The sequence below is a fragment of the Breznakiella homolactica genome (assembly GCF_016616095.2).
GTDB lineage: Bacteria > Spirochaetota > Spirochaetia > Treponematales > Breznakiellaceae > Breznakiella > Breznakiella homolactica.
In genome coordinates, this window is record NZ_CP067089.2 from 2,244,384 (window position 1) to 2,359,726 (window position 115,343).

At 54.0% G+C, this 115,343-nt stretch carries 85 protein-coding genes, 3 tRNA genes and 8 pseudogenes (2 of these 96 cut by a window edge); 45 read left to right on the forward strand and 51 right to left on the reverse strand.

Annotated elements, in window-relative coordinates; all coding sequences use genetic code 11:
* From JFL75_RS10200 to JFL75_RS10210, 3 genes are all read left to right on the forward strand, one after another.
* A protein-coding gene (locus JFL75_RS10200) for an extracellular solute-binding protein (RefSeq protein WP_215626577.1) crosses the window boundary here: on the forward strand, positions 1-945 show its 3' portion. Its footprint begins 117 nt before the window's first position; the window shows 945 of its 1,062 coding nt (coding positions 118-1,062); the start codon falls outside the window, past its left edge; it ends in the stop codon at positions 943-945.
* Positions 946-949: 4 nt separating this feature from the next.
* Positions 950-1,621 carry an L-threonylcarbamoyladenylate synthase gene (locus tag JFL75_RS10205; protein WP_215626578.1) on the forward strand — a complete coding sequence of 224 codons (672 nt, stop codon included), beginning with the start codon at positions 950-952 and terminating at the stop codon, positions 1,619-1,621.
* 570 nt (positions 1,622-2,191) lie between these two features.
* Positions 2,192-3,466, forward strand: a complete 1,275-nt coding sequence (locus JFL75_RS10210) for an ArsB/NhaD family transporter (protein ID WP_349629696.1) — start codon at positions 2,192-2,194, stop codon at positions 3,464-3,466.
* A gap of 143 nt (positions 3,467-3,609) precedes the next feature.
* On the opposite strand, the pseudogene JFL75_RS10215 reads toward JFL75_RS10210, so the two are convergent.
* Positions 3,610-4,959 (reverse strand): annotated as a pseudogene (locus JFL75_RS10215) (putative ABC transporter permease); the annotation flags it as partial.
* A 152-nt stretch (positions 4,960-5,111) separates the two neighbouring features.
* Here JFL75_RS10215 and cls point away from each other — a divergent pair.
* Complete coding sequence (gene cls, locus JFL75_RS10220; protein WP_215626580.1) at positions 5,112-6,647, forward strand: cardiolipin synthase; 1,536 nt, start codon at positions 5,112-5,114, stop codon at positions 6,645-6,647.
* A gap of 65 nt (positions 6,648-6,712) precedes the next feature.
* Here the strand turns inward: cls and clpB are convergent, their stop codons facing one another.
* The 3 genes from clpB to JFL75_RS10235 form a co-directional block, all read right to left on the reverse strand.
* The gene (gene clpB / locus JFL75_RS10225; RefSeq protein WP_215626581.1) at positions 6,713-9,316 is read right to left on the reverse strand and encodes an ATP-dependent chaperone ClpB; all 2,604 of its coding nucleotides are present in this window, start codon (positions 9,314-9,316) and stop codon (positions 6,713-6,715) included.
* A 64-nt stretch (positions 9,317-9,380) separates the two neighbouring features.
* Complete coding sequence (locus JFL75_RS10230; protein ID WP_215626582.1) at positions 9,381-12,569, reverse strand: two-component regulator propeller domain-containing protein; 3,189 nt, start codon at positions 12,567-12,569, stop codon at positions 9,381-9,383.
* 185 nt (positions 12,570-12,754) lie between these two features.
* Positions 12,755-13,309: a phosphoribosyltransferase family protein gene (locus JFL75_RS10235; RefSeq protein WP_215626583.1), complete on the reverse strand. Its 555-nt coding sequence runs from the start codon at positions 13,307-13,309 to the stop codon at positions 12,755-12,757.
* Positions 13,310-13,440: 131 nt separating this feature from the next.
* Here JFL75_RS10235 and JFL75_RS10240 point away from each other — a divergent pair, with 131 nt between their 5' ends.
* The 4 genes from JFL75_RS10240 (at position 13,441) to JFL75_RS10255 (ending at position 17,196) form a co-directional block, all read left to right on the forward strand.
* Positions 13,441-13,995, forward strand: a complete 555-nt coding sequence (locus JFL75_RS10240) for an ECF-type riboflavin transporter substrate-binding protein (protein WP_215626584.1) — start codon at positions 13,441-13,443, stop codon at positions 13,993-13,995.
* Positions 13,985-15,745 (forward strand): ABC transporter ATP-binding protein, encoded by a 1,761-nt coding sequence (locus JFL75_RS10245; protein WP_215626585.1) that lies wholly within the window; start codon positions 13,985-13,987, stop codon positions 15,743-15,745. The genes JFL75_RS10240 and JFL75_RS10245 overlap by 11 nt, the downstream gene beginning before the upstream one ends.
* Positions 15,742-16,572: an energy-coupling factor transporter transmembrane component T family protein gene (locus JFL75_RS10250; protein ID WP_215626586.1), complete on the forward strand. Its 831-nt coding sequence runs from the start codon at positions 15,742-15,744 to the stop codon at positions 16,570-16,572. The genes JFL75_RS10245 and JFL75_RS10250 overlap by 4 nt, the downstream gene beginning before the upstream one ends.
* 93 nt (positions 16,573-16,665) lie before the next feature.
* The gene (locus JFL75_RS10255; RefSeq protein WP_215626587.1) at positions 16,666-17,196 is read left to right on the forward strand and encodes a hypothetical protein; all 531 of its coding nucleotides are present in this window, start codon (positions 16,666-16,668) and stop codon (positions 17,194-17,196) included.
* Between the two features lie 21 nt (positions 17,197-17,217).
* Here JFL75_RS10255 and JFL75_RS10260 read toward each other — a convergent pair whose 3' ends face one another.
* Positions 17,218-18,324 (reverse strand): 6-phosphofructokinase, encoded by a 1,107-nt coding sequence (locus JFL75_RS10260; RefSeq protein ID WP_215626588.1) that lies wholly within the window; start codon positions 18,322-18,324, stop codon positions 17,218-17,220.
* A 736-nt stretch (positions 18,325-19,060) separates the two neighbouring features.
* On the opposite strand from JFL75_RS10260, the gene JFL75_RS10265 reads away from it, so the two are divergent.
* From JFL75_RS10265 to JFL75_RS10285, 5 genes are all read left to right on the forward strand, one after another.
* Entirely contained in the window at positions 19,061-21,265 is a 2,205-nt protein-coding gene (locus JFL75_RS10265) for a putative glycoside hydrolase (protein WP_223292837.1), read from the forward strand.
* 161 nt (positions 21,266-21,426) lie between these two features.
* Positions 21,427-23,214, forward strand: a complete 1,788-nt coding sequence (locus JFL75_RS10270; protein ID WP_215626590.1) for an alanine--tRNA ligase — start codon at positions 21,427-21,429, stop codon at positions 23,212-23,214.
* Positions 23,215-23,286: 72 nt separating this feature from the next.
* Positions 23,287-24,333, forward strand: a complete 1,047-nt coding sequence (locus JFL75_RS10275; protein WP_215626591.1) for a peptidylprolyl isomerase — start codon at positions 23,287-23,289, stop codon at positions 24,331-24,333.
* A 2-nt stretch (positions 24,334-24,335) separates the two neighbouring features.
* On the forward strand, positions 24,336-24,815 hold the full coding sequence (gene nusB / locus JFL75_RS10280) for a transcription antitermination factor NusB (protein WP_215626592.1): 480 nt from the start codon (positions 24,336-24,338) through the stop codon (positions 24,813-24,815).
* A gap of 92 nt (positions 24,816-24,907) precedes the next feature.
* On the forward strand, positions 24,908-26,674 hold the full coding sequence (locus JFL75_RS10285) for a hypothetical protein (RefSeq protein WP_215626593.1): 1,767 nt from the start codon (positions 24,908-24,910) through the stop codon (positions 26,672-26,674).
* Between the two features lie 64 nt (positions 26,675-26,738).
* On the opposite strand, the gene JFL75_RS10290 is transcribed toward JFL75_RS10285, so the two are convergent.
* Positions 26,739-27,005, reverse strand: a complete 267-nt coding sequence (locus JFL75_RS10290; RefSeq protein WP_215626594.1) for a co-chaperone GroES — start codon at positions 27,003-27,005, stop codon at positions 26,739-26,741.
* Positions 27,006-27,289: 284 nt separating this feature from the next.
* Here JFL75_RS10290 and JFL75_RS10295 point away from each other — a divergent pair, with 284 nt between their 5' ends.
* The 3 genes from JFL75_RS10295 (at position 27,290) to JFL75_RS10305 (ending at position 29,982) form a co-directional block, all read left to right on the forward strand.
* Positions 27,290-27,982 carry a tetratricopeptide repeat protein gene (locus tag JFL75_RS10295; protein WP_215626595.1) on the forward strand — a complete coding sequence of 231 codons (693 nt, stop codon included), beginning with the start codon at positions 27,290-27,292 and terminating at the stop codon, positions 27,980-27,982.
* Positions 27,983-28,278: 296 nt separating this feature from the next.
* The gene (locus tag JFL75_RS10300; RefSeq protein WP_215626596.1) at positions 28,279-29,160 is read left to right on the forward strand and encodes a sigma-70 family RNA polymerase sigma factor; all 882 of its coding nucleotides are present in this window, start codon (positions 28,279-28,281) and stop codon (positions 29,158-29,160) included.
* Between the two features lie 132 nt (positions 29,161-29,292).
* Positions 29,293-29,982: an HAD family hydrolase gene (locus JFL75_RS10305; protein WP_215626597.1), complete on the forward strand. Its 690-nt coding sequence runs from the start codon at positions 29,293-29,295 to the stop codon at positions 29,980-29,982.
* On the opposite strand, the gene JFL75_RS10310 is transcribed toward JFL75_RS10305, so the two are convergent.
* The 3 genes from JFL75_RS10310 to dgoD form a co-directional block, all read right to left on the reverse strand.
* Entirely contained in the window at positions 29,972-31,330 is a 1,359-nt protein-coding gene (locus JFL75_RS10310; protein ID WP_215626598.1) for an MATE family efflux transporter, read from the reverse strand. The two genes, JFL75_RS10305 and JFL75_RS10310, sit on opposite strands and share 11 nt — an antisense overlap.
* Positions 31,331-31,399: 69 nt before the next feature.
* Complete coding sequence (locus tag JFL75_RS10315; RefSeq protein WP_215626599.1) at positions 31,400-31,972, reverse strand: N-acetyltransferase; 573 nt, start codon at positions 31,970-31,972, stop codon at positions 31,400-31,402.
* Between the two features lie 7 nt (positions 31,973-31,979).
* The gene (gene dgoD / locus JFL75_RS10320) at positions 31,980-33,128 is read right to left on the reverse strand and encodes a galactonate dehydratase (protein ID WP_215626600.1); all 1,149 of its coding nucleotides are present in this window, start codon (positions 33,126-33,128) and stop codon (positions 31,980-31,982) included.
* Between the two features lie 374 nt (positions 33,129-33,502).
* On the opposite strand from dgoD, the gene JFL75_RS10325 reads away from it, so the two are divergent.
* Positions 33,503-35,332 carry a proline--tRNA ligase gene (locus tag JFL75_RS10325; RefSeq protein WP_215626601.1) on the forward strand — a complete coding sequence of 610 codons (1,830 nt, stop codon included), beginning with the start codon at positions 33,503-33,505 and terminating at the stop codon, positions 35,330-35,332.
* Between the two features lie 75 nt (positions 35,333-35,407).
* On the opposite strand, the gene JFL75_RS10330 is transcribed toward JFL75_RS10325, so the two are convergent.
* From JFL75_RS10330 to JFL75_RS10340, 3 genes are read right to left on the reverse strand one after another with little or no spacing between them, the layout of a single operon-like run.
* Positions 35,408-36,652: an MFS transporter gene (locus tag JFL75_RS10330; RefSeq protein ID WP_215626602.1), complete on the reverse strand. Its 1,245-nt coding sequence runs from the start codon at positions 36,650-36,652 to the stop codon at positions 35,408-35,410.
* Between the two features lie 11 nt (positions 36,653-36,663).
* Positions 36,664-37,839, reverse strand: coding sequence for an ROK family transcriptional regulator (locus tag JFL75_RS10335; protein WP_215626603.1), 1,176 nt, complete (start codon positions 37,837-37,839; stop codon positions 36,664-36,666).
* A gap of 1 nt (position 37,840) precedes the next feature.
* Positions 37,841-39,310: an arylsulfatase gene (locus JFL75_RS10340; protein WP_215626604.1), complete on the reverse strand. Its 1,470-nt coding sequence runs from the start codon at positions 39,308-39,310 to the stop codon at positions 37,841-37,843.
* 424 nt (positions 39,311-39,734) lie between these two features.
* Between JFL75_RS10340 and JFL75_RS10345 the strand changes: the two genes are divergently transcribed.
* From JFL75_RS10345 to JFL75_RS10365, 5 genes are all read left to right on the forward strand, one after another.
* Positions 39,735-41,006, forward strand: a complete 1,272-nt coding sequence (locus tag JFL75_RS10345; protein WP_215626605.1) for an ABC transporter substrate-binding protein — start codon at positions 39,735-39,737, stop codon at positions 41,004-41,006.
* Between the two features lie 89 nt (positions 41,007-41,095).
* Positions 41,096-41,992: a carbohydrate ABC transporter permease gene (locus JFL75_RS10350; RefSeq protein ID WP_215626606.1), complete on the forward strand. Its 897-nt coding sequence runs from the start codon at positions 41,096-41,098 to the stop codon at positions 41,990-41,992.
* Between the two features lie 13 nt (positions 41,993-42,005).
* Positions 42,006-42,845, forward strand: coding sequence for a carbohydrate ABC transporter permease (locus JFL75_RS10355; protein ID WP_215626607.1), 840 nt, complete (start codon positions 42,006-42,008; stop codon positions 42,843-42,845).
* Between the two features lie 4 nt (positions 42,846-42,849).
* The gene (locus tag JFL75_RS10360) at positions 42,850-44,169 is read left to right on the forward strand and encodes an alkaline phosphatase family protein (protein ID WP_215626608.1); all 1,320 of its coding nucleotides are present in this window, start codon (positions 42,850-42,852) and stop codon (positions 44,167-44,169) included.
* A complete protein-coding gene (locus JFL75_RS10365) occupies positions 44,166-45,008 on the forward strand; it encodes an MBL fold metallo-hydrolase (RefSeq protein ID WP_215626609.1) in 843 nt (280 codons plus the stop codon). The genes JFL75_RS10360 and JFL75_RS10365 overlap by 4 nt, the downstream gene beginning before the upstream one ends.
* 20 nt (positions 45,009-45,028) lie before the next feature.
* Here JFL75_RS10365 and JFL75_RS10370 read toward each other — a convergent pair whose 3' ends face one another.
* The 4 genes from JFL75_RS10370 to JFL75_RS10385 form a co-directional block, all read right to left on the reverse strand.
* Entirely contained in the window at positions 45,029-46,780 is a 1,752-nt protein-coding gene (locus JFL75_RS10370) for an ATP-binding protein (protein ID WP_223292823.1), read from the reverse strand.
* Between the two features lie 73 nt (positions 46,781-46,853).
* Positions 46,854-47,903, reverse strand: coding sequence for an LPP20 family lipoprotein (locus JFL75_RS10375; RefSeq protein WP_215626611.1), 1,050 nt, complete (start codon positions 47,901-47,903; stop codon positions 46,854-46,856).
* On the reverse strand, positions 47,891-49,198 hold the full coding sequence (locus JFL75_RS10380) for a COG3014 family protein (RefSeq protein WP_215626612.1): 1,308 nt from the start codon (positions 49,196-49,198) through the stop codon (positions 47,891-47,893). Before JFL75_RS10380 ends, JFL75_RS10375 begins: the two co-directional genes overlap by 13 nt.
* Before the next feature lie 55 nt (positions 49,199-49,253).
* The gene (locus tag JFL75_RS10385; protein ID WP_349629697.1) at positions 49,254-49,865 is read right to left on the reverse strand and encodes a penicillin-binding protein activator LpoB; all 612 of its coding nucleotides are present in this window, start codon (positions 49,863-49,865) and stop codon (positions 49,254-49,256) included.
* Positions 49,866-50,096: 231 nt separating this feature from the next.
* Between JFL75_RS10385 and uvrB the strand changes: the two genes are divergently transcribed.
* The gene (uvrB, locus tag JFL75_RS10390; RefSeq protein WP_215626614.1) at positions 50,097-52,088 is read left to right on the forward strand and encodes an excinuclease ABC subunit UvrB; all 1,992 of its coding nucleotides are present in this window, start codon (positions 50,097-50,099) and stop codon (positions 52,086-52,088) included.
* Here the strand turns inward: uvrB and JFL75_RS10395 are convergent.
* Together JFL75_RS10395 and JFL75_RS10400 are read right to left on the reverse strand one after the other, a co-directional pair.
* Entirely contained in the window at positions 52,085-52,594 is a 510-nt protein-coding gene (locus JFL75_RS10395) for a peptide deformylase (RefSeq protein WP_215626615.1), read from the reverse strand. The two genes, uvrB and JFL75_RS10395, sit on opposite strands and share 4 nt — an antisense overlap.
* 12 nt (positions 52,595-52,606) lie before the next feature.
* Positions 52,607-53,185 (reverse strand): hypothetical protein, encoded by a 579-nt coding sequence (locus JFL75_RS10400; RefSeq protein WP_215626616.1) that lies wholly within the window; start codon positions 53,183-53,185, stop codon positions 52,607-52,609.
* Between the two features lie 56 nt (positions 53,186-53,241).
* Between JFL75_RS10400 and JFL75_RS10405 the strand changes: the two genes are divergently transcribed.
* Positions 53,242-53,394 carry a hypothetical protein gene (locus tag JFL75_RS10405; protein WP_215626617.1) on the forward strand — a complete coding sequence of 51 codons (153 nt, stop codon included), beginning with the start codon at positions 53,242-53,244 and terminating at the stop codon, positions 53,392-53,394.
* An 87-nt stretch (positions 53,395-53,481) separates the two neighbouring features.
* Here the strand turns inward: JFL75_RS10405 and rpmB are convergent, their stop codons facing one another.
* From rpmB to JFL75_RS10425, 4 genes are all read right to left on the reverse strand, one after another.
* The gene (gene rpmB, locus JFL75_RS10410) at positions 53,482-53,673 is read right to left on the reverse strand and encodes a 50S ribosomal protein L28 (protein WP_215626618.1); all 192 of its coding nucleotides are present in this window, start codon (positions 53,671-53,673) and stop codon (positions 53,482-53,484) included.
* A 440-nt stretch (positions 53,674-54,113) separates the two neighbouring features.
* Entirely contained in the window at positions 54,114-55,145 is a 1,032-nt protein-coding gene (tsaD, locus tag JFL75_RS10415; RefSeq protein WP_215626619.1) for a tRNA (adenosine(37)-N6)-threonylcarbamoyltransferase complex transferase subunit TsaD, read from the reverse strand.
* The gene (locus JFL75_RS10420; protein WP_215626620.1) at positions 55,126-56,283 is read right to left on the reverse strand and encodes a divergent polysaccharide deacetylase family protein; all 1,158 of its coding nucleotides are present in this window, start codon (positions 56,281-56,283) and stop codon (positions 55,126-55,128) included. Before JFL75_RS10420 ends, tsaD begins: the two co-directional genes overlap by 20 nt.
* 164 nt (positions 56,284-56,447) lie before the next feature.
* Positions 56,448-57,311 carry a sigma-70 family RNA polymerase sigma factor gene (locus tag JFL75_RS10425; protein WP_215626621.1) on the reverse strand — a complete coding sequence of 288 codons (864 nt, stop codon included), beginning with the start codon at positions 57,309-57,311 and terminating at the stop codon, positions 56,448-56,450.
* A 182-nt stretch (positions 57,312-57,493) separates the two neighbouring features.
* On the opposite strand from JFL75_RS10425, the gene JFL75_RS10430 reads away from it, so the two are divergent.
* The 5 genes from JFL75_RS10430 to JFL75_RS10450 all read left to right on the forward strand — a co-directional run bounded on the left by JFL75_RS10430 (position 57,494) and on the right by JFL75_RS10450 (position 61,813).
* A complete protein-coding gene (locus JFL75_RS10430) occupies positions 57,494-57,973 on the forward strand; it encodes a hypothetical protein (protein ID WP_223292824.1) in 480 nt (159 codons plus the stop codon).
* A 49-nt stretch (positions 57,974-58,022) separates the two neighbouring features.
* Positions 58,023-59,009 (forward strand): septal ring lytic transglycosylase RlpA family protein, encoded by a 987-nt coding sequence (locus JFL75_RS10435; protein ID WP_215626622.1) that lies wholly within the window; start codon positions 58,023-58,025, stop codon positions 59,007-59,009.
* Between the two features lie 25 nt (positions 59,010-59,034).
* A complete protein-coding gene (locus JFL75_RS10440) occupies positions 59,035-59,253 on the forward strand; it encodes a DUF3185 family protein (RefSeq protein WP_215626623.1) in 219 nt (72 codons plus the stop codon).
* Between the two features lie 392 nt (positions 59,254-59,645).
* Positions 59,646-60,626, forward strand: coding sequence for a DMT family transporter (locus JFL75_RS10445; RefSeq protein WP_215626624.1), 981 nt, complete (start codon positions 59,646-59,648; stop codon positions 60,624-60,626).
* Positions 60,623-61,813 carry a DNA/RNA nuclease SfsA gene (locus JFL75_RS10450; protein WP_215626625.1) on the forward strand — a complete coding sequence of 397 codons (1,191 nt, stop codon included), beginning with the start codon at positions 60,623-60,625 and terminating at the stop codon, positions 61,811-61,813. Before JFL75_RS10445 ends, JFL75_RS10450 begins: the two co-directional genes overlap by 4 nt.
* 19 nt (positions 61,814-61,832) lie before the next feature.
* On the opposite strand, the gene JFL75_RS10455 is transcribed toward JFL75_RS10450, so the two are convergent.
* The 7 genes from JFL75_RS10455 to JFL75_RS10485 all read right to left on the reverse strand — a co-directional run bounded on the left by JFL75_RS10455 (position 61,833) and on the right by JFL75_RS10485 (position 68,652).
* Positions 61,833-62,246 carry a Fur family transcriptional regulator gene (locus JFL75_RS10455; protein ID WP_215626626.1) on the reverse strand — a complete coding sequence of 138 codons (414 nt, stop codon included), beginning with the start codon at positions 62,244-62,246 and terminating at the stop codon, positions 61,833-61,835.
* A 14-nt stretch (positions 62,247-62,260) separates the two neighbouring features.
* The gene (locus JFL75_RS10460) at positions 62,261-63,103 is read right to left on the reverse strand and encodes a metal ABC transporter permease (protein ID WP_215626627.1); all 843 of its coding nucleotides are present in this window, start codon (positions 63,101-63,103) and stop codon (positions 62,261-62,263) included.
* The gene (locus tag JFL75_RS10465) at positions 63,100-63,903 is read right to left on the reverse strand and encodes a metal ABC transporter ATP-binding protein (RefSeq protein ID WP_215626628.1); all 804 of its coding nucleotides are present in this window, start codon (positions 63,901-63,903) and stop codon (positions 63,100-63,102) included. Before JFL75_RS10465 ends, JFL75_RS10460 begins: the two co-directional genes overlap by 4 nt.
* Positions 63,900-64,814, reverse strand: coding sequence for a metal ABC transporter solute-binding protein, Zn/Mn family (locus tag JFL75_RS10470; RefSeq protein WP_215626629.1), 915 nt, complete (start codon positions 64,812-64,814; stop codon positions 63,900-63,902). Before JFL75_RS10470 ends, JFL75_RS10465 begins: the two co-directional genes overlap by 4 nt.
* Positions 64,815-64,910: 96 nt before the next feature.
* Positions 64,911-66,854 carry a M28 family peptidase gene (locus tag JFL75_RS10475; RefSeq protein ID WP_215626630.1) on the reverse strand — a complete coding sequence of 648 codons (1,944 nt, stop codon included), beginning with the start codon at positions 66,852-66,854 and terminating at the stop codon, positions 64,911-64,913.
* Positions 66,855-66,994: 140 nt separating this feature from the next.
* Positions 66,995-67,924: a SufB/SufD family protein gene (locus tag JFL75_RS10480; RefSeq protein WP_215626631.1), complete on the reverse strand. Its 930-nt coding sequence runs from the start codon at positions 67,922-67,924 to the stop codon at positions 66,995-66,997.
* Positions 67,921-68,652 carry an ABC transporter ATP-binding protein gene (locus tag JFL75_RS10485; protein ID WP_215626632.1) on the reverse strand — a complete coding sequence of 244 codons (732 nt, stop codon included), beginning with the start codon at positions 68,650-68,652 and terminating at the stop codon, positions 67,921-67,923. Before JFL75_RS10485 ends, JFL75_RS10480 begins: the two co-directional genes overlap by 4 nt.
* A 289-nt stretch (positions 68,653-68,941) precedes the next feature.
* Here JFL75_RS10485 and JFL75_RS10490 point away from each other — a divergent pair, with 289 nt between their 5' ends.
* Positions 68,942-70,201 carry an ankyrin repeat domain-containing protein gene (locus JFL75_RS10490; RefSeq protein ID WP_215626633.1) on the forward strand — a complete coding sequence of 420 codons (1,260 nt, stop codon included), beginning with the start codon at positions 68,942-68,944 and terminating at the stop codon, positions 70,199-70,201.
* A 49-nt stretch (positions 70,202-70,250) separates the two neighbouring features.
* Here JFL75_RS10490 and JFL75_RS10495 read toward each other — a convergent pair whose 3' ends face one another.
* The 15 genes and pseudogenes from JFL75_RS10495 to JFL75_RS10560 all read right to left on the reverse strand — a co-directional run bounded on the left by JFL75_RS10495 (position 70,251) and on the right by JFL75_RS10560 (position 88,763).
* Positions 70,251-71,612: a lysophospholipid acyltransferase family protein gene (locus JFL75_RS10495; RefSeq protein WP_215626634.1), complete on the reverse strand. Its 1,362-nt coding sequence runs from the start codon at positions 71,610-71,612 to the stop codon at positions 70,251-70,253.
* An 84-nt stretch (positions 71,613-71,696) separates the two neighbouring features.
* Positions 71,697-75,521 carry a response regulator gene (locus tag JFL75_RS10500; protein WP_215626635.1) on the reverse strand — a complete coding sequence of 1,275 codons (3,825 nt, stop codon included), beginning with the start codon at positions 75,519-75,521 and terminating at the stop codon, positions 71,697-71,699.
* A 110-nt stretch (positions 75,522-75,631) separates the two neighbouring features.
* Complete coding sequence (locus tag JFL75_RS10505; RefSeq protein WP_215626636.1) at positions 75,632-77,023, reverse strand: DUF3943 domain-containing protein; 1,392 nt, start codon at positions 77,021-77,023, stop codon at positions 75,632-75,634.
* Positions 77,024-77,239: 216 nt separating this feature from the next.
* Positions 77,240-81,512: pseudogene (gene rpoC / locus JFL75_RS10510) on the reverse strand (DNA-directed RNA polymerase subunit beta').
* 16 nt (positions 81,513-81,528) lie between these two features.
* Positions 81,529-84,942, reverse strand: a pseudogene (rpoB, locus tag JFL75_RS10515) (DNA-directed RNA polymerase subunit beta).
* A gap of 190 nt (positions 84,943-85,132) precedes the next feature.
* Positions 85,133-85,549 (reverse strand): annotated as a pseudogene (rplL, locus tag JFL75_RS10520) (50S ribosomal protein L7/L12).
* A 1-nt stretch (position 85,550) separates the two neighbouring features.
* Positions 85,551-85,817 (reverse strand): hypothetical protein, encoded by a 267-nt coding sequence (locus JFL75_RS21010; protein WP_490337716.1) that lies wholly within the window; start codon positions 85,815-85,817, stop codon positions 85,551-85,553.
* 237 nt (positions 85,818-86,054) lie between these two features.
* Positions 86,055-86,231 carry a 50S ribosomal protein L10 gene (gene rplJ / locus JFL75_RS10525; protein WP_215628766.1) on the reverse strand — a complete coding sequence of 59 codons (177 nt, stop codon included), beginning with the start codon at positions 86,229-86,231 and terminating at the stop codon, positions 86,055-86,057.
* Positions 86,183-86,900, reverse strand: a pseudogene (gene rplA, locus JFL75_RS10530) (50S ribosomal protein L1). Before rplA ends, rplJ begins: the two are co-directional and overlap by 49 nt.
* Positions 86,897-87,328, reverse strand: coding sequence for a 50S ribosomal protein L11 (gene rplK, locus JFL75_RS10535; RefSeq protein WP_215626642.1), 432 nt, complete (start codon positions 87,326-87,328; stop codon positions 86,897-86,899). Before rplK ends, rplA begins: the two are co-directional and overlap by 4 nt.
* 169 nt (positions 87,329-87,497) lie before the next feature.
* Positions 87,498-88,053 (reverse strand): annotated as a pseudogene (gene nusG / locus JFL75_RS10540) (transcription termination/antitermination protein NusG).
* Positions 88,054-88,068: 15 nt separating this feature from the next.
* Positions 88,069-88,248: a preprotein translocase subunit SecE gene (gene secE / locus JFL75_RS10545; RefSeq protein WP_215626644.1), complete on the reverse strand. Its 180-nt coding sequence runs from the start codon at positions 88,246-88,248 to the stop codon at positions 88,069-88,071.
* A gap of 61 nt (positions 88,249-88,309) precedes the next feature.
* A tRNA-Trp gene (locus JFL75_RS10550) sits at positions 88,310-88,382 on the reverse strand.
* A 6-nt stretch (positions 88,383-88,388) separates the two neighbouring features.
* A pseudogene (rpmG, locus tag JFL75_RS10555) lies at positions 88,389-88,561 on the reverse strand (50S ribosomal protein L33).
* A 129-nt stretch (positions 88,562-88,690) separates the two neighbouring features.
* Positions 88,691-88,763: transfer RNA gene (locus JFL75_RS10560), tRNA-Thr, on the reverse strand.
* 172 nt (positions 88,764-88,935) lie between these two features.
* On the opposite strand from JFL75_RS10560, the gene JFL75_RS20920 reads away from it, so the two are divergent.
* The 9 genes and pseudogenes from JFL75_RS20920 to pbpC all read left to right on the forward strand — a co-directional run bounded on the left by JFL75_RS20920 (position 88,936) and on the right by pbpC (position 103,172).
* Positions 88,936-89,484, forward strand: a complete 549-nt coding sequence (locus JFL75_RS20920; RefSeq protein WP_349629684.1) for an MFS transporter — start codon at positions 88,936-88,938, stop codon at positions 89,482-89,484.
* Positions 89,485-89,653: 169 nt separating this feature from the next.
* A complete protein-coding gene (locus JFL75_RS20925) occupies positions 89,654-90,043 on the forward strand; it encodes an MFS transporter (RefSeq protein ID WP_349629685.1) in 390 nt (129 codons plus the stop codon).
* A 276-nt stretch (positions 90,044-90,319) separates the two neighbouring features.
* Positions 90,320-91,021 (forward strand): annotated as a pseudogene (deoD, locus tag JFL75_RS10570) (purine-nucleoside phosphorylase).
* A gap of 89 nt (positions 91,022-91,110) precedes the next feature.
* Positions 91,111-91,749: a response regulator gene (locus JFL75_RS10575; protein ID WP_215626660.1), complete on the forward strand. Its 639-nt coding sequence runs from the start codon at positions 91,111-91,113 to the stop codon at positions 91,747-91,749.
* Positions 91,746-92,270, forward strand: coding sequence for a PP2C family protein-serine/threonine phosphatase (locus tag JFL75_RS10580; RefSeq protein ID WP_215626661.1), 525 nt, complete (start codon positions 91,746-91,748; stop codon positions 92,268-92,270). Before JFL75_RS10575 ends, JFL75_RS10580 begins: the two co-directional genes overlap by 4 nt.
* 40 nt (positions 92,271-92,310) lie before the next feature.
* Positions 92,311-94,029: a sensor histidine kinase gene (locus JFL75_RS10585; protein ID WP_215626648.1), complete on the forward strand. Its 1,719-nt coding sequence runs from the start codon at positions 92,311-92,313 to the stop codon at positions 94,027-94,029.
* A 118-nt stretch (positions 94,030-94,147) separates the two neighbouring features.
* A complete protein-coding gene (locus JFL75_RS10590; protein WP_215626649.1) occupies positions 94,148-95,137 on the forward strand; it encodes a hypothetical protein in 990 nt (329 codons plus the stop codon).
* Positions 95,137-100,794 (forward strand): alpha-2-macroglobulin family protein, encoded by a 5,658-nt coding sequence (locus JFL75_RS10595; RefSeq protein ID WP_215626662.1) that lies wholly within the window; start codon positions 95,137-95,139, stop codon positions 100,792-100,794. Before JFL75_RS10590 ends, JFL75_RS10595 begins: the two co-directional genes overlap by 1 nt.
* Positions 100,794-103,172, forward strand: coding sequence for a penicillin-binding protein 1C (gene pbpC / locus JFL75_RS10600; RefSeq protein WP_215626663.1), 2,379 nt, complete (start codon positions 100,794-100,796; stop codon positions 103,170-103,172). Before JFL75_RS10595 ends, pbpC begins: the two co-directional genes overlap by 1 nt.
* Before the next feature lie 68 nt (positions 103,173-103,240).
* On the opposite strand, the gene JFL75_RS10605 is transcribed toward pbpC, so the two are convergent.
* Positions 103,241-104,281, reverse strand: a complete 1,041-nt coding sequence (locus JFL75_RS10605) for an SH3 domain-containing protein (protein WP_215626664.1) — start codon at positions 104,279-104,281, stop codon at positions 103,241-103,243.
* A gap of 167 nt (positions 104,282-104,448) precedes the next feature.
* Between JFL75_RS10605 and JFL75_RS10610 the strand changes: the two genes are divergently transcribed.
* From JFL75_RS10610 to JFL75_RS10635, 6 genes are all read left to right on the forward strand, one after another.
* Positions 104,449-106,125, forward strand: a complete 1,677-nt coding sequence (locus tag JFL75_RS10610; protein WP_215626665.1) for an FAD-dependent oxidoreductase — start codon at positions 104,449-104,451, stop codon at positions 106,123-106,125.
* Positions 106,126-106,207: 82 nt separating this feature from the next.
* Positions 106,208-106,888 (forward strand): peroxiredoxin, encoded by a 681-nt coding sequence (locus JFL75_RS10615; protein ID WP_215626666.1) that lies wholly within the window; start codon positions 106,208-106,210, stop codon positions 106,886-106,888.
* Positions 106,889-106,980: 92 nt separating this feature from the next.
* Positions 106,981-107,652 carry a Crp/Fnr family transcriptional regulator gene (locus JFL75_RS10620; RefSeq protein WP_215626667.1) on the forward strand — a complete coding sequence of 224 codons (672 nt, stop codon included), beginning with the start codon at positions 106,981-106,983 and terminating at the stop codon, positions 107,650-107,652.
* A 104-nt stretch (positions 107,653-107,756) separates the two neighbouring features.
* On the forward strand, positions 107,757-108,269 hold the full coding sequence (locus JFL75_RS10625) for a ferritin (RefSeq protein ID WP_215626668.1): 513 nt from the start codon (positions 107,757-107,759) through the stop codon (positions 108,267-108,269).
* A gap of 91 nt (positions 108,270-108,360) precedes the next feature.
* Complete coding sequence (locus JFL75_RS10630; protein WP_215626669.1) at positions 108,361-109,398, forward strand: aminopeptidase; 1,038 nt, start codon at positions 108,361-108,363, stop codon at positions 109,396-109,398.
* 38 nt (positions 109,399-109,436) lie between these two features.
* Positions 109,437-109,520: transfer RNA gene (locus JFL75_RS10635), tRNA-Leu, on the forward strand.
* Positions 109,521-109,575: 55 nt separating this feature from the next.
* Here the strand turns inward: JFL75_RS10635 and JFL75_RS10640 are convergent.
* From JFL75_RS10640 to JFL75_RS10665, 6 genes are all read right to left on the reverse strand, one after another.
* Entirely contained in the window at positions 109,576-110,475 is a 900-nt protein-coding gene (locus tag JFL75_RS10640) for a nucleoside hydrolase (RefSeq protein ID WP_215626670.1), read from the reverse strand.
* A 13-nt stretch (positions 110,476-110,488) separates the two neighbouring features.
* Positions 110,489-111,322 (reverse strand): sugar phosphate isomerase/epimerase family protein, encoded by an 834-nt coding sequence (locus JFL75_RS10645; protein ID WP_215626671.1) that lies wholly within the window; start codon positions 111,320-111,322, stop codon positions 110,489-110,491.
* A gap of 80 nt (positions 111,323-111,402) precedes the next feature.
* Positions 111,403-112,740, reverse strand: coding sequence for an ABC transporter substrate-binding protein (locus JFL75_RS10650; RefSeq protein ID WP_215626672.1), 1,338 nt, complete (start codon positions 112,738-112,740; stop codon positions 111,403-111,405).
* 46 nt (positions 112,741-112,786) lie between these two features.
* Positions 112,787-113,623 (reverse strand): carbohydrate ABC transporter permease, encoded by an 837-nt coding sequence (locus tag JFL75_RS10655; protein WP_215626673.1) that lies wholly within the window; start codon positions 113,621-113,623, stop codon positions 112,787-112,789.
* Positions 113,616-114,371: a carbohydrate ABC transporter permease gene (locus JFL75_RS10660; RefSeq protein WP_215626674.1), complete on the reverse strand. Its 756-nt coding sequence runs from the start codon at positions 114,369-114,371 to the stop codon at positions 113,616-113,618. Before JFL75_RS10660 ends, JFL75_RS10655 begins: the two co-directional genes overlap by 8 nt.
* Positions 114,372-114,536: 165 nt before the next feature.
* Positions 114,537-115,343, reverse strand: partial view of a hypothetical protein gene (locus tag JFL75_RS10665; protein WP_215626675.1) — the 3' portion only. 180 nt of this gene lie beyond the right edge of the window; the window shows 807 of its 987 coding nt (coding positions 181-987); its start codon lies beyond the right edge, outside the window — the gene reads right to left on this strand; it ends in the stop codon at positions 114,537-114,539.

Consider the following 115,343-nt stretch of genomic DNA (forward strand, 5'->3'; position numbering starts at 1 on the left):
TATAACTGGACATATTATACACCGGATTCGGTTATCCAGAAATTTGAAGAGGAATACGGCGTCACGGTGGTGTACGATTCCTACGCCTCCAATGAGGAGCTCTTCGCGAAACTCATGGCCGGGGGTTCGGGGTACGATATCATCTTCCCCTCGGGGGATTACGTTTCCATCATGATAAAACTCGATATGCTGGAACATATAGACAGGTCAAAACTCACCAACCTGGGGAACATCGATCCTATGGTGCTGGAAAAGGCCACCTATGATCCCCGGATGGATTATTCCGTGCCGTACTATTTCGGCGCCGCGGGGATCGCGGTCAACACCGCCCGGGTCCCGCAGTTTGAACGGAGCTGGTCAATGTTCGGCCGGACCGACCTCAAGGGCAAGATGACCATGATGGACGATATGCGGGAAGTCATGGGGGATGCCCTGGCCCATCTGGGATATTCAATAAATACAATAAATCCGGCGGAGATTGCGGAAGCCCGGGATCTCATCAACAGCTCATGGAAACCAAACCTGGTAAAATTTGACGCCGAATCCTTCGGCAAGGGTTTCGCCGACGGGGACTTCTGGGTTGTCCAGGGATACGCGGAAGTGGTGTACGAAGAAATATCCGAAGCCCAGAAAAAGGATACCTATTTCTTTATCCCTCCCGAGGGCGGGCCGAGCTATATCGACAGTATGTGTATTCTCAAGGGATCGAAAAACCGGGACCTGGCACATACTTTCATCGACTTTATCCACCGTCCCGAGATTTACGCTGAATTCACCGATTCCTTCGGTTTCCCCGCCACGGTCAACATTCCGGCCCGGGAATACAAAAAGGTCACTCCCTATTACACCGCCGAAGAACTCGTTAACACGGAGCTCAAAAACGACCTGGGGGAATATCTGGAACTGTACAACGACGCATGGCTTAAGATCCGGGTGGGGAACTGATACAATGATTGAGTACGTGGTGGCAAACAACATCGACGACCGTATCCTTACACGGGCGGCGGACACCCTGTCCGCCGGAGGGCTTCTGGCGCTCCCGTCGGATACAAGCTGGGTCATTGTCTGCTCCATGAAATCAAAGGACGGAATAAAAAAACTCCGCCGCCTTTCCGGGGAACGGGAAGAACGGTACTTCACGCTGCTGTGTTCGGACATTTCACAGTTCGGGGAATTCTGCAGCATGGACAATACGAGGTTCCGTATTATCAAGCGGCTGAGCCCGGGGCCGTACGTGTTTATTTTAAAAACGCTGCTCGGTACGGAAAAAGCTCTGGATATACGCCGCCGGGAAGTGGGGGTCCGTATACCGGACCATCCGGTTCCCATTAAAACAATCGAAACCCTGGGTGTTCCGCTGTACTCCATTACGGCAAAAAAAAGCATGGCCTCCGGCGGTGATCCGGATTCAGGCGGCCCCGAAGCCGCGGAAGATCAGGAACTGCCGCCGATTCCCGAAGAGGAACTGTTTGAAGGCGGATGGGAACTCGAAGAAATCGACGGTGTGGACCTTATCCTCGATACCGGCGAAGAACGCCCCAGGATTTTCTCAACGATCCTTGACCTTACGGAAGATGAGGTAAAACTTGTCCGCCGTGGAGCGGGCCCCTGGCCGGTATAAGCGCGAAGGCCCGGGGACCCGAAGAGGGGGTGACGTAAGACTTGCCGCCAGGGGCGGCAAGTCTTTTAGGAGTTTTGCGGAGCAAAACTCCACACACAGTGCGGCAAGGCTGGAGCGCAGGGGGAGCCTCCCCCGCGGCCGGGCAGCGCAGAGCCGGTTAGGCCGGCAAGCACCCGGCCGTAACGGTAACGCCGGGTCCCTGGATAGAGCGACTTTCGAGGCCGCAGGCCGACACGTCGTGCCCGGAGGGCACGCGCCGACACCGTTTTTCTCCGGCAGGACCCGCGGAATCGGTAAAACCAGGTGCTTGCCGGCTTGTCAGACTCTATGCTCCCCCTTATCATTGACACGAAAAGTTCTGCTGCGGTATATTCTTTATTACAGAAAGGGGAGTAGTTACACGCGCAGTAATCAACAGCCGGCGGAGTAAAAACAGTGGTTTTTTCCGTCTGGTTACGCGGCTCCGGTATTCGGGGAAACAAGACCTTTCGTATGGGATATTCGGTAAAACGAATTTCCATACGAAAGGTCTTTTTTTATTTTTATGTTTTGGAGGAATTGCTTATGCCAATGAAGTGGATAGTACTTGCCCTGGCAATACTTATGTATGTTCTTATTGTTATTTTCCCCGGGAAAAAGTCATTCTTTTCCCTGGGGGCCGCGGCCCTCATGCTTATTCTCAGGGTGGTGAGCCCCGGAGAAGCTTTCGGCGGAATGGTCAACTGGAATGTACTCATGATCTTCATCGGCAGCCTGGTGATAGCGGAACTGTTTATCTATTCCCGGGTTCCGGCGGTTATCGCCGACGAACTGATCATCCGTTCGCCCAATGTAGGTATCGCCATTGTGGCGATCCTGATGATGACCGGTATCATTTCGGCTTTTGTGGAAAACGTAGCCACAGTCCTCGTGATGGCGCCGATTGCCCTGGCCCTCAGCAAAAAACTGAAAATGGATCCGACCCATTTTATGGTGGGGCTGGCGGTTATGGCGAATCTCCAAGGAACGGCCACTTTAGTCGGGGACCCGCCGTCGATGATCTTCGCCGATTACGCAGGATACGGCTTTAATGACTTCTTTTTCTATAAAGGGAAGCCGTCCATATTTTTTGCCGTCCAGGTCGGAATGGTAGCCGGGGCAATCTTTTTTTACGGCTTTTTCTCAAAAAAAGGGAAAAAGCAAATAAAAATCGAACGGGAAAAAATTCTCTCATTTACCCCGACGGTGCTTCTTATCCTGATGATCATCGGCCTGGCTTTGGCGTCATTTTTCCACTCCGGTGTTTCACTCATTGCCGGACTGATTGTAGTCGGCCTCGGGATCGCGGGCCTCATCTGGTACCGTTTTGTCCGGAAGGAAAGCGGCAGAAAGGTTTGGGAACTGGTGAAAGGGCTGGACTGGGATACGGTACTGTTCCTGATCGGTATTTTTATTATGGTCGGCGCCGTGGCCGAAGTCGGACTCCTGGATGATTTTTCGGCATTCCTTTCGGGCCTGGTGGGAGACAATGTCCTGCTTGGTTTTCTGCTTATTGTGGGCTTTTCCACAATTATCTCCGGCTTTGTCGACAACGTACCGTACATTATTGTTATGCTGCCGGTGGCAGGGAAGCTGGCGGCACAGCTGTCCCTGCAGCCGGAACTCTATATGTTCGGCCTGCTCATCGGCTCCTGTATGGGCGGCAACCTTACGCCCTTCGGCGCGTCCGCCAATATCGTAACTGTCGGTTTATTGAAAAAACAGGGTGTCCAGATGAGCTTCGGAAAATGGCTCAGGATAGGGCTGCCCTTCACGCTTCTGACCACCGCCGCGGCGTCGGCGTTTATCTGGTTCGTCTGGAGGTAGGTGGGCTTCCGCATGCTGGGGTAAATTTCTTCCATAAACTCATTGGGGTACTGCTTGTCCAGGAAGGATTCAAAATTGTTTGCCGGCGGAACCCCGTCCTGGCGCAGGCTCCACCGGTATACCGCCACCGCGGAAAGCGCAAGATCCGCGACGATAAGCACCATAAGCACAATGGTCATGGTATACCCCTGTTTCTTCAGCAGCCGGTCAATAAAGGTAAGAAGCCGCGGCAGTATGAACTTGATAAACAGAACCCCCAGGATGCCCCAGAAAAGCATAAAAACCAGGCTGGTTCTGCCGCTGCTTCCGATGGAAAACGTTGAATCGTCGTATCCCCACGAAACAGTTTTGAAAACCTTCTCCTGCACAAAGCTGCAGACCCATTCAAAGGCGCCGCCGATCAGAGCGGCGCCCAGAAAAATGACGCTGTCCCGCTTCCGGGCCAGGGGCATAAGAGCGACCACCATGATCACGGCGCCGATGCCGTACACCTGGTTAAAGGGTCCGTAAATTACCCCCTGGCGGCTTTCCAGAACTCCCCGGGTTACCAGCGCAAAGAGCGTTTCCACCACGTACCCGATAACACCGCCCACGAGAAAAACCCAAAAGAGTTTGTAGATACTCAGCTTTCCCGTATATACGGCGCCCTCTTCCTTGTCCGTGGATTTTAAATAATTCCGGAGCCAGGCTTTAAATCTTTTCCAGGTTCCGGGACGCTTTTCCTTCCGGTCCCGGGAAAGGACTTCCTTTAAAGCATTGATACTGCCTTCCTTTCCGGTAATTTCGAGATTCGGAAAGGAACGGAGCAGCCGGTACCCGCTGTGGGATTTCTGGGCGGTGGTCCCCATTTTCTCAAGCAGTTCCGGCGGGAAATCCTTGAGCGCGGTCCGGTAAGAATCGTTTTTCAGATTCAGCAGGAATTCCTGGTCCTCTTTGCTGAGACTGTAGTACACCTGTATCCACTGAGTGGTACGGTCCTCAAAATCAGCCAGTAGTTTAAGGGAAAAATATTGGTCAACCAGCAGTATAATTATGATTCCCGACGCAATGAGCCGGATGAACGCTGAGGGAATATCCTCCAGTATAATTCCTGTCCAGGGTCTCCCGAAATAAATAAGAAGACTCATAAGCAGGGCATAGAAAACAGCCTTGGGAATATACACCCGGCCCCGGATCTGGAGCTTTCGGTTACTGTAATTCCACCAGCGAATATTGGTCATTTTCTCCAGAACGACGCTTCCCAGATATTCATAGATGATATAAAACACCACCGCGGCCGCAATAAAAACGGGAAGCGGGACCGGAAGCAGGGTTCTGAAAATTATCAGGACCAGGGCGGCGACACCGTACATGGGGCTGTACGGGCCGTAGAGGAACCCCTTATTTACCAGCTGTCTATACAGTATGAGATGTACCAGCGTTTCGCCGAGCCATCCGATAAAACTGAAAAACAAAAAATAAAACACAATATCGGAAAAAGACTGAATAACCATTGCCGTACCGTACCCCGTATTTGAGTTTTTGCGAGTAATATAATAGTATATACTCTAACGCAGTTAACTTAGTATAAACTATAATAGTTGTTTTCAGAAAAGCAAAATGCAGGGAAACGCTTACAGCACAAAAAATATTCGGGGTGACATAAATGCGTAAAAAGTGGGTCCGGATTGTTTTTAGGCGCCGAATATTCGTAATTGCCATCCTTCTGGCACAGATTATTTTTCTCCTCTATCTTATCACCCGTTCCAGCAGGGCATCCCAGATTGTAAGCTGGATTCTGAATGTAATCAGTATCCTTGTATGCCTGTATATTGTCAGCAAAAAAGAAAAACCCGCCTATAAACTGACCTGGATTTTTCTTATCCTCATGTTCCCGATTTTCGGAGGGCTGCTGTATATCTTTTTTTACGTACAGTCAAATCCGACAAAAATGCGCAGGCAAATTGAAGAGAGCGACGCCTACAGCAGACCCCTGTATCTGCTGCCCGGGAACAGCCTGCCTCTGCTGGAAAGAACCAATGACCCCTGCCTGCCCCAGGTCAGGTACCTCCAGGATTACGCCGGGTATCCCGTTTACCGCCATACCAAAACAGAGTATTTCGCCTCGGGGGAGACTTTCTTCCAGAAAGTACTCGAAGAACTGGAAAAAGCCGAAAAGTATATCTTTATGGAGTTTTTTATCCTCCAGCAGGGTCTGATGCTCAATCCCATTATCGCGATCCTCGAGAGAAAGGCCCGTCAGGGCGCCGACGTCCGGATCATGTACGATGACCTGGGATGTTTCCTGACTCTTCCCACTAATTTCAAACAGCATCTGGAACACCGCGGAATAAAATGCATTGTATTCAATCCCTTTACCCCTATACTGTCATCCCTGCAGAACAACCGGGATCACCGGAAGATTATTTCCATTGACGGAAAAGTCGCCTTTACCGGAGGGATCAATCTGGCGGATGAGTATATCAATGCCTATGATAAACACGGCCACTGGAAGGACGCGGCTATTATGCTCGAAGGAGAAGCCGCCTGGAGCCTTTCCCTTATTTTCCTTCAGATGTGGAATCTTGGCCAGAAAGAACCGGATGATTTTGAGTCCTTCTACCCCTGGAAGGATGAACCCTGTACGGTTGTATCCGACGGTTATGTTCAGCCTTACGCGGACAGCCCCATTGATGATGAAAATGTGGGGGAACACGTATATGTACAGATCATAAACAACGCCAAGGATTACGTGTATATCAATACACCCTACCTGATTGTGGATGACAACCTGCTTTCGGCGCTGACCCTTTCGGCAAAAAGCGGGGTCGATGTACGGATCATCACGCCTTACCGCTGGGACAAAAAAATAGTGCACATGACCACCCGGTCATATTACCGGCAGCTTGTAAAGAACGGCGTCAAAATCTATGAATACACCAGCGGATTCAACCATTCCAAGACTTTTGTGTCCGATGATAAAGTCGCCACCGTGGGAACCACCAATCTCGATTTCAGGAGTCTCTACCTGCATTTTGAGTGCGGCGTGTGGATTTACAAAAACAAGGCCGTAAAGAAAGTAAAAGACGACTTTCTCGCGACCTTGCCTATCTGCCACCGCATCACCATGGAGGACACCGCCCGGAATGCCGCCCAGCGTCTGTTCCAGGAAGTGCTCCGCCTGTTTGCCCCTCTCATGTAAGGCTTCAGAACGGCGGAAAAAAACCCGGAGCACAAAGCTTCGGGTTCAGCCGCATATCTACTCTATCACGACGGCTTAGTGTCCTTTGATGGCGCGCCTTTCTTGAAACTGATGGCGTCGTCGCCCTTGTCGGCTACCACAGAATCGCCGTCCTTTATTTTCCCTGAAATAATCATCTTGGCCAGGGGATTTTCCAGCTCACTCTGGATGGTACGTTTCAGGGGCCGGGCCCCGAAGAGCGGATCGTAACCCCGTTCCGCGAGGAATTTTTTCGCCTCATCGGTAACCTTGAGTTTGATCTTCCGGTCAGCCAGCCGTTCGGCAAGGTGTTTAAGCTGGATATCCACGATTTTCCCTATTTCGTTTTTACCGAGTCTGTTGAAGATCACGGTCTCGTCGATACGGTTGAGGAATTCCGGACGGAAGCTCTGCTTGAGCAGCTCCATCAGGGCATCCCGGATATCCTCGGGATTTTTCGCTTCCAGAATTAGATCGGAGCCGAGGTTGCTCGTCATGATAATGATGACATTCTTAAAGTCCACCACCCTGCCCTGCCCGTCGGTCAGGCGGCCGTCGTCGAGGATCTGGAGAAAAACATTAAATACCTCAGGGTGGGCTTTTTCAATTTCGTCAAAAAGAATAACACTGTAGGGCCGCCGCCGGACCGCTTCGGTAAGCTGGCCGCCCTGCTCATAGCCGACGTATCCCGGGGGAGCGCCGATAAGCCGGCTCACGGAATGCTTTTCCCCGTATTCACTCATGTCGATCCTGGTCAGCGCTTTTTCATCGTTAAAGAGGAAATCCGCCAGGGTTTTCGCCAGCTCCGTTTTTCCTACCCCGGTGGGCCCGAGGAACAGGAAAGATCCCAAAGGCCGGGCAGCGTCGGAAAGACCCGCTTTGTTTCTCCGGATGGCGTCCGCCACGGCTTCCACCGCGGCCCCCTGCCCGACAACACGCTGCTCAAGAACCTTTTCCAGATCCAGATATTTCTGGAGTTCCCCGGAAAGCATCTTGGAAACGGGAATTCCGGTCCAGGTTGAAACCACCTGGGCGATATCCTCTTCGCTTACTTCTTCCCTGAGCAGGGCCGCCTCATTCTGTTTCGATTCCATGTGGTCCGAGAGTTCGGCGAGCTTCTTCTGGGCTTCGGGAATCAGCCCGTGTTTGACCTCAGCGGCCTTGGTAAGATTGCCTTCCCGTTCGTACCGGGTTTCCTCCCGCTTGAGTTCTTCAATAGTCTGTTTGAGGCCCCGGAGTTCCTGGATATCTTTCTTCTCGCTTTCCCAGCGGGCGCTCATGGCATCCCGTTCCGCGGTCAGATCGGCGATTTCCTTTTCCAGTTTTCCCAGACGTTCCTTGGAAGCCGCGTCCTCTTCCCGCTGGAGGGCCTGTTTTTCTATGGAAAGCTGCAGCAGTTTCCTCTCGAGCTTATCCAGTTCCGTCGGACGGCTGTCCAGTTCCATCTTAAGACGGCTTGCCGCCTCGTCCACCAGGTCGATGGCCTTATCCGGCAGGAACCGGCTGGTGATATACCGGTCCGAAAGGGTCGCCGCGGCCACCAGGGCTTCATCCTTGATACGGACACCGTGATGCACCTCGTACCGTTCCTTGAGTCCCCGGAGGATGGCGATGGTATCCTCCACGCTGGGCTCCGCGGCGTATACCGGCTGGAACCGCCGCTCCAGGGCGGCGTCCTTTTCTATATATTTCCGGTACTCATCCAGGGTTGTGGCGCCGATACACCGGAGCTCCCCCCGGGCCAGAGCCGGTTTAAGTAAGTTTGAAGCGTCGGTGGCGCCTTCCGCGGCGCCCGCGCCCACCAGGGTATGGAGTTCATCGATAAAAAGAATTATCTTCCCTTCGGAGGACTGGACCTCATGGATCACCGCCTTGAGGCGTTCCTCGAATTCTCCCCGGAATTTCGCGCCCGCCACCAGAGCCCCGAGGTCCAGGGCCAGAAGCATTTTACCCTTAAGTCCTTCGGGAACATCCCCGGCAACGATACGCCGGGCAAGTCCTTCGACGATCGCGGTTTTGCCGACCCCGGGCTCGCCGATAAGGACCGGATTGTTTTTGGTCCGCCGGGAAAGAACCTGCATAACCCGGCGGATTTCCTCATCCCTGCCGATGACCGGATCGAGTTTTTCCTGCCGCGCCAGGGCCGTAAGATCCCGGCAGTATTTTTCCAGGACCTGGTATTTTTCCTCGGGGTTCTGATCAGTCACCCGGGTATTGCCCCGGACGGCCTTGAGGGAACTGAGGATCGCGTTCTTCGTGACACCGGCATTCTTAAGAAGCTGCCCCGCTTTTCCGTCGGAAGACGCAATGGCGATCAGGATATGTTCCGTGGAAACGTACTCATCCTTGAGGGCATTGGCTTCAGCCTCGGCTTTAGCCAGAACTTTGGACGCGGCGGATGAGAAGTAGAGCTGCGCCGCCTCGCCGTACACTTTGGGAGTGGCCGAAACAAGCATCTGTACTTCCTGTTCCAGCTGCTTCGGGTTTGCCCCGATACGTTCGATAATAGGTGAAACAATACCGTCTTCCTGCTCCAGCAGCGCGAGAAGCAGATGTTCAGTTTCTATCTGTGAATGGTCGTTTTTTTGTGCAATGGCGGAAGCCTCATTAATGGCTTCCTGGGCTTTTATAGTTAATTTTTCGTAATTCATATATATAAGATAGAAATTTCCCGTTTTAAATTCAATATTTTACGGCGGTTTCGGGACATTTTGCCTAAACGTCGATGTCCATTATATCCGCCCGGTCCATGCACAGTTTCGCCATTGCCGGATTATTCATTTTCGCGTAAATCTGTGATCCGAGGTGGAAGAATATTTTATAAAACTCCGGTTCCAGGGTACTGAAATCAATGGAGTCCATGATGGCGATACATTCACTGTATTTATCCGCACCGAACAGGGCCATCATCTTTCTGTACAGCTCCCGGGCGGTATCGTCAGTGAGGACTTCACCGGCGTCACGGTAGCGGATATACCAGGTAACCATGGAGGCTTTTCCCTTAAACTCTCTTCCGGGCCGTTCCTTAAGTTTGAATTCCTCATGAAGGTACAGCGAAATACTCCTGGAAACCGTAAGTCCCATGGGAACCGTGGCGGAGGCCAGCTGCATAGTCATATTGATAGGGGCTCCGAAGATATCGAAAATATATTTTTTCACCCCTACCACGCCGCCGACCACGGAACCGGCGTCGATGCCGATCCGCAGTTCAATGCCGTCCTGTTTTTCGCTGAACCGGTGTTCAATGTACAAAAGCATTTCCACCGCGGCGTTGGTTATCTTCTTGGCGTATTCCCTGTCCGGAACCGGGAGCCCGCAGCAGGCAAGGTATCCGGAACCTATGGTTTTGATGCGCTCACAGCCCCACTTCGCGATAATTTCATCGAAACGGGTGAATATCTCATTGAGCTCCCGGATAATTTCATCGGCCTGCCGTTTTGCCGACCAGGCGGTGAAGCCGGTGATATCAGCGTAGAGCACCGCGGTGTTTTCATAAACCTGGGGTGTCGCCTTTCCCGTATATTTGAGTTCGTCCGCCACGGAAGGCGGCAGCAGGTTGACCAGCAGGGCGTCGCTTTTAGCCTTCTCGGTCTCCAGTTCCGAAGTCCGCTGAATCACCAGAGCGTCCAGGGCTTCCGCCCTGAGCCTGAGATGGCGGGTCCGCATCCGGGCGATCAGGAACCCCGCGAGCATGATTCCCAGCGCTATAAGAAGATAGAACAGCGGCGTCTGGTAAAAGTATGACGCCTTGCTGAACCCCAGGGAAGCTCCGTCTTCGTTGACAACACCGTCATTGTTTACGGCCCGTATTCTGAAGCGGTACTGACCCGGGGGGAGATTGGTGTAGCTTATCTCCCGCACCGTTCCGGCTTCGACCCATTCCCGGTCGTAGCCTTCCAGCTTATACAGGAACCGGACCCGCTGGGGAACGACAAAACTGAGGGCCGTGTAGTAAAAAGTGACACGCCGGATTTCAGGGCCGAGCCGGATAGAGCCGCCGCCGTGGACATCCATGGAATCCCTGTCCGCGACCATACGTTCAATGATAACCGGCGGCGGCAGAGAATTTACCGAAACCGAATGGGGGTCGTAACTGGATACACCCCGCAGGGTCGGCAGGTACACAATCCCCTGGGGACTCACGAATGACCAGGCGTTCGCGGAAAGCTGGCCCGAAAGGCCGTCGAGACGGTCAAACACGCGGTGTTCCGCGGCGGTTCCGGCAGCGGCGGCGGACGCCAGAACATCAGCGGATACCATAACGATTTTCTTCGATGTGATTATCCAGAGCATTCCGCCGGCGTCCTGGAACACCTCAAAAACACTTTCCCCGCCGAGCCCCGCGGCGTTATCGGCCCGGTAAAACACGCCGTCAGCATACAGGCCCAGCCCATCGGCGGTGCACAGCCATAAACGGTCTCCGGTATCCCGGAATATTCTGAATACCACATTGCCCGGCAGCCCGTCCTGGGTGGTCAGGCTGCGGAATTCCCGGCCGTCGAATACGGAAACGCCGCCGCCGTCCGTCCCGAGCCATACATTGCCGTCCCGGTCCTCCATGGCGCAGAGAATAAAAAGATTGGAAAGCCCGGAAGTTTCGGTAAAGGCGGCGGCAGATTCTCCCCGGAACAATACCGGGCCCGCGGTGGTCCCCACCCAAAGGTTCCTGTTGTCCTGGCGGTAGCTGAACCGGACGCGGTTTATGGGGAGTCCTTGCGCGGCTGTAACGGTCTGTACCGTACCGTCAGCGGGAAAGCTGAGCAGCGCATCCTCAGAGTAGGTCGCGAACCAGAGACTTCCGTCCTGTTCCGCCCGTATCTGCCGGACCCGGACGCCCCGGAGCCGCCCGACGAGCCCGTCAACCGAGCTTTTCCGGGACCGGTCCGCGGTGTATGGATCATCTGCGGAGGGGAAAAATGAAATCCCGTCATCGGTGGCGACCCAGAGACTGCCATAGCGGTCTTCCGCAATGGCGTTTACGCTTTCACTGATAAGACCATCCCGGCGGGAAATATTACCGAATTTCCCCGGACTGAATTTGACGAGGCCTCCCCGTTCCGTACCGGCCCAGAGATTTCCCTCCCGGTCATGCCAAAGGGAAGAAACCATGTTTGACGGCAGCCCCTGCTCCTCGGAATAGGTATCCGCTACGGCGCCGTCCCTGACGGAAAGGATTCCCCGGTCGGTGGCGATCCAGAGGGTCCCGTCGGAACTCTCATAATAATCATTGATGCCCGAGCCTGCGAGAAAAGGAAGAACCAGCGTTTTGATACTTCCGCCGGGAGATACGGAAACGATTCGGCCGGCGCTGCCGCCGAACCAAAGAGTTCCGCCGCTGTCCTCATACGCGGAGGCATAGGAATATTCCCTGACAGCCGGGTCATCCAGATACGGAGAAGCCCTGCCGTCCTTGAGTATCCAGAGACCGGCGGTATTGGATCCCACTATCATGGATCCGTCGTTCCGGGGAAGAAGGAAATTGGCGATTCCGAAGGGCTGTTCGCCGGATGCCAGGGCGGACTTAAAAACCCCTTCCTCCATGACAAAAACACCCTGAGCCGTCCCGGCCCAGACCCCGCCGGCGCTGTCAAAGGCAATGGCCCGGATTGAAAGATCCCCGATTCCTTCGTCCGCACCGTAAGCGGTGAAGGTTCCCTTCTGATAACTGTACAGCCCCGCGGTATTGGTTCCGATCCAGAGCTTTCCGTCGGGCCCAAGTTCCAGGACCCGGGCCGATTTTCCGGCAAAACCGCCTTCGTTTTCATTCAATAAGGTAAATGAATTGCCGTCGAACCGCGCCAGCCCCTCATAGGAAGCGAGCCAGATATAGCCGTCGGAATCCTGCACAATATCGAGAACCGTATCCGACGGGAGCCCGTCCCGGCCGGTCCAGAGGGTAATCACACTGCGGCGCAGATTGGTTTGGCTGAATCCGGGAAAAGCAGCAGCACAGAATAGAAGAAAAATACAAAACAAACAGCGGATGCGGGACGCTTTCATGTTTTCAGTATATAGCAGATGAAGCGGATCAGCAATTTAAAAAAGAGCCAAGCCTCCCGGAGCAATGGCCCTTACCCCAAAGACAGCGGTCACCCCCTGAAAACCGGAAGCCGGTCCAGATAAATCAGGCCGCTGCCGTCGTGGCCCGCGTCCTCCAGCAGAACCGCCGCTTTCGCGGCCACGGTACAGCCGATTTTTTCCAGCAAAGCCTCAATGGACCTGAGGGATCCCCCGGTGGAGACCACATCGTCAACGATACAGACCCGCTTACCCGCAAGTTTTTCCTTGTCAGGGCCGTCCAGGACAAGATGCTGTTCTTTTTCGGTGGTTATGGATTTGGTCGGTTCTATAATATGGTTCCGCATATACGCTTTTTCATTCTTTCTGAGCACCACATAATCAAGCCCCAGCCGGACTGCCAGGGCATGGGTCAGGGGAATCGCCTTTGCCTCGGGGCAGACAAGATACTCAACGGTGTTCCGGGGAAAATCGGGATGTCCGGAAATCGCGTCCGCGGCGGCTTCCACCAGGCGGGTGTCCCCAAGCATAACGAAACTGGCAATGGACAGACCCGGAGCGATATCAACAATAGGCAGTTCCCGCCGGAGTCCGGCAATTTCCAGGGTATATGTTTTTCGGTGCATAAAATAGTCATACCATTTTACGCGCCGCGGATCAATTGAAGGATACCGGCAGGGTCGTAATTTTGACTTGTTATTATGCCCCGGATTGGGATATGCTTCATGGGGATTTCAAGCATTCGGAGGATTGGAATATGGAAAAGAAACTGATTTCTGTCAGGACCATGGTGGCTATCGGTATCGGAGCGGCCATTATGTTCGTGCTTATGCGTTTTGTCGCCATTCCGTCGGGGGTTCCCAATACCAACCTTAATCTGGCAGCCGCTATTCTGACGCTTTTTGCGGCCATATTCGGACCTGTGGCGGGCTTCTTTATCGGCCTGATCGGCCATACCCTGGTGGACCTGACCTGGGGTTTCGGTATCTGGTGGAGCTGGGTCATTGCCGATGCCCTCTACGGCCTGCTGATTGGTCTTTTCTGGAAGCTGTATAAAATCGAAGAAGGTGAATTCGGTCTGAAAAATATCATTATTTTCAATATTATCCAGATACTGGCTAATCTCATTGTCTGGGTCGCGGTCGCGCCGACACTGGATATCCTCATCTACCAGGAACCGGCAAACAAAGTCTATCTCCAGGGCCTTACCGCCGCGGGACTGAACAGCGCGGTGGTGCTGATTCTCGGAACGATTCTGGCGGCGACGTATTCCCGCACCAGAGTTAAGGCAGGCAGCCTGCATGCAGAATAACGGCAGGGAACCGGGCTCAGCGGGCCCGGCCCTGTCCTTTGACGGATTTACGTTTAAATACAGAAGCCAATCGGAAGCGACCCTGCACAGAATCCGGTTTTCCGTCCGGCGGGGAGAAAAAATCCTCATAGTCGGGCCTTCCGGTTCGGGTAAGTCCACCCTGGCGCACTGTATTAACGGACTCATACCTCACGCTTTTCCCGGCGCAGCCTCGGGGAACCTCACGATCGGGGAATTTGACGCTCTGTCCCTGGGAATTTTCGATATTTCAAAAAAAGTCGGAACCGTGCTCCAGGATCCGGACAGCCAGTTTGTGGGGCTCACCGCGGGGGAAGACATCGCCTTTGCGGCGGAAAATGACTGTATTCCCGTCGGGGAAATGAAACAGCGGGTTCTCAGAACCGCGGGAGTTCTGCATATCGAAGGCCACCTGGGAAAAGCGCCCCAGGATCTTTCCGGCGGCCAGAAACAGCGGGTTTCCCTCGCGGGGGTCCTGATGGATGAAGTGGACATCCTCCTCTTCGATGAACCCCTGGCGAACCTCGATCCCGCGGCAGGGCAGGAAACCATAGAACTTATTGACTGGATCCACAAAAATACGGGAAAAACCATATTAATTGTGGAACACCGGCTCGAGGATGTACTGCACCGGCCGGTGGACCGTATCGTAGTCATTGACCAGGGCTGGATTACCGCGGATCTGCCGCCGGGGGAGCTCCTCGCTTCGGACATACTGCGGAGAACCGGCATCCGGGAACCGCTGTACCTGACGGCGCTCCGGTACGCCGGGGAAACAATTATACCGGAAATACAGCCCGATACCCCCGGGAACATCCGGTTTGATCCGGAAAAGCTTAAACAGTGGGACCGGGATCTGCCGGAACATTCACCGGAAACCCAGGGCCCGGAAATTCTTGATATCCGGGGGCTTTCGTTCCATTACCCCCAGGATCTCAGCCGGACGCCGGTACTTGAGGATATTTCCTTTACCCTGTACCAGGGGGAATGCGTAAGTCTGGTGGGACGGAACGGCGCGGGAAAATCGACCCTGGCAAAGATCATCTGCGGTTTCAATGACCCGGTAACGGGCAAACTCCGCTTTGACGGCAGGGATCTTCAAACCTTATCAATTAAGGAACGGTCCGAATATATCGGCTACGTGATGCAGAACCCCAACCAGATGATTTCCTTTCCCATGATTTTTGATGAAGCCGCCCTGGGACTCAGGTCTCGGGGAATGGGGGAAGCCGAAGTGAAGGACCGGGTATACCAAACCCTGCAAATCTGCGGGCTCTATCCCTTCCGCAACTGGCCGGTGAGCGCCCTGAGTTTCGGCCAGAAAAAACGGCTTACCATTGCATCTATTCTGGTGATGGGACCATCACTTCTCATCCTTGACGAACCCACCGCCGGGCAGGATTTCAGGCATTATTCGGAAATCATGGAATTCCTCCGGACGCTGAACCGGAACCAGGGCTTAAGCCTCCTGATGATTACCCATGATATGCACCTCATGCTGGAATACACCACCCGGGCGATCGTACTGTCCGGGGGAAGGCTGCTGGCGGACGCGGCGCCTGCGGAGGTCCTCACCGACGATGCGGTTATAGAACAGGCGAGCCTCAAACGGACGAGCCTCTACGATCTGGCTGTCCGCGGCGGAATCGAAGATCCCAGAACCTTTGTCCAGGGTTTCATCAATTTCGACCGGAAAGTCAGGGACCAGGAATTCCCGGAGGGGCCGCGGTGAGCCGGTTTATGCTTGCCTATATCGACCGCCCGTCGCCGGTCCACGCGGTTTCGGGAGCGGTAAAACTGGTGGTATTTATCCTTTGGTCGGTCCTGGCCATGGCAGGCTACGATACCAGGGTTATGGCGGTCCTGGTAGTTATGGGACTGTCCCTGTTTGCGGTATCCGGCACAAAACTCCGGGAGGTCTCCTTCATCTTCAAAATGCTGGTCGTCTTTATGGCGCTTAACCTTATTGCCATATATATTTTCGCCCCGGAGCAGGGGGTGGAAATTTACGGAACAAAGCATCTTATCCTTAAAGGGATCGGCCGGTATTCCCTCACCTGGGAGCAGCTCTTTTATGAATTCAACATTTTCCTCAAATACTGCACCATTGTCCCTATTGCCATACTGCTGATTGTTACCACCCATCCCAGTGAATTCGCGTCGTCCCTCAACCGCATCGGCGTTAACTACTCCATCGCATACGCGGTCAGCCTTGCCCTGCGGTATATCCCCGATGTCCAGCGGGACTACCAGAACATTTCCCAGGCCCAGCAGGCCCGGGGAATTGAACTGTCCCGGAAGGTTTCCTGGGTCAAACGGCTTAGGGGTTCCGCCAGGATTCTGCTGCCCCTGGTGCTGTCATCCCTGGAACGGATAGACGCGGTGAGCCACGCCATGGAGCTCCGCAGTTTCGGCAAATACAAAAAGCGGACCTGGTATTCCTCCCGGCCGTTCTCCCGGATGGACGCGGCGGTCCTGGCAGTTTCACTGGTGTTATTCGGCTTCGGGATGTGGTTTACCTTCCGTGACGGCAGCCGCTTTTTCAATCCCTTCATCTGAATCCAATCTGAAAAAACGAAAAACAATTGGACAATTCCCGGAAACTATTATTTAATTAGTGCATTGAATTATTTATTTTACGGATAGTCATATATGCTGGATGATGTCAGCCGGACACTTACGTATTTTACCGAAATGTATCCCAATCCCGGCCCCCGCTCCGCGGCCAGGATTGTTAAGAATGCCTGTTACTACGCCCAACTGCTGCTGGAGGGTGCAGGAGGAATACCCATGTGCAACAGTTTTGCCAGATCGAGCCTGATATATGCCGGGTTTCCGGAGACCCTCGACAGACAGACGGCGTTGTTTTACCCCTGGAACAGTCCCGGCACGGTATGCAGGACCGTGGACGATATCAGAAACATAAAAGCCGGCGATGTGGTCGGTTTTTACCGGATGAACCCGCCGCCTGCGCCCTTGGTTCTTTCCCATGTCATGATTGGAACGGGCAACTGCCACGCCATCGGATCGAACAATACCTGGTTTACCATAGGAGATATCCGGCCGGGAATTTTCAATCTGAGGTATGAAATCGATATCGGTGCCGGCTTTTTTACGACCCGGCGTACCAATATCCGTTTTCAGCTGCGCCATACCGAAGCCCGGAACCTTCCCGGGGCGTAAGCGGAAGTATTCCGGTGAAGCTTACACCCCCATACAAGTTCCCACGGAAATGGCCGTATCGATCATAAAGTGATCCTCTGGCACGGCCCGCACCTTTCCCGCGGGTTCGCTTAAATCAACGGAATCCATTTGGTCATGCCTGAGGCAGACCATCCTGCCGTATTCTCCCCGGGCAAGGAGGTCCGCCGCGGCGGTCCCCAGGGAAGTCGCCAGGACGCGGTCCGAAGCGCTGGGGATGCCGCCGCGCTGGACGTAGCCCAGCACGGTGGCACGGGTCTCCATGCCGGTCTCTTCCTCGATTTCCCGGGCGACCCGGTACCCGATGGAGGGGGTGGCGGTTTTTTCCCGATGTTTTTTCCGCTCTTTTTTTTCCATTCCCGCTTCCTCCAGCGAAAGCGCCCCTTCGGCGACGACCACGATGGAAAAGCTTTTTCCCTTTTGGCTGCGTTTGATCAGATGCCGGCCGATGGCTGTTATATCATAGGGAATTTCCGGGATAAGGATGACATCGCCGCCTCCGGCGACTCCGGAGTACAGGGCGAGCCATCCCGCCTTATGCCCCATGAGTTCAATCACCATGACACGGTTGTGGCTTTCGGCGGTGGTATGGAGCCGGTCTATGGCTTCGGTTCCGATGGACAGAGCCGAATGGAACCCGAAACACCGGTCGGTTCCGACGATATCATTGTCAATGGTTTTGGGCAGCCCCACCACATTGAGGCCTTCCCGGAAAAGCTGATACCCCGTGGTATTGGTTCCGTTTCCGCCGAGGACCACCAGGCAGTCCAGGCCGAGGCTGTGGTACGTTTCCTTTATGGCCGCAACCTTGTCGCTCTCCCATTCATTTCCCCCGTTTTCGGGGTGGTAATCCTTGAAGGGTTTTTCCCGGCTGGCGCCGAGGATGGTTCCGCCCTGGGTGAGGATGCCGGAAAAGTCCTCCGGTTTAAGAAGCCGGGTGTCCCCGGTGATAAGCCCTGAATACCCGTTGGCAATACCGATTATGTTCATACCGTACCGGTCGTGGGCAGCCCGGCAGACCCCGCGGATCGCCGCGTTGAGCCCCGGACAATCGCCGCCGGCGGTCAATATTCCCAGTGTTTTGGTAACACTGCTCCGTTTCTCAGCCATAAAGATCCCCTTAGGAATGCTGTTTTCTTAAGTATACAACAGACCACCGGAGATTTGTATATCCAGGACGCCGCGGAGCGGAACAGCCGCAGGAAAAGACACCATAAAAAGCGAAACAAGGAGAAAGCTGAAAAGCTTGGAACCACCGGCTATCCCATCTCCTGAACTTATTTACTTACCTATGTCCTGACTGGTCAACCGCACCCGCTCCGTACCCTTACCGTACCCTTACCGTACCCGAAACGTACCACTACCGCTTAAACGGCTTCGCGGAGCCTTCGATTAGGCCGGCTGTGCTCCCAGTGGAACGGTTCAGGTACGTTTCCGCTGCCTGCCGGTATGCAGACAGAACAGCACTTCATACCGAGAAACCAGAAGTGGAGGTGGCGTAAGACTTGCCGCCCTTGGCGCCAAGTCTTTCAGGAGTTTTGCAGAGCAAAACTCCACACATACTGCGGCAAGGCTGGAGCCAGGGGTCGTGTCCTTCGGACACGCGCCGCCCTCCAGCGCAGGGCAGAACCGAGCCGGTTAAGCCGGAAAGCACCCGGCCGTATTGGTAACGCCGGGTCCCTGGACAGAGCGACTTTCGAGGCCGAAGGCCGCTGAGGAGCCAATCCCCTTTTTATACGACAGGACCCGCGGACCCGGTTACCACGGGTGCTTTCCGGATTGTCAGACCCGGTGCTCCCCCGCATAGCGGCTTCTCAAAAGGCGTAAACTACGCTAAACTGTGGCCATGTATAGAGATGGTTTCCGGACCGCATCGAAACGGAATGCGGTCCTTTATATAGCCCTGCTGGTATTCTGTATTGCCGTCCCCGGAAAAACCGCCGCCCAGACCGCAAGCTCCGCCGGGCCATGGACGTATCTTGCGGGAACTGAGAAAGGCCTCTACGGCATAAACCGTTACGGTATTCCCAGCGCGCTCTGGAACGGCGGAGAGGTCCGCAAAATCCTTAAAACAGACTCCTACTGGGCGCTGCTTACGGACCAGGGAATTCTCGTTTCCCAGGACCTCCGGGTATGGGAACCCAGAAATGAAGGGCTGCCGGTCAAGACCATCAAGGTCTATGAAACCGGAGAAAAATCCTTTATCCGGCTTGTCCAGGAGATCAAGGATCTGGAGATTCATCCCGCAGATCCGGATATCATGGTCTGCGCGGTTAAGGACGCGGTTTTTCTGAGCCGTGACGCCGGAAAAACCTGGCGGAACCTCAGGATGCCGGCGTACCGGACCAACGGGATCAAGGCCGTAGCCGCGGCGGGCATGCCGGAACTGACGGTTTTTCTGTCCCACAGTACCTACGGAATCCACTACATTCAGCCGGATAAGCCCAACGCGTCCTGGACGGAATTGAACGGGGGACTGGAAAAGCTGGAAACCACCAACAATCCCGACGAAATCTCCGATATGGCGGCCGTCCCCGGGGCCGAAACCGGTTCGGAACTGTATGTTTCCCAGACCTTCCGCGGCAGAGTATACCGCCTGGACTGGGAAACCAAGACATTTGCCATGATCTGGTCCGATGCCGGAGATTTCGGTACCGTCGACTCCCTGAACGCGGGCCGGGACAGTCTGACCTTTATCCGGGACGGAAGCATCACCGAACTGGACAGGATAAGCCTTCAGACGAAGGACCGGCAGGATTATTCAGCCGCTATAGAACGGAGCGCCGCGGCCCTGGGAACGGAGCTTACTGCATTTTACACTGTCCCGAATCCGCTCCAGCCCCGCAGCGAAGGGCTGTCTTTTTCCGAACTGTGGCTGCTCAGGGACGAGGACAGCCGCCTTTCCCCAAGGCTGGACCTGGCGGACAAAAAGGACGGCCTCTATCTTCCGGTAAACCATGCCATGGATCCCGTATCGCTCCGGCCGTATCTCGAAGTAATCGAGGAACGGGACCTTAACATGGTTGTAATCGATATGAAGGATGATTACGGCCGTCTCCGCTTTACCCCCAAAAACCCCGAACTAGCCAAAAAGGGCCGGGTATTCTGGCCCGTGGACCTGGAAAACCTGGTTAAAACCATGAAGGACCGGGACATTTATATGGTCGCCCGTATCGTGGTATTCAAGGACCCGGAACTGGCGAAAAAAGAAGGGGGAAAATTCGCGGTCTGGGACGCCGCGGTGAATCAGCCCTGGGCCGGATATTACGAGACCCGCCGGCCCGTACCGGACCCATCGGCGGAACCGGAACAGCCCGGACCGCTGCTGCGGGAGATCCGCCCGGATCCGGCGGATCCCGCCTACGAAATCGTCCGTACGTACTACGATGAACGCTGGGTCGATCCCTACTCCGAAGAAGTCTGGGAATATACCGCCGCCCTGGCCCAGGAACTGTGCGAGCGGGGATTCGATGAAATCCAGTTCGACTATATCCGGTTTCCCACCGACGGTATTAACCTGGGCAGCGCCCAATACCGGTGGCGCGACCCGGGAATGGATATGGAAAGCGCCATGCTGTCCTTTCTGCGCCATGTGCGGTCACGGATCGACGCGCCCATATCCATAGATATCTACGGAGCCAACGGCTGGTACCGCACCGGCGCCAGGACAGGCCAGGAAGTGGAACTTCTGGCTCCCTATGTCGACGTTATCTGCCCGATGTATTATCCCAGCCATTTTGAACAGGATTTTCTGGCCCAGTCACCGCCGGAGCTCCGTCCCTACAGGATTTATTACCAGGGGACCCAGCGGACGGACCGGATTGCCCGGGGCAGGGTCATTGTGCGCCCCTACGTTCAGGCATTTTTCCTGAATGTCTCTTATGACCGGCAGTATTACAATCTGGATTACGTCCGCAGGCAGGTTGAGGGTGTCCGTGACGCGGGCAATCCGGGTATCACATACTGGAACAACAGCGGCCGTTACGGGGATATCCCCTTCCCCGGGGATTTTGACAGCACCGGAACAAAAACACCGGCGTCACAGCGTTAATACATCAGGGCCGCCGCATTACCGCAAACTCTCCGCAGAAGCATGGAACTTCCAAGCCCGGCCCCGCAGCACCGGTAAAACACGGGTACTTTTCAGCTTGGAAGACTCTGTGCTCCCCCACCCACCTTGACGAAGGGAGCCCCCTTCCCTACTATTACGCAATGAACGCGAATGAACTGAGATCCAAATATATCGAATTCTTCAAATCAAAAGGCCATGCCCAAATACAGGGAAAATCCCTGATTCCCGATAACGATCCCACGGTACTGTTTACCACCGCCGGGATGCATCCTCTGGTCCCCTATCTTTTAGGTGAAGAACATCCCGCGGGCAAACGGCTCACGGATTACCAGAAGTGCATCCGCACGGGCGACATCGATGAGGTTGGAGATCCCAGCCACCTTACGTTGTTTGAAATGCTCGGGAACTGGTCCCTGGGGGATTATTTTAAGGAAGGGGCCATTGAAATGAGCTTCGAATTCCTGACATCCCCCCAGTGGCTCGGCATACCGGTAGAAAAAATCGGGGTAACCGTATTTGAGGGTGAAGGGGACATCCCCCGGGACGAGGAATCCGCGGCTATCTGGAAACGGCTCGGGATTCCCGAGGAACGGATCAGCTACCGGCCCCGGGAGGACAACTGGTGGGGACCGGCGGGTTCCACCGGCCCCTGCGGTCCGGATACGGAAATGTTTATCGACATGGGCAAGGCCCCCTGCAGCCCCGAATGCGCCCCGGGATGTTCCTGCGGCAAATGGCTCGAGATCTGGAACGACGTGTTCATGCAGTACAACAAAAACGCCGAAGGCGAATACCTTCCCCTGGCGAGAAAATGCGTGGACACCGGTATGGGTATTGAACGGACCGTGACGATCCTCAACGGCAAAAAGTCCGTCTACGAAACCGGGATTTTTCAGCCCATTATCGGAGCCATTGAAAAAGCCTCCGGATATACCTACGGCACCGATGAGGAGAAAGACAAGTCTGTCCGCATCATCGCCGACCATACCAGAGCCTCGTCCTTTATCCTCGGGGATCCCAAAGCGGTAACGCCCTCCAATGTGGGCGCGGGCTACGTACTCCGCCGGCTGATACGCCGGGCGGTGCGCCACGGACGCAAGCTCGGAATCACCGGGCTGCTTCTTTCCCCTATCGCCCAGGTCGTGGTGGAGGAATTCAAGGGACCCTATCCCGAACTGGAGGAAAACCGGTCCCGTATAATTGAAGAACTTAATAAGGAAGAAAATAAATTCCTGGAAACCCTCCAGAAGGGCGAGCATGAATTCGAAAAACTTCTTCCCAACTTATTAAAGGATCCCCGGAAGATCATGTCCGGCAGACTGGCTTTCAAACTGTACGATACCTACGGCTTTCCCATCGAACTTACGGAGGAACTCGCCGCCGAACAGGGTATGACCGTAAACCGGGACGAATTCGACGAGGCATTCCGGAAGCACCAGGAACTTTCCCGGGCAGGGAGCGAACAGGTCTTTAAGGGCGGCTTGGGCGACCAGGGCGAAATGGCGGTCAAATACCATACCGCCACACATCTGCTCCATAAGGCCCTGAAAACCGTACTCGGGGACCATGTGGCCCAGAAAGGCTCCAATATTACCGCGGAACGGATGCGCTTTGACTTTTCCCATGACGCTCCCATGACCAAGGAGGAAATCCAAAAGGTCGAGGAAATCGTCAATGAGCAGATACAAAAAAACCTTCCCGTCACTATGGATGTGATGAGCCTGGATGAGGCGAAAAAAAACGGCGCCGTTGCGCTGTTCGGGGAAAAGTACGAGGACCAGGTAAAAGTGTACTCCGTGGGGGATTTTTCAAAAGAAGTCTGCGGCGGCCCCCATGTGGAAAACACCGGATCCATGGGAAAATTCAAGATCCAGAAGGAACAGTCTTCTTCCGCCGGGGTCCGGCGTATCCGGGCGGTTCTGGAATAGGCAAAAAAGTTATAATATCGTACAATTGGGCGTAACCCGAGGACTCTTTATTTTTTATAGTAAGGTATGAACATGAAACGCACATTTTTTCTGACTATAATGGTATGCGCCGTTTTAGGGACGGCATTTGCCCAGTCCGATCTGCAGCCCGCGGCCATCGTCCGGCTTACCAAGAGCGAACCCATTACGGTCAAACAGCTCCGTACCGCTGTGGAACAGCTGGAACAGGAAGCGGGAAAGGCCATGACCCCCGCCGAACGGCGCCAGGTGCTGGATATTCTGATCAACAACAAGCTGGCCATGCAGGCGGCGGAACGGGACGGCGTCACCGTCAGCGACGGGGAAATAAACCAGCAGATTCAGCAGTTCAGGACGGCCCTTGCCCAGAATATGGGACGGCAGCCCACGGACGCGGAATTCGAGCTTTTTATCCGCAACCAGACCGGTTACGACCTGGCGACGTTCAGGACCGAACTCAAGCAGCAGGCTACCATACAGCGGTACCTGGTGTCCCAGAAACGGGACCTTCTGGAAAACATCCCCTCCCCCACGGACGCCGAGGTAACCCAGACCTACAACCTCATCAAGGCCAGGAATTTTGTGCGGCCCCACACGGTCCGGGTTTCGGTAATCCTCGTTCCCAAAGGCACCACCGCGGATGAGCGTACGAAAGCCAAGGAACTGGCGGACAAACTGGCCCGGGACATCGGCTCCAATCCGTCCAAGTTTGACGAAGCGGTAATCCGCGCCAACGCTCCCAGCTCGGGATACCAGGGCGGCGACGGCGGCTACATTCCCCAGGACATCCAGGTGCAGCAGCGCCTGGGTCTGGATTTTGCCAACACCGTATTTGCCCTCAGGCAGGGTGAAGTTTCCAAGGTCATTGAGACGCCCCGGGGCTACGAAATCATAAAAATAACCGAAACCCTGGACGAGAAAATACTGGAACTGGACGACATCATTGAGCCCGGCACCAAGGTTACCGTAAAGGAATATTTAGTGAATACGCTGCTCCAGCAGCGCCAGCAGCAGGCCATAGACACTGCCTCCCACGAGCTGATAACGGAACTCCGGAAAGGCAATACTTTCCAGGTTTTCGAAAACAACATCAACTGGTAATCATGGCTTCCCGCAGAAAAGGCCGCATTCTGGCTTTCCAGGGTCTCTATTCCTGGGAAGCCAACCGGGTTTCCGCCGAGGAAATCGCGGGTTTTTTCTGGCTGGAACCGGAAAAACGCGCCGCCCTGGACGAAGCGACCGGTACGTTCTCCCGGTTATTGATAGTCGGAACCATCGAAAACATTGAAGAAATCGACCGGACCATACAGGATCATCTTAAAAACTGGGATTTATCCCGGCTGAACCGTGTCGATCTGGCGGTACTCCGTCTGAGCACCTACACCCTCATGTACCAGGACGATGTGCCTCCGTCAATAGTGATAGACGAAGCCATCGGCATATCCAAGGAATTCGGCACCGACGAATCCTTCCGTTTTATTAACGGTGTACTCGACAGCATACGAAAAACCCTGCAGTCAAATTCAGCACAAGCCGCTGTTCCCGGTCCGGATGCTTCTCCGGAATCAAAAACCTCGCTCTGAAGGGATGTCAGACTGAAAGTCTGGGGTTTTTGGTTCTGTAAAGAAAGGATTATACGCGGGGTTTATACCCCGCCCGCGAATAAGGGAAGCCCATGAGGTTATTTTCATCCTTTTTTGACAGGATATCTCCCCGAAAAGCCATAAAAGCAGCCTGCATTACCGGTATTGTCCTGTCGGTAATCCTGAGCGCGGGAATGCTAACCTTTGCCCTGCTTTCCCGGGGGACATTTCCGGGAAGAAAAAAACAGGAAGCCTCCCTTCCGGCGGATTCATTCTACAGCGCCCTAGCGGATTACGACAGAGCCGCCGCGGGATCTCCCGGAGCGGAACGGCTCAGCCGCCTGGACACCATGCTCACGGATCTGGAGGAAAAAGCCCTCAGTGTGGATTCCAGGCTGTCACTGCTCAAGCGCCGGCGGCGGCTTACCCTGGAATACCCGGAATACACCGGACAGTACCGGCTGGCGGCCCTCCGGGCTCTGGAGGTTTTCCCACACTCCCAGCCCCTGGCCATGGCTGCCGCGGAAGCTGTTCTCAGAGAGAATCCCGCGCCGTTTCCGGCGGATCCCCGGACAGCGGAAGAGCTTATGGACCTGGCGGACCGCATTTCCCCGGAAATGGAACCGGTTTTTGTCCTGGCCCTGCATATCCTCTGCGGGAATGCCGCGTCCCCCCAAACCGCCGCGGCCCGGATTCCCCAGGCAGAACGGCTGTTCGGCAGCGCGGCCATCCGCACCGCCGGGGTGGAGCAGGAAGAATTAACCTTCAGCAGCGCGGTGCTGAAAATCCTGAACAGCAATACCGACGGGGCTCTTGTCCAGATTGAAAATCTCCTCAAAGGAACCAATCCCAGTGTGACAGCCCGCTATAACGCGGCGGAACTGTTTTACGACTACGGAGATCCCCTCCGCGCGGCGGTTCTTTTTTCTCCCTTTGAGGAACCCCAGAGCCTCGTCCGGCAGGGAGATGCTCTCTACCTCGCGGGCCATACCGACGGAGCCCGCAATATCTGGAAAACTCTCCTGGCGCCGGGGGAACTTCCGGTTTCGGACCACCTGACCGAAAAGGTCCTGTACAATCTCGCCGCCACCGCCCGGGATTCCGGTGAAAGCCTCGGGTATCTTGAATCGCTGCTGCGGCTCAAGCCGGATAATATCAGCGGGATTATCCGCTATTCCCGGTACCTCCCGGCCATGGAAGCCGCGGCGTTCCTCCAGAGCCGGAGCGCCCTTCTCCGGGATCCCCTGTTTGACCTGGAAATACACCGCCGCAGGACCGAGCTCCAGGAAATCCGCCGTTCCGCGGCGGATACCTGGCTCCTTATCGGACGCCACCCGGAAGATCCCCGCATGTACAGCTGGGGGGCCTTTTACTTCGACCAACAGAAACTCTACGGTGAGACGGAAATCCTCTTCCGCAACGCGGAGGCAAACGCCGTACGGAACCCGTGGCTGGCGCTCCACAGAGCCCTCCACGCCGTTCTCGGAGGCGATCTCACCGCGGGGGAGGAATTGCTCAAATCGTTAATCCGGACGGACCAATCCCCGGCCGGTACCGAGGACTGGCAGATACACGCCAACCTCGGTCTTCTGGCTGAGGCACGGCGGGCGCCCCGGGAAGCCCTGGCGTATTTCGAGACCGCGGCGGCCTTTATTCCGCTGCCGGAAGCCGGAACAATCCCCGGACAGCCCGTATCACGGGACGCCGCCCGGCTGCAGCTCTCCATAGCCCGCTGCCTCCTTGCCCTGGGCCGGACGACCGACGCGCAGCGGGTCCTGGAATACGCTTCGGACCTGGATCCTGAAAATCTCTCGGTGCGGCTGGAAATACGGCGTCTCCGGGAGAAGATGTCCCTTTAAAGGGCTTTTCGGACAATAAAAAACCCGGCTCATAAAGCCGGGTTTTTTCGTGCTGGTCCAGTTCCTATTCAATTACCGCAATAATATCGGACATCTTGAGGATAAGAAACTCCGCACCGTCGATCTTAACCTGGGTACCGGCGTATTTATCGTACATGACTTTCTGACCGGATTTGACTTTGATCACATCCTTATCATCCCCCACTTCTACCACGACTCCAGTCTGGGTTTTTTCCTGGGCGGTATCGGGGATGATAATCCCGCCGGCGGTTTTTTCCTCGCCCTTTTCGAGCTTAACCATTACCCGGTCTGCTAAGGGTTTAACCTTCATATGTTCCTCCGTTGTGTCTAATTATTGGATTGATTGTAATACATACAATATACGGAAAAACGCTATTGAAGGTCAAGGAAATTACGAAGGAGAAATGATTGGCCGGTATAATTATCCGGTCTTACAATTGTCTGTTTTCTATGATTATTTTTTGAATTTTATGTAACTGTTACTATAGTTTGAAGGTTATAGCTTATTCCGCTTGACAAAAAATCCCCGGGATCTACTTGTTTTCCGCCGCTATTTTCCGTATTTTATACTGTATATGGAAGAAGGTGCGGAACATGATGAGGAATTGGATTGCCCCGTTCAGACGGGGACTGCGGCAGCTTTCCCGTCATAATCCCAAGAAGGCGCTCAGGGAGTTCGAACAGGCTATGGCTCTGTGCCCTGCGTCGGAAAAGCGGGAACTTGCCAGAATACTGTTTTTTACCGGTATCTGTCTGGAACGCCTGGGACAGGAGTCCCTGGCGCTCAAAAGCTGGCTCAATGCCCGGCGTCTCATAAAAACCAAACGGTATTCCCGGTTCCTTTTCCGGTTTATCAACGGCTACGGTATGCGCCGCTCCGGTGACTGCCGGCAGGATGATTACCAGGCATTCCGGTCCATCCAGGCCCGGCGCTATCTCGAACGCCGGGGAATAGCCCGTTTTGCCTCTACCCCGGAATGGGACATGGTCAGGGCTCTTATCGATGACGCGTGGCAGCTGCTCTGCCGTTCCGGTATATTAAAAACCCTCAATATTTCCGAAAAACTCGCGATTTTTAAACGGGCTAAGCTCGATTTCCCCTATATCCATCCGGGCCAGGGTATGGAATCATACCGGGAGCCGCTGGCGGTGAATTTCAGGACCGGAGCAGCCCAGCCGAAGCTGATCGAGGGGGGAGATCTCTGCCCCTGCGGCTCGGGATTGAGCTACCAGCAGTGCTGCGGCCGGATACAGCCGGACTCCGCCGTCGAATTCGGCCCTAAATGACCCGTTTTTCCAATTAAGCCGCAGGTCTGAGTCTTTTTGACCCGTTTTATGTACGCTTCCGAAAATGTGGATCATTTTTAGACAGTTTCCGGAAAGTCCGGACGCTGATAAAGCTCTTTTTCAGAAAAAATTATATAACAAAACTGTTAATTTAGCACTTATTTCATTACTATATATATAATTATGATATAACATTATTTTATATGCTGATTGTGTAACTTGGCACGGGAATTGCTTTTATATTAATAACAGCAAATAAGAACCGAAAGGTTCCGGTGCAGCTAGGAGGCACAAAAATGGCAGAAATAAAAACAAAGAAACGGACCAATCAGACTGGTGATTTTAATTCAGATGAAAATATCCTCTCCATGTATTTGAAGGAAATCAATAAAATCCCGCTTCTGACCAGAGAGGAAGAAGATACCATAGCCCGGGCAGCTGCAAAGGGAAATAAGGCGGCCAAGGATAAACTGGTCAGCGCGAACCTGCGGTTTGTGGTCAATGTTGCGAAAAAATACCAGGGCCAGGGCCTCCCTCTGTCGGACCTGATCAGCGAAGGGAACATCGGGCTTCTCAACGCCATCGAACGGTACGATGTGGATAAGGGATACCATTTTATTTCATACGCGGTATGGTGGATCCGGCAGGCTATTCTCAAGGCAATCTGTGAGAAATCCCGGATGATCCGCCTCCCCCTGAACCGGGCCAACGAACTGGTTCAGATAGAAAAAGCCCGGAAACTTATCCAGGACGGACAGAGCGCGGATGCGGAGATCAACGAAGTGGCCCGTCTCCTGGAAATGGAACCGGCCCATGTGGCGGACCTTATCAATATAAGCCGGGACCTGGTATCCCTGGAAAATCCCGTGTACGCCGACAGGGATTCTTCCATACTTGGCGATTTTATTGAGGATGAACACTACAAATCCCCCGACGAAAACGCCGTGGAATCGGCCCTCCGGGATGATATAGAAGCGGTTCTCGAAACCCTCAACGATAAGGAAGCGGAGATTATCCGGTACCGGTTCGGGCTGGGAAACGACGCTCCCATGTCGCTCAAGGAAATCGGCGACCGGTTCAACCTTACCAAGGAACGGATCAGGCAGATCGAAAAGAAAGCCCTTAAGCGGCTCCAGCATCCCTCCCGGAAACGGCTCCTGGAGAGTTACGTAGCGTAACAAAAAAGGACCCCTTTGGGGTCCTTTTTTTTGGGGAGTTTCCCGGTTTACCGGGAAACTCCATACCTCTCTCGAAAAGGAAGAGCCTTTCGGCGGCTTTCAATAAGCGGAAAAATTGTATATAACATATTCATGATACAGGATAATGTTACGCCTAAAGCGGCGATTTTTGACATGGACGGGCTCATGCTCGACACCGAAGCCCCGGTTATACCGCTGTGGATTGAAGCGGCAAAAAACAGCGGATGGGAAATTGACGATTCGGTCCCCATAGCCAGTATCGGACGGGACGAGAATTCCATGAAAGAGCTCTTTGACGAAAAATACGGGGATGGCTTCCCGTACAATACCGTGCTGCAGGAAGTGCTGCGGCTCCTAAAACTGGAACGGGAAAAGAACAGCATCCGCCGCAAGCCCGGACTCATTGAGCTTCTGGATCATCTGAAGCAGCTGAATATTCCCATGGGGGTCGCCACATCGACCTTTAAGCATATCGCCGTCAGGAATCTTACGGACACCGGCATTATCCATTATTTTTCCGCCCTTACCTTCGGGGATGAAGTATCCAGGGGCAAACCGGCGCCGGATATTTTCCTGCTTGCCGCGGAACGGCTCGGCAGGGATCCTTCGGAATGCGTGGGGTTTGAGGACTCCGACGCGGGGCTCCGCGCTTTGGCGGCCGCGGGAATCCGTTCAGTTTTTATTAAGGATATCGCCGAACCTTCTCCTGAGGCGCTTAGTACAATATGGCGGCGGTACGGAAATCTGGCGGAAGCTATTCCGCTGTTCGATACCCCGGTCCCGGAGGCGGTCAGTCAATAACGCGCCGCAGCCACTTTCCGCTCCTGAGGCGCCAGACACCCAGCATGGCCTTGAAGGGATCTTCAATAATAATACACAGATAAATGATCCAAACCGGAGCGCTGAAAACACTCGCCGCGACCCAGGCCAGGGGAAGGCCTAAGGCCCACATAAAAAGGATATCATAGATGACACAGAAAACCGTGTCACCGCCCGCCCGGCAGACGCCGACAATCATGGACATATTAAAAGCCCTGAACGGATAGACACAGCTCAGGATGATAAACATAGCGTTGGTATTCAGCAAAACCTGGGCGTTGACATTAAAGAGAAACGGCAGCACCCGGGACAGCGGGATCAGGATAAAACCCGCCCCCAGCGCCAGCAGCGGCGCAAACCGGGTAATGCGGTAGGCGTAATCCCGGGCGGCGGTTTCATTGCCCTCGCCGATTTTTTTTCCGATAAGCACCGAGGCGCTGTTGCCGAGGCCGATAAAGACAACCCAGGTCAGCTGGGAAACGGTGCTGGTTATGTTAAACGCCGCGATGGCGTCGGTATTGGTTCTGGCAAAAACCACATTCTGCAGGGTTACGCCGAAGGCCCAGAGCAGTTCATTAAGAATTACCGGAGAGGTTATTTTAAGGAACCGCAGCACAAAGGCTGCGTTGAATCCCAGAAGATCCCGGAGGCTGCCGGCTATGTGGTATTTCCGGACGTAACTGGAAATGACAAGAATGAACATTTCCGTGATCCGGGCTATGACCGTGGCGATGGCCGCTCCGACAACGCCCATCGCGGGAATAGGTCCGGCGCCGAAAATAAAGAGGTAGTTAAGCCCCATATTTATCACCAGCGAAACCACGGTAGCCACCATGGCGAGGCGTACCTTTTCGATGGACCGCAGGATAATGGTAAACACGAAACTTATTGCAAAGGGAATAAACGACGGCGCCAGCGCCCTGATATACGCCGCTCCGGCTTCGATCACCAGGGGGTCCGGGGAATAAAACCCGATCAGCTGCCGGGGCGCGAAGACTGCCCCGGCGGTAAAAAGGGCCGCCACAAAAATAGAAAGCAGCAGGCAGAGGCCGGTGTTTTTCCTGATCCCCGGAATATCCCGCTTTCCCCAGTACTGGGCGGTAAAAATAGCCCCTCCGGAACATATACCGAAAAGGATCATATTATACAGAAAAAAAACCTGGTTTCCTAAACCAACGGCGGCGATTTCCACAGTACCGAGCCGCCCGATCATGACCGTATCAACCATGTTCACGAAGGAGTTCACCAAATTCTGGAGCATGATCGGAACAGCTATTGTAAAGAGGCTTCTAAAAAACTGTTTATCGTCGAACAGAGAACGGATACGCATATAACGGAACACTCCCCAAAGCCGGCCGAAAGGACAGCCTCACCCGGGATCATACCTGCCTGACGGAATTTATTGTATGGATTTTTCCATAATCAACGCATCGGAACGGACGCCGGAATCCCCATTATCATGGTTATCAAAGAATTGTTCAAGCTTCCCCGTATAGGAGAAACCTTCGGTTTCGTAGATATGCCGGGCCGCGAGCCAGGTCTCATTAACCGCCAGAACCATCCGGGCAATTTGGGGATTGGCTTTGAGGATCATTTTGAGGGAACCGGTAAAAAGCAAACGCCCCACTCCCCGTACCGCCGGATCCGCGGCAAAGGACGAAATGTACAGTACACTGCCGGAGGGATCGTGGCGTTCCTCCATGGGGTGGCCCAGGGCATAGGATTCCTCCGTAAGAGGCGGGACCGCGTCCCAAAGCTCCGAGCAGAAATAGCCCCCCAGGGGCCGGACGGTTCCGGGTTTTTCCGCCATTTCCGGTCCGGTAAGGAGGACCGTATTCCCCGTGGGAAAAAGCTTGAGCCGCGCCAAAAACACATCCCGGTCCTCCCGGATGCCCCGGGCGAAGGCGGCGTCTTCAATACGCATGACCTCGCCAATATCCCCGGGCCGGGCCCAGTCTATTCTTTTTTCCATAAACGACCTACCATTCGGCGACAGTTCCGTCGAAATTGCGCCAGAGGGGATTTTTCCAGTTATGTCCCGTTTTCGCCGCCTCGATAACTTTTTCCTTGTTTACCGTTATACCCAGTCCCGGACCTTCCGGTATGTTGATGAATCCGTTTTGGAATTCAAAAACCTCCCGGTCCTCAAGGTAATCCAGCAGATCCGCTCCCTTATTATAATGAATGCCGAGGCTCTGTTCCTGGATTACCGCGTTGGGCGTACAGGCATCGAGCTGGACACACGCGGCCAGGGCAATCGGGCCCAGAGGACAGTGGGGAGCCACCGCGATATCAAAAGCCTCCGCCATGGAGGCGATTTTTTTGACTTCGCTGATACCCCCGGCATGGGACAAGTCCGGCTGGATAATGTCGGCATAGCCGTCAATAAAAAGCTGCTTGAAATCCCAGCGGCTGAACATGCGCTCTCCCGTTGCAATGGGCGTGGCGGTATGTTTGGTAATCTCCCGGAGGGCCTCGTTGTTTTCCGGCAGGACCGGTTCCTCTATGAACATGAGCCGGAACTGGTCCAGTTCCCGGGCGAGAATTTTCGCCATGGTTTTATGCACCCGCCCGTGGAAGTCGACGCCGATATCCATTTTAAACCCCAGGGCATCCCGGATTGAGGCGATCCGGTCGCATACGGCCTGGATTTTCTCAAAACTGTCGATGTAATGCATTTCCTCCGTGCCGTTCAGTTTAACCGCGGTGCAGCCCGATTCGTACAGTTTCAGGGCGCCGTTCCTGACGTCCTCCGGACGGTCCCCGCCGATCCAAGAGTAGACCCGGAGGCGGTCCCGGCATTTCCCGCCCAGAAGTTCATATACGGGAACCCCCAGGGATTTGCCTTTTATATCCCAGAGAGCCTGATCGATTCCCGCGATGGCACTCATGATCACCGGGCCTCCCCGGTAGAAGTACCCCCGGTACATGGCCTGCCACAGGTCTTCAATATTGCGGGGATCCGCCCCGATAAGCAGGGGAATGAATTCCTCGACCGCCGCTTTTACGGTGGCGGCGCGGCCTTCAATAACCGGTTCACCCCAGCCGGTTATCCCCGCGTCGGTTTCCATTTCCAGAAACAGCCAGCGGGGAGGAACGGTATATAAATTAATTTTGGTTATTTTCATGGGGAACTCCTCTATTTTCCATTCAATCGGAAGCGCATTTATGCGCATACTCCTTTTGGGCATCATAATCTGTGTGCGGAATTTGATCTACCGCTGCAGCACAGAAAAGCACCTCCTCTCAAGTCAGGGTATCTGCAGTATCTACAGATCAGCGGAAAAACAGCATGGATGTCCTGGCGGCAGCGCGGGGTGCCTGGTATTTATATAACAGGTACCATGATACCGCCTTGAAGAATCCCACCGAGCCGGGTATGCTGTAACGGTACTGTACAGCGGAATAAGTTCCGCCCGGGCCGCTGCCGCGGGTTTCCCGCCGCCGATACGAGGCGCAGCCTGTGTATTGCCAGAAGATACCTTCATTTTAAGGAAGAACCATGAAGATTTCCCAGACGTTTATGCCGACCCTCCGGGAAGTTCCCGGGGATGCGGTGATCGCCAGCCACCGGCTGATGCTCCGTGCAGCCATGATGCGCAAACTTGCCAACGGCCTCTTCGCGTACCTCCCCCTGGGACTCCGTTCCTTCAGAAAGGTTGAGAATATTATCCGGGAGGAAATGAACGCCATCGGAGCCCTGGAGGCAAAACCCACGGTTATCGTTCCGGGGGAAATCTGGAAAGAATCGGGCCGGTGGGACACCATGGGCGAAGCCCTGCTCCGGATAAAAAACCGGCAGGACGCCGACCTGGTAGCCTCTCCCACAGCGGAGGAGGCCTTTACCGCCCTGCTCCGGGACGAAGTGTCCAGCTACCGCCAGCTTCCCCTGACCATGTACCAGATCAACACCAAATACCGTGACGAGATCCGTCCCCGGTACGGCGTAATGCGGGGACGGGAATTCACCATGAAGGACGGTTATTCCTACCATACCAGTGAAGAAAGCCTCGACGACGTTTACCAGGCCATGGGCCGGGCCTACCGGCGTATTTTCAAACGCTGCGGACTCACGGTAATTCCCGTCAAAGCCGATACCGGTGCCATGGGCGGCACCGGTTCCGAGGAATTCATGGTGGAAAGTGAAATCGGCGACAATACGCTGATCCTCTGCCGGGACTGTGATTACGCGGCCAATGTGGAAAAGGCCGCGTGCAAACCGGATTTCGAAGCTCCCGCGTCGATTGAAGCCGCAAAAGCGGCGGCGGCGCAGACCCCGGCCCGGGAAAAGATCGATACCCCGGCGGTCCGGACCATAGAAGAGCTCTGCGCTTTCCTCAAAACCGATGCGAAACAGTTTATCAAAACCCTGATCTACCGGGGTATCAATGTTGAGGCGGATCTGTCCGCGGCTCCGGGAGGCTCAAAACTGGAAAAAAAGAGCCTCGCTCCGGACGCGCCTAAAACCTACCCGGAAGCTTTTTTTGCGGTCTGCATCCGGGGCGACCTCGATGTAAACGAGACAAAACTCGCGGCGGCAATCAAGGCGTCCGAAGTTTCCCTGGCATCCGATGCCGATGTGGAGCGTTTCACCGGCGCGCCGGTCGGTTTCGCGGGCCCCGTAGGGCTGAGGGATATTCCGGTAATAGCCGATGACAGCGTTACCGCCATGGCCGACGCCGTCACGGGCGCCCTGGAAAAGGATAAACACTATATCCACGCTGCCTATGGCCGGGATTTTGAACCCTGGCTGGTAACGGACATCAGGACAGTCGTTGCCGGGGACCGCTGTTCCGTCTGCGGCGGAGAACTGTATGAGAAAAAAGGGAATGAGCTCGGCCATATCTTCAAGCTCGGCAATAAATATACCAAAAGCATGAATTTCCGCTACCTCGACGCGGACGGAAAAAGCCAGATCCCCACCATGGGATGCTACGGCATCGGGCTTGACCGGACGCTAGCGTCGGTTATCGAGGAACACCACGATGACGACGGCATTGTCTGGCCCATGACCGTGGCACCGTACCACGTGATGATCGTTCCGATAAAATACGACGGCGCGGTCCGGGAAGCGGCTGATTCCCTGGCGGCGGAGCTGGAAGCCGCGGGGATTGAGGTTTTGCTCGACGACCGGGACGAACGCCCGGGGGTAAAGTTCAAGGACGCTGACCTCATCGGTATTCCCCTCCGGGTTGTGGTCGGCGAAAAAAACCTCCCCAAGGTTGAGGTAAAAAAGCGGACGGAAAAAGAAAGCCGTCTGACGGAACTTTCCGCCGCAGCCGCCGAACTCACCGGTATAGTCCGGTCGGAGCTCGCCGGCCTGAACGGATAAGCCGAAGCCCCGCTGTTTATGGCTGCCGGGAAACCCCGGCCCGCCCTTTTCCCGCCGGCTGGTACGGAGAGGATCTTAAGAGACTCTCCGCCAGAACGGCAGGCTGATCATGCAGCATACCACCCCCAGCGAAGCCATAAGCACAATAAGGTTTAACGAGGTGTTCCAGCCGTAATGGTCAGTAAGCATACCGATAGTATAGGTTGCCAGACTGCTGCCCACGTACACCGTGGCATTCATAATGCCCGATACCATTGAGACTTTCCCCAGAGATGAAAAATAAGACGGAACGAAACTGGCCAGCATCAGATTGATTCCCATCATACACGCGGTGACCAGGGCAAAAAGCGCAAGGGTAGCACCGTAGTAATGCTGGCCCCAGATTCTCAGCACCAGAGCCGCGGCGGCGGCGGTTCCAAACAAAATCAGGGACGTCAAAGCTTCATTTTTAAAGGCTTTATAAATCCTGTTGGTCACGTAAATCCCCGCCAGATTTACCAGCGGGAGTACGGTTGTGGAAAGGATGGCAAACGCGGAAGACACGGCAAAGTTTCTTTTCAGGAATACCGGAACCCAGTTAACCAGCCCATCCCGCAGAAAGCCCTGGAAAACCAGAGCGCCGCAGAACAGTATTGAAGCCGCGATAAGCGGTTTCCAGGTACCCTTCCACAATGTTCTCCCGGAGGTTACAGCGTTCTGCGGCCGCGCCGGATGTACTTTTCCAGCCGGCGCGGGATAATTCTTCAGCCCGATTATCCATAAAACAGCGGCTGCGGTAATTAAAACCGAAAAGAACAGAAAGACAGAGCGCCATCCGCTGAGCCATACCAGGAGACCGCTCAATACATACGCCGATAACATCGCTATGGGATAGGTAGTCCCCAGACCCACCAGCACGGTTTTTCTGCGTTCCGGTGAATAGTATTCCGCCACCATCCGCGCAATAGGCGGCCACAGCATGGACTGAAAAATCCCGTTGGCGCACCAGACCGTGAACAGCCAGGGCATGGTATTACCGAAAATCATGGCAAAATTCAAAACTCCGCTGGCAAGAAGACCGACGGAAACCATCCGGCGCGGGTGTACCCGGTCACCCAGATAACCGCTGAACAATTGACAGATACCGTAGGCAATAAAAAATCCCGTACCAATAAATCCGGCCTGGGCGCCGGTAATATTTTCGGTACGGATTATTTCAACCATAGACACGGTATAGCTTAATCGTCCGAGGTTTGAGGCAAAATACGATACCCAGCAAAGAAAATACAGTTTTTTCTGCTTCGCCGGATCCAGTACTCCTGAAGCCTGATTTTTATCCATGGAGACACTCTTTACTGGGGTAATTCACAGAGCTCGTCAAAATACATTTCCCGGCAGATAGCGGCGATACCGGTATTTGACGCGCGCCCCGCGAGCTCAGCGGGAACCAGCTTTGCCGGTACAATACAGTACTTCCGTATCATCTCATCAATAACCGGCAGTATCTGAGGCGCGAATACAAGGTATTCCCCGCCGAGAACTACCACATCACAGTTGAGAGCCATTACGAGATTGCAGATGACACAGCCCAGTTCCACAGCGATACCATCAATACATTGCCGGACAAAGGGATCATTGTTTTGCCACAGCCCGGTGATTTTTTCAAAAAGTTCATCCGGGCTTTCTTCCGCGGAAGCCGGGTTGTGTTCAATATATTTTTCCAAAAGTCCGTCAATGCATATTCTTTTTTCCAGGGACAGAGGAGAATCAAGATCCTGCGGCGTAATGAAGTTGGCGATTTCCCCCGCGGCCATCTGACCGCCGCGGTACAGCTTCCGGTCAATGATGATACCGGCCCCAAGTCCCTGGCCGCAGCTGATGTACACCAGGTTTTTTGCATCCTTGCCCGCTCCGTATTCGCATTCGCCCTGGGCTGAGGCATTGGTACTGTTGTAGATAAATACCGGACAGTTAAATTCACTTTGCAGTTTTTTGTATAATGCCTGGGGATTAAACGCGCCGTACATCGGACCGTTGATAATATGTTCCTGATCCAGGCTGATCACGCCGGGCGACGAAATACCGATGGCCGCGAGATCCTCCGGCTGCAGTCCCTGGGCGGAAAGCAGTGTTTCCAGGGCGCTTTTGCACATGTTGGACCAGGCATCAAAATCCCGCTGCGGTGTCTGCCGCACCGAAAACGAGCTGATCGTTTCTATTTTCAGATTGAACAGGTCAAACCGGGAACTCTGGTAACTGAAATCCAGCGTTGCGATGTACTTAAAATTCTTTTTTATCCGCAGGAGGTTGGGCTTGCGCCCGCTGCCCTTGGCAACCTCCGGTTCCCCAAGTTCCTCCACAATACCGCTTTGCATCAGCAGTGAAGTATTATCCGCCATGGCAGGTTTGCTGATCTTCAGCATCCGGGCAAGCTGGGCTTTTGAGACAGGACCGTGTTCATAAATTGCCCGAAGCACAGAACGCTGGTTTATTGCCCGCAGATAGGACTGGTTGGCCGCAACTGTCATGTCATGCTCCTGTAGTAAAAACACCGTTCAGCAAATTCTGCGGCGGTCGTCCGGGTATCAGGCGGCTGCCGTCGGTATACCCTTCTTCCCGGCCGCTCAATGCCTGAACCAGCCGCCCCCGGAGGATCGATATCCTGTCCTGGCATCCGGGCGCGCCGATAAGGTCGTCTTCCTCCCGGGGGTCGTGCGCCAGATCAAAATACTGCTCCCGGCCGCTCTGGCTGAACCAGATATATTTGTCTTTTTCACTTACGATATAATGATTTGACGCTTCACCGCCGCTGTGCTCTCCGTGGAGGTATTCCCTGACCGGGCCGGCGGACACTCCGGTGAGCAAAGGCTCCAGACTGCGGCCATCCATGCTTTGGGGGATATCCGCTCCGGCCATTTCCAGCAGGGTCGGCGCAATGTCCCGCAGTTCAACAACCCGGCCGCACACGGCATTTCTGCTGCCGCCGGCAATATTTTGCCCCACCCGGAAAATCAGCGGAATATTGATACTGCCCTGATAGGGTACCACTTTGCGGAACAGGCTGTGATCAAAAAGCATCTCCCCGTGGTCGGACAGGAAAACAACAATAGTATCTTCCAGGATCTTTTCCTGATCCAGGGTTTTGATAATACGGCCGATTTGATGGTCGATATGGGTTATGCAGGCGTAATAACCCGCCATACCCTGCCGGCGCAGTTCCGGATCACCGGTACCGAAGCGGGAATCATAATAACGGCCATCTTCTTCCGTGCGGGACGGATCGTCCCAGTCCCCGGAGGCGGGCTCACGAAGCTGCATCTGCCGGTATGTATCATAGTAGGAAACCGGCGCGTCCCAGGGCGGATGGGGGCGCACGTAACTGGCCATAATAAAGAAGGGAAGATCCCGGTCCCGTTTGTGGAGCGCCTTTAATGTTTCGGTGGTAACCCAGTTTGTCGGGTGGCTCATCTCATCGTAAATCCAGGGCCGGGTTATCCAGGAATTGCATTCGATCCCCGTATCCCCCACATCGGCGCCGGTTCCGCAGCGGTTCTTCAAAAAATCGATATACGCGTCGTGGGCAAACTGATGCTCAATCCAGGGATTTTCCGGTTTGCGGTAGTACCCTATGTATCCGTCATGTAAGGTCAGGTTCCTGAATCCGCAGCGGCGCAGGGGAGGATGGACATGCAGTTTACCGACAGCCTCGGTGTGGTATCCGGCATTGGACAGCAATTGGGGCAGCATGTCGGGATAATCCCAGGCCACACCGTCCTGATACCCTACCCGGCCGTGCCGCTCCTGGCTTTTGCCGGTAAACAGGGCGGCCCTGGCGGGAATGCAGCTGGGACAGGCAGAGTATGCGTTCACAAAACGCACGCCGTCCCGGGCAAGGCTATCCAGGTAAGGAGTTTTTACGTCCGGATGGCCGGCGGTCCCCATACAGTCCCCGCGCATTTGATCGCACATCAATAGCAATATATTGGGCTGTTTAACCATACAAACTCCTTTGCCGGTGCTGTTTATACAGTATAGTATACCATTCTTCTTTATAAAAAGTAATACTTTATTACTATATTTTTGGAGAAATTTCAAAATTTTAAGAAGAAACCATCTATATTTCAGAGAAAAAGCAGGAACAATACATTCTTCTTTTATTGAAATTTATTCTTTTGCCGTAATGTGCAGTATGCAGCCAAAATTTAATTTGTTTATACACAATAAATTAATAACAAATTTCATGCAAAAAAACCTTGGGGAACTGTTTTTCTCCATGATGTGAATAAAAACCTCTGAGAAACTTATTTTTCTTGCATTAGTAATACTTCCTTGCTATAATGCGATATTGAATACTACCTGCCGGCAATCACATTTATTTAGAAAGGAAGTATTCTATACTTAAACCACAAAAAAGGAGTACGGAATGAAAAAGATGGTATGGGTAATGGCAGCGGCGGCACTCTGCCTGTCGCTTCTGACAGCCTGCGGAAACAGCGAAAAAAAGGCAGCGCAATCCTCATCAGCGGGGAAAGTGACCCTTGAGCTTTGGCTGCAGAAAACCAATGTCGTGGAACAGTTCACCGAGATCATCAGCCGCTTTGAGGCGGAGAATCCGGACATTCATATAGAGCTTACCAGCGTCCCGGATCCGGAAACCGCCCTGGTCAGCCGTATCGCGGCCAACGATTATCCCGATATCATCACAATATGGCCCGCGGAAAAATTCTACCGGGACCTGATGCGGGACGGCGCGCTGCTGGACATTTCAAAAGAGGGCTTTATGAACCGGGTGGCCGGCGGCCCCCGGAGCATTGCCCAGTACGGCGGCAAGGATTACTCCCTGTCGGTGGCCATGAGCGCCTACGGAATGCTGGTCAACAAAAAATTATTCAGGGACAACAATTTGGAATACCCCACGACCTGGGACGAACTTCTGAAAGTGTGCAGGGCCTTTGAATCCGCCGGAATCCAGCCCTTTACTTTTTACGGCAAATCCACGGAGCAGGTTGGCCAGATGGGCGAGCGTATGTCCGGCATTATCGATAACGATATCACCGCTACCATAAGTCTGGTCGGCCAGGGCAAAACTACCTGGCAGCGGGAACCCCAGATGCGGCAGCTGGCCGCGGCTTTGGTGGAACTGCACAAACACGGACAGAAGGATGTCCTGGGGGCCGACTACGACGCCGCCTTTAACGATATGACCACCGAAAAAGCTGCCATGATGATCTACGGCAGCTGGGGGGTCCAGCGTTTGTTGAACATGAATCCCAACCTTGAAATTGAAATGATCCCGATCCCCAACCCAACGGGAGGGAAAAACACCGTTCCCGCGTCTATCGACACGGCCCTGGCCATCAGCACCGCGAGCAAAAACCCCGCGGCGGCTTTGAAATTCCTGGATTTCTTCTCCACCGCGGCAATAGCCCAGTGGTACGCGGATAACGAAAAAAATCCTCCGGTTATTGAAGGCGTCGTATACAACGTACCCCCTCTGATGCTGATGGCCGATACACTTAACAGCGGCGCGGCGTTCTTCACCCCCAGTGTGTACTGGCCCGCGGGCTTCCGCACTTCCTGGGAAGCTCCCATCCAGGCGCTTATCGATCCCCTGGGACGGAACGATATCGAGGCCTTCCTCAAGTCTACCAACGACATCTGTGTGGAATATTTCCGGGACTATGACTATCAATAAGATTCTGTGATCCGCGGCCCTCCCCTGCCCGGGGAGGGCCATTGTACCGTACCGCGGCGGAACAGAATTCTGTGAAGGAGAAAAAAGCTATGTATAAAAAACACCCTGGGATGTTATTTTACCGGAAACGCAACTGGGCATTTTTCGCCTTCACCGTTCCTCTGCTGATCCTGTACGGAGTTCTCTTTATCGCGCCCATCGCCGGAGGATTGTTTTACAGCTTTACCGACTACAACGGGATTTCAAAAAACATCAATTTTGTCGGGCTGAAAAATTATATATCCATTTTTTCCTCCAGCCGTTTTCCAAAATCAATCTGGTTCAATATTCAGTACAGTTTTTGGCTCGTTTTATTTACCGTGGTGCTTGGTTTGGTTCTTGCCCTTCTCCTGGACCGGGATATCAAGGCCAAGGGCTTTTTCCGGGCCATGTATTTTTTCCCGGCGGTTCTGCCGAACCTTACCATGGCCCTGGTGTTTAACGGCATCATGACCAAGGGAATCCCCGAACTCGGGATACTGCTGAACATTGAAAGCTGGGAAATCAGCCTGCTGTCCCGGACAAATACCGCGATGTACGCCGTCCTTTTTGTGAATATATGGAAAGGGCTCGCCATACCGACGGTACTGTTCCTGGCGGGGCTGCAGACGGTTCCCGCGGAACTGTATGAAAGCGCTTCGATAGACGGCGCCAGCCCGTGGAAACGCTTTAAGGTCATTACGATTCCCTTTTTAATCCCCAGCCTGACCATGGTCTTTGTGCTCACCCTCAAACAGGGCCTCATGGTGTACGATCTGATTATGGGTATGACCGGCGGCGGTCCCGCCGGAGCAACCGAAAGCATGGCCATGCTGATTTACCGCCACGGTTTTGTGGAGCGCAAGCTCAGCGCCGCCATGGCGGAATCCATCATTCTGGCGATACTGGTCTGCGCTATTTCATTCATCCAAATTTTCTGGTCCCAAAAACGGCGGGTCTACGACTGAGACAGGAGATACCATGGCAGCTGCAAAAAAACGCTTACTGAACATTTCAATATATACGGTGCTCATCCTGGGAATCCTGATAATTATTGTTCCCATGGTGATCGTTCTGATCAACGCCTTTAAAAGCAATATGGAAATCGCTGAGAGTTATTTCTCTCTTCCCACAGGTTTTTATACCAAAAACTTCGAACAGCTCTTTGAGAAAAACGATATTTTTTACAGTTTCCGCAATTCCGTGGTCATCACCGTGGTATCCCTGCTGGTAACAACCATTCTGCTGCCCATAACGGCCTACGGCGCCTGCCGCCACATGGTCCACAACCGCTGGTTCCGGTACCTGTATTACTTTCTTATCATCGGGCTGTTTGTTCCCTTCCAGGCAAAGATGATTCCCCTTATCATCATTGCCAGCAGATTGAATCTGATGAACGTGGCGGGAATCATCGTTGTATACATTGCGTCCTCCACCTGCGAAGGGGTATTCCTCTGCGGCGGCTATCTGCAAAGCATTCCCCCCGATATGGAAGAAGCCGCCTATATTGACGGCAGCGGTTATTTTGGAACCTACTGGCGGATTATTTTCCCCCTGATGAAACCGATCGTGGTGACCGTGGCCATACAAAACGCCCTGTGGATATGGAACGACTTTATGCTGCCCCTGCTGATGCTGAATAAAAGCAGCAAATTCTGGACCTTGATCCTGTATGTGTATAATTTCAAAACCGCCTATCAGACGGATTACGGCGCGATTTTCGCGTCATTCCTCCTGTCGATGCTGCCTATCATGGTGTTCTATATAATCATGCAGCGGAAAATCGTGGGGGGGCTTATCTCGGGAGCGGTTAAAGGATAGGTCCATGAAGAAAAAAGTTATTCTCCTTTCCCTGGATGCCCTGGGAAACGCGGATTTTGAAATAATGGCAAAACTGCCGGGATTTAAACGGATACTGGAACAGGGCACCTGGTGCAGCCGCAGCCGTTCGGTGTACCCTTCCCTCACGTTTCCCAGCCACGCGAGCATCATCACCGGGTGCAAACCCGCAGGCCACGGTATTGTAAATAATTACATCCTGGAACCCGGACAGGAGCCGGGGCGGTGGTACCATTATTCCGGCGCCCTCAAACGAAAAGCCCTTTGGGATTACGCCGCCGCCGCGGGAAAAACAATGTTATCCCTGTCGTGGCCGGTAAGCGGCGGCGCGGATATCCGGTACAACCTTCCCGAAATGAATCCCGCCAAACCGAAGATCTGGAACGCCGCGAATTTCGCCGCCCAGATGGGACTTTTCTTTTCCCACGGAACCCCTTCCCTGGCGGTAAAAAATCTGCTGGTAAACCCGTCCCTGGCAAAGGCCTGGTTTTTGGGTGCCCAGCCGGATCTGGACAAGGGCATAATAAAACTCTTCCTGAAGAACCTTCGCCAATATTCCTGGGATATCGCGTTGTGCCATATTTACGGTATGGATGACGCGAAACACTGTTTCGGAGCGGAAAGTCCCGAAGCGCGGGAATATCTGCCGCTGTACGGCGATTTCGTAAACCGGCTGGCGGATTTTGTGGATGAACGGAAAAAAGCGGGTGAGGCAATTACCCTGATGGTAACCGGAGACCATTCCCAGCTTGATGTAACCAAAGCCGTATGCGGCAACATGATGCTGGCGGAGATGGGATATTCCCAATGGAAAAACGGAAAATTACAAAGCTGGGACGCCTGGATGGATTCCGGGGACGGGATGGCGTACCTGTATATCCGCGAAGGCATTGCGGACACAGCCGCCGCGAAGGCTATGATTAAAACAATTGCCCGGAAATTCAAAGCCCATCCCGGAGTCGCGAAGGTGATGTATCCAGAGGAGTTTCTTCCCCTGGGATGCGGCAGCGACGCGGCCCTGGTATTTGAGGCCGCCCCCGGCTGCGGTTTTGACGGCCGCTGGCATAGCGGGGCGGAAAACAGCGATTACAGTATTCCCAATCAGTACAAGGCCATCCACGGGTATCTGCCGGACATTCCGGGATACGAAACCCTGTTTTTCTGCTACGGCCAGGCGGTGCGGCCCGGTGAAATTCAATCCATGAGTATTATCGATATTCTGCCGACCGTCTGTGACTGGCTGGAGATTGTCCCCGATACCGTAGACGGCCGCCGCATCGAAAATCTTCTGGAGAAACAGATATGAGAATCCAGTATCTCGGCACCGCGGCCGCGGAGGGATTTCCCGCGCTTTTCTGCCGGTGCGATGCCTGCCGGAACGCCTTAGCCGCGGCGGGAAAAAACATCCGCACCCGGTCAAGCGTACTTATCAATAACCATCTCCTGATCGACCTGTCGCCGGATATTCTTATGCAGAAGCTGAATCTGCGCCTTGATCTGGCGGCCGCGGACGCCCTGTTCATCACCCATTCCCACAGCGACCATCTGGACGGAGCGGAGTTAACCCGGCGCAGCACAATTCATTACTGCCATATTCCCGATGAAAAACCCCTCCGCGTATACGGAAACGATACGGCCATCAGGCTGATAGAGAATGCTTTCTTTACGGAGTTCAAAACCGAAACGGATCCATCCCTGGAACTGCATAGAATTTGTCCGGGACAGGCCGTGCGATGCGGGGAATTAACCGTAACAGCCGTTCCGGCGGTACACGATCCCGGCGAGGAATGCCTTATTTATGTAATTGAAGAGGAAGGCGGCCAATCCCTGCTGTACGCGAACGACACCGCCCTGCCGCCGGAAGAAACCTTTGCCGCCATCGCCGGGTATCTTGCCGGAAAACAGCTCGATTACGTCAGCATGGACTGCACCCACGGGCCGAAACCCGGCAGCGCCAGTCACATGGGAATCGCCGAAAATAGAATTTTCCGGGACCGGTTAATTGCCTGCGGCGCATGCGGTTCATCGGCCCGCTTTATCGCGACCCATTTCGGGCATAACGGAGGAGCCCTGCACGGAGAGCTGGAAACTCTCCTGGGAAAGCATGGTATTTATCCCGCGTGGGACGGTTTTATACCGGAATGAAAAGTACGGATTCCGGGGGATCAGCCCCGTTCGCCCAGCAGTGACTTGAGTTCCTGGATGTCCTTGACGAGTTTGGTTCGGTCGGGGTTCTGGAACCGCTTGGGGACCATTTCCTTTGACGTACACTCCAGGACCGCCACGAGATTCTGGAGTTCAATCTCATAGGGATACGCCGGAGGCACAAAATCCCCCATGACTTCCTCCATGTCCTCCTTGGTAACGAAGGTCCGGTCCGCCATGGCGGCGTGAAGTTTGGCCCGGATAAGCACCGCCTCCAGATCCGCCCCGGAAAATTCATGGCGGAATTTCTTAAACAGATCCGAAATGGAAAATTTCCGGATGGAAAGGTTGAGTTTGCGTACCAGGGTATCGAAGAGGGCTTCCCGCTCATGGTCGGATTCGGGGTAAAACAAGGCGAGATGCTCCTCCGCCCGTCCCTGCCGTTTAAGGTCGATGGGGATAAGATCCGGCCGGCAGGTAATGAGGAACCAGATAATCTTTCCCCGGTATTCGGTGTTTCCCATAAAACTGGCAATCTGGGCAAAAACCCGGTTGCTGGTTCCCGAATCCCCGTCCTGGTCCCGGTCGCCGAGGAACGCGTCCGCTTCGTCGATCATGACCGCCACCGGGGACATGGCTTTGAGAATATTGAGGACCCGCTCCAGGTTCGACTCGGTTACCCCCTGCCACTTGGACCGGAAATTGCGGAATTTAACCATGGGGATGCCGATTTCCCCGGCGAAGGCGCTGACCATGAAGCTTTTTCCGGTGCCCACAGGACCGGCGATAAGGTATCCCATGGGGAGCACGTCCAGGCGGCCCTGCTTTATGGCCCGGGCCGCGTTTTTAAAGCGCTTTTTAACGAAATCGTGGCCCGAAACGTAGGACAGGTCGTGGACCGTATCCATAAATTCCAGGAGCCCCGCGGCTTCATTTTCAATAATCTCTTTCTTTTTCAGGCCGATATAATCCAGGGAAAGGGGCGCGTCTTCCTGGTAGCTTTCCGCGACCAGGCGGTTGAGGTTCATAAGGTTGAGGCCGCTGGTAACCGCCGCCACCCGGTCGGGATCGAGCCCCCGGTCCAGGAGCAGGTTTCCCTTGCGTTCCATAAAATGGAGGAAACTCGCCCGCACGGCCTGATCGGGGATAGGAATATCCACCTTTACCGTGGCGGGGGAACCCACCAGGCGGGGCGAAATATCCGTCAGATTTTCCGTGAGCAGGATGATCGACACGTCGCCCTTGGTGAAAATCGGATCGTTGGACCAGCGGTTGAGGGTTACCAGGCAGTACCGGTCCTCGTCGGAAAGCCGGATAAGGTCGCCGGCGGGAACGATGGTTTCCGCGTAATCGAGGATCATGACGATCCGCCTCTTCTGGGGAATATTCAGCAGGAAGTACTTTTCGAGGTAATAGAAACTTTTTTCCGGGTCCGACGAAACCAGATCCGACTCTTCCACATCCGGGAAGCGCGACCGCATAACCTTGGCGTAATCCCGGGCCATTTCCGGGGAGCAGAAGGACACGCCGCTGGAACGGTCGTAAAACACGATGATATCCCGGTTGCCGAAGAGCACCTCCGAGACGTATTCCTGGATCCGGGCGAAGATAAATTCACCCTCATTCATTTTATGGGGAAGAAGATCCCGTATGTTGCCGTGGAGTATGTATAAATTCGCTGTTTTAGAGCAGTATTTATATGAAAGTTCCTGCGCCCAGGCAGGAAGGATCTTTATAAAGGGTAAATTTTTCAGGATTAGCTGTTCCGACACGTTCCCTCCCATCTACAGTATAATCCATGAGAAGCGGCCTGGCAATTTTCCAGACCGCTGCCGGCCGGAGCTGTCAGCGTTTTACCGATGACAGCTGATTTAGGTATTCTTCAAATTCGGCTCCGTAGGATTCGAGGATTTTCTGCTCAATAGTCCGCACCGCCCGGTTTTCGGCTTCCGACAGCGACGCGTGGCCTTCCCTGCCGCTCAGGCTGTAGGGAAACAGGACATTTTCCGTGGCGTTTTCCACCAGTTTCGCGTTTACCACGTACCGCACGAATTTATTCGGATTCTCCGGAAGCACCACTTCGGTAAAGGACAGCGACACATCGAGGGTATAGGGACTGCCGCTGCCGCCGGTTTTGAATCCCGTATCGGAAATACTCTGGGAAAAAGCCGCCCGCACCCTGCCGGCACTGTCATTGTCGACGGAAACCGCGATAGGCGTATTCTGGGCGATGGTGAGACATTCCAGCCGGTAGTCGTCACCCCGCCGAACCTCGGACCGGTACACCGCGGCGCTTGCCGGACTGATGACCGAAAGGACGTTCATAAAAACCGTACTGGCATCCGCGATGGTCGCGGCCATGCTGTACCGGGCATAGGAGTCCAGGGTATACCGCTGATCCTCGGGAACGGACACGAGATCACGGATTACCCGCTGGTTCGATTCAATTAAATCCGAATAAAGCATGGAACTTTTCGGCCGGTCCATAACGGCGATGGAATAATAGGTATCCACACCGTCGAACCAGAAATCCTTGAGTTCCGCTCCGATCAGAGAATCCATGGCAAAGGATGTTTTAACCGCGCTTTCGATTTCGGAATTCTCACTCGAATCGATAAACCCGTCCGCCACGGCTTCGCTGTACTTATAGCTGGCCTTGGTCTCCCCCTGCACGGACTGACCGAAAATAGCGGTCAGGGCGCCGAGGGCACTTTTTTCCGCGGAAGCCCGGTCGAGGCCGTAGCCCACCGCGGATATGTACCGGGACTCATCGTAAACCGACGAGGGGGAAGAAACCCACTGGGGTTCGGCGAGGCGGCCGGTTTTCTCCGGCTGGGGTGTGCTTGCGCATCCGCCCAGTGCGAGGATCATTAGGATAAGTGCTAATTTAGACATACAACCTCTGTTAGATTTAATCTGCTGGCGTACAGTTCCTGGTTTTCAAACCGCTCCTGGAAAATAAGGTGGTTCCGGAAATCGTAAAAATTGACGGTATATGAGTAAACCCCCGGGTCCAGGGTAATTCCCCCGACCAGGGCTTTCCCGGGAAAATACCGGGAGATCCTGAGATCCGCCTGTTCGCTGGCCTCAGCGTAAATCTGGGTTCCCAGGCTGAGCAGCATAAACAACGCGGACTCGTTGCCATTTGATTTTTTGGACTGCTGATCAAAGACGGCGGAGGCCCCGGCCTTGGTCATGGCCCGGATGCTGGATTTGAGGTAAATCATTCCGGCTTTCTGCTTAAAGGTTTCCCGGGCGACGGCGTCGATATCCTCGATAAGTTCCAGGGGAAAATATTCCCCGGTGTCGAGAACCACCTCGGCCCGCTGGACAGCGGACGTCCGGGATACCATAACCGGCAGGGCAATTTTTACATAGCTTGAATTGCCGATAGGCAGCCGCAGGGTTTCTTCAACCTTGACCGGCGACAAACCGCTGAATCCGATCACATTCAGCCGGGCCTTGTCCCGCGGGACATCGAGTTCCCCATCCAGGCTGGCAGGCAGCGGAAACGGATACAGGTCGGGCTGGTTCGCGAAGGCCAGCTTAACCTGGTCCCGGTCAATCCGGGCATCGTCCCAGTGGCCTTCCCCGCGGTAAAAAAGCATCCCCAGATAACGGCCCAGGGCGGAATTGGAAAAGTGGACCGTCACGGCAGCGGGATCATAGGGTATTTCCGAGGAACTTTCCAAAGCTTCCCGCTGCAGGTTCGTTATCATGGTGCCGTATTTTGTGGAAATATACTGGAGCTTGTTGTTCATCCGCCGGACTTCCACCAAAGCGCCTTCCAGGGATCCCCGGTGGTAGTAATTGAGGGCGTTGAAAGCGTTCAGATAAATGTCCTCGTAATCCTCACCGGCGTACTCCTGGGTCATGTCGTTGACCAGATACGTACCGATTTCCATGGTGATACTCTTGGTGAAAGCCCGCTCTATGGCCTGTTCCCCGCTCTGAAGCCGCTGTGAGGAAGTTTCGTAATCTCCGGCGTAATGGGCCAGCATTCCCGCGTCCAGATAATACAGCACCTGGTCATTATTCCGGTAGGAACTTTTTGAATCCTCCAGCTTGGCATAGGCGTCCGCGTAGTCGCCCCGGGCTACGGCGGAATCAACCTTATCGTAATGTCCGGTGCTGGCGCACGAAAAGAGGAGAATAACTGTTACTGATAATAAAATCGGGAATCTATGCACGCTCTATCCTGAACACAAAAACCGGAACCAGCGGAGCCGGCCCGGTCTGTGCTGGTTACAGTTTGGCCCCCGGAGTTTTGATTACCTTCTTGATCGAGTCGTCCTGGCCAATCCAGATTCTCCGGTTTGACTCGATATCGGTCAGCTCGGCGGAAACAAAATACGTCCTGGTGCTGGTTTTCCCGGCCTGGTCAATTATCGTTTTCACGGAACCGGAAAGGTAAAAATCCGCGCCGGTCTCATTGGCCAGGGCTTTGGCCGTTTCCTCACTGGACCAGGACTGCTGCTGCTGCCGTTCATCCCGGATATCGTCCCGGGTATCCCCGGCGGCCACGAAATCGGCCAGACCGCTGTTAAGAATGGCAATTTCCATACGGGACGAAATAATCGTGGTATCGATGTGCTCATCGCTGTCATTCCGGAAGCGGCCCACGATGATAACCGGAAGAGCCCGTTTCTGGGCGCTGGCCTGAGCGACCCTGGGGGAATTGAGACAGTCATTGATGAGGCTCTCACAGACGATACGGACATCCGTATCGTTCCAGTATCCGCTTAAATCCATCTGGGTATCCGCATCGACCCGGGTAACCTTAGGGTTGGAACTGCATCCCGCGGCCAGGAGAATAACCCCCGCCAGGACAGCCGCCGCAATTGTTTTTATTTTCACAATAACCTCCAAAAAAGGATTCCCGGACATTGCCGGGCCCATATTTCTAATATGTACACATTTTTATGCGATGTATATAGTTATATCACAGTTTCATATAAAAAAAAGGCCCCGGGACAGTTTTTTCCATTATGTGCAGAACCAGCCGCAGGCTGACTTATGTATAACGCGGGCGCCCTGATTTCCGGCTTCCCCCTTGAAAAATAATACGGCCCGTTCCATACTTCCTGTATGCGTCCCTTTGAAGTAGTTGCGCCCTTCGGTCCGGCCGGCGACCAGGGCCAGGCAATTGAAGCCCTGGCTGGGGGTATCAAAGACGGCGACCGGTACCAGACCCTCAAAGGGGTCACCGGCTCGGGAAAAACCTTTACCATGGCAAAGATAATTGAGTCGGTCCAGATGCCGACTTTAATTATCAGCCACAACAAAACCCTGGCGGCCCAGCTTTTCCGGGAATTCAAGGGGTTTTTCCCGGAAAACGCGGTGGAATACTTCGTTTCGTACTACGATTATTACCAGCCCGAAGCGTATGTTGCCAGCAGAGACCTATATATCGAAAAAGACGCGTCAATAAACGATGAAATTGAACGCCTCAGGCTTTCCGCGACCCGGAGTCTCATGGAACGGGAAGACGTCATCATTGTATCCACGGTTTCCTGCATCTACGGCCTGGCCACACCGGAAATCTACCGGAAAATGACCGCGAAGTTTTCCGTGGGGGACACCATTGATGTGGATGCCCTGATCCGGCGTTTTGTGGAGCTCCAATACGAACGGAACGACGCGGTGCTCGAACGGGGACGGTTCCGGCGGCGGGGGGACACCATCGAGATTTACCCCGCGTACCTGGAAGAGGCCTACCGGATCGATCTGGACTGGGACCGGGTGGAACGGATCCGCCGGTTTGACCCGATTTCCGGGGAAGTACACGAAGAGCTCGACCGGGCCATGATATATCCCGCGAAACAGTTCGTCATGCCCCAGGATATGGTTCACGACGCCCTGGGCGTCATCAAGAATGAACTGGCGGAGCGCTATGAATTCCTCAAAAAAACAGAGAAAATCATGGAAGCAGAACGGCTCAAAACCCGGGTTGAGTACGATATCGAAATGCTGACGGAAATGGGATACTGTCCGGGGATAGAAAACTATTCCGCGCCTCTGGCGGGCCGGGGACCGGGGGATCCGCCGGATACCCTGATCGATTACTTTCCGAAAAAGCACCTGACCTTTATTGATGAAAGCCACGTCACCCTGCCCCAGATCGGCGCCATGTACGCCGGCGACCGTTCCCGGAAGCAGAGCCTCGTGGATTACGGATTCCGGCTTCCCAGCGCCCTGGACAACCGGCCCCTGCGGTACGATGAGTTCGTCGAACGCCTGGATGCGGCGGTTTTCGTATCCGCCACCCCGGGAAAAACCGAAGCAGAACAGTCCGCCCGGATCGTCCAGCAGCTTATCCGTCCCACGGGCCTCCTGGATCCGGAAATCGAAGTCCGGCCCAGCGACGGCCAGATGGAGGATATCTACGGCGAAGTCCGGAAACGGATAGACGCCGGAGAGCGTTCTCTTATTCTGACCCTGACAAAGAAAATGGCCGAGGATCTCACGGATTACCTTTCCGGCCTGGGCCTCAAGGTGCGGTACATCCACAGCGAGGTTGAAACCATCGAGCGGGTCGAAATCCTGACCCAGCTCCGGCAGGGGAATTTCGATGTGCTGGTGGGGATAAACCTGCTCAGGGAAGGTATCGACCTTCCGGAGGTTTCCTTCATAGCCATCCTGGACGCGGATAAAATCGGCTTCCTCCGGTCCCTCACCAGCCTCGTCCAGATCATAGGCCGGGCGGCCCGTAACGCCGCCGGAAAGGTGATCATGTACGCCGACCGGATGAGCGACGCCATGCGGGAGGCCATCTCCGAAACCGAACGCCGCAGAGCCGCGCAGATGGCGTACAACAAGGAACACGGCATCACCCCGACCACGGTTAAAAAGGCTATCGCCGATATCCTCACCCGCCGGGCGGAAGAGGAAAAGGACGCGGCGGCAACATCCATAGAAGTTCTGAAGAATTCCTATAACGTGCTTATTCCCGCGGAACGGAAAAAACTCATCACCGCCCTCAATGCCGAAATGCTGGAACACGCGAAAAACCTAGAATTTGAGCAGGCTGCGGCAATCCGGGACGAGATTCAAAAGATAAAAGAAATGGGTAATATTTAGCCGGCCTGCGGCGCGGGAGGGAATTTCATAACCAGGGAACGGCTGTCCACAGCCCGCATGGTCGCCAGGATACCATCCAGGTGGTCGTATTCATGCTGGATCAGTTCCGACAGATCCCCTTCAAGATCCATGGATTGTTCCGTCCAGGTTGTATCAAGGAAACGGATACGGCACCGCCGGTGCCGGAGGACCCTGACGTACAGCCCCGGAAAGGACATACAGTCGTCCAGAACTTCCATCATTTCATCAGACCCGGGACCGGAAAATTCCAGAACCGGATTTACCATGGCCACAGGCCGGTCGATATGCATGTAAATCAGCCGTTTCATAGCACCGATCTGCGGGGCGGCAATCGCCCGGCCCGCGCCGTATTTCTTCCGGTACGCCATAAGCGTATCGTGAAGATCCGCAAGTACGGATTCGATATCCGGCAGTTCTTCCCGGCGTACGGGGACGCTGGCCTCATACAGCCGGGGATCCCCCAGAAGCAGGACAGTCCGTTCCATCAGCTGCCCCGCTCAGTTGTACATGGCCAGGGCCGTACCGATTTTTGAATTGAATTCCGCTTCCCCGATTTCACCGTTGAGATAATCCGTGATAATCAGCTGGATCACCTGAGGAAACGCGTTCCAGTACCGTTCCGGCCAGGATCCCATCTCCTCACGGAGCTTTCTGTCCTCGGACTCCCCCATCCGGCCCTGGGAAAAAACCACAAACTGTTCGATCATCCCGGTAAGTACTTCCCGGGGCAGGCTGTTTTTCCGGGATTCACCATCCCCCGAAGCCTGAGCCGAGGAAGGCACCCACGCGCCGGTCAGGGCATCAACCTGCTCATCGGTGAGTTCCGGCGCCTCCTGCCGGATAATGCGGACCGCCATATCCCGGATGGTATCCCGGAGGCCGTCAATGGTGGCTCCGATATTCACCTGGGCGGACAGACCCTGGGCCCATTGCTTAGGGTCCGGAAGCCCCCGGGAGCCGAACATGGCGATATCCCGCCGCCGCCGGGTCACCGCTTCCGCCACCACCTCAATCGAAGCCTCATCGCAGCGGTTGAGGATATAATCCAGTACCTGTACCAATTCCTGATCAGACATGGGTACAATGGTAACCGCAATTGACAGACAGAACAAGGGAGGATACAGGATATTGTATGGAACTTGTTTTTCTCGGCACCGGAACCTCCCACGGAATTCAGGGGCCCCGGGACCCGGAAACTGCAGGGCTGGAGACAGCGGCGCGCCTTGGGGACTTTAACGGCTTGATTATCCCGGTCCGCCGCACAATCTCACAGAAAGGCCAATAAAAAAAGCTGCCCGGATGTACCATCCCAAGGCAGCCCTGTCTGCGGACTTAAGAATCCGCCGCTCCGGAGGCCGTCCCTCCGAAAAATTTATACCTTTTTGGTGATAAAATCACTCTTGAGACAGCGGGTACAAATCTTGAGCTTAATGGTTGTTCCCTGCACTTCCGTTCTGACCTTTACGAGGTTGGGTTTCCAGGTGCGGCGGGTCCGGTTTTTGGCGTGGCTCACTGAGTTGCCGGTGATGGTATGCTTTCCGCAGATATCGCATGTCCGTGACATAATAACCTTCCTTTCGGAGAATAAATCGCTTATTTTAGTGGTTTACTATACCAGAAAAACCCAAATAATGTAAAGTAGGAGGGGAAGCACAGGGTCTGACAATCCGGAAAGCACCCGTGTTTACCGGTGCCGCGGGTCCTGTCGTATATAAATGGGAATGGCTCCGTATCGGCCTTCGGCCTCCAAAGTCGCTCATTCCCATTTATATACGCCACCCGGCGTTACCGTCACGGCCCGGGTGCTTTCCGGCTCAACCGGCACTGTGCTGCCCTGACAAGGGGGCTGCTCCCCCTCGCTCCAGCCTTGCCGCATTACGCGTGGAGTTTTGCTCCGCAAAACTCCTGAAAGACTTGGCGCCGCAGGCGGCAAGTCTTACGCTACCCCCACTTCTGGTTCCCGGGAGGGTTTTTACTTTTCGGTAAATGGTTTTTTCGGGCGGGTTACGGGTACTGTTTTTTGAAGCCCCGCACCCGGGCGGATGCGGTTTCGGACAGGGGGGAACGGTCGCCCCGTTTCAGGTACTGGTATCCCAGACCGGCTATCATGGCGCCGTTGTCCCCGCAGAGGTCCAGGGGCGGGAAAATGCACCGGAGGTCCTTCCGCTCAGCCAGGGCTGAGCGGAGATATGAATTGGCGGCGACACCGCCGCCGGCGACCACCGTTGTAAGCCCGGTATCCTCAGCCGCCCGGAAAACACTCCGGAGCAGTATATCCACCGCCGTCTTCTGGAAGGAAGCGGCGATATTCTCGGGGGTTACCTCCGCGGGGCCCCGGGGGCCGTCTTTCCGGCGGAATTGTTCCAGCTGGTTGATCACCGCGGTTTTCAAACCCGAATACGATACATCGTAACGGTGTTCCCCTTTATGCAGATTCGGCAGCGGAAACCTGAAGGCCGCGGGATCGCCCTTTACCGCGAGTCTGTCAATATACGCCCCGCCGGGATAACCGAAACCGTAGTATTTGGACACCTTGTCAAAGGCTTCCCCCACGGCGTCGTCGATGGTGGTTCCCAGAACAGTAACCGCGTCAAACCCGTCCACCCGGCATATAATGGTATGGCCGCCGGATACGAGAAGGCCGAGAAAGGGGTAATCCGGGTCATTTTCGGTAAGGTTTGCCGCGTACAGGTGGGCCAGCATGTGGTCCACGGCGATAAACGGGAGATCCCGGGCCCAGGCAAAGGCTTTGGCGAAACTGAGGCCCACCAGAAGCGAACCCAGCAGCCCGGGACGTGCCGTGGCGGCGACACCGTCAATACCATCGGGAGCTTCCCCGGCGGTTTCCAGAACCTCTTTCACGACCCGGGCAATCCACTCGGTATGCTTTCTGCTGGCGATTTCCGGGACAACCCCGTCATATACGGCGTGAAATGGAATCTGGGTGGCTACCACATTGGAAAGGATTCTTTTTCCATCCTCCACCACCGCGGCGGAACACTCATCGCAGGAGGATTCAATACCAAGAACCTTCATCGTCGAAATTCCCCATCATCAGCCGGGAAATGGTCGATAAAGAATATCCCTGTTCCACCAGCTCCGGGTATAATTCTTCAAGAGTCTCCGCCAGTTCCGCGGACCAGGTGTGCCCGATCATCACCGCCGATCCTTTTTTCTCGGCTTTGTTAAGGCCATCCTGAATAAACCGGATCATTGCCGCCCGTTCCTGGATATTGTCTACAAACACGTCACGCTCCCCAATCTTTACTCCCATACGTCCGGCAACCCGCGGTACCACAGTGTCGGCGGTCGTTCTTGAATCAAGAAAATATATTCCGTGCTCCCGGCAGACCGAAAGCACCGTTTCCATGGCTTTTTCATCCATGGTTATTTTTGAACCCTGGTGGTTGTTCATACCCGCAACGGGACCGACCTCCTCCAGATTCCTTTCAATTATAGCACGAATTTCCGCTTCTTCCATACCGGAATACAGCGCCCCCGGACCGGGATTCTGCCCGCCGATGGCTTCCATGGGCTGGTGCAGGAAAACCTCCTTGCCCGCGGCCCGGATACGCCGGGCAGCCTCAGCGGAATGGGGCAGCCCCGGAAGGACCGCGATGGTCAGGGGGCCGGAGAACGTCAGGAACGGGTCAAGTTCCCGGAGGTTGTTTCCGGCATCGTCGATCACGAAAACAACGGTTCCTTTCCGTTTCGGCGGCGGCTCCGGAGGCCGCTCCGTTATACCCCGGGATTGTGAAGCGGGAACACCCTGCGCGGAAGGAACCGTCTGGGGCGGCGATCCGCCGGATGGACCGGACGCCGGGGCCTTTTCGGCCGTTCCGGTGCCGGTATTGACCGGAGAAGAAGTTCCCCCGCCGGAAGGGGCCTTCTCGGGCGGTTTTGCTGCGGGGGGATCCGGTATATTCTGAACAGGCGGCGCCGGGTCACGGACACTTTCCGGCGGAGTCTCGGATGGGGCTTCTCTGGCAGATATGGTATCTATGGATTGTACCCGGTGAATTATAATTACGGCAACGGAAATCACCAGCGCAGCGCAAATCAGAAGCCCCGCGGTCAGGGCAGCGGTAAGTCCGTCCTTAAAAACCGGTTTACGACGCCCCTTAGAACGTTGCTTCTTCCGCCGTGCCGCCGGCTTTTTGGTACTTTTCTTCACTGCTGAGAAGATAGCCCGAAGCCCGGTATTCGGTCAAGGGTAGCATTATCTGTGATGCTTCTGAATAAAAAATGCTGTTACCTTTGCCCAGAAGGGAACTGGGTATAAACAGACGCTTCCGGTTTGGGAACCTATATCCGGAAGCGCTGCCCTGAGGGCCGGCTTTAGATAGCCTCGCCGTAGACGAAACTCTTCAGCTCTTCCGCGTCGCATTTCATCTTCCGGAGGGCTTTCATTTCTATCTGGCGCACGGTTTCCGGGGAAATACCCATTTTGTCACCGATTTTCTTGAGGGTATGGCGTTCGTGTCCGTTAAGCTGGAAACGGTACATAAGAATACGCCGTTCCCGTTCCTTAAGGCCGCTGAGGAACCGCATGGTATCATCCCGGGCGGATTTCTTCATCAGCGCCCGTTCGGGACTGTAGGTATAATCTTCGTACACCTCCATCAGTGATCCCGCGTCTTCGTCACCCAGATCCATTTCCAGGGATACGAGACCGTTGGTCATGCTCAGAATCTGGTCTATTTCACTGACCGGAATCCCGATTTCAGCGGAAATCTCCTCGGTAGAGGGCTGGTGCATGAGGGTCTGGCTCAGGCTGTGGTACGTTTTCTGTATCTTGCGGAGTATTTCTTCCTTGCGGTACGGAAGACGGATAACCCTGCGTTTATTCGAGAGCGCGCGGCTGATGGACTGTTTGATCCACCAGTTGGCATACGTTGAGAAGCGGACCTTTTTGGCGTGATCGTACTTCTGGGCAGCGTGGATGAGACCCATGTTTCCTTCCTGAATCAGGTCAAGGAGCGAAACATCCGGCGCCACGTAGCATTTTGCGATTTTCACCACCAGCCGGAGGTTTGACTCAACCAGCTTCTGGCGGGCCGCTTCTTCTCCCGCCTGGATCCGCCGGGAAAGCTCAAGTTCTTCCTCAAAGGTCAGAAGAGGAATCGCGCGTATTTGTTCAAAATAAGTTTTTAATATATCATCCGATTGGGGTTTGTTTTTACTCAGTTTATCTTGTTTCATTCTATCCTCCGGAATAATATTCCTCATATATAATAGCAATTACCATGCCAACCAAGCCAATTACCTAGACAAATGTACTTATTTGCCTATACCAAAAGGAATTAGAAAGAATAATTTTTTCATAAAAAAGACTGAATAAAAATAATTGTATGAATTTTTATACATTCTTATTTTTTTGGTGTATGGTAAATAGTACGGTTCTGTGCTATTATTACGCTATGGAATACGGAATAACCGCCCAGGAGCGGGGTAAGGATGTGCATTTTTTCATCAATTGGTCCCCGCTGGAAGTTGCCGACCGGTGGGCAATCAACGCCAAGGTACCTTCCGTGGCCGGTGTCTATGAAATCTACTGGATGGATGAGCAGAAACACCTCAGGATGCTCAGCGTGGGATGCACCCATTACGGCGGCCTCCGCACGGAAATACGCCGGCTTACGGATCCCGAACTGACCGATGATCCCGGGGCGAAAAAAATACTGGAAGATGAAGAAATCTGGTTCCGGTACGCGCCGACGAATTCGGCGGCGGCCATGGCGGATGTGGTCTGGTTTTTCAGAAAAACGTATTTTCCCGAAAACCCCGGGGTCAGCCATTCGGGGCGGTACGAAAAGATATATATGAACGAATCGGCACCGGATAAACTAATCTGGGTACCATAGCCGGACAAACCTTCTCAATCCCCTGTTTGACGGTGCCGATATATACTATATGAAACAAACAGCAGCAGTTTTTTTATTGGGTATTGTTGCGGCGGCCCTGTGCGCGGCCCAGGGTACCGAGACACAAACGGGATCATCCTTTAAACAGGAAGGAATTGCCTCCTGGTACGGCGCGGAATTCGCGGGCAGGCCCACCGCCTCGGGAGAAATCTTTGATCCGCGGCTTATGACGGCTGCACATCCGACCCTTCCCTTCGGCACGAAAGTCAGGGTAACCAACACCCATAACAACAGGCAGGTAACCGTTACGGTTAACGACCGGGGACCTTTTGTGGCGGCACGGATTATCGACCTGTCCGAAGGCGCCGCGGAAAAACTCGATATGCTGGTCACCGGAACCGCCCCTGTACGGATTGAAGTGATCGGCGGACTCGCGTCCGCGGCCCCCGCTGAACAGAACAAAGGCGGCGCCATTTCCGGGCCTCCGCCCGTGGCATCGCCGCAGCCATTGGCGGCGGCACCCCAGCAGCCGGCAGCCGTTCCTCAGCAGCCGGCAGCCGTTCCTCAGCAGCCGGCAGCCGTTCCTCAGCAGCCGGCAGCCGTTCCTCAGCCGACAGCGGCACCGCAGCAGCCGGCGGCGCCTCCCGGCAGCACCGGAATACCGGCAGTTTCCCCGGCGGTGAGTACCGCCGCGGAAACTGCTCCGGTATCCGTCCCACAGCAACCCACCGCAGCGCCGGTTCCGGTAATCCGGCAGTTTGCGGCGGCGGAAATTAAACCGAAAATGCCCGACCCCGGATCAGGGAAAATATACCGGATCCAGGTTGGTTCATACAAAATCCCCAGGAACGCGGTGGAGGCTTTCGGCAGGCTGCAGGATGCGGGTCTCAATCCCGCCTATGAACGGTACGGCGAACTGTACCGGGTGGTACTTTCCGGAATAAAAGGAGATGATGTACAATCTGTGGCAGCCGCCCTTGGAAAAGCGGGTTTCAGCGAGGCACTGATCAGGGAGGAATCCCCGGGGAACCGGTAAGGCGGTATTTTATGGAGGAATCAGTATGAATATGAAAAAGATCGTCGGGCTTGTTGTCTTAATTGTGGGTGTCGCGGTTCTGGCTTACGGTATCTACCAGTTTGTTGAAATCCGGCAGTCCCTGGCGGGAAAAATATCCGGAATGTTCAATAAACAAACCGACGGACAGGTTCAGTCCATCATTATGATGGTTGCCGGCGGCGTCGCGGCCGCGGCGGGCCTTTTTATTACCGTAAAAAATTAAGCTTCAGCTTATTATATAAAAAAGGGAAAAGGCCCGGAAAGGACAGCATCACCGGCTGGCGGTCCCGGGTATTGAAGAGATTGGAAGGCAGGTACTCAGCGCCATCAGTAAACCCGGCCTTCCCGCGAAGGGCAGCACAGAGCTGGTTAAGCCGGAAAAACCCAGGCACCCGAAGTGGGGGCAGCGCAGAAGCGTTTGTGTCACATGACACAAACCTTCGAAGCGCAGGGGGAGCAGCCCTCCGGATGCGGTTCCCCCCGGCAAGTAAAAGCATCAAGCCCCTGTGTTTACCGGATCCGCAGGCCCGGTAAACACGGGGGCTTGATGCATCTGCAGCTCAGTGCTCCCCCGCATCCTTGCCTTTACCCATAAACCTATATACCATTGCAGCTATGAATAAACAGGCGTTACGGGCGGATTTTCTGCTTCTGCTTACATCATGCATCTGGGGATTTGGCTTTGTTGCCCAGCGTTCGGGCATGGAATACGTCGGGCCCTTTACATACAGCGGGATACGCTTTGCCCTGGGAAGCATCTCCCTGCTCCCCCTTATCCTGTACCGGAAAAAGAAACTTCAAAAAAGTATTTTTATAACCCCAAAAGACGGAAGCGGGAAAAATTCCTTTAAAACCTTTATCCTGTCGTCTCTGGCCGCCGGGACGTTCCTGTTTTTGGGGGTATCCCTGCAGCAGGTGGGGATCGTCTATACCACCGCCGGCAAAGCCGGTTTTATCACGGGACTGTACGTTGTCCTGGTCCCGGTTTTCGGGCTTTTTCTCGGAAAGAAAACGGGGCTGCCCACCTGGGTGGGAGCCTTCTTTACCCTATTGGGCCTTTTCTTTGTGAGCACCACCGATACCGTCTCGGGGATCAACCCCGGGGATGTTCTTATTGCAGCGGGAGCCGTATTCTGGGCGTGCCACGTGCTGGTTATCGACAGACTGGTGAAGACCATTGACCCCATCATTCTTTCCTCAGCCCAGTTTGCGTGGTGTTCGCTTTTTTCATCGGTCACCGCCGGTCTTACGGAATCCGTATCCTGGGGTTCGGTTTTTGCCGGCATAATCCCGATCCTGTACGGCGGACTCTGCTCGGTGGGAATCGCCTATACGCTGCAGGCGGTCGCCCAGCGCCACGCGCCGCCGGCCCACGCTACCATAATCCTGTGCCTTGAAAGCGTTTTTGCCGCCGTCGGGGGTGTACTTATTCTTTCGGAACCCCTGGGTCCGCGGACCGTCGCCGGTTTCGCGCTGATACTCTGCGGCATGCTGGCGACCCAATGGGATGTGATCGCCGGAGGCTTCCGTAAAAAGACGGACGGAGAAAACCAGGCGGCGGAGCTCCAGCCGCCGCGGGATGAGCGGGCGGGATGACATCCGGCAGCTCGACGGCCTCCGGCAGCGCCAGGAAGTCAATACAGCTATTCAGAAACGACCGGGAAGCGTTTTTCGCCAGGCGGCCTAACCGGTTCCTCATACTGGCGGATCCCGGCGGAACCGGCGGGGAAATACCCTGCCACTGCCCCAATCCGGGGAGGCTTATCGAATTCGTGTTTCCCGGAACGAAGCTGATCCTTGAAAAACGGGAAAATCATACCGATACAGCGAAAACAGCGTGGACCGCGGCGGGGCTCTATTACCGGGACGCGGTGGTTCCGCTGTATTCCTCCCGGGCGAACCGCGCGGCGCAGCGGCTTATCCTTCCTGAAATCATACCAAACCTCACGGAAATTAAACCGGAACACACCATCGGCCAGTCCCGGTTCGATTTTTTATGCGTTGACAGGGATAACCGGCAGCACCTGGTGGAAGTCAAGGCCTGTTCTTTGGTTGAATACGGAACGGCAATGTTTCCCGACGCTCCAAGCGCCCGGGCGGCCAAACACCTTGCGGAGCTGGCGGAACTCAGTGCCCGCGGCTTTGTCTGCCACGTGCTTTTCGTCATCGTCCACGGAAATCCTTCGGTCTTTATCCCGAATCTCCACACTGATCCGGCTTTTGCCGCGGCGGTGAGCCGGTACAGCGATTCCGTCCATATCCATGCCGCTCTTCTCAAGTGCGACAGCCGGGGAACCGCGGTTCTGGAAAAAAGCTCCGTCCCGGCGGATCTGTCCCATGGAGAACTTGCCGGGCAGGACCGGGGTAACTATTTTATTGCCCTGGAAATTCCCGAAAAAACCAGTATCCCCGTCGGGGCTTTGGGAATTCTGGAATTTGAGAAGGGCTGGTACGTTTACGCCGGTTCGGCCCAGAAAAACCTTTCCCGGCGAATAGCCAGGCATCTGCGGAAAGTTCGGAAGCAGAAGCATTGGCACCTGGATTACCTGACGCCGGAAGCAAAAACCATTAAGGCTTTTCCCGTATGCAGTTACCGGAACCTGGAATGCGTCATGGCGGAAGAGCTGCGGCGGCTCGGCGGGATTCCCGTCTCCGGGTTCGGGTGTTCCGACTGCCGGTGCGGAAGCCATTTGTACCGCTTTTCCGCCCCGCCCCTTTCGAACCGGGGTTTTGTGGATATGCTGCTCCGGCTGAGGCACCGGGATGGACTGCAGAGACCCTGACTTACCGCGCTAAGCGGGATCAGCCGGCGGTATGGTCCGGACCGCCGGCGGCGTTTTTCCTGCACCCGGGGCAGATCCCGGTAAAATACAGAATATGGCTCCGGACTTCCGCCCCCTGCTCTTCTTCAAATTTTCTGATGAGACCGGTAATTGTGCAGGAACCCATATCGATAAAACAGTGGCATTGTTCGCAGTGGAACCAATGGGTATGGGACAGGGTATTTTTTAAAGAACAGAAATACCGTTCCGCGCCGTGTTCCTGGCAGTACAGAACAAAGGATTCCGCCTGTCCCGAGGATTCAAGGTAATGCAGGGACCGGTACACGGTGGCCTGGTCGCAGGAATTTTCCATGAGACCGTACACCCCCGCGGCGGAAAGCGGTTCGGAGGCGCGGTTAAGGATATCCAGAACCTGCCCCCTGGTTCGCGTCATAACGGCCTTTCCCATTACCGCCCCCGTACGACCTTGATTCCCGCGGCCGCCAGAAACACGATGCCCGCCAGAATAACCACCATGGCGCCTACGGGCGCGTCAAAAGCCCAGCCAAGAATAAGGCCTCCGGTGGAAAAAAACGCCGAAAAGATTGTGCTGATCAGCATCATTCCCCCAAGGCTTTTCGAAACATAGGCGGCGCTGCCCGCCGGAAGCGTGAGCATGGCTATGACCATGACAATTCCCACAAAGGTCTGGAGAAGGACTATGGCCACCGCCACAATACTGAGGAGAATCAGAAACAGCGCCGCGGCAGGGACATTTCTGACCCTGGCGAATTCCTCGTCAAAAGAAGAAGCCGCGATCTGCGGGTAGAAACGCCACGCCAGGAAAACGACAATGCAGTCGAGGACGGCCATGAGCAGAAGGTCCCGGTTTGAAATGAGAAGAATATTCCCGAACAAATAGCTCGAAGGATCCGTGTACCCCGGGGTCTTTGCCATGAACAGCACCCCCACGCTCATGCCGATGGCCCATATTGCATTGATCACCGTATCCTCCCGCTGCTTGGCTTTGAGGGACACGATGCCGATAATCATCGCCGAAAGAAGGGCAAAAACGATAGCGCCGGCCATGGGCGGGAATCCCGGGATAATATTGGTTGCCGAAAAAAACAGCGCCATTCCGATCCCGCCGAGAACCGCGTGGGATATGGCTCCGGCAAGGCTCGCGATACGGCGGACCGTAACCACGGAACCGAGTATTCCAAAGAGAACCGACGAAAGCAATCCCGCAAAAAACGCGTTCCGGATAAAAGGGAAAGCCGGATTGCTCAGGGCTTCAATAAATCCGCTCATTTACCGCCCTCCTCTTCATAGCAGCTGTTGCCGGGAATGCTGGAATTGTGGTTGATCCGGTAATTCCCCGGGGAATCAGCTTCCGCGCCGAGGCTCTCCGGATGGGTTTTATGCTGAACCACCCCGTAGGGATTGCCGGGATTCTCCCGGGAGCCGAGGCAGAGAACCCGGTCCGTAAGGGAGGAAACGAATGCCGTATCATGGGTCACGATAAGAATCGTGGTACTCCCCTTGAGCCGCCCCAGGGTTTTGAAAAGACGCTCCTCGCTCTCCTCATCCATATTGGCGGTGGGTTCATCCAGGAGAAGAAAATTCGGGCTCGCCGCCAGCGCCCGGGCGACGAGGACCCGCCGGCGCTGTCCGCCGGAAAGGGCTGTGTACGGCCTGGCGGCAAGATCCGTGATTTCGACCTGGGCAAGGGCTTCGTCCACGGCACGGCTGTCCTCGGCGGTGAACTTCCGCGACAGCGGCCGGAGGCGTCCCATTTTTACAACCTCCCGCACCGAAATAGGAAAGGCCTGATCGTATCCCGCCTGCTGGGGAACATACCCGATACGGTTCCGGGATGAACGGGGACTCGCCCCCAGAAGTTCAATCCTTCCGGCCTGGGGTTCTTCGAGGCCGAGAATCAGTTTGAGGATTGTCGTTTTGCCGGACCCGTTGGGTCCGACCAGGGCTACGAATTCACCCTGATGGATATGGAACCCAGCGTGTCTGAGAACCGCGACGGCGCCGTATGAAAAGGATACATCATCAAAGTACAGGGTAATATCCCGGTCAACCGGATGGAAGGGTTTCACGGGACTTCTCCGGTAAGGGCATCCTTGAGGGATTTCCCCATGAATCTGATATTGGCCAGCCAGTCCGGCGCGAGCGGGTCCAGGGGGATAACCCGGGCGCCGACGGAATCGGCCACGGTTTTAGCGCTCTGCAGGGGAAACTGGGCCTGCACGAATATGGCCGCGGCGTTTTCGGCCTGGGCCTTTTCTATAAGTTCCGCAAGTACCCTGGGGGTGGGTTCTTTTCCGCCGGTTTCAACGGCTTCCTGTTCAATACCGAATTCATCCAGAAAATACCCGAACGAAGGATGGTACACAAATACGGTCCGTCCCCGGAGCGGTTCCAGCTCCCTGCCGAGGCTGTCGAACTCCCGGTCAATGTCGGCGGCGAGGATAGTATAGTTTTGTTCGTACAGGGCCGCATGGTCCCCGTCTATGGAGATGAACAGGTCCCGTATATGGGCGGCCATGATCTTCGCCGGTTCCCTTCCAAGCCAGGTATGCCGGTCCAGCTCCATCCCATGAACCGGTCCGGAACCGGAAGGCTCGGAATGGCCGTGGCTGTCCAGCATTCTGAACTGAACCCCGTCGGTACCGTCAACGATTACAAGGTCCGGACAGAGTTCCTCGATTTTAGGCTTTAAAGAGATTTCAAAATCCGTATTGGAAAGCACCCATCCCCGGGCCTCCGCCAGAAGCGCCATCTGCCGCGGGGTCGGTTCATAGGAGTGGGGACTCTGTCCCGGGCCTACGAGAACCACCGTTTCCGCCAGGTCTCCGGCGATACGTTCTATAAAATACGACTGGGGGAGGATACTCACCGCTATAATGGGTTTTCCCGATTTCTGTTCCTGTCCGCCGTTTCCGTAAAGGGAACCGGCGATAATGACAGCAAAAACTGCAATACACCATAATCCTGAACTGCGTACCATTGGTTACTCCGGATATATTAAATGCGAATGATTTGCATTTAATATATCCGGATCCGTCTATTCTGGCAAGGGTTCGCCGCCGAAAAATTACGGCAGTCAGAATTCTGAGAGGCTTTTTTTGAGCAGGCGCAGTCCCCGGAGAAGTTCATCGATCTCACCGGCAATATCACCGCCGCTCTCAAGAGCATCGGCCAGGAAGGGGAACGCCGCTTCCCCGTATCCGCTTTTATCGTCCGCGGCGTACAGCAGGGACCGGTACCACGAAGAATGGGGGCCTTCCTTAAAGAAAAATTTCTCTATTCCCAGCAGTTTTGAATTGAGCCCTTGGCACTCCGCATCGGAGAAGCTTGACTTCCGCTGCAGTTTTTCGAGGAGCGCCCGTATTTCATTGATTTCCGTTTCAATACCGCCGTTTTTTCCGGGAAGGAGTTTTCCGGTTCCGGTTTCAATATAATCAAGCAGGTATCCGACGCTATAGGGAATTACCCTGCACCGGGACAGCGCCAGGGAAAGACTGAGGTAGTACATCGCCAGTTTGTTCCCCTCAGAAAAGGCCGGATCGCCGTATACTTTGTACCAGTCGAGGTTGTCGTATAATGAATGGTACACCGGAGCGGGGTTCGTCATGGACATCTGGCAGCTCGGGACACCGTGGCGGTAAATAAAACCCACATGGTCGGACCCGCCGCCGATGGTACGGTATTCGGTCTTGCTTTTCTGGGATTTCCACTGTTCGTAAAGCGAATTGTTTTCATCATAAGGAATTTTTTTGCCGACTTCCTCCATGATTCCGCGCATAAGGGGCATACCCTTTACGCCGATTACCGGGCCGGAGACAACACCGTCGGCGTTGATATACGCCAGGGTTCTGTCCTCTATCACTTCTTCACCGAACTCTTCAAGCCATTCGGTGGAACCCATGATTCCCGACTCCTCGCCGTCCCAGTGGCCGATTGAAATCGTCCGGTCAAAGCTGATCCCGGCCTTCTTCATATTTCCCAGGGTTTCCGCAACCAGCAGGAGCATGGCGGTACCGCTCAGGGGATCCACCGCTCCGAAGCCCCAGCCGTCAAAATGGGAGCCCATAAAAACCCGCTGTTCGGGATAAGTATCGCCCCGGATTGTTCCGACCACATCGGTAATCGTCGAGAGCTCGAGGTTCTGTTTTACCGAAAGACGCACCGTAAGACCGTAGTCGTCGCCGTAGCAGTATGTCAGGGGGAGCCCGCCCTGCCAGCCTTCCCCGGCCGCGGGCCGCCCTTTCAGGCGTTTAAATATCTCCGAAGCGGCCTCCCAGGAAACCGGCGCCACGGGAATTGAAGGCAGCTTTACATCCTCCACAGCCAGGCGTTCGACAGGTCTGCCGCTGGCCCGGGTATATGCCGGTTTGCCCGGGGTCAGAGGATCGCCGGGCTGGGAAAGATCGAGAATATTGCCCCGCTGTATGGCGCTGGGATGCATGCCGTGGTCAGGCGAGTCGGGCATGCCAAAGTAGTCCAGAGGGTCACTGTAGAAGATTACCCCCGCCGCTTCGCGGTCCTCGGCGTTTACCACGCATTTTCCCCGGAAAAGCTTTCCGTATCTGATGAGCACCAGCTTTCCCTGTACATCGATACCGAGTTCCGCCAGGTGATCAAAATCCTCGATCCGTCCGTAATTGGCGAAAACCACCGGCTTGGTTACATCCCCGGAGGCGGAGTACGAATTAAACCCCTTGAGGGCTTCCTTGAAATACGGGGCAGCGTCGCCCAAAGCGTCTTCCTTATCCTTCAGGGCAAGGAATTCGGGAGACACAATATGGATAAAGCTTTCCTCCTCCACAGGATTGGAAAGCAGCACATCATAGGAACATTCATCCACATCCATACCATAGGAGCGCATGGAATCCGCAAGGTACCGGACAACCGCGTTGTTGGCTTCCGTCGCCGCGTCATGGGGACGGGCGGCCATTTTTTCGAGATGCTCCCTGAATCGTCCATGGGGAGGCATAAACCGGGCAAGGTAATCGGCACCGAGAATTTCCGGATTCTGAATAAACATAACCGTACTCCTGGATATAGTATGAAGTGAATCCATTGTTCCGTTACGGAATCGCTTTATCATACCACCGGCGGCAGAGGGCAGCAACCCGCCGTATAAAAAAACAGCCCCTGGAGGGGCTGTGACGGCGGTTAATCCGGTTACTTTAAGAACCCTTCTACGATTTTTGCTTCCGCTTCTTCCTCGGACAAGCCCAGGGTCATGAGCTTAAGAATCTGCTCACCGGCGATTTTCCCGATGGCTGCTTCATGGATAAGTTCCGCGTCGGCATGGTTGGCGGTTATTTCCGGAATGGCCTGCACGCTGGCGCTGTCCATGATAATGGCGTCACATTCTGAATGCCCCATGGAAGGCGCGTTTCCGTTGATCCTGGACAGGAAAACCTGCTTTGATTTTCCCTTTGCCACCGAACGGGATACCACGTTTGTGGAAGCCCCCTCGCCGTTGAGCTCAACCCGGAACTCCGTCTCAGCGAACTGGGTCCCGCTGGTCATGAGTTTTTCCTTGATAACCAGGGTGGCGCCGTCCTTCAGCTCCGCTTCGGTGATCCGTTTGGTGGAATCGACCCCTTCAATCTGCACCGTGTCCATTTCCATATATGAACCGTCTTCCATAAAAACATTGGTAACCGGATTGAGGATCCGTTCCCCCGAACCTTCTCCGGCGCCGTAATGTTTTTCGATATACCGGACCCGGGAATTCTTTTCCAGGTGAAATGTATGGATCCCGTCGTGACGGGCACGGCTTGCTCCGGGGTTATGGATTCCGCATCCGGCTACAACCGTAACATCCGCCCCTTCCCCGATATAAAAATCATTGTACACAGTTTCCTCATGGCCGGTCTTGCTGAGGACCACCGGAATATGGACGTGATCGTGCCTGGTTCCCGGTTTGACCCGGATATCCATTCCGCTCTTATCGGTTTTAAAAATAATCTGGATGTCATCGGTACTGCTGGAACCGATACTTTTTCCGTCCACCCTGATGTTGTACGCACCCCGGGGCAGTTCAGAAATCCCGGCTATTTTTTCGAGTATATTCTTTTCTATAGTATTTAATGGATTATTCAAAACACCGTACCTCCGTTATGGAATGAACAGCCGCCGACGCCCTGCATAAGCCCCGGCAGTATTGTGTCCCGGCTGCCAAGATCCGTGATTTCTCCGCCCTTGAGAACAACAATGGTATCGGCGATCTCGAGGATACGTTCCTGGTGGGAGATAATAACCACCGCGCCCTTTGTCCTGTCCCGCATTTTTTCGAAAACCCGGATCAGGTTCTGGAAACTCCAGAGATCTATACCAGCTTCCGGTTCATCGAAGAGGGAAATTTTTACCCCCCGGGCAATAAGCATGGCGATTTCAACCCGTTTGAGCTCTCCCCCGGAGAGGCTCGCGTTGATTTCGCGGTTGATATAATCCTTGGCGCAGAGGCCCACCTCAGACAGGTAGACACAGGCTTCATCAATACTGAGGGGTTTTCCCACCGCGAGTTCAATCAGATCCTTTATGGCAAATCCTTTAAACCGTACCGGCTGCTGAAAGGCAAATCCGATCCCGGCTTTTGCCCGCTGGGTCACATCCCAGCCGGTGATATCTTCGCCGTTAAATATGATGCTGCCGCTGCCGGGATGTTCAATACCCATGATTATTTTCGCCAGGGTCGATTTTCCGCTTCCGTTCGGTCCGGTAATAACCAGAAAACGGTCGTCCCCGATGGTAAGGCTGATATTTTTGAGAATTTCCTTTGACCCCGTCTCCTGAGGAACGGAAAAGGAAATATTTTTAAGTTCAAGCATTCTCTCCCCCAAAAAAAAGACTTTTAACAGAACGGATGCCGCCCTGTCAAAAGTCTCGTTACTTTATTATAAGCCGCAGAGCCAGGCAATTCCGTACCAGTATGTTGACCGCTGCGTTACAACTACTCCCTTTCAACAGTAATAGGTTACTAACTTTCACGGGTATTCGTCAAGTATAATCGGTCGGTACAGCAGCATGGGGTTTTAATCCCGGAGCGGTATGATGGTTTATGGATTTTTTGTAATATATGCGGTATAAAATATTATAGAAACCCATTGGAGGAATGGAATGAAAAAAATAAACGGCGTTATTTTGGCGCTGGTGGTTGCGGTATCCGGAGTTCTGCCCGGATGCACCGCAAAGCAGGATTTCTTAGATACGGTTCAGAACGGAACTATCGATGAGATACAGGCTGCTATCAGCAAGGGAGCGGACGTAAATACCCAGGATGAAGATGGCTGGTCGGCGCTTATGTTTGCCGCCGGCTTCAATACCGATCCCAAGGTGATATCCCTGCTGCTCAATGAGGGAGCCAGGCTGAATGACCGGGATCAGGATGGATGGACTGCTCTCATGTTTGCCCTGGAATTCAACGAAAACCAGGAAGCCACAGAGGTACTGCTTCAGGCCGGCGCAAAGGTGAACGACAAGGAAATCGACGGTATGACACCGCTGATGATAGCGCTGCGGACGAATAAGGATCTCAGAGTTATCAATACCCTCATCTCCGCCGGCGCGGATGTCAACGCCAAGGATAAAGAAGACTGGTCCGTACTTATGCACGCGGCGGGAACGAATCCGGACCTGGCGGTGATTGAACGGCTGACCGCCGCCGGCGCGCGGATAAATGACCGGGATGAAGACGGCTGGACGGCTTTTATGCATGCCGCCGCGTTTAATGAAAACCCCGGGATGATTAAATTCTTCCTGGACCGCGGAGAGAATATCCATGACAGGGATAATAACGGAGCAACGGTGCTCATGAACGGAGTCGCCCATAACGAAAACACAGCGGTTATCCAGGCATTGCTTAACGCGGGAGCCCGGATCAATGACTACGACAATGAGGAATGGACTGTCCTGATGCACGCAGCGGGGTACAACGAAGCTGAAGCTATTACGGATTTGCTCCTTTCCAAAGGGGCGGAGATCAATAGCCGTGATGTAGACGGCTGGACCCCGCTGATGCACGCGTCGGCGTTTAACGAAAACCCCGCTGTTGCCGAACGGCTGCTGAAGGCGGGAGCCGATGTAAATGACCGGGATTACGACGGCTGGACCGTACTCATGATTGCCGCGGGCCACAATGAGGAGCCGGCAATAATCGGGGTGCTGCTGAACGCGGGAGCGGAACTTGAGGCTATGGATGAGGAAGGCTGGACCCCGCTGATGCACGCCGCGGCGTTTACCAGCAATCCTGAGATGCTTGAGGTACTCATTGCCGCCGGAGCGAATACCAAGGTACGGGACAGCGACGGCATAACCATAAAGCAATACGCCGAGGATAACGAGGATATTGCCAAATCAAAGGTTATCAAAAAATTGTAAACAAAAAAGCCGCCGTTAACGGCGGCTTTTCTTTTCCAGTATCATTTTTCTACCCCTCTTTTCGGACCGCTTCAATACACCGGTTAAATTCATCATGCAGATCCTTGAGAGCCGACTCAAAGGCTTCCTTGCGGTTTTTATGGTAAGCCGGAAGCTGCTCGGTAAGATTGATTGGGGTCCCCGCGTAGATCACGGCGGTTTTTGGGTGAATCTTAAGCCGGGTCGCATAGGCTCCGCCCATGGTCCGGTTGGCGAAATCCCAGAGATTCTGAATATATTCTACCAGTACGTGGAAGGACGTCTCCTCCGTGGGAACCGGAACCCTGAAATACCAGACAAAATCCACCAGTTCCATGTGCCGCCCGGCGTACCAGGCTTCACCCGCCCGGCGGTCGGCCAGGGCGCGCTCAACCTTGCTCATGTGGGCAAGGTCGTCTTTTCCGGGGAGGTAGATCCTGTCCCAGCAAATCTGCCGTATCCGGGACGCCCGGGCGATAAGGCTGCCTTCGCCCCGCTTAATACCGAGCATTTCCTCAGCCCGGGCAAGGGCCGCTTCCATAATCGAAACAATTCGTTCATTGTATGAAACATCAGGCTTCGGGGTTAAGGTGTATTGCTTTTCGTGAAGCACCACAAGCCGGTCCCTGGCAAGCTCAAGACGCTGGTACAGGCTGAGGGATTCATGGCCTTTAACTTTATTGCCCGTGCTGGTAACCCGTTCTATTTTTCTGATAAGCAATTTGAGGGCGAATTTTGCCCATGATCCGTATCGGAAATGAACAGACACCGGAAGGATTTCCATATCCGCGGAATTTCCCGCTTTTTCAAGGCGGACAGCGGTCTGGAATCCCATCCGGATCACCCCCTGCTCCAGCCGCTGGACCAGTTCGCTGTTGTAGCTTACCTGGCCTTCGGGGGCAATCGCCAGGGGATAGGGACCGTCCTCCAGGGCCTTGTGAATGCGGGCCAGGCCGACGAAATCGAGTTTTGCCTGGTGGATCGGCATTGCCCCCAGCCGGGGCATGATCCACCGGGCGATAAAACCGCCCCAGCGGGGAACTTCATATCCGTAGACGAATTTAACATGCGGTTTTATAGGAAATAAAACCTTGTCTCTCCGGGCAAGTTTCGCGAGCCGGTGTATTATAAACCACGCTATAAGCTGCGGCTCCCCGCCGTAGGGATGGCGGAAGGCCACAATATTCCTGCTCTTTCCGGAAAGAGCCCGGAGGAATGTGTCATACATGTTTTTATTTCCCCGGAGCTCCACCTTGCTGATGCCCAGGAAAAAATACAGGTACCCCCGGGCAAATAACCGGACTAAAAAAAGAACAAACCCGGAAATAACCGGTTCAATAAGTTTTATGTCAGGATACGCCTTTGTTATGGGCTTAAAAAACGGCTTATGCATGAGTACGGTATAATATCCTAAAAATTGGATTTATTACAATAGTTTTATTATATGGAAGAAACTTATAAAATTACATTTGTCACCTTATCGGTTCAGATGTTTTTTAAGTATTGAAAGAAGTTCCTCCAGATCCACCGGTTTTCCCACATGGCCGTTCATACCGGCAGCCAGACAGGCCTCAATATCCTCCCGGAAAACATTTGCGGTCATCGCTATAATCGGGATTGTTCCGGATTCCGGAAGATCCAATCCGCGGATCCGCCTGGTCGCTTCGTAGCCGTCCATTTCCGGCATATGGATATCCATGAGAATCAGGTCAAAATCACCAGGCCGGCCGGAAAAAACCGATACTGCCTGGGCTCCGTTTTCAGCAAATTCAACGGTGATTTCCGTGTCTTCCAGAAGGGAAACCACTATTTCCCGGTTTATCTCCACATCCTCGGCCAGGAGTATCCGTTTGCCCCTAAAAATACCGCGCCTGTCAGGGGCGGCCCCCCGGTCATCCCGGCGGGCCCTTTTTCCCCCTAAACACTGGGTAATACAATCCACGATCAGAGACGGAAACAGCGGCTTTGGAAGGAAAGCGTCGACCCCGGCATTCTGGGCTTCGTGTTCAATGGTGGTCCATTCCGTTGCGGAAATCATAATAACCACGGTATTGCTGCCGTACTGTTCCTTGATTCTGCGGGTAAGCTCTATACCATTCATGCCGGGCATGCGCCAGTCCACAAAAATTATATTGAAGGGCGGCTCCGGCGATTCATCCAGAAGGCGGCACGCTTCAGCGCCGCCGGCGGCCACAGCGCAGCTGAATCCGATGGAATCCGCGATATCAAGAAAATATTCCCGCACCTCCGGGGCATCATCCACCGCCAGAACCCTGAGACTGCTCCAGTCCGGCGCGGGGGGCTTTGCCTCATCGGAATCAGGATACCCTCTTTCCGCTTGCACGGAAAAAATGAAGCGCGACCCTTTACCCGGTTCAGATTCGACCCCTATGGAGCCATCCATCATTTCTACGATACTTTTTGAAATCGCCAGCCCCAGTCCGGTACCGCCGTATTTCCGGGCGATACTGCCGTCGGCCTGCTCAAAGGACTGGAAAAGCCGCTCCTGCTGATCCGGTGAAATTCCGATACCGGTATCGCTTACTTCAATCTGCAGGGTACACATACCGTCGGCTTCCGCTGTTTTTCCCACCGACAATGTTATGGTACCACCCTCGGGGGTAAATTTAACGGCATTCGAAATGAGGTTTGTGAGAACCTGGGCAAGGCGCTGTTCATCCGAGACTATATACTCAGGGACCTCGGGGTTAACCTTTACAATAAAATTCTGTTCCTTTTCGTCTATCCGGAAATTCATAACATTGGTAACCCGGACAAGCATTTTCTCAAAGTTAAACCGGGAATAATTGAGTTCAAATTTTCCGGCTTCAATTTTGGACATATCGAGGATATCGTTGATCACCCCAAGAAGATGGTTGGAAGCTTCATCGATCCGGCCGAGACAGTACGCCATTCTGTCCGGATCCTCCGATGATTTGGCAATACTGGTCATGCCGATTATGGCGTTCATGGGGGTCCGCATTTCATGGCTCATCCGCGACAGGAAGCGGCCCTTGGCCAGACTCGACTGTTCAGCCTGTTCCTTGGCGATGACCAGCTCCTTCTCAATCCGCCGGTTTTCCGTCACATCCACGGCAATTGCCCCGATACCGAATTCGTGGGTCCCGTCTCCCGTAAGAAATGTTGAAAACGAGAGCAGCCGCGGCAGGCCGTCTTTTCTGATTATGGGAATCTCAAACTCGCCGGTGCCGTTTTTAACGACCTTCGGAATGTATTCATCGCGGACCAGATCAAACGTAGGTTTATCAAAGATAATACCGATGCCGCCGTCCGTAAGTTCTTCCACGGAATAACCGGTGATTTTTGTCGCCCCGGGGTTTATGTACTCAAAACGGCCGTCCCGGCTGATATAGGAAATATACTGAGGAGAACTGTTCGCGATGGAAGACATGCGCAGCAGCCGTTTTTCGGTCTGGCTCCGGCTGATAACGGCTGAGATAACACTGGCGATTAAGATGATAAGCTGAACATCACTTTCATCCCAGTTTCTTTTTTCCCGGGTTTCATCAAAATACAGGACACCCCAGAAATCCCCGGAAACAAACACGGGAACGGCCAGAATGGACGATGTCTTCATCTGTGAAAAAACAATAAAATTATCGTTTTCCATTACATCCGACACAGCGATATGGGATGCGCCCTTGGTTATAAACTCATCATAGAGTCCTTCGCCGGGAATAAACGGTATGGCATTAACCATTATGGGATTTGAGTTATGAGCCCGGTTTATCCAGTCGTAATCAACATGGAGCGAATTCTGATCGGGGATGAACCGCGCGAGGATAGCCTTGTCCACATTCATGAACTCCCCTGCCATTTTCAGGGCGTTGGTAATGAGCACCGGCATATCCTCGGTGGAAATAAAATTCTGGGACAGAGCGGACATGAGTTCCTGCTGGCTGAGCCGCCGTTTTAGTTCCGCCGCGGCTTTAATATCGGTAATATCCGTCCGGTATTGGAGGTGTACGGTTTTCCCCTCTATCCAGTCGATCAGGCAGTCGGTGTTTTTATAATACCTGCCCGTTACGGAACTTTGGCCTTCCCAGGTAATAACGGAATCGGGATTGCTTTTGAGGCGATCCATGGGACAGAACGGACAGGGGCCGTCAAAATCCCTTTGAAGCACCTTCCAGCAGGTGTTGCCAATAACATCTTCCCGTAAACCGAAATGCTCCTTCATCCTGTCATTGACAAAAAGTATCTTTCCGGTATCCGGTTCGGTAACGTAGAGATAGGCATCCATGCCATTGAGAATGCTGAGAACCGTGTTGGCCGACAGGGAGGATTGGCGCAGCTCTTCAACCATATCATTTATCGAACGGCTTAACGCGTAGAATTCCCTGCTGTTAACCCGCCGGTCCAGAGCGATGCTGCCGCTGATGGTAAGTTTTTCCACATCCTCGGTCAGGCGTTCCAGGGGAGACAAAACAAAAATAACAATAACGCCGTAGAGGAGCAGCACAAAGACAACCACGGCAACCAGCAGCAGGCTGATGATACGGTTTATGGTAAACTGGTTATCCGTATACAGCGCCCAGGGGCCTTGCATTCTGAGGGTTGCCGGGGTACCGTCCAATCCGGCGAGGGGAATGGTTACGGACAGAACGGTCTGATTCATATGATCCAGGGCCGATTCGCTGCCGGAAGGTTTATCTTCGGGGATTACCGTAAAAGCCATGCTCTGGTAATGGGTGAGCCGGCTGAAAAACCCGCTGTCAAGAATTCTTCCGCAGAGGAAAGTCCCGGCCGGCTGGGAACTATCCCGGGGCGGGGAGATAGGTTCAGCCGCAACATAATAGGGAACATCGCCGTAAAATACCACTCCGCCGGCAGGCCGCCCGGAAATTCCGGAGAGAAAATCATAAAAATCAGCGGTAAGCAGTTCCGGGCGGGCGGAGCCGCCGTCCCAGGTTTCACTGTATACGGCCGTTCCCGCGGAATCCATGAAAACAGCAAAGGTAAGCCCGTATCTTTCGGCCATGGTCACAGACGGCCAGTTGTCCTGTATAAATCCGGGATTGTCCCCCGAAACAAAAGCCGCGGTTCCGGAACGGCCGGCGACGTCTTCTGCGGTAATAGTAATCTGGTTAAAGGCGTCGGCTATCTGCCCCTGGACAGCCCCCATCTGTTCCTGGAAATATTTATTTTCCGAACGGAGGAGCATTCCCGGTATAGCCCGCTGAAATACTGAAATAAAAAGTCCTGTAAATACCAGCAGGCTGATGCAGATAATCACAAGAACAATGGTCCGAAGGGACTGCAGCTTTTTTATATCCCGCACCGGATTCTCCTTTCGGTAAATTTACCCGAAGGCCTGGTTTATTATAGTTCCTCTTCGTTATTTTGCCCAGAATAAGCCGCGGGAAAACCGTACAGGGGTTTTCGCTCCCGTCAGACAGAATCCGCGGAATGGTTAAACTGGTATTTTACAAATATACGGGCGCTTTGGGTCACCTTAACGAGGTTAGGGACGTGTTTGTACCAGCCGTTTTTCCAGTGCAGCGTATAACCGGCTCCGATGGAAAAACCGTCCGTGACCGGATAGGAATATGAGACATCCGTATAAGAAAAGAGAACATGGCCGTTCGAGTTTTTGACTGTATTGGGGATAACCGCCATGTAATACCACAGGGAAGAAAAAAGCACTTCCCCCCAGACCGGGCTTTTGGCAGAAAGAAAGAGTTTTATGTTTGCCCCGGTCCCGTAGTTTCTGCGCTCCTCGTCTCCCGGTTCGACATCTTCATACTGGTAAAAATTTGCCGCCCCGATGCCTGTCCACCCGGCGTGGGCCTTGAGCTGGAAATCTCCGCTGCCGGGCAAAGCCCGGCGGTATTTGAAGGTCGCGTTAAGGGCGTTGGATGAATAATCACTGTTCGCGCTGGCAAAAAAATCAAAATTGAGGGTGAGCCCCAGGGCGGCTTTTCCACCGGAAGACATCCGCAGCGGACGGTAAAACAGATACCCGTCGGTTATGACGTGCATATCATACCAGACGAAACCGCCTCCCCCACCAATGGCCATATCAAACTGTTCAAACGGAATGTTGCTGCTTCCGGTATAGGGATCACCGTAGCTGATATCGTACCGGAGATTTACCGAAAGAATGTCCCATTTTTCCATCAAAGTATTCCCGGAGCCGCTGTACCGCCGGCCAATGGTGACCCCCGGCCCGGCGGAAAGAGAAGAAGCCATAATATTTCCGCCGCCGGGTTCCGGTTTGCGTCGGGTAACAAGGTTATTGAAGGAATGCATGGGGCTGAGGATAACCGCAAAGGGTGACCCCGCGGCATAGGCTTCGAGATACAGCCGGTGCAGGATCTCACCGACCGACGCGGCCCCGGGAACGGTAACCAGAAAATCATTGAGCGCGGGTCTGATACTTTCCCCGAAGAGTTCCCAGGTGGCGCTGCCGAGGGCGTCAAAGGCAATTGATTCGTAAAACGAAAATCCGTTCGCCCTGCCCGCCGCATGGTAGAAGGATCCTTGGTACGGATGGCCTATCTGATTGGTGATGAAAGTACTTTGATCCCAATCCCACCATCTAGTCAGGTTTTTCTTCCACGTTGCCGGGGATACCTCCGCGTATTCGGCCCCTGCGATAAAACGGTTGGCCGCCCACAGGACGGCATTGCTGAAAAGCGTCTCGCCGATGGCGGCAATATAGTTTTTCCCCTGATCTTCGTACGCTGATTCTTCCTCTTCCTGTGCCGAACACGGATACGGGGCCAATCCAAAAAGCAATATACACAATGGTACCAGGGCAAAAACAGTTCTTCTTTTCAAAAACAGAATCCTTTACTTTTATATGAGCGCTATGTGCCAGTTCAGAATTATCCGAAATTTTTCTAATTTATTCTATAGTAATTAAAAAATAACCATAATCCAGGCCGATAAAAACGCATTTTTGGCCCTTGGCCGGATTTTTATTGTATTAAAAAAACAAGCCCCCGTATCCGGGGGCCTGCTGCCATTTAGGTAATCAACACTGAAATGGAGAGATCATTCAACAACCGCTTCTTCCGGCTCTTCCGCTGAAAAATCTTCCGTTTCCTGTTCCACAGCCTTTTCGAGCTTCCGCTTTTCAAGGATTTCCTGCATATACACGTCGAGGTCCTGCTGGTTCTGGTCAAAGAGCTTGACCTGGCGGTACCGCTTCATGCCGGTGCCGGCGGGAATCGGATGACCAATGATGATATTTTCCTTCAATCCCCGGAGATAGTCGGTGGAACCGGCTATAGCCGCGTTGGTAAGTACCCGGGTGGTCTCCTGGAAGGACGCCGCAGAAAGGAAGGAGTCGATATTGAGGGATGCCTTGGTAATACCCTGGAACAGAGGCCGGGCGACCGCAGGCTGACCGCCTTCGGAAATAACCCGGTTGTTTTCCTCATGGAACCGGTATTTGTCCACCATTTGTCCGTAGATAAACTTGGTATCACCCACGGCTACGATTTCAACTTTCCGCATCATCTGGCGTACGATAACACCGATATGCTTGTCATTGATGGACACACCCTGAAGGCGGTATACCTGCTGGATTTCATCCATAAGGTAGCGCTGGAGGGTGCTTTCCCCAAGGATAAACAGAATATCATGGGGGTTAATCGAGCCGACGCACAATGCTTCCCCGGCTTCAACAGTATCGCCGTCCCGGATTAAAAGCCGTTTCGTCATGGGGATCAGATGTTTGTATTCCTTGCCGAAGGCATCATGGACAAATACAACCCGTTTACCCTTGATAATACCCTTGAAGGACACGATTCCGGAAACCTGGGCAAGAACCGCGGGGCTCTTAGGCTTCCTGGCTTCAAAGAGTTCGCTTACCCGGGGCAGACCGCTGGTGATATCCATGGCCTTGGCGGATTCCTTGAGGGTTTTTGCGATGGTACGGCCGGCGTTTATTTTTTCGCCTTCGTCAACCTGGATGTAAGCCCCTCCGGGAAGGAAGTATGAGGCGACTTCATTGCCGTCGTCATCCTCGATGAAGATCCTGGGCTGTTTGCTTTCAAGCTGGAATTCGGTGATGCGTTTTTCAATATTCCCGGTTTCCTCATCGATCTCTTCCTTCATGGTTGTACCCTGGATGATATCCTCATACCGTACAATACCGCTGGCTTCGGCGATGATTGGGTCGGAGAAGGGGTCGAAAGTGGCGAGGGCTTTTTCAGCTTCCACCACATCGCCTTTTTTAACCAGGAAATCGGAACCATTGCGGATTTCAATTTTCTGGTCCTGGCCGATAAGGTAGAGGATCTTATCCTTTACCAGGGCGTAGGCGATTTCAGGAGAAAGGATTTCCTCTCCCTTGCGGCGGATAATCGGCTCTCCCCGGATAATACGTTTGCCGTCTTCCACCAGGAGTTCATCCTTGCCTTCAAGCTTGTATTCCTTCATCACCTTGTTGACCACGGTGTAGCCGCGGCGGGTAAAGAGCCACCGTCCGTCGGAAAGCTCCACATGGGCTCCGGTAACTTCGCGGACATACACGGGGTACTTGAGGAAGGTACGGTTTTCTTCGCTGATCTTGGTCGCGGCGCCCCCGATATGGAAGGTACGCATGGTAAGCTGTGTACCGGGCTGTCCGATGGACTGGGCCGCGATAGTACCCACCGCTTCCCCGATCTCAACGGGACGGCCGGTAGCCAGATTGCGGCCGTAGCAGCGGCGGCAAACCCCGTGTTTCGCTTCGCAGGTGAGGACCGTCCTGATACGGACCGATTCGACCCCGGCCTGCTCAATGGCGGCGGCAATTTCCTCGGTAATCTCCTCATTCACGTCGATGATGAGCTCCCCGGTAATGGGATGCTTAACCCTCTCCAGGGTATACCGTCCGACGATGCGGTCGCTCAGGGGTTCAACAATATCCTCGCCATCTTTAATAGCGGAATAGGAAATACCGTTGATGGTGCCGCAGTCAACTTCGTTGACCACCACGTCCTGGGCAATGTCCACGAGGCGCCGGGTCAGATACCCGGCTTCCGCGGTTTTAAGAGCCGTATCGGCAAGTCCCTTGCGGGCGCCGTTGGTGGAGATAAAGAATTCGATAACCGAAAGGCCTTCTTTGAAGTTCGACCGGATGGGCAGCTCGATGATGTCCCCCGAGGGCTTCGCCATAAGGCCCCGCATCCCCGCCAGCTGGCGGATCTGGTTGCGGCTTCCCCGGGCGCCGGAGTTGGCCATCATGTATACCGAGTTGAATCCGCCCCGGTCGGCTTCCAGGGTTTTCATCATGATATTGGTGAGGTCTTCGTTGGTCTTTGACCAGACTTCAACGACCCGGTTGTACCGTTCTTCCTGGGTAATGTGTCCCTGGCGGTACTGCTTCTGGATGGATTCAACTTCCTTGTTGGCCTTGTTGATCATCTCGGTCTTTTCTTTGGGAACCACGATGTCATCCATACCGATGGTAGCGCCGAATACGGTGGCGTATTTATATCCCGTAGCCTTGATGGCGTCGAGCATTTTCACCGTGGTCCATGAGCCCTTATCATTCAGGATAACTTCAATAAGACCCCGGAGTTCCTTATCCTTGAGTTCATAGTTGAGGAAGGGAATCTCAGGCGGCAGCTCTTCGTTGAACACCAGCCGGCCGGCGCTCGTTTCGATGAGGCCGTCCTTGCCGATTTTCACTTCCCTGCCGTTTTTATCCCAGACCGGAGTCTTCGGAACTTTAACCGTGATCCGGGACTCCCACTCGAGGGATTTATTTTCCACCGCCATGAGGACTTCCTCTACCGAGGAATACCGGCGGCCTTCGCCCTTGGCTTCATTTTTGAACCGGGTGAGGAAGTTTATACCCAGGACCATATCCTGGGAGGGGAATACGATTGTTTTTCCGTTCGCCGGGTTGAGCAGGTTCCGGGCTGAAAGCATCAGGGTCCAGCATTCCATCTGCGCGCCTGGGTCAGGGGCACGTGGACCGCCATCTGGCCGTCAAAGTCGGCGTTAAAGGCGTGGCATACCAGAGGATGGAGCTTGATAGCTTTTCCTTCCACCAGCACCGGCTCAAAAGCCTGGATACCGAGACGGTGGAGCGTGGGCGCGCGGTTCAGCAGCACCGGATGTTCCTTGACCACTTCGTCGAGGATGGCGAAGACCTCGGGGTCTCCTGTTCCACCAGCATCTTGGCTTTCTTGATATTATAGACACGTCCTTGTCGACGAGTTTCTTCATTATAAAAGGCTTGAACAGTTCCAGAGCCATCTTGGTGGGGAGTCCGCACTGCCACATCTTGAGGTCCGGCCCGACGGTAATAACCGAACGGCCGGAATAGTCGACCCGCTTGCCGAGAAGGTTCTGGCGGAACCGGCCCTGTTTTCCCTTGAGCATGTCGGAAATGGATTTGAGGGGCCGGTTGGAGGCGCCCTTTACCCCGCTTTTCTTGGAGTTGTCGAAGAGGGCGTCCACCGCTTCCTGGAGCATGCGCTTCTCGTTGCGGATGATGATGTCCGGCGCGTTAAGGGCCTGGAGCCGCTTGAGACGGTTGTTCCGGTTGATCACCCGGCGGTACAGGTCGTTGAGGTCGGAAGTCGCGAACCGGCCGCCGTCGAGCTGGACCATGGGCCGGAGCTCCGGCGGGATCACCGGGATGACTTCCATGATCATCCATTCGGGTTTGTTGCTGGAGCTTCGGAAGTTCTCGACGATTTCGATGCGCTTGAGAAGCCGTTTGTCGCTCTTGGCCCTTTTCGATCATCTTGGCCCGGAGTTCCATGGCCATCTGGTCGAGGTTAAGGTTTTCCAGGAGGGTCCTGATTGCCTCGGCGCCCATGCCGGCGCTGAAACCGCCGCCGTAGCGTTCCTGGGCTTCGTAATATTCCTCCTCGGTGAGGAGCTGGTTCTTCTTGAGATCCGTGTCACCGGAATCGATGACCACGTATTTTTCGTAGTAGAGCACCGAACGGGAGCGGCCATAGGGAGATCCAGCAGGAGTCCCATGCGGCTGGGCACGGACGGTAATACCAGATATGGGAGACCGGCGCCGCCAGTTCAATATGGCCCATCCGTTCCCGGCGGACCTTAAAATGGGTTACCTCAACCGCAGCGGTCACAGATAACACCCCTTATAGCGGATTGACTTGAATTTTCCGCAGTAGCATTCCCATTCCTTGGTGGTTCCGAAAATGCGTTCGCAGAAGAGACCGTCCTTTTCCGGCCGCAGGGTCCGGTAGTTGATGGTCTCGGGTTTTTTAACTTCTCCGTAGGACCACGCCCGGATCATCTCCGGGGAGGCCAGACGGATCATAATGGAATCGAAATCCTGAATATCCCGCATATATTCTTTTACCTCTTTAGAAATTGGAACCGGATTTGGTAATCAGTTCCTCATCCCGCTCGGTGAGCGGAATCTGTTTTCCCTTGGCGTCATAGATAGTCATATCCAGCGCCAGGCCCGCAGTTCCTGAACCAGTACGTTGAACGATTCGGGATCCCCGCGGTGGTGGAGGCTCACCCTTCACGATCGCTTCGTAGATCTTGGACCGTCCGGTCATATCGTCAGACTTGATAGTCAGCAGTTCCTGCAGTGTATTGGCGGCGCCGTAGGCTTCCAGAGCCCACTTCCATTTCCCCGAGACGCTGCCCGCCGAACTGGGCTTTACCGCCCAGGGGCTGCTGGGTAACCAGCGAATACGGTCCCGTTGACCGGGCGTGCATCTTGTCGTCCACCAGGTGATGGAGCTTGAGGAAGTAAATCGTACCGCAGAAGACCTGGTTCACGAATTCCTCGCCGGTCCGTCCGTCCCGGAGGGTCGTCTTTGACGTAACCGGCAGTCCCGCTTCCTTGAGTTTCGTTTCAATCTCATTGGTATTGGGTGACTCGAAACCGGCACCGCGAACCATTCATCCAGGGTAGACGCTGCCCAGCCGAGCTCGGTTTCCAGGAGCTGGCCGATGTTCATCCGCGAGGGAACCCCCAGAGGCGTCAGACAGATGTCCAGGGAGTGCCGTCTTCCATGTAAGGCATATCCTCTTCGGGAAGAATCGGGCAACGACGCCTTTGTTTCCGTGGCGGCCCGCCATCTTGTCCCCTTCCCGGAGTTTGCGTTTGGTCGCGATCAGAACCTTTACCACTTCATCGACACCGGGATTGAGATCATCCCTTCGGTGCGCTTAAGCCGCTGGATGTCGATGATGGTCCCTTCGATGCCGTGGGGCACCCGGAGGGATGAATCCGGACTTCCTTGGCTTTTTCACCGAAGATCGAGTTAAGCAGTTTGAATTCCGGGGTGGTTTCGGTTTCACTCTTGGGAGTGACCTTTCCGACGAGGATGTCGCCGGACCGCACCTTGGCGCCGACCCGGATAATGCCTTCGGCATCGAGATTGTCCAGGCTCTTTTCCGAAGTATTGGGAATATCCCGGGTGATTTTTTCCGGACCCAGTTTCGTTTCCCGTACTTCGGTGATGAATTCCTTTATGTGGATGGAGGTGAACATGTCTTCCTTGACCACCCGCTGGGAGATCAGGATTGAGTCTTCGTAGTTGTATCCGTTCCAGGGCATGAACCCCACGAGGATGTTCCGGCCCAGGGCGAGTTCGCCTTCCTTGGTGGCGGGCCGTCGGCAATAACCTGGCCCGCAACGATTTTCTCACCGGCACTGACGATGGGCCGCTGGTTGTAGCAGGTATCCTGGTTGGTCCGCTGGTACTTGATGAGCTGGTACACATCCGGCTTGTCATCCTTGCCCGCCTTATCGGGCTTGATGTGGACTTCGTGGGAGGTGACCCGCACCACGGTGCCCGCCCGCCGGGCTTTGACCAGAACCCGGAGTCGTAGGCGCACTTGCCTTCCATACCGGTTCCAACCCGGGGAGCTTCGGGGAAAATCAGGGGAACCGCCTGGCGCTGCATGTTGGAACCCATCAGGGCACGGTTGGCGTCGTCGTGTTCAAGGAAGGGAATCAGGGACGCGGAAACCGAAATAATCTGCTTCGAAACGTCCATGAACTGGATATCCTCGGGCCCGCGGGTGGTGTAAATCACCCTGGCGGCGGCAGGAAATCTGCTTGTCCGCGAAGGACCCGTCATCGTTGAGGGCCGCGGAAGCCTGGGCAATGTAGTACCGGTCCTCGTCCATGGCGGACAGGTAGTCGATATCCTTGGTGGCGACCCCTTCACTACCTTGCGGTAGGGAGTTTCGAGGAAACCGTATTCGTTGACCCGTGTGTAATTAGCCAGTGAAACGATAAGTCCGATATTCGGACCTTCCGGCGTCTCGATGGGGCACATACGGCCGTAATGGGTATAGTGAACATCCCGGACTTCAAAACCCGCCCGGTCCCGGGGAAAGACCCCCCGGTCCCAGGGCGTTGAGCCGCCGCTTGTGGGTCAGTTCCGCCAGGGGGTTAACCTGGTCCATGAACTGGGACAGCTGGCTGGAGCCGAAAAATTCCTTGATGGCCGCGACCACAGGTTTGATTGAAATCAGATCCTGGGGTTTGATGGTATCGGTTTCTTTGAGGCTCATCCGTCTTTGGGCGATCCGCTCCATCCGGCTGAAGGCGGTCTTCATGGTATTGGCCATGAGTTCGCCCACGGACCGGACCCGGCGGTTTCCGAGATGGTCGATATCGTCGATATTTTCATCCCCCACGTACACCTTGATGAGGAATTTCATCGTGGCGATGATATCCTGTTTCGTGAGGGTAATTCTTCCAGCGGCGGCTGGAAGTCGAATTTCTTGTTCAGCTTGTACCGGCCGACCCTGCCGAGATCGTAGCGCCGGGAGGTAAAGAACATCCCCAGAAGGTCCTTTTCTGCGGCTTCCACGGTGATGGATTCCCCGGGCATGAGCACCGAGTATACCGCGGACAGGGTCCTCCTTGGAGGGCTCATCCCTGGAGGGATCTTCCTTGACGAACTTGATCTCTTCCCGCTCAAAGCAATTGAGGAGCATAGAGGAATTGAGGGAATCCGCCGCTTCGAAGTCGATGACTTCCACGGTCTTGATTCCATGCACCAGGAGTTCGTCAATATCATGGGGATGGAGTTTTCTCCGGCCCGGTACAGTTTTTTCTGATCTTCCGCCTTCGGTGGTTGAAGCCCCAGATAGCGGCGGCGAGCACCCGGCCGGTATTTTTTCCTTGGTTTTGCGGTCATCTTTGGATGGTGAGCTTTTCCGTGGTGTAAAAAGCGCGGATAATATTCGCGGCTTTCGAAACCGAGAGCTGAGGAAGATATTCCCAGGATTCGTTTCTTCCGGTCAATCTTGGCGTAGATCAGTTCCCGCTTCTGGTCGATTTCGAATTCGAGCCATGATCCCCGGTAGGAATATCCGGGAGGAGAAGATGCCTTCTCGTGGCTGAAAATAACCCCCGGAGAGCGGTGAATCTGAGAAACCACACCCGCTCGCACCGTTATGATAAAGGTGCCCGCTCGCTCATGATGGGGATATACCCATATGATATCTTTCTGCCGGATTTCACCGGTCTGCTGGAAATCAGGTTGATCCGGGCCTTAAGAGGAACCGCGTAGGTGAGACCCTTCTGTTTGCATTCCTGTTCGGAGAATTTGATATTATCCTCGTCCAGGTTATAGTATTCATATTCAAGCACCATATCACCGTTGGGCTTTCGATGGGAAAGGTTGCCCTGAACACTTCTTCCAAACCCTGTTCCTCAGGGGCTTTTTTCTCCGTATGCGGTCCCGCTGGAGGAACCGTTCATACGAGCAGAGCTGAATATCTATAAGATCGGGAAGTTCCATAACATCGCGGATGTCCTTCCCTACGTATTTCCGTTTACTGATTGCTTTACCTTTACATTCCTTACCCCTGGATTGGCGCCGTCCGGTTCCCCGGTTATCTTGGTTACTGACGAAACTGGCCATAGACTACAAAAGGCCCCGGTCAGTTTGAGGCCGGAAGCCCTATAGCTGAAGCCCTTTTGGGCTTCAGCTACGTTACGAGAAATAGGTTTAATTTTTTTACACAATTACTGAACTTCAACAGTACCGCCGCGGCAGTGACTGCTTCCTTGATCTTATTGGCCTCATCCTTGGAGGCACCTTCCTTAAGGGTTTTGGGAGCTCCTCAACGAGTCCTTCGCTTCCTTAAGGCCAAGACCGGTAACAGCCCGAACTTCTTGATAACCGCAATTTTCTTCGCGTCTCAAAGGCTTTAAGAATTACATTGAATTCCGTCTGTTCCTCAGCGGGAGCTGCTGCGGCGCCGGGAGCGGCACAGCGGCGGCCATGTACGGGAGCTGCGGCGGAAACACCGAATTTCTTCCATTGCTTTAACCAGTTCGGAAACTTCCAGAACGGTCATGGATGAAATTGCTTCAAGAATCTGATCAGTAGTAAGCGCTGCCATATTATCTTCTCCTATATACATTTGCTGCTGCCCCCATACGAAGCTTTTTGTGCGGCTTTACGCCGCCGGTGCCGCCCGCAGGGACAGCGCCATTATTTAAAACCGACAGGAACGGCAGCTTTCCGAAGCCTGAAGGTTTATACACATTACGCTGCGCCTTCGCCTTTTTGTCCGCCACTGCCTGGAGGGTACGCACCAGCCGGGCATTAACGTCGTTCAGGGCGGCCGCGAGGTTCCGTACCGGTCCGTTCATCACGGACATAAGCATGGAAATAAGCTCCAGCTGCCGGGAAGTTTGGAAAACGCCTCGATCTGGGGCCGCGTCGTAAATGGTCAACCACGAGTCCGCCCTTCACTTTAAGCGCGGGGTTTCCTTGGCAAAGTCGAAAGTATCTTCGCGACTTCGTTGGCATCCTGGGTGAAATCGCCACCGCGGTGGGTCCCACCAGGTAACCCGCCACATCGGGGCTTCCATTTCTGGAACGCGATGCGGGCAAAGTTGTTCTTAACAATTTGAACTGGGCATCCTTTCCCCGAAGCTGCGCCGGAGGTGGTAATCTGGCTCCACCGTAAGCCCGCGGTAATCGGCGAAAATATAATCCGGCGCGGAACCGAAGACACCCTTCAGTTCGTTTATGGAAGAAACCTTAGCTTCCTGTAATTTTTTTGCAACAATTGCCATGGTCTACTCTCATCCCTCAGGGAAACCCAGACACCGGGCCCCATGGTGGAATTACCGAAACGGTGTGGATAAATTCACCCTTTGCGTCGGCGGGTTTCTTCCGCTGATTTCGCTGACCACGCGCGGATGTTTTCGGCGATTTTTTCGCCTTCCATGGAAACCTTGCCCACCGCCAGATGAACCACGCGTTTTATCGGCCCGGAATTCCACCCGGCCTTTCTTAAGTTCAGCCAGGGCGCCTTTGAGATCAAAGGTAACGGTTCCGGTTTTGGGATTGGGATAAGCCCCGGCGGCCGAGAACCATACCGAGTTTACCGACGTCCTTCATCATATCCGGGGTAGCTACGGCACATCAAATCGAGCCAGCCGCCCTTTACCTTTTCGATGAGTCATCGCCGCCCACGTAGGTGGCACCCGCTTCCTGGGCTTCCTTTTCCTTTTCGCCCTTGCAGACACCAGGATGCGTTTTTCACCCCGGAACTGGTTGGAAGGCCACCGTGTCACGGACGGACTGGCTTTTCTTGAGGTTGAGCTTTACCGAAACGTCCACGGTTTCGTCGAATTTAGCGAAGGAAAGGGTTTTAACCATATCCAGAGCGCCGTTGAGGTCGTAGGTTGTTTCCGCTTCGTATTTCTTAAGACTTCGAGGTACTTTTTTCCGTGTCTCATTTTTCCACCTCGACACCCATTGACCGGGCAGTGCCGGCGATAATCTTCATCGCACCATCAATATCATTGGCCGAAAGGTCGGGCATCTTCGTTTTGGCAATCTCTTCGAGTTTTGCCTTGGGAAGTTTTCCCACCTTTGTCTTGTGGGGTTCGCTGGACCCCTTCTCCAGCCCGATAGCTTTTTTGATAAGCACCGCGGCGGGAGGCGTTTTGAGAATGAAGGTGAAGGATTTGTCCGTATACACGGTGATAACCACCGGTATGATCAGGCCGGGCTCCATGCTTTTTGTCCGGTCATTGAACTGCTGGACAAACTGGGGAGCGCTGACACCATGAGGTCCAAGGGCAGGTCCGACGGGCGGGGCCGGGGTGGCCTTGCCGGCGGGACACTGCAGCTTGATCATGGCAGTCACTTTCTTCTTTGCCATTCATTTGCTCCTTTTGTGGTATACCCGGAATCAACCGTCCGGGGTAGCGTCCCTGTCTTACACAGGAACTCCCATCTTTGGAGGTAACACCTCTAAGAACGTTTAGAACGTCCTTTTATATATGAGAAGCGCCGGGTCTACAACCCAAACGCCGCTTAACACTGCAATCCTACAGTTTCTCCACCTGCAGGAGATCGACTTCCACGGGGTATTCCGCCGAAGATACCGACCATAACCTTAAGCTTGTTCTTTTCGGGATTAACTTCTTCAATAGTCCCGGTAAATGATTCAAATGGTCCGTCAATAATCTTGACCTGTTCTCCGGCGGAAAAGCTCTGCCGGGTCCGTACGGGCCGCTCGCCTTTGATTTCGCCGGACTTCTGGAGTATGGAACGGGCTTCGTCGCCGCTTAAGGGCTGGGGTTTCCGGTCGGCGGGGGTCCCCACGAATCCGGTAACACCCTGGATTTTCTTGATTTTTGAACAGGCAACCTTCCAGGAGAGGTCCGGAAGATCCATTTCCACCAGGATATACCCGGGAAGGAACTTTTTGGTCATGGTCCGTTTTTTCCCGTCCTTGACCTCAACAACCTCTTCCGACGGAACCTTTACATCCCGCACGACTTCTTTATCCAGATCCCCGGATTCCATCATCATGCGGATAGTTTTCTCTATTTTATTTTCGTATCCGGAATACGTGTGGAGGACATACCATCCCGTAGCCATGGCGAACCTTTTTACTTAAAATATTGCCTGGACGCCCAGAAGAAGCAATACGTCCACCAGACCGAGAACCGCAGCAAAAATTACGGTGGAAATGATCACGACTTTGACCGAACTGATAACATCATCCTTGCTGGGCCATACCACTTTACGGAGCTCAGCGTAGGATTCTTTTATGAATTGAACGATTTTGTTCATACCATCCCTCTTCAGTTGTCCGGATTCGAAGAATCCGGCCGGTTTCTTTTCAGGTATCTACCAGGCCAGGTAGGACTCGAACCCACAACATTCGGTTTTGGAGACCGACGCTCTACCATTAGAGCTACTGGCCTAAATAACTATTTAACTTTTGCCTCTTTATGCAGGGTATGCTTCCGCTCAAAGGGACAGTACTTGTTGAGTTCAAGCTTTTCCTGCATATTGCGGCGGTTTTTCTTGGTGGTATAATTTTACGTTTGCATTCACTGCATTGCAGTGCGATAAGTTCAACCGCAGTCTTTTTAGTTGCCATAATCAACCCCTTAAAACCGGAAAACCCGGAAAATCAATCTTTTTTCTATAAAATACCGGCATCCCTCGAGCGGACGGCACGAAGAGACGCCCGCTTTACCCATTTGATGCCAAAACTCTGGCATAGGGAAGCCCTCGAGCGGAATCGAACCGCTGACCGCATCCTTACCATGGATGTGCTCTACCGACTGAGCTACAAGGGCATGTACATCACATTTTACTATGTCCCGTGAACATACCAGGATTGGCCGCGAATGTCAAGACCAGGCGCATTTTCCCTATTGATTTTCTTTACATTATAACCATTAGTTATTACAGGAGAAACCAATATTATATGGATACAAATATACCCAAAAAACAGGGATTCAGCAGTATATGGGCCTCACCTTCCTTATTGGCTTTGGTTTTTTCACCATGGGACTTATGGACCCGCTGTACGATACCTATATACCCGTGTTTTTACGCCGGTATATCGCGTCCAATGCCGCCGTGGGAGGTGTAATGACCCTGGATAACCTCCTGCAGCTGTTCCTGATTCCGTTTATATCCATCTGGTCCGACAGAACCCGGACGAGGATCGGCAGACGGATGCCCTTTATCATCGTGATGCTCCCTATTTCCGCGGTTTTATTCACCCTCTTTCCCAAAGCAGCCTCCCTTTCCCTGGCGGCCCTGATTATCCTGATATTTATCTTCAATATGTTTAAAACATCGGTCCGCGGTCCAGTGGTAGCGCTCATGCCCGATACTATCCCCGGAGAATACCGTTCCGAAGCCAATGGTGTAATCAATATGATGGGCGGCATAGGGCTTATTGCGGGAACCCTGGTACTGGCGCCGCTTATAGGAATAAACGAGCAGATCCCTTTACCGCGGCGGGAATCTGTATTCTGGCGGCGGTGCTGGTTCTGTTTCTTTTCGTAAAGGAACGTCTTCCCCAAGACGGAACCGAGGCCAAGGAAGAACAAATTCCGGTTTTTGCTTCTATTAAAAAGGTTTTTTCATCGGGAAATACCAGTATTCCCAGAATACTTATCTCCCTGTTTTTCTGGTTCATGGCGTATGAAGGAGCAAAACCTTTTTAGGGTTATTTATGGTAGAATCCATGGGCGCAGCCGAGGGATACGCCGCCTTTGCCCAGGGTGCTGCGGGAATTTCCAGCGTCATCCTGGCGATCCCCGCGGGTTATTTTGCACACCGTCTGGGCAGGAAGAATTATATCCGCCTGTGCCTCATCTGCATCACCATCATACTTCTGCTTATACCGGCAAGCGGTTACCTGGCATCGAAACTGGCCCTGAGCCCCGGAAGCAGTCTGGTGATTTTCCTTATTCTGATGTTTATATACGGCGCGTTCTGGATCGGTATTGTGGTTAATTCCTTTCCTATGCTGTGGCAGATGGCGTCTTTCGGCACCATGGGGTATATACCGGACTGTATTATACCTTCAGCCAGGCCGCGGCCGTTTTGGCTCCTCCGGTGACCGGACTCATATCGACCTGGCGGGATACCCGGGGATCTTCATTTTCGGGGCAATGTGCATGGCAGCAGCCTGGATTATTATGGGCGGGGTATCCCAGGGGGAAGCCGGAGAAAGCCCGGAACGTTCCGGTTCCGATGCATAAATCCGGATAACTATCCGTAAACACAGGGGCTTTCCTGCTTGGAAGATTCTGCACTCCCTTTCATTTTAGCGGTAATTTCATATACTTAACGTAACGGGATAGTGAATCCTGAATTTCAACTGTGAGGTGGCGCCATGTCCATTCATATTGCAGCAAAAAGGGCGATATCGCCGAAGCGATTCTTCTTCCGGGAGACCCCTGCGGGCAAAGTTCATCGCGGAGAATTTTCTGGAAAATCCGGTCCAGTACAACGATGTCCGGAACATTCTGGGCTATACCGGAACCTATAAAGGTAAAAAGTATCGGTCCAGGGAACGGGCATGGGGATTCCGTCAATTTCAATCTATGTGAATGAACTGTTCAGGGAATACGACGTAAAACGGGCTATCAGAATCGGGACCGCCGGAACCATCCAGAAGGATGTGAAGGTCCGGGACATGGTCCTGGCCATGTCCGCGTGCACCGATTCCGGGGCGAACAACATACGCTTCGGCGGGAGGAGCTTCGCCCCCACGGCGACCTTCAGCCTGCTGAAAAAAGCCTACGAAGTGGCGGTCCAGAAGGGCTGGGATCCCAAGGTCGGCAGCGTCGTTTCGTCGGACATGTTCTATACCGAAGATCCCGAGGAATGGAAAATGTGGGCCAAATACGGAGTTCTCGGCCTGGAAATGGAAGCCGCCGAACTGTACACCCTGGCGGCGAAATACGGCCGGGAATGCCTCGCGATCCTGACCATCTCGGATTCCATGATAAGCCACGAAGTAACCACCGCCGAAGAGCGCCAGACTACCTTCACCCAGATGATGGAAGTAGCCCTGGAAACGGCGATCTCGTAGGAGTTCCTATGGAGGGGTCCGGCCCCTCCGCGGAAGCCGTCCCGGGAACTATTCCAGAGCCGGCTGTGTAATTAAAAAAGGAAAAAGACATGGTAAAAAATCCCCAGTACATACTTCTTGTGGACGATGAGGAAAATATTCTCAAGTCCCTGCGCAGGGAGCTGGCCGATTGGGCAACGGAAAAAGGGGTCCAGATTCTGACCGCCCGCTCCGGAGAGGAAGGCCTCGAGATTCTTCAGAAAAAGGGGAATTATACCCAGCTTGTCATTTCGGATCTTAAGATGCCCAGGATGAAGGGGTCGGATTTTCTGCTCAAGGTCCATGAAAAATACCCCGGGATTATTTCCATCCTTCTTACGGGATACTCCGATACGCAGGAAATCATAAAAGCGGTACAGGCCGGGATATTCAGCTTTATCCTGAAACCCTGGGACCGGAATTATCTGCTCCGGGAAATCGAAAAAGCCTATGAATACTGGGATTTGCGGCGCCGTAATTCGGACTATATGATGATTATGGAGGATGAGCTCAAGTGGGCGGGGGAACTCCAGAAGGCCATGCTTAAACCGGTGCTGCCCCGTTCCGAGGGTATGGAATTCCGTCTGAGCTACCATTCGGTTCCGGGACTGTACGTGAGCGGGGATTATTACGATGTAATTCCCCTTTCGGCGGGTAAATACCTCATCATGCTCGGGATGTTTCCGGCCACGGCGTCCGGGCGGCCATGATTACCAGTATCCTCAAAGCCGTGATATACCCCGAATATGTACAGCTTGCCAAACCCGGGGAGTTTTCCCCCAGCGCCTTTCTGGGATGGCTCAATGAACGGATCAATTTTGAACTCCGGAAAACTTCGGGACTGCTGATCACGTTTTTCGCGGGGGTTATCAACGTAAAATCCGGATACATCGCCTATTCCAACGCGGGCCAGACTCATCCGTATATCCTCAGGCAGGACACGGCGATTGAGCTTCCCGTGTCAGGAACGAGCCTGGGATTCTCCAATTCCGTTCTGTACAGCGAGCAGAGCGCCCCGATCCGGAAAAACGATGTGATCACCCTGTATTCCGACGGATTAACGGAAATAACCGGCCGGGGAATTCACGCCCAGATCACTCCCCAGGAGCTCTTCTCGGAAGTTCCCTACGGCCAGGATTACCACTCCCGGCTTTTGCAGAAGGCCCTGGAAAAAGCCGGTGCCCGGGAGTTCAGTGACGATGTAACCCTGCTGTCGGCCCGTATCGTGTAAGGCAGGGAAAAAATATTTTAAAAAAATGGGAAGGGATGGTATGGAACTTACGACAGCGGCCCCCGGACTGGAAACCGCGGCGGAACTCTGCGCCGCCTTCGGTAAAGACGACAGTGAATTCGCCGGCATAGCCCTGGCGGAAATTCTGAAGCGCCGGTTTAACGTTCCGGCGGCGGCGGCTTTCTACAAAACGCCCCTGGGATTCAGGTTTTTTCCCGCCGGAGGGCCGGAGCCTAAAACTCTGTACCGCAGCGAGTGGATGGATGGGATTATCCGGCAGAGCGCGGGAAAAACCCTGACCGATTTCGGCCCCTGGGCCATGCCGGGCTACGGGCCGCCGGAAAAATTCTGGATTACCCTCACCCTTAAGTTATCAAAAACAACCCCGGGTTATATCATCCTCGGCAGGTCATCAGAGCCGTGGCAAAGCCGGGCCGAACGGGATTCGCTGAAAAAAATAGGTGAGATCATCTCCCCCATCGCGCGGATGCGTATTGAAAAACGTTCCGCGGACGCGGAGAAAACGAAAAAGGAACTCCAGCTCACGAATGAACGGAACAGGCTCCAGGGATTGATCGACTCATCACCGGATCTGATCTACGCCGCCGATCCGAAGGACCATATCATCAACATAAACCGGGCGGGGATGCAGCTTCTGGGCATTAAAAACCCCGGGGAGATAATCGGCAAAAAAGCCTCGGAATTTGCCTTTAACCCCGGAGACCGGGCGGTTCTCGCGAAAAAACTGCGGGAAGAAGGCTTCCTGCGGAACTACGCCATACGGCTCAAGGGAAAAAACGGCAGGCCGGTTTACTGCCTGGAATCGTCCACAGCGGTAACCGATGCCGGGGGAAAACTTATCGAATACCAGGGGATTATCAAGGATATTACCAGTTACGTCGCTATTGAGCAGGAACTGAAGGAAGCCAACCGAAGTCTGGCCCAGGCGAATGAAAATCTGAAGAAGACCCAGAGCCTCATGGTCCACCAGGAAAAACTGGCGTCCATAGGCCAGCTTGCCGCGGGTATCGCCCATGAGATAAACAACCCCTTAAGTTTTCTGAAAAGCAATTACGGCGCCGCGGAAAATTACATTGCCCGGCTCAAAACGCTGGCGGGAACGGCTCCGGGCAGTCCGGACGGTGACACCAAATCCCGGGAAATGGACAGGATTTTCGGGGAGCTGGATGATATTTACCGTGAATCCGGCGACGGCTTTGACCGGATTATCAACATCATCCGGGACCTGGGGAGTTTTTCCCGTTCCAGTGAAACCGAGGACTTTTCGCAATACGATGTTAATGAGGGTATACGAAGCACCCTTGCGGTCGCCCGGAACGGAATAAAGGATATTGCCCGGGTAAAAACAAAATTGGGAAATGTCCCGATGATTCGGGCCCGGGGCGGCGAAATAAACCAGGTTATCCTTAATATCGTTATGAACGCCGTCCAGGCTATCGGTTCGGAGAAAAACGCGGAAAAAGGCTTGATTGAAATAAGCACCCAGGCGAACGGCCCCCAGGTACGGATAATCATCCGGGACAATGGCCCCGGAATTCCCCCGGCGGTGATTTCAAAAATATTCGATCCCTTTTTTACAACCAAAGATCCCGGAAAGGGTACGGGCCTTGGCCTGAGCATTTCCTACCATATTATTGCCGAAAAACACCGCGGAAGTATTACGGTTCAGTCAAAAGAAGGAAAGGGTACCAGTTTTATTATTGACCTGCCGGTAAACGGCCCCCCTAAAACAGAATAAAACCGGGATTTCCCAACGCGGCCGCGATAATACTGTAATAAAGATCCTCAATATAAACTCGACAAACCGGGAGATCTGATATACCATCGAAATTATCCCGCATAAATTGGAGTACGTTTTGCCGTACAGCATCCTGCAGAGGAGAACGTTTCCCCTATTGATTATGGCGGCTCTTTTATCCGCCGCTTCCTGTTCAAAGGAGAAAAGAAACCAATCCCCGGTCAGCGCGCCGGCGGTAAAAAACAGCTCCGGACTGACGCCGTCGGGTATCGTAACGATTCAAAACACACCGCTGTACCAATTTAATTCAGACTCGCGGAGAGGCGCTCCGCAGTGGGCTGCGGCGCTTGATTTCGGCGAAACCGTGGAGCTGGACGGTCCCTATAATCCCAACAGCTACGATACTATTGATGAAGAAAGCATAAATCTCATTCCCGTCCGCCGGCCGGCGTCCGCAGACGGCGGTCCGGAGCTGCGGGGATGGATGAACAGAAACCATTACGCTTCCGAAGATTCCAGGATCGCCGCGGTCATGGCGTCAGAAATCGTACTTGAATCCGGAAGCGGCAGCGTAACCATTACACGGGGATATCCGGTGGTTGTCTATCCGGATACCGCGGACGGTTCGGCGGTGAATATTTATTCGGTGGAATTTGCCAGCAGCTTTGATAAAAAGCCGGTAAAAAAAACAGACCTGTCCTTTAATCCCGATGATGTCGGCGTCGCGGTCAGCGTTGCCAGAGCCGCGGGGCAGCGGAACGCCGATAAAGCCAGGGCTATTCTCGAAGAAGCAGAAAAACAATATCCGGCCAGCGCGCTCGTTCCGGTGATACGCCGGCGCCTGGAACCGCAGCAGGACGCGCCGGCGGAACGTTCCCTTGAGCCGCTGATGGGAATTTTTTCCGTAGGAAACATGGCCGCGGCGGTATATGAACAGCCGGAAAAAACCGCGGCGATCCTGGGCTACATCGAGGAATTCGAGGATGTCACCGTAACGGCCCGGACGAAAACCGCGGAACAGGCTGATTCGGGAAGCGTCAGATGGTATTACAGTACCCATCCTCTGGAAGGGTGGATTTTCGGAACGGATCTTGAGGGGGCTGATTAATGAAACGGAATTTGCACAGAATGAATATTCAGAGAATTGTGATGACAGCAGTACTCTGTGTCGGAACCGCGGCGGCCCTCTGGTCCCAGAACGAACCCTCCGGAGGGGATGAACCCCTGAGGGTCGGAGAAGCGGCGATTCTGTACCAGGAAGCGCCAGAAGCGCCCGCACGGCGCCATCAGGGCGAACAGTACCTGCGGGCCGCGATCATTCCCATGAGCACCCCCGACGCTCCGGTACGGATACGGTTTGAAAAAGGGGTGGACCTTTCCAAGGTACGGAATTCCTCGGATTTATCCCTGAGAATTTCCTTCCCCTACAGCGGCAGATCTGTTTCGGGAAAATGGGAATGGAAGGATTCCCAGGAAGTACACTTCGTCTTTAACCAGCCGCCGTCGGTAGGAACCTATGTTTCGGTAACCGTCAGCGGGAGGGTCACCCTGCAGTCCGGCAATACCAGTCTTCCGGTATACTCCTCCCTTGAGTTTGTCGTGGAAAATTTCATGATGGGAACAAAGACGAATTCCCGTCCCGTGGTTCCCGGAAAACCTGCGTTTGTGGCGGTGCTCAACTCCGGAACCGGAAGAGTGGGAAACGGCCCGCTCCATCTGCTGTACGATCAGCCCGTTAACCACCGGGATCTCGCGGCCATGATTGAGGCAAGTTCGGGGACGGAAATGATTCCGGTGGAGGTATATAAACCGGATACCATCTTTTTCGATCCCGAGGGCCGGTATGAAACGAGCCACGTAGTGGCCATCCGTTTTTCCGAGCTTCCCCCGGACAGGGCAACGGTGAAACTGAAATACCCGCTGGAAGCGGTTTCCGGCACGGAAAGTTTCGCGGAAGCTTCGTATACGGTTTTTACGGATTTCCGGTGGTCCGGCTGGGATTTTGAACGGCTCCAGCGGGGAACCGCGGCCCGGCTGTCAAACGAATGGGAACTTTACTTCAATTCACCCATCGATCCTGTTTTATTCGAAGAATCCTTTTCCATCAGCCCAGCCCCGAATTACCTGACGCTGCGGTATTACGACAGAAGCGTTTATATCCGGGCGGACTTTGACATAGGCAGGACCTATTCCATGGAACTGTCCCCGGATTTTATCGATGCCCTCGGGAACAGGCTGCAGAATCCCATTTCCTTTGCCTTCAAAAGCCAGGATTTAACGCCCATCTTTGAGGTGCCCGTTACGCCCCTGGTCCTGGAAACCGGAACAAACCGGCTGCCGGTTAAATACAGAAATCTCAGGGATATTACGATCCGTACGTATACGTTTGACGGGGTCGGCAATTTTATCCGGAGCCTCGCGGCTAATGATCCGTACGCGGGAAATGTACGTTCCTCGCCGGGAGATTCGATTTCCGTGCGGCCGGAACAGAATACCATCAATCAGTTTTATCAGGCAGATTTTGGTATCGGTACCGAACCCGGTCTGAAACGTCTGGACATACAGGCCGCCGGGCGGGGAACGGAAGCGGAACCGCAGTATTCAAAATCCATCCTCCTTCAGTCCACCAATATCGGGATAAGCGCAAAGGTATCCGACGGAGCGGTCTTTGTATGGGCTACCCGGATGAGCAATACCCTTCCCATTAACGGGGCAAAGGTACGGCTGTTTTCCGCTTCGGCACAGCAGCTCGGTGAGGCTGTCACCGACGCCAGGGGCATTGCCCAGATAAAATCATCCCACGCCATTGGCACCGGCCTGGAGGCCCCGCTTTTTGTGTCCGTAGAATCCGGCGCCGATACGGCGGTCTGCCGTCTTATCAACAGTGAAATGTCCAGTCCCTGGCAGTTTAATATTCCCGGGGCCGTCAAAGGGGTAAATCCTCTGGGGGCCGCGGTATTTACCGAACGCGGTGTATACCGGCCGGGAGAATCGGTATACGTAAAAGCTTTCATCCGGGACCTGCCGGAGTACGAAGGTCTTTCCAGCGTGAACCTCAGCATCCGGGATTCCCGGGGCCGGGAAGTGTATTCCACCAACCGGGGCCTCGACGCGTACCGGGGATCGGCCTGGGAATACCGAATTCCCGCCGACGCTCCGGTAGGGGAATATTCCGCCGCCGTCAGCCTGGGAATGTTCACCACCTATATATCATTTAATGTAGAGGAATACCGGGTACCGTCATTTTTTGTCACCCTCGGCAGTCCCACCCAGAACTGGGTAATGGGCAGTACCGTAGTGATGCACGCGGCGGCGGAATACTTCAGAGGCGGCGCCCTGGGAAACAAAGCCGTGTCCTGGTCCGTGTACCGCCAGCCGGAAACGTTTACGGTCTCCCGGTTTCCGGGTTATGTATTTACCCTCGAGCGGGACCCGAATATGGCCGGAACAGTGTATGACGGCGGCGGCCGTCTCAGCCCGGAGGGAAGCGCCAGTATTCTGTTCACGCCTACGCACCCTGATTCATACGGCCCCATGCGCTATATCGTGCAGGCTTCGGTTACCGACGATGACCGCCAGACCTACGCCGGCAGGGTTTCCCAGATCGTCCACGCGACGGAATTGTATGTGGGGCTGCAGCCTCCTGCTAAACAGATATACCGTTCCGGTGAGCCTGTGGAATTTCCCTTTGTCGTAACCGATACCCAGGGCAACATACTGCCCGGCCGGGAAGTGAAGGTATTTGTGGACGTGCTGCGGTACAACCAGAATACCATGCTTGATGAAGCCGGCAGAACGGCGACTTATAACCGCCAGGTTATTTCAACCCATCCTGCCGGTTCCGTCGTATCCGGAACTATTCCGAAACAGTTTTCGGTTACCAGAAGTGGCGCCGGGTATTACCGGCTGCGGATGGAATGCAAAGACGGAAACGGGAGAACCGCGTCAACGGCGTTTATTTTTACCGTGACCGGTGACGGGACCGTTGCGTGGCCCCGGTACGACCGGGAGCGGATCGACCTGATCCTCGACAAGGAAACGTATAAAGCGGGCGACCAGGCGACGGTCGTTGTAAAATCACCCTTTGAAACCGCCAGAGGTCTGCTGACCGTCGAGGTTAACGGTGTGCTTGACGCGTACCCCTTCACCATCGATAAAAACACTCCCGCCATAACATTCCCGGTTAAGGCTTCCTATGTGCCCAACGCGTACGTATCGGTGATTCTGGTCCGCGGCAGGGTCCATTACGCCAAGGACGCCACGGGTTTTGAGACCGGCGCGCCGGCGTACCGGATCGGGTATTCCCGGTTTGAGGTTGAACCGGAAGCCCAGCGCCTGGCGATGAGCATAAACAACACACCCATCAGCGCGGGACCGGGAGAAAATGTTTCCGTCACCTTTAACGTACGGACACCTTCTGGAGGTCCGAGCGACGCGAGCGCCGCGGTAATGGTGGTGGATGAAGCGGTGCTTGGCCTCACGGGATTCAGAACCCCGGATCCGGTGAAACTGGCGTATTCATTCAGGGCACTTTCCATGCGGAACGCCTCGAACCTTCTGGACCTGCCCCACTCCCGGCGGTCCCGCTTTGAGGCGCTCTTTCCCGCCGGCGATTCCGACGACCCCGCCATGCTGTCATATTCCGATGATATACTCAGACGGCTGTTTAAAAGTACCGCCTTTTACGCGCCCGCCGTACGGGTCGGTCCCGAAGGCAGGGGAACATTCTCGTTCACCCTTCCGGATAACCTGACCACCTACCGTATTATGGTAGTGGCGGTCAACAAAAACGGCCAGATGGGTTCCGCCCAGGGAGTTCTGGAAACGAGGAAGGATCTGGTAATTGAACCGGTGCTTCCGCGGTTTGTCTATGAGGAAGACAGCTTTACCATCCAGGCCAGGGTCTTCAACAGAACAGACACCGATGGGGATGCCACGGTACGGGCGGCCTTCCGGGGTGTGAATATCACGGGATCTGCCGCGCCGGTAAGGATCAGGGTTCGGAAGAAGGATTCCGCCATGGCGTCCTACAGCGCACGGGTCATTCCCGGGGAGAAAAACATCCGGGTCCAGCTTTCGGCGGCCATGGGTGCCCTCAGCGACGGATCGGAATACGACATTCCGGTTAGGGTAAGGGGCAACAAGCAGCAGACCCTGGTCAACATGGTCGCGAACGGAAGGGAGGAACTGACCCTGAACCTTCCTGCCCAGAGGACGCCGGGAACCATAGAAATATCCGTATCGGGAACGCCCCTGAGCGAACTGAGGGACGCCATAGACTACCTCATGGAGTATCCCCACGGATGCATCGAGCAGACCACCAGCGGCACCTATCCCCTGGTGGTGCTTGAGGATCTTCTGCCGTCCATCGGCGTCAAGGCGAGTTCCCAGGAAATCAGGAAATTCGCTGAAGCCGGTGTAGCGAGGATACTGACCTTCCGCACAAGCTCCGGGGGCCTGGCATTCTGGCCCGGCGGAACCGAACCCCACGCCTTCGGCACGGCCTTCGGCCTTGCGGCCCTTATCGAGGCCCAGAAACGGGGATACACGGTACCGGATGAGGATCTTAAAATTATGGCCGATTACCTGGAAGGAATAATCGGCAAAGTGACCATAGGCAAAGAGATGCGGTCCCAGGGAGACGCGGATGCCGACTCTTTGGCGTTCTTTGCCATGACTCTGGGACGCATGGGCCGGCCCCAGGCCCGGCTCATTGCCGATCTCTGGGCGGCCAGGCAGAATCTGACCGCCTTCGGGTTATCGTTCCTTGCCGTCTCGGTGAAGGAAGCGAATATCACGTCAATTCCGGTGGGTGAAATCCTTGCCGCGCTGGAGAAAGAGACGGTCCAGACCGGAACATCGGCGACGTTCCCGGGAAGCATCAGCGGCGGCTGGTCTTTCGACTCGCCGACGAGATCCAACGCGGTCGCCCTCATGGCATACGCCATCGCGGACCCGGCCAATCCGATGACCCAAAAACTGCTCAGGGGACTGCTCGATAAGCGGAGAAGCGGACTCTGGGGCACGACCCAGGGCAATGTGTTCGGTATTATGAGCGTGTATTACCTTGTATCCGGACCAGGATCAAGCTCAGGAACGGAAGCCGATGATTTCTCGGTAGCCATTGACGGCAAACAGTACCCCGCTTCGGCTTTCACTTCGGCAAGGAATTCCGCAAGCCGTATCCTGACAATCCGGGAAGCCGATCTGGGATCCCGGGCGAACAGCCGGAGCATCGTCTTCAGCGGTCCGTCATCAACAGCCTATTACCTCAGCGCCCGGTCCGTTTACGATATGCCCATAAATACGGAATTCCTCAATCCAAAGGAATCGGGTATCCGGTTTACCAGAAGCTTCGAAACCCTCGCGGGGGCGGCGCTGGGTACAGAAATCCCCCTGGGATCCGTTGTGCGGGTGCGGCTTCGGGTGAGCACCAAGGCAAACCTGAACTACGTGGCCATTGACGATCTGCTTCCGGCGGGGTTTGAGGCGCTCAACACGGTCCTGCTCACCACCGAAGCCATCAGCGACGAAGGTGAGTCCGCGGCGGCAAAGCAATCAAAGCCTTACATCAGCTACCAGGAATTCAGGGATCACCGGGTTGCCTTCTATGCCAATGAGCTGCCGGCCCGGGACCATGAATTCGTGTATTACGTCAGAGCCACAACACCGGGGACGTTCTTCCTGCCGATCAGCCTGGCGGAAGCCATGTACGATCCGGATACCTACGGTACCACCGGCGGAGGCCAGATTACGATCAAGTGATGTTCCCCAAAAACCGGGGCCGCAGGGCTGTGCTGATCGCGGCAGCCCTGGCGGTTTTTCCCGCCTGCATTTTTAACGTGGTTCTCTGCATCACCGCTCCCTCTGCCGCGGTGCTCTACGAAGGAAGAGCTCCCTCCACGAGAATATATGACCGCAGCGGGGTATTCCTGCGGGAAGTAGTCAATGAACGGGGAGAACGGTGCAATCCCGTGGCATTATCGGAAATCTCTGCGGTACTTATTAACGCGGTGCTTACCGCCGAGGACGCGGCCTTCTACAACCATGGCGGAATAAACTGGTTTTCCGTCCTCAGGGCATCCATCGACAACAAACGGAGCGGACGGACAGTTTCCGGGGCGTCAACCGTAACGATGCAGCTGGCGCGGATGGTATTCAGCCATCCCCGGGATATGGAGGGAAAAATACGCCAGGGATTCGACGCCCTCAGGATAGAACGGGTTCTCAGCAAAGAGAAAATACTGGAAGAGTATCTCAACCGGGTTCCCGTCGCCCCGGGCTGCGAAGGCGTTGAAGCCGCAAGTTACCGGTATTTCTCAAAACCCGCCTCGGAGCTTGAACTTGCGGAGGCGGCCCTCCTGGCGGGAATGATACAGGCTCCCAGCCTGTACGATCCTGTCCGTGACCCGGAGAACGCTCAAAAACGCAGGGACTGGGTACTGCAGCGTATGTACGAAACCCGCCGCATCTCCCGGGAAGATTTTGAGACCGCCGCCGCCGTTCCCCTTCCGCGGGAACGGCCGGAAATACCCGTCAAAGCGGGCCACTTCACGGATTACCTGCTGGCGGAAACCCGCCGCCGGGGGGACATCCGTTCCAGCCTCGACTGGGAGCTCCAGGAGGCGGCCCAGAACTTGGCGGCCCAGCACACCCGGCGGTTCCGGGGAAACGGGCTGACCAACGCGGCGGTGGTTGTACTCGATAATGCCACCGGAACCATCCGGGTTATGGTCGGATCGAAGGACTGGGGAATGGATGAGAGCGGTTACGTGAACGGGGCCGCTTCGCCGCGGCAGCCGGGATCAACCCTTAAACCCTTTGCCTATGCCCTCGCTTTTGACAAGGGGTGGACTCCCGCGTCCCTGCTGGCGGACATCGAAACCGAATACATCAGCAATGACCGGACCTTGTACATTCCCCGGAATTATTCAAGAAATTTCAGGGGGCCGGTGCTGGCTAAGGAAGCCCTTGCCTCAAGCCTCAATATTCCGGCTATACGGCTGGTGAGAGACCTGGGACTCGCCGGCTTCCTCGATGTGCTGAGAAACGCCGGTTTTTCATCCCTCAACCAAAACGCGTCGTATTACGGTTTGGGGCTTGTACTCGGAAACGGTGAGGTAACCCTGATCGAATTGGCCGCGGCCTACGCCGCGCTGGCGCGGAACGGCCTCTACATCCCGCCGTCGGTGACTGAGCCTGAAAAAACGGAAAGCAGCGGCCCCATACAATACGGCATTACCCGGGCCAATGAACAAAGCACAAGAATATTTTCGCCCCAGGCAGCCTGGATGGTAACATCCATACTTTCGGATGAGGCGATGCGGGTACAATCCTTCGGAAGCGACTCTCCGCTGGTCTTCGGTTTTCCCGTGGCGGTAAAAACCGGTACATCCAGTGACTGGCGTGATTCCTGGACCGTAGGATATACGGAAGAATTTACCGTAGCGGTTTGGAGCGGTGATTTCGAATCGGTATCCATGAATCAGGTATCAGGCTCTTCCGGCGCGGGAATTCTCTTCAGCAATATACTGCATCTTCTTTACGATAATTCTGAATTTATCCCGGCCCTGCCGGAAACGCCTCCGGGAATAGAAACACGTATTGTCTGCGCCGAATCAGGGGGCCTGCCCCACGAGTTCTGTCCGAGAAAACTGACCGTCTCCGTACCCCAGGGAACGGAAATTCCCGGCTGCGCCGTTCATGCCCTGGTTTATGTTGATCCGGCATCAGGAGCTGTTTTGAGAACCGGGAACGGCGCCGCGCCGGAATACGCGCCCGTACGCCTCGTCTACAGTCTGCCCCCGGAATACGATGTATGGCTTAAGGAAAATGGTAAATTTACCATCCCCGCGGGAACAGCCTCCGGTACGGCCGTACCGGGTAGTCTGGTAATCACAAAGCCCCGCCGGGGAGACATTTATATCATAGAACCGGGATACAGCGCGGAGAATCAGACTATTGAGTTAACCGCGGCTTCGGAAATCAGAATGACCGCCATCGATTGGTATTTAAACGATACCCTGATCAGCCGAGCGTCCTGGCCGTACACCGTAAGCTGGCCCCTCGAAAAAGGCCGGCATGTGCTGACCGCCAGATCCGGCAGCAGCAGAAGTGACCCGGTTGAATTTGAGGTCCGGTAAAATAAAAACCCCCGCTTTAAGCGGGGGTTTTTCAGCGCCGTCAGCGCATTCAAAATCAGTCCGGTCCGTTACCGGGTTTCAAGAAAGGCGCCGAATACCCAGCCTTCCACGGGATCAACGATTCGGTACCATTTGGCACGGACACCGTTAACGGTAAAACTATCCACGGTTTCCTCGCTGACAGTCACCTCAGCATCCCGGCTCAGCTGCCCGACTACTTTTCCGGTTACCTCGTTCGGCTCATTCCGTACATTTACATTGTCGTCATTTACGAGCAGGAAGATCTGTCCGCTGGTCTGCACCGGCCGGCTGGGGGACGGATTTACCAGTTCCGCGATTTCATTGCTGAAAACCGAATCGGGATATTCCTGAAGGGCCGAATCCAGAAGCGCATTCTTGCGGATAGCTTCTTTTGTTATGGCCGCGGTCTGAAGCAGTATGGATGACTGGATATCAGTATCTCTGGTGGAATAACAGATGGTTTTTAAGTACATATCCCGGCGGTATATCTGGGCAACAGGATCATAAGCCGTAATTTTCACGAAGCCCTGGCTTTCGGTATTCTGCTGAATGATGAAAACCGTTTTAATCGGAAGTATATTTCCGGTGGCATCAACATTCTTGGGGGTCGTGTACAGTATGGCTTTTTCGTCTGTCACAACCGCGAGCTGGCCGTTGTAACCGAGGTGGGCATTGAGTATGTAATAGCGGTCACCGGTATCCCGGCGGACTTCAACCATGTCATAATCTCTATTTGAATATGTGGCGCGGATAACCGGCCCGACAACTTCCAGCCGCTCACCCAAAGCAAAACTGCCGAGCCATTTGGCGGTATACTTCTTTTCAGTTTTCTCCGGCTCACCTTCTTTTGCGGGAATCTTCTCTTCGCTTTCGGTTACACTGTAATACCCGGATTCGATCCTGAGTACATACGCGTATCCCCGGGAAGCAGAAGGCTGTTCCTGGGGGGCAGGCTGGGAAACGGAACTTTCCCCGGAAGAACCGGGACTGGGACTGGGACTGGGCACGGAACTGTTGCTGCCCTTATCACATGACGCCAGAAAAAAACAAACAAGGACGGCGGCAATAACGAAAAACCTCTTTCGCATGAATATCTCCTCAATACAGCTATAGTTAACAATAAAATTATACCGCAAAAAACAAATTACGAAACCCCTAAAACACATTTTCTTATAATTACCGGTAAAAAAAAATCCAAATAGGCATGGTGACATTATCACGGAAGGGTTACAAGAAATTGAATATTCTTCTATATATGAAAGTACTTATTATCGGAGGAGTGGCCGGCGGCGCTTCGGCGGCGGCACGGCTGCGCCGGCTGGATGAAACAGCGGAAATCATCCTGATTGAGCGGGGGGACTACGTGTCCTACGCCAACTGCGGACTCCCCTACTTTATCGGAGGGGAAATCACCGAAAAAAGCGCCCTGGCGGTACAGACCCCGGAGACACTGCGCATGCGGATGAATCTGGATGTACGCACCGGCCATGAGGCTCTGGAAATTTTCCGGGACGAAAAAAAGGTTCGGATCTGGAACATTGCGGAAAATACGGTTTATGAAGAAACCTATGACCGGCTTATTCTTTCCACCGGCGCGGAACCCATCCGCCCGCCGCTCCCCGGAGCGGATGATCCCCGGGTGTTTACCCTGCGTACTATTCCGGATACCTACCGGATTCACGATTTTATCAATGAAAATAATCCGAAGCGGGCCCTGGTGGTCGGCGGCGGGTACATCGGCCTGGAGATGGCCGAAAACCTGAGTAAGGCCGGACTTGCGGTTACGGTCGCGGAAATGGCGGACCATGTAATCGCCCCTCTGGACGCCGATATGGCCGGGGATGTTCACAGCTATATCCGAAGCCGGGGAATTGAGCTGCTCCTGGGAAATGGTGTCCAGTCCATAGAACCGGCGCCGGACAGCCTGCACGTAACCCTTGCCCGCGGAACAGCCCAGGCGGATATGGTCCTGCTGAGCATCGGGGTAAAACCCGATACGGCCCTGGCGAAAAAAGCGGATCTCGCGGTTAACCCCCGGGGCGCAATTACGGTAGACCGCAGCATGCGAACCTCGGATCCCAATATTTACGCCGTGGGGGACGCGGTGGAAATAACCCAGCTGGTAGGCGGAAAACCGGGTTACATTCCGCTGGCGGGGCCGGCCAACAAACAGGGCCGCATCGCGGCGGACAGCATCGCGGGGATTCACCGTGAATACCGGGGAACCCAGGGTACGGCTCTGATCAGATTCTTCGGTATGACCGTCGGCACCACGGGCCTCAATGAAACCGCCGCGGCTCAGGCGGAGATCAGCTATGATAAAGTATACCTCCTGGCGCTGTCCCACGCGGGCTATTACCCCGGAGCTGAACCTATGAACATTAAAGTCCTCTTTGAAAAGGAATCGGGCCGTATCCTGGGAGCCCAGATCGCCGGCTTCGGCGGGGTGGACAAGCGCCTGGATATTCTTGCGGCGGCAATCCGCCATGGACTCGACGCATACGACCTGTCGGAACTCGAACTCGGGTACGCGCCGCCCTTTTCTTCAGCCAAGGATCCGGTGAATATGGCGGGATTCATGATCCAGAACCTGCTCGAAGGCCGGGTGCGCCAGTTCCATTGGCAGCAGGTACCGGAGCTTATTGAACGGGGAGCACAGATACTGGATGTCAGTACCCCGGAGGAATTCAAATCCGGGCATATCGAAAATTCAGTAAACATCCCTCTGGACGAACTCCGGGACCGACTGGGAGAACTCAATAAAAAAGAGCCTGCCTGCATATACTGCCGGACGGGCCAGCGCAGCTATACCGCCGGCCGTATTCTGGAAGCCCATGGATTCACCGCGAGCCACCTCGCCGGCGGGTACCGTTTGTACGCATCCGCCGCTTTGGCCGCGCAGGGAGAACTAGCCTGTGTCCGCTGCCGCTGAGGCGGAGTGTGATATTGTCACGGAAATAAACAGCCAGGAGCTGTACACTTTCAGTGAAATTAAACTTTATAAGGAGAAAAATATGCAGGAAACTATTTCGGAAAACAGAATGCCCTTAATCGGCGATCCCGCTCCCGCTTTTAAGGCCGTTACCACCCAGGGAGAGATTAATTTCCCCGGTGATTTTAAGGGAAAGTGGGTTATCCTTTTTTCCCATCCCGCGGATTTTACCCCGGTATGCACCACCGAATTTATGACCTTTGCCTCCATGGCGGAGGAATTCAAAGCAATGAACACCGAACTGGTTGGACTCTCGGTGGATTCCCTTTACTCCCATATCGCCTGGCTCCGGAAAATTCAGGAACTGGAATGGAAGGATAAAAAGAACATCGAAGTACGGTTCCCGCTTATTGAGGATATCCGTATGGAGGCAGCCAACAAATACGGCATGATTCAGCCGGGGCAGTCCAATACCCAGGCGGTCCGCGCGGTCTTTGTGATCGATCCCCAGGGGAAAATACGGCTTATCCTTTATTATCCCCTGAGCACCGGCCGGAATTTCGACGAAATCAAACGGGTTATCCAGGCGCTGCAGAAGGCCGATGCCGACAGTGTGGCCACACCCGCGGACTGGCGGCCCGGGGATGATGTAATCGTTCCCACCGCCGGCAGCTGCGGAACCGCCAAGGAGCGGATGGAAAACCAGTCCGACGACCAGTACTGCCTGGATTGGTTCATCTGCTTCCGCCGGGAGAAGAAATAAACCTACTGCCCCAAAAGGCCGGCCCGGCAAAGTTTGACAATACCCCCCTATCAATCTATACTGAAAACCGTTCAGCGCGATGGGGGTATTTTTTGGATCAGACACTGCCGGCGGCGGATTCATTTTTTCCTTTTTGGGAAGATCTGCCGGAAAAACACAGAAGAGCCCTGACCGCGCAGTGCAGACCCCGGATTTTCAAAAAAGGGGAGACAATTCTTCCATATAAAGATGAATGCCTGGGGGTGATGCTCGTGCAGGACGGCCAGTTCCGGGCGTTTATCCTTTCCGAACAGGGCAAGGAAGTAACCCTGTACCGCCTGTTCAGGTACGATATCTGCCTTTTTTCCGCCTCCTGCATAATGAACAACATCCAGTTTGACATTCATATCGAAGCGGAAAAAGACACCCAGGTACTGCTGCTTCCCCTTTTACTGTATGAGGAACTGACGAGCCAGTCCCTGGAAATGGCAAACCACATGAACCAGATAATGTCCTCCCGCTTTTCCGATGTAATGTGGACTTTGGAACAGATTCTCTTTAAAAGCATGGACAGCCGGATAGCCCAGTTTCTGCTGGAAAAAGCCAATATTGACGGAACCGAAGATCTGTCCCTGACCCATGACTCCATTGCCCGGGAACTTTGCACCGCCCGGGAAGTGGTGACCAGAATGCTCAATTATTTCCGGGATGATAAGCTCCTGGAACTCGGCCGGGGGAAAATAACCCTGCTCAATACCGCCGGCCTCAGAAAAATCGCCGGATAACCGCCGCCCCAATACCGCTTTGTAACAATGTCACTGAACCATTTCCGTTCCGGGAGTAGATTATATATTGAAACCGTCAACAGTACGGAAATAGGAGGCCAACAATGAACAATACCGTATCCGACCTGCTGAACAGCCAAATTCAAAAAGAAATGTATTCAGCCTATCTGTATCTGCAGATGGCAAATTTCTACACCGAAAAAGGACTTGAGGGATTTGCGAATTGGTTTTACATCCAGGCGCAGGAAGAACGGGACCACGCCATGCTCTTCCGGACCTATCTCCTGAACAACAATGAGAAAGTGCGGCTGCTTCCCGTGGACGCGCCCAAGGGGAGCTACGCCGACGCGGCGGCTCCGCTCAAGGAAGCATTGGACCATGAACGGTTCGTGACCAGTTCCATCAACACAATTTACGAAGCCGCCGCGGGGATAAAAGATTACCGCACCCTGGAATTCCTCAACTGGTTTGTGAAGGAACAGGGAGAGGAAGAAAAGAACACCGGCGACCTGATTCAGAAGTATGAACTTTTCGCCGGGGATGCCAGGGGATTGTACCTTCTGGACCAGGAACTCAAGGGCCGGATGTATTCGGCGCCGGACCTGGTGCTGGAATAGTTTCCGGGACCGCTCCCCGTCAAGGCCGGCCCAAAGGCGGCCGCCCTGCGGACATTGCCCGCCGGACTTTCTTTTGGTACATTATTTATGTATGAAAAGGAATCCGGCGGGATTATTATTTATGGGCTTCTCAGCGCTTTTTCTTTCCGGCTGCTATTACACGACCCAGGGATATTACCTCCTGTCGTACCAGGCAAAGGCAAAATCCGCGGAAAAGCTTCTTAAACAGGAAGATCTGCCCCAGGAAACACGGGAATTTCTTCTGCTGGTCCAGGATATCCGCAATTACGCCGTAACCGAGCTGGGATTAAAAACAAACAAAAACTACACCGAATACCTCGATCTTGACCAGGATGTCCTGGCCTGGGTTGTCTCGGCCTGTGACCCGCTGGCTTTCAACACCTATCTGTGGAAATACCCGTTCATGGGGGAACTGCCCTACAAGGGGTTTTACCGCATTGACGATGCCCGCAAAGAAGGACAGGCCCGCAAGGACGAAGGCAAGGATGTCTGGGTCCGGGGGGTTGAAGCCTTCAGCACCCTCGGCTATTTTAAGGACCCGCTCATAAGCTATATGGCAAAATATTCCGTCTACGATCTGGCTAACCTGATTATCCATGAACAGACCCACGCGACCATCTGGAGAAAGGATGATACATCCTTTAACGAAGACCTGGCATCTTTTGTGGGAGATGAAGGGGCCAGGCTTTTTGTTCTGAGCCGTTTCGGTCCGGAATCCCCGGAATACCTCCGGATAGACGAAAACAAGGAAAATTCCCGGCTGTTCCGGGAGGATGTTCTCCGGCTTAAGGATGAGCTTGATCTGTACTACCGCGGTATTCCCAGTCCTCCGCTGGAGGACGAGCGTATATATATTGAAGAAAAACAGCGGATTATCCGGGAATTCCAGCTGTCATTTCTTACGGATTATGAACTGCGGTACACCGCCGATACCTACCGCGGATTCGGTGAACTTCCCGTAAACAATGCGTACCTGGATCTTTTTCAGCTGTACCACGGCCAGCGGGAATGGTTTGAAGAACAGTACGCCCTGTCGGAATACGATATGAAAGCTTTTTTAACCGTCATGCAGAACGCTCCGTACCCGGAGTCCGGCGAAAACAGTTGACATAAATCAGGGAAATATTCTATAGTATTACTGCACAAGCCCGGATGGTGGAATTGGTAGACACGCTAGTTTCAGGTACTAGTGCTCGCAAGGGCATGGAAGTTCAAGTCTTCTTCCGGGCAAAAAGCCCCTGTCTTTCGGCAGGGGCTTTTTTATGAGCCGGCTCCGGCAGCAGCCTTACTGGATACCGAAAACCCGCCGCAGTACCAGCGACCGCAGCCTGGGAAAATCAACATCCACCGCTACATTGACATTGTCCGGGGGCAGCGGTTTCCGCTGCCTGAAGGGAGTCCTCAGCACCGCGGTCAGCCCCCGGGTAAAGGTTCCTTCCAGTTCAACATCCACGGGTTCCATTTTCATGGTGAGGATGCCGGGATCGATAAGATACGCCACGGTCAGCGGATCATGGAGGGTGACCTTTTTTCCGATACTCGTGTCCATCCAGATATCGATGAGCCCGCCGAGGAATTGATGCTCCGCCTCCCGGCATTGCTTAATCCCCGCCAGATCATCCGGGGACAGCACGCACTTGACCGTAACGTCGAGCCCGACCATTTCAATCCGGCATTCCGATTTGAGCAGGATATTAACGGCTTCGGGATCGCACATGATGTTGTATTCCGGGTATACGGCGGAGAACGCGCCCCCCATTCCCACTACTCTCACCCCGCGCATAATCTCGGGAGCCAGTTTCACCGCCATACCGATATTGGTATAGGGGCCGATGGCGACTAATATTATAGCCGGATCCTTCCGCACGGATTCAATGATGAAAGAAACCGCATCTGAATCACAGTTCCTTTCAATTTTATTACGGAGGTTTCTGCACTGGTGAGGTATCGCCGATGTGTCCGTTTCATACCTGATAGGTTTCCCGAACCCCACGGCTACCGGTATATCCCGCCGTCCGTAAACATCCAGCAGGGTCAAAGCCAGCTGTTCACGCTGGGCGACATTTTTGTATACCGTGGTAATGCCGGCCACCTCCAGCTCGGGAGAACGCAGGGCCAGAGCGATTGCCAGGGCATCGTCGACATCGTCGCCGATATCGGTGTCAATAATTATTTTCTCCGCCATAGTTCCCGCCGTATTATATGCCCAGCACATCCCGTATATAATGCCGGGAAACCTGGGCGGACTGGTAATTACAGATCACCGGGTAATCCAGCTCAACACAGAGAGTCCCGTCAAAGCCTATTTCAACGAGTTTCTTGTACACCCCTTTAAAATCAACCGTTCCCTGGCCCAGGGCTCTGAAGCGGTTCATAGGGCGTTCCGGCGTGATGGTCACATCGGGGTCAACATCCTTAAGATGGATATATGCCAGCCGGTCCCTGTACTGTTCAACAATCTTTATGGGATCCATATTCAGGAGCTGTGTATGTGCCGTATCAATACAGAAGTGTACATACCGGGGATCGGTACTCTCCGCGAACAATTCTATCTCATGTTCCTTTTCAACCGTACTTCCCCAATGGGGGTGCATGCAGAGTTTGATGCCGTTATCCGCGGCAATCTTTCCCATTTCATTTGACTTGGCGGCCGTATCAAGGATGGCTTCTTTTGTCGTTCCCTCGGGCGCGTGCTTCGGAGCCTGGAGATTCAGAATATCGCAGTTCATCTTCTTCAGGAATTCTATGCACCGTTTTCCCATTTCCAGGTCCGCGGCATAATCGGTTTTCAGATAATGGTAAACGGCTCTCAGGGTCAGGTTGTATTTTTGAAGAATACTTTTCAATGTATCGGTATCATCCCCGAAGGTATCTACTATTATATTGAAATTCTCAACACTGTCGTAACCGAGATACGAAATTTCCCGGGCCGCTTTTTCAAACTGAACTTTCTGTTTCTCCACTGTCTCAGGCTTGCTGAAATTATCAAAGGGATCCAGGAACCATGTCCACACGGTGTACGCAATATTCATATATAACCTCTGTAAAATTTATACTATTCTCAAAAGGCCGGACAGCCGGCAGTCAGCCGGCGTCCGGTTACGATTCATGTTTAGGGTGTCACTTTCTTCCAGTCGGAATCATTCCAGTTCTTCCACCATTCATAGCTGTAGTCGTTCTCGGCTATAATCCGGTCCAGGGCATCCTGTACAGTCTGCGCTCCCTGAGCTGAGGTCATTCTGCCGGAAATAATCGCCGGTATAACCTGGTACACAGCGGCGTTGACCTCCGCGGGCCAAATCCAGTCGAGATACGTAACGGTCTTGGGAATAAGCACGTCATTCAGGAATTTGACATTGGGATCGTCCACAACCTGGACGCCCTTAACCACATCAACCACGGGTTTGTAGCAGGCGATAACCTTATTGGCGTTTTCCGGCCGGAGCATAAACTCAATAAACTTCATGGTATTGGGAATATTGTCGCGGTCCGCGAATGAGGGCACCGCGATTCCGGTTCCCGGTCCGCCGAAGGGCTGGGAGAATGAACCCGGTACCATTATCGGGAATTCCAGGATCCCCAGTTCAAAATCGGGAGCCTGTGACTGGAGCAGCTGGAAATTGTGGGTGTGCATCATGGCGGCTTTCTGCTGGAGGAACGCGGCCTTCATGCCGTCGCCGTTTGTATCGAGACTGTCACTGGTGAGAACACCGGCGTCAAAGAATCTTTTTATCGCCTCAAGTCCGGCGATTTCCTCGGGGCTGTTGAAACTCCGGGTCCCCGCGAGGAAATCCTGGGTATACTCAATAGGTTTGTTGCCGGTGGTCTGGGCAAAGGTGGTAAAGAACAGGTTCGACCAGTAGGAAGCATCCTTGCCTCTGAAGATCAGGGGAATTATGTTCTTCTTTTGTTTAATGGTATTGGACGCGGCTACCAGTTCCTCAAAGGTCTTCGGCGGAGCGATACCCAATTCATCAAACATTGTTTTGTTGTAGTAAATAAACCCTGCCGCCGAATTGCCGTAGGGGAAGCCCCAGAGACGACCGCCGATGGTGTAGGAATCCAGCATGCCATCCTTGAACCGGGACCGGTAGGGTTCCATCAGTTCGGAGATATCCATAAGGGATCCGGATCTGGCTACAATCGAGTTGATCAGGCCGGCGCCGACGGTTACCAGGTCGACTTTTTCACCGGCGAGCTTCGCGGCGGACATGTTCTGGGGAACTTCGTTCCATTTCCCCTGCCAGCGGATGGTGAGCTTGATCCCCGTCTCCGCCTCGAAATCCCGGGCCAGTTCTTCCCAGGCTTCATCCTCACCGGCGTACATACGGGCATTCCCCATAATTACAACTTCATTGCTCTGGGGCTTTTGTTCATTTGATTTTGAACAGCCGGCAAAGAATGCAAACAGCATCGCTGCCATAACAAAAAACCATAGCGTCTTTTTCATAAACCACTCCTTTTCATCTATTAAACATACTGTCTGTATGCCAATATCATCCTTTAACGGCGCCTGATGTTACGCCTTTTACAAATGTTTTCTGCGTGAGCAGATACACAATTACCACGGGCAGCGTCGCCATTACCAAAGCGGCAAACATTTCCGGATAATGGATCGTATCCTGGTTGGCGAAACTGGCCATACCCAGGGGCAGTGTCTGGAGCTCGGAACTGCGTATCAGAAGATTGGCGCGGAGATATTCGTTCCAGTTTGCCAGACCGCTGAATATAATCTGGGTCGTAATCCCGGGAACCGCCAGCGGAAGGATCACGGATACAAAACTCCTGAACCGTGAACAGCCGTCTATCCGGGCGGCTTCTTCCAGAGACTTCGGCAATGAAATAAAAAACGACCGCATGATGAACATCCCGAAACTGATCGCCTGTCCGGCGTATACTAGGACGAGGCCGAGCCGGGTATTGAGGAGTCCCATCTGGTTTACCGTAGTAAACGTCGGCATTGCCAGAACTCCGGCGGGCATCATAATTCCCAGGAGCAGGAACGTGTAAATGATTTTCTTTCCCTTAAAATTAACCCGGGCCAATGCGTATCCGGCGCAGCAGTTTATTGGAATAAGGATACAGAGGAAACTGCCCGTAGTGAGAACGCTGTTGAGGAATTTCCGGCCGAAGTCCGCCCGCTTCCAGGCGTTAGCGTAATTGGTAAACTGAGGAGATTCCGCCACACCCCAGACATTGCTGAAAAATTCCATCTCCGTTTTAAGGGACCCGCTGAGCATCCAGAATATCGGATACATGGTTATGAGAAGGAAAAATAAAATCAGCAAATATAAGAAAGCGTTTTTTATGTATTGGTATTGATTTCTATTCATAATTCTCATCCCTGGTCATTGTCTTGAGCTGTATAAATCCGAAGACCGCGACAAAGGCAACAAGGACCACACTCATTGCGTTGGCTTTTCCCATATTGGAAAATCTGAAAGCCGTTCCCATGATATGGGTCAGCACAACTTCGGTTGAATGGAAAGGTCCGCCCTCGGTCATAATGTTTACGACATCGAAATTGTTTACAAACGCGCCGGTAAGAGCCAGCAGGATACTCAGCACAATGGTACTGTTCAGCTGGGGAATTGTGACGGAGATAAATTTTCTCAGACCGCTGGCGCCGTCAATATCGGCGGCTTCATATAACTCCTGCGGAATGGCCTGCAGTCCGGCCATAAACAGAACCGCGTGGAATCCCATACATTTCCAGACATCCACAGCTATAACCGAAAAAAGCGCGATATTCGGGTCGCTGAGCCATCCCTTGATAAGGAATTCCGCGTTGATAAGCCGGAGAAAAGAATTGAGAAGCCCGAATGTGGGGTTGTATATCCAGATCCACAGAACACCGACGACGACATAAGAAAACGTATAGGGAATATAGGTACATACCCTGAAGAAATAATTCCCCCGGATTTTCTGGACGAATATCAGCGCCAGTACCAGACCCAGTATGTTTTTAAAGATGGGCGAGCATAACGCGTACAGAAGAGTATTTCCCAGGGACTGCCAGAAAACGGGATCCCTGAAAACGAAAACATAGTTTCTTATCCCAAGCCACTTCATTTCACCCATACCGTCCCAGCGGTGGAAACTAATCCAAATGCCCTGGAAGAAAGGATATATAACGAACAAGGCAAACAAAATAACCGCGGGCGCGCACATCAGGTAACCGAATGACTGATCAAAAAATTTGTTAATCCTTAATCTGGATCTTTCATTTCTGTTCATAAACAATCCTTACCGGTAAAAACTCCGGGACAGCAGTAAAATCCCGATCACATAAATTGCGATTCCGCAAACCAGGACTGCGTAGGTCCTGCTTTTGGCTCCCTGGTATTCCTTGTGGTAGATACCCCACAGATAAGTCCACATATTCGCGGTCCGGCCGATGAGCCACGAAACGGCAACACTGAGCGCATGGGATGAAATAACGTGAATCAGATTGCCGCCGTAATGGCAGAGACCGCAGAACGAGGAAATGAGAATTGCCTTTTTGTATTTTTTACTGAAGAGGGTCTTCCATTGTTTGTTCTTTGATAGAAAGAAGGCGGAGTATATCATCGTTCCGGCGAAAGAGCCGAAGGCCAGCAAACCTACGCAGACAAGCGGCGGGAAGCCGCCATCTGAGAATTTCGTTTTAACTCCCAAGGACATTCCCAGAGGATAGGCAGCCACCAGTAGGGAGCTCAGTACCAGCAGCAGGGCCGCCTTTGAGTCCTGGGTTTTTGCCGGCCGTGACGACGCTTTCGACAGGTCCTTATCCCGCAGTTTTCCGGAAAACTGACAGACCAGAGTTGCTATGATGAGTACAAACGCACTGAAAAAAATCATCCCGACGGATACATTTTCCGGCAGACCGCCGAGCATTACCGTCAGCAGCGTTCCAAGGAGCACACCGCAGGTGGCGCTCACTGAATTGGAAAGAATCAGGCCAACCTTATCAATGACACTCATCTGGAGCTGCATGCCAATAGCCATGGACGCTCCGCAGAGACAGACCACAGCAGCCAGTCCCGGACTTGATCGGATTGCCGTAAAGATATG

Bases quoted from the DNA above. Each gene is read 5' to 3' on its own strand.
- JFL75_RS10205 (WP_215626578.1), top strand. From the start codon at position 950: ATGATTGAGTACGTGGTGGCAAACAACATCGACGACCGTATCCTTACA.
- JFL75_RS10210 (WP_349629696.1), top strand. From the start codon at position 2,192: ATGAAGTGGATAGTACTTGCCCTGGCAATACTTATGTATGTTCTTATT.
- cls (WP_215626580.1), top strand. From the start codon at position 5,112: ATGCGTAAAAAGTGGGTCCGGATTGTTTTTAGGCGCCGAATATTCGTA.
- clpB (WP_215626581.1), bottom strand. From the start codon at position 9,316: ATGAATTACGAAAAATTAACTATAAAAGCCCAGGAAGCCATTAATGAG.
- JFL75_RS10235 (WP_215626583.1), bottom strand. From the start codon at position 13,309: ATGCACCGAAAAACATATACCCTGGAAATTGCCGGACTCCGGCGGGAA.
- JFL75_RS10240 (WP_215626584.1), top strand. From the start codon at position 13,441: ATGGAAAAGAAACTGATTTCTGTCAGGACCATGGTGGCTATCGGTATC.
- JFL75_RS10245 (WP_215626585.1), top strand. From the start codon at position 13,985: ATGCAGAATAACGGCAGGGAACCGGGCTCAGCGGGCCCGGCCCTGTCC.
- JFL75_RS10255 (WP_215626587.1), top strand. From the start codon at position 16,666: ATGCTGGATGATGTCAGCCGGACACTTACGTATTTTACCGAAATGTAT.
- JFL75_RS10260 (WP_215626588.1), bottom strand. From the start codon at position 18,324: ATGGCTGAGAAACGGAGCAGTGTTACCAAAACACTGGGAATATTGACC.
- JFL75_RS10265 (WP_223292837.1), top strand. From the start codon at position 19,061: ATGTATAGAGATGGTTTCCGGACCGCATCGAAACGGAATGCGGTCCTT.
- JFL75_RS10270 (WP_215626590.1), top strand. From the start codon at position 21,427: ATGAACGCGAATGAACTGAGATCCAAATATATCGAATTCTTCAAATCA.
- JFL75_RS10275 (WP_215626591.1), top strand. From the start codon at position 23,287: ATGAAACGCACATTTTTTCTGACTATAATGGTATGCGCCGTTTTAGGG.
- nusB (WP_215626592.1), top strand. From the start codon at position 24,336: ATGGCTTCCCGCAGAAAAGGCCGCATTCTGGCTTTCCAGGGTCTCTAT.
- JFL75_RS10285 (WP_215626593.1), top strand. From the start codon at position 24,908: ATGAGGTTATTTTCATCCTTTTTTGACAGGATATCTCCCCGAAAAGCC.
- JFL75_RS10290 (WP_215626594.1), bottom strand. From the start codon at position 27,005: ATGAAGGTTAAACCCTTAGCAGACCGGGTAATGGTTAAGCTCGAAAAG.
- JFL75_RS10295 (WP_215626595.1), top strand. From the start codon at position 27,290: ATGATGAGGAATTGGATTGCCCCGTTCAGACGGGGACTGCGGCAGCTT.
- JFL75_RS10300 (WP_215626596.1), top strand. From the start codon at position 28,279: ATGGCAGAAATAAAAACAAAGAAACGGACCAATCAGACTGGTGATTTT.
- JFL75_RS10305 (WP_215626597.1), top strand. From the start codon at position 29,293: ATGATACAGGATAATGTTACGCCTAAAGCGGCGATTTTTGACATGGAC.
- JFL75_RS10310 (WP_215626598.1), bottom strand. From the start codon at position 31,330: ATGCGTATCCGTTCTCTGTTCGACGATAAACAGTTTTTTAGAAGCCTC.
- JFL75_RS10315 (WP_215626599.1), bottom strand. From the start codon at position 31,972: ATGGAAAAAAGAATAGACTGGGCCCGGCCCGGGGATATTGGCGAGGTC.
- dgoD (WP_215626600.1), bottom strand. From the start codon at position 33,128: ATGAAAATAACCAAAATTAATTTATATACCGTTCCTCCCCGCTGGCTG.
- JFL75_RS10325 (WP_215626601.1), top strand. From the start codon at position 33,503: ATGAAGATTTCCCAGACGTTTATGCCGACCCTCCGGGAAGTTCCCGGG.
- JFL75_RS10330 (WP_215626602.1), bottom strand. From the start codon at position 36,652: ATGGATAAAAATCAGGCTTCAGGAGTACTGGATCCGGCGAAGCAGAAA.
- JFL75_RS10335 (WP_215626603.1), bottom strand. From the start codon at position 37,839: ATGACAGTTGCGGCCAACCAGTCCTATCTGCGGGCAATAAACCAGCGT.
- JFL75_RS10340 (WP_215626604.1), bottom strand. From the start codon at position 39,310: ATGGTTAAACAGCCCAATATATTGCTATTGATGTGCGATCAAATGCGC.
- JFL75_RS10345 (WP_215626605.1), top strand. From the start codon at position 39,735: ATGAAAAAGATGGTATGGGTAATGGCAGCGGCGGCACTCTGCCTGTCG.
- JFL75_RS10350 (WP_215626606.1), top strand. From the start codon at position 41,096: ATGTATAAAAAACACCCTGGGATGTTATTTTACCGGAAACGCAACTGG.
- JFL75_RS10355 (WP_215626607.1), top strand. From the start codon at position 42,006: ATGGCAGCTGCAAAAAAACGCTTACTGAACATTTCAATATATACGGTG.
- JFL75_RS10360 (WP_215626608.1), top strand. From the start codon at position 42,850: ATGAAGAAAAAAGTTATTCTCCTTTCCCTGGATGCCCTGGGAAACGCG.
- JFL75_RS10365 (WP_215626609.1), top strand. From the start codon at position 44,166: ATGAGAATCCAGTATCTCGGCACCGCGGCCGCGGAGGGATTTCCCGCG.
- JFL75_RS10375 (WP_215626611.1), bottom strand. From the start codon at position 47,903: ATGTCTAAATTAGCACTTATCCTAATGATCCTCGCACTGGGCGGATGC.
- uvrB (WP_215626614.1), top strand. From the start codon at position 50,097: ATGCGTCCCTTTGAAGTAGTTGCGCCCTTCGGTCCGGCCGGCGACCAG.
- JFL75_RS10395 (WP_215626615.1), bottom strand. From the start codon at position 52,594: ATGGAACGGACTGTCCTGCTTCTGGGGGATCCCCGGCTGTATGAGGCC.
- JFL75_RS10400 (WP_215626616.1), bottom strand. From the start codon at position 53,185: ATGTCTGATCAGGAATTGGTACAGGTACTGGATTATATCCTCAACCGC.
- JFL75_RS10405 (WP_215626617.1), top strand. From the start codon at position 53,242: ATGGAACTTGTTTTTCTCGGCACCGGAACCTCCCACGGAATTCAGGGG.
- rpmB (WP_215626618.1), bottom strand. From the start codon at position 53,673: ATGTCACGGACATGCGATATCTGCGGAAAGCATACCATCACCGGCAAC.
- tsaD (WP_215626619.1), bottom strand. From the start codon at position 55,145: ATGAAGGTTCTTGGTATTGAATCCTCCTGCGATGAGTGTTCCGCCGCG.
- JFL75_RS10425 (WP_215626621.1), bottom strand. From the start codon at position 57,311: ATGAAACAAGATAAACTGAGTAAAAACAAACCCCAATCGGATGATATA.
- JFL75_RS10430 (WP_223292824.1), top strand. From the start codon at position 57,494: ATGGTAAATAGTACGGTTCTGTGCTATTATTACGCTATGGAATACGGA.
- JFL75_RS10435 (WP_215626622.1), top strand. From the start codon at position 58,023: ATGAAACAAACAGCAGCAGTTTTTTTATTGGGTATTGTTGCGGCGGCC.
- JFL75_RS10440 (WP_215626623.1), top strand. From the start codon at position 59,035: ATGAATATGAAAAAGATCGTCGGGCTTGTTGTCTTAATTGTGGGTGTC.
- JFL75_RS10445 (WP_215626624.1), top strand. From the start codon at position 59,646: ATGAATAAACAGGCGTTACGGGCGGATTTTCTGCTTCTGCTTACATCA.
- JFL75_RS10450 (WP_215626625.1), top strand. From the start codon at position 60,623: ATGACATCCGGCAGCTCGACGGCCTCCGGCAGCGCCAGGAAGTCAATA.
- JFL75_RS10455 (WP_215626626.1), bottom strand. From the start codon at position 62,246: ATGACGCGAACCAGGGGGCAGGTTCTGGATATCCTTAACCGCGCCTCC.
- JFL75_RS10460 (WP_215626627.1), bottom strand. From the start codon at position 63,103: ATGAGCGGATTTATTGAAGCCCTGAGCAATCCGGCTTTCCCTTTTATC.
- JFL75_RS10470 (WP_215626629.1), bottom strand. From the start codon at position 64,814: ATGGTACGCAGTTCAGGATTATGGTGTATTGCAGTTTTTGCTGTCATT.
- JFL75_RS10475 (WP_215626630.1), bottom strand. From the start codon at position 66,854: ATGTTTATTCAGAATCCGGAAATTCTCGGTGCCGATTACCTTGCCCGG.
- JFL75_RS10485 (WP_215626632.1), bottom strand. From the start codon at position 68,652: ATGCTTGAACTTAAAAATATTTCCTTTTCCGTTCCTCAGGAGACGGGG.
- JFL75_RS10490 (WP_215626633.1), top strand. From the start codon at position 68,942: ATGAAAAAAATAAACGGCGTTATTTTGGCGCTGGTGGTTGCGGTATCC.
- JFL75_RS10495 (WP_215626634.1), bottom strand. From the start codon at position 71,612: ATGCATAAGCCGTTTTTTAAGCCCATAACAAAGGCGTATCCTGACATA.
- JFL75_RS21010 (WP_490337716.1), bottom strand. From the start codon at position 85,817: ATGCTTATGTCCGTGATGAACGGACCGGTACGGAACCTCGCGGCCGCC.
- rplJ (WP_215628766.1), bottom strand. From the start codon at position 86,231: ATGGCAATTGTTGCAAAAAAATTACAGGAAGCTAAGGTTTCTTCCATA.
- rplK (WP_215626642.1), bottom strand. From the start codon at position 87,328: ATGGCAAAGAAGAAAGTGACTGCCATGATCAAGCTGCAGTGTCCCGCC.
- secE (WP_215626644.1), bottom strand. From the start codon at position 88,248: ATGAACAAAATCGTTCAATTCATAAAAGAATCCTACGCTGAGCTCCGT.
- JFL75_RS20920 (WP_349629684.1), top strand. From the start codon at position 88,936: ATGGGCCTCACCTTCCTTATTGGCTTTGGTTTTTTCACCATGGGACTT.
- JFL75_RS20925 (WP_349629685.1), top strand. From the start codon at position 89,654: ATGGTAGAATCCATGGGCGCAGCCGAGGGATACGCCGCCTTTGCCCAG.
- JFL75_RS10575 (WP_215626660.1), top strand. From the start codon at position 91,111: ATGGTAAAAAATCCCCAGTACATACTTCTTGTGGACGATGAGGAAAAT.
- JFL75_RS10580 (WP_215626661.1), top strand. From the start codon at position 91,746: ATGATTACCAGTATCCTCAAAGCCGTGATATACCCCGAATATGTACAG.
- JFL75_RS10585 (WP_215626648.1), top strand. From the start codon at position 92,311: ATGGAACTTACGACAGCGGCCCCCGGACTGGAAACCGCGGCGGAACTC.
- JFL75_RS10595 (WP_215626662.1), top strand. From the start codon at position 95,137: ATGAAACGGAATTTGCACAGAATGAATATTCAGAGAATTGTGATGACA.
- pbpC (WP_215626663.1), top strand. From the start codon at position 100,794: ATGTTCCCCAAAAACCGGGGCCGCAGGGCTGTGCTGATCGCGGCAGCC.
- JFL75_RS10605 (WP_215626664.1), bottom strand. From the start codon at position 104,281: ATGCGAAAGAGGTTTTTCGTTATTGCCGCCGTCCTTGTTTGTTTTTTT.
- JFL75_RS10610 (WP_215626665.1), top strand. From the start codon at position 104,449: ATGAAAGTACTTATTATCGGAGGAGTGGCCGGCGGCGCTTCGGCGGCG.
- JFL75_RS10615 (WP_215626666.1), top strand. From the start codon at position 106,208: ATGCAGGAAACTATTTCGGAAAACAGAATGCCCTTAATCGGCGATCCC.
- JFL75_RS10625 (WP_215626668.1), top strand. From the start codon at position 107,757: ATGAACAATACCGTATCCGACCTGCTGAACAGCCAAATTCAAAAAGAA.
- JFL75_RS10630 (WP_215626669.1), top strand. From the start codon at position 108,361: ATGAAAAGGAATCCGGCGGGATTATTATTTATGGGCTTCTCAGCGCTT.
- JFL75_RS10640 (WP_215626670.1), bottom strand. From the start codon at position 110,475: ATGGCGGAGAAAATAATTATTGACACCGATATCGGCGACGATGTCGAC.
- JFL75_RS10645 (WP_215626671.1), bottom strand. From the start codon at position 111,322: ATGAATATTGCGTACACCGTGTGGACATGGTTCCTGGATCCCTTTGAT.
- JFL75_RS10650 (WP_215626672.1), bottom strand. From the start codon at position 112,740: ATGAAAAAGACGCTATGGTTTTTTGTTATGGCAGCGATGCTGTTTGCA.
- JFL75_RS10655 (WP_215626673.1), bottom strand. From the start codon at position 113,623: ATGAATAGAAATCAATACCAATACATAAAAAACGCTTTCTTATATTTG.
- JFL75_RS10660 (WP_215626674.1), bottom strand. From the start codon at position 114,371: ATGGGTGAAATGAAGTGGCTTGGGATAAGAAACTATGTTTTCGTTTTC.